The 110,707-nt window shown below is 72.4% G+C and carries 111 protein-coding genes, 1 tRNA gene and 2 riboswitches (2 of these 114 cut by a window edge); of the genes, 58 read left to right on the top strand and 54 right to left on the bottom strand.

Translation table 11 applies throughout. The features are described 5' to 3' along the window. Together map and J2X26_RS04145 are read left to right on the top strand one after the other, a co-directional pair. A protein-coding gene (map, locus tag J2X26_RS04150; protein WP_307490066.1) for a type I methionyl aminopeptidase crosses the window boundary here: on the top strand, positions 1-260 show its 3' portion. 505 nt of this gene lie to the left of the window's left edge; 260 of the gene's 765 nt are visible here — the last part of the coding sequence; its start codon lies off the left edge, out of view; the stop codon is at positions 258-260. 202 nt (positions 261-462) lie between these two features. Next, a complete protein-coding gene (locus J2X26_RS04145) occupies positions 463-1,980 on the top strand; it encodes a CoA-acylating methylmalonate-semialdehyde dehydrogenase (RefSeq protein WP_307490065.1) in 1,518 nt (505 codons plus the stop codon). 65 nt (positions 1,981-2,045) lie between these two features. On the opposite strand, the gene J2X26_RS04140 is transcribed toward J2X26_RS04145, so the two are convergent. Then, a complete protein-coding gene (locus tag J2X26_RS04140) occupies positions 2,046-2,972 on the bottom strand; it encodes an NADP-dependent oxidoreductase (RefSeq protein WP_307490063.1) in 927 nt (308 codons plus the stop codon). A 142-nt stretch (positions 2,973-3,114) separates the two neighbouring features. Between J2X26_RS04140 and J2X26_RS04135 the strand changes: the two genes are divergently transcribed. Genes J2X26_RS04135 through J2X26_RS04125 form a run of 3 tightly spaced genes read left to right on the top strand, consistent with a single transcriptional unit; the run spans position 3,115 to position 6,423 of the window. After that, positions 3,115-5,415, top strand: a complete 2,301-nt coding sequence (locus J2X26_RS04135; protein WP_307490061.1) for an esterase-like activity of phytase family protein — start codon at positions 3,115-3,117, stop codon at positions 5,413-5,415. Positions 5,416-5,459: 44 nt separating this feature from the next. Beyond that, positions 5,460-5,924, top strand: coding sequence for a low molecular weight protein-tyrosine-phosphatase (locus J2X26_RS04130; protein WP_307490705.1), 465 nt, complete (start codon positions 5,460-5,462; stop codon positions 5,922-5,924). 7 nt (positions 5,925-5,931) lie between these two features. Then, positions 5,932-6,423, top strand: coding sequence for a glutathione peroxidase (locus tag J2X26_RS04125; protein WP_307490059.1), 492 nt, complete (start codon positions 5,932-5,934; stop codon positions 6,421-6,423). Here J2X26_RS04125 and J2X26_RS04120 read toward each other — a convergent pair. Next, the gene (locus J2X26_RS04120) at positions 6,420-7,415 is read right to left on the bottom strand and encodes a magnesium and cobalt transport protein CorA (protein WP_307490058.1); all 996 of its coding nucleotides are present in this window, start codon (positions 7,413-7,415) and stop codon (positions 6,420-6,422) included. The genes J2X26_RS04125 and J2X26_RS04120 overlap by 4 nt on opposite strands. Positions 7,416-7,516: 101 nt before the next feature. On the opposite strand from J2X26_RS04120, the gene J2X26_RS04115 reads away from it, so the two are divergent. The 8 genes from J2X26_RS04115 to J2X26_RS04080 all read left to right on the top strand — a co-directional run bounded on the left by J2X26_RS04115 (position 7,517) and on the right by J2X26_RS04080 (position 12,934). Further along, a complete protein-coding gene (locus J2X26_RS04115) occupies positions 7,517-7,690 on the top strand; it encodes a YegP family protein (RefSeq protein WP_307490057.1) in 174 nt (57 codons plus the stop codon). A gap of 51 nt (positions 7,691-7,741) precedes the next feature. Beyond that, entirely contained in the window at positions 7,742-8,914 is a 1,173-nt protein-coding gene (locus tag J2X26_RS04110; RefSeq protein ID WP_307490056.1) for a pyridoxal phosphate-dependent aminotransferase, read from the top strand. 62 nt (positions 8,915-8,976) lie between these two features. Continuing rightward, positions 8,977-10,083: a molybdopterin-synthase adenylyltransferase MoeB gene (gene moeB / locus J2X26_RS04105; RefSeq protein ID WP_307490055.1), complete on the top strand. Its 1,107-nt coding sequence runs from the start codon at positions 8,977-8,979 to the stop codon at positions 10,081-10,083. Continuing rightward, positions 10,065-11,276 (top strand): molybdopterin molybdotransferase MoeA, encoded by a 1,212-nt coding sequence (locus J2X26_RS04100; protein ID WP_307490054.1) that lies wholly within the window; start codon positions 10,065-10,067, stop codon positions 11,274-11,276. The genes moeB and J2X26_RS04100 overlap by 19 nt, the downstream gene beginning before the upstream one ends. Continuing rightward, positions 11,273-11,749, top strand: coding sequence for a cyclic pyranopterin monophosphate synthase MoaC (moaC, locus tag J2X26_RS04095; RefSeq protein WP_307490052.1), 477 nt, complete (start codon positions 11,273-11,275; stop codon positions 11,747-11,749). The genes J2X26_RS04100 and moaC overlap by 4 nt, the downstream gene beginning before the upstream one ends. After that, the gene (mobA, locus tag J2X26_RS04090) at positions 11,746-12,444 is read left to right on the top strand and encodes a molybdenum cofactor guanylyltransferase (protein ID WP_307490050.1); all 699 of its coding nucleotides are present in this window, start codon (positions 11,746-11,748) and stop codon (positions 12,442-12,444) included. Before moaC ends, mobA begins: the two co-directional genes overlap by 4 nt. Next, positions 12,441-12,701 carry a DUF6457 domain-containing protein gene (locus J2X26_RS04085; protein WP_307490049.1) on the top strand — a complete coding sequence of 87 codons (261 nt, stop codon included), beginning with the start codon at positions 12,441-12,443 and terminating at the stop codon, positions 12,699-12,701. Before mobA ends, J2X26_RS04085 begins: the two co-directional genes overlap by 4 nt. After that, positions 12,683-12,934, top strand: a complete 252-nt coding sequence (locus J2X26_RS04080; protein ID WP_307490047.1) for a MoaD/ThiS family protein — start codon at positions 12,683-12,685, stop codon at positions 12,932-12,934. Before J2X26_RS04085 ends, J2X26_RS04080 begins: the two co-directional genes overlap by 19 nt. A 1-nt stretch (position 12,935) precedes the next feature. Here the strand turns inward: J2X26_RS04080 and moaA are convergent, their stop codons facing one another. Genes moaA through J2X26_RS04065 form a run of 3 tightly spaced genes read right to left on the bottom strand, consistent with a single transcriptional unit; the run spans position 12,936 to position 14,934 of the window. Further along, the gene (gene moaA / locus J2X26_RS04075; protein ID WP_307490045.1) at positions 12,936-14,030 is read right to left on the bottom strand and encodes a GTP 3',8-cyclase MoaA; all 1,095 of its coding nucleotides are present in this window, start codon (positions 14,028-14,030) and stop codon (positions 12,936-12,938) included. Continuing rightward, on the bottom strand, positions 14,030-14,443 hold the full coding sequence (locus tag J2X26_RS04070; RefSeq protein WP_307490043.1) for a molybdenum cofactor biosynthesis protein MoaE: 414 nt from the start codon (positions 14,441-14,443) through the stop codon (positions 14,030-14,032). The genes moaA and J2X26_RS04070 overlap by 1 nt, the downstream gene beginning before the upstream one ends. Continuing rightward, positions 14,440-14,934, bottom strand: coding sequence for a MogA/MoaB family molybdenum cofactor biosynthesis protein (locus J2X26_RS04065; RefSeq protein ID WP_307490042.1), 495 nt, complete (start codon positions 14,932-14,934; stop codon positions 14,440-14,442). Before J2X26_RS04065 ends, J2X26_RS04070 begins: the two co-directional genes overlap by 4 nt. Positions 14,935-15,093: 159 nt before the next feature. Further along, positions 15,094-15,188, top strand: a riboswitch (glycine riboswitch). 226 nt (positions 15,189-15,414) lie between these two features. On the opposite strand from J2X26_RS04065, the gene gcvP reads away from it, so the two are divergent. The 5 genes from gcvP (at position 15,415) to J2X26_RS04040 (ending at position 20,930) form a co-directional block, all read left to right on the top strand. Then, complete coding sequence (gcvP, locus tag J2X26_RS04060; RefSeq protein WP_439897820.1) at positions 15,415-18,342, top strand: aminomethyl-transferring glycine dehydrogenase; 2,928 nt, start codon at positions 15,415-15,417, stop codon at positions 18,340-18,342. An 11-nt stretch (positions 18,343-18,353) separates the two neighbouring features. Continuing rightward, complete coding sequence (gene gcvT, locus J2X26_RS04055; RefSeq protein WP_307490040.1) at positions 18,354-19,496, top strand: glycine cleavage system aminomethyltransferase GcvT; 1,143 nt, start codon at positions 18,354-18,356, stop codon at positions 19,494-19,496. Positions 19,497-19,532: 36 nt separating this feature from the next. After that, positions 19,533-19,904 (top strand): glycine cleavage system protein GcvH, encoded by a 372-nt coding sequence (gene gcvH, locus J2X26_RS04050; RefSeq protein WP_307490038.1) that lies wholly within the window; start codon positions 19,533-19,535, stop codon positions 19,902-19,904. A gap of 286 nt (positions 19,905-20,190) precedes the next feature. Next, positions 20,191-20,424, top strand: a complete 234-nt coding sequence (locus J2X26_RS04045) for a helix-turn-helix domain-containing protein (protein ID WP_055916219.1) — start codon at positions 20,191-20,193, stop codon at positions 20,422-20,424. Positions 20,425-20,504: 80 nt separating this feature from the next. Then, entirely contained in the window at positions 20,505-20,930 is a 426-nt protein-coding gene (locus tag J2X26_RS04040; protein WP_307490036.1) for a (deoxy)nucleoside triphosphate pyrophosphohydrolase, read from the top strand. Positions 20,931-20,978: 48 nt separating this feature from the next. Here J2X26_RS04040 and J2X26_RS04035 read toward each other — a convergent pair whose 3' ends face one another. From J2X26_RS04035 to J2X26_RS04005, 7 genes are all read right to left on the bottom strand, one after another. Further along, on the bottom strand, positions 20,979-21,122 hold the full coding sequence (locus J2X26_RS04035; RefSeq protein ID WP_307490034.1) for a hypothetical protein: 144 nt from the start codon (positions 21,120-21,122) through the stop codon (positions 20,979-20,981). A 110-nt stretch (positions 21,123-21,232) separates the two neighbouring features. Continuing rightward, positions 21,233-22,399 carry a MalY/PatB family protein gene (locus J2X26_RS04030; RefSeq protein WP_307490032.1) on the bottom strand — a complete coding sequence of 389 codons (1,167 nt, stop codon included), beginning with the start codon at positions 22,397-22,399 and terminating at the stop codon, positions 21,233-21,235. Between the two features lie 64 nt (positions 22,400-22,463). Next, positions 22,464-24,797 carry a 5-methyltetrahydropteroyltriglutamate--homocysteine S-methyltransferase gene (metE, locus tag J2X26_RS04025; protein WP_307490031.1) on the bottom strand — a complete coding sequence of 778 codons (2,334 nt, stop codon included), beginning with the start codon at positions 24,795-24,797 and terminating at the stop codon, positions 22,464-22,466. 7 nt (positions 24,798-24,804) lie between these two features. Further along, entirely contained in the window at positions 24,805-25,842 is a 1,038-nt protein-coding gene (locus J2X26_RS04020) for a methylenetetrahydrofolate reductase (protein ID WP_307490029.1), read from the bottom strand. Positions 25,843-25,909: 67 nt separating this feature from the next. Further along, a riboswitch (SAM riboswitch) is annotated at positions 25,910-26,005 on the bottom strand. Positions 26,006-26,157: 152 nt separating this feature from the next. Then, positions 26,158-26,373 carry a hypothetical protein gene (locus J2X26_RS04015; RefSeq protein WP_307490027.1) on the bottom strand — a complete coding sequence of 72 codons (216 nt, stop codon included), beginning with the start codon at positions 26,371-26,373 and terminating at the stop codon, positions 26,158-26,160. A 114-nt stretch (positions 26,374-26,487) separates the two neighbouring features. After that, positions 26,488-27,099: a DNA-3-methyladenine glycosylase I gene (locus J2X26_RS04010; RefSeq protein ID WP_307490026.1), complete on the bottom strand. Its 612-nt coding sequence runs from the start codon at positions 27,097-27,099 to the stop codon at positions 26,488-26,490. 67 nt (positions 27,100-27,166) lie between these two features. Further along, complete coding sequence (locus J2X26_RS04005; RefSeq protein ID WP_307490024.1) at positions 27,167-28,318, bottom strand: TetR/AcrR family transcriptional regulator; 1,152 nt, start codon at positions 28,316-28,318, stop codon at positions 27,167-27,169. Between the two features lie 81 nt (positions 28,319-28,399). Here J2X26_RS04005 and J2X26_RS04000 point away from each other — a divergent pair, with 81 nt between their 5' ends. Both J2X26_RS04000 and J2X26_RS03995 read left to right on the top strand, forming a co-directional pair. Next, on the top strand, positions 28,400-29,305 hold the full coding sequence (locus tag J2X26_RS04000; RefSeq protein WP_307490023.1) for an ATP-binding cassette domain-containing protein: 906 nt from the start codon (positions 28,400-28,402) through the stop codon (positions 29,303-29,305). Beyond that, on the top strand, positions 29,305-30,084 hold the full coding sequence (locus J2X26_RS03995; RefSeq protein ID WP_307490021.1) for an ABC transporter permease: 780 nt from the start codon (positions 29,305-29,307) through the stop codon (positions 30,082-30,084). Before J2X26_RS04000 ends, J2X26_RS03995 begins: the two co-directional genes overlap by 1 nt. A 63-nt stretch (positions 30,085-30,147) precedes the next feature. Here the strand turns inward: J2X26_RS03995 and J2X26_RS03990 are convergent, their stop codons facing one another. From J2X26_RS03990 to J2X26_RS03970, 5 genes are all read right to left on the bottom strand, one after another. Further along, a complete protein-coding gene (locus J2X26_RS03990; RefSeq protein ID WP_307490019.1) occupies positions 30,148-30,495 on the bottom strand; it encodes a hypothetical protein in 348 nt (115 codons plus the stop codon). Positions 30,496-30,517: 22 nt separating this feature from the next. Then, complete coding sequence (locus J2X26_RS03985; RefSeq protein WP_307490017.1) at positions 30,518-32,500, bottom strand: eCIS core domain-containing protein; 1,983 nt, start codon at positions 32,498-32,500, stop codon at positions 30,518-30,520. Positions 32,501-32,524: 24 nt separating this feature from the next. Further along, complete coding sequence (locus J2X26_RS03980) at positions 32,525-34,447, bottom strand: ATP-binding protein (RefSeq protein WP_307490015.1); 1,923 nt, start codon at positions 34,445-34,447, stop codon at positions 32,525-32,527. An 87-nt stretch (positions 34,448-34,534) separates the two neighbouring features. Further along, on the bottom strand, positions 34,535-38,842 hold the full coding sequence (hrpA, locus tag J2X26_RS03975) for an ATP-dependent RNA helicase HrpA (protein WP_307490014.1): 4,308 nt from the start codon (positions 38,840-38,842) through the stop codon (positions 34,535-34,537). 40 nt (positions 38,843-38,882) lie between these two features. Next, the gene (locus J2X26_RS03970; protein WP_307490013.1) at positions 38,883-39,950 is read right to left on the bottom strand and encodes a phosphotransferase; all 1,068 of its coding nucleotides are present in this window, start codon (positions 39,948-39,950) and stop codon (positions 38,883-38,885) included. Between the two features lie 96 nt (positions 39,951-40,046). On the opposite strand from J2X26_RS03970, the gene J2X26_RS03965 reads away from it, so the two are divergent. Genes J2X26_RS03965 through J2X26_RS03950 form a run of 4 tightly spaced genes read left to right on the top strand, consistent with a single transcriptional unit; the run spans position 40,047 to position 41,707 of the window. Beyond that, a complete protein-coding gene (locus J2X26_RS03965) occupies positions 40,047-40,358 on the top strand; it encodes an ArsR/SmtB family transcription factor (protein WP_307490011.1) in 312 nt (103 codons plus the stop codon). After that, a complete protein-coding gene (locus tag J2X26_RS03960; RefSeq protein WP_307490009.1) occupies positions 40,351-40,776 on the top strand; it encodes an SRPBCC family protein in 426 nt (141 codons plus the stop codon). Before J2X26_RS03965 ends, J2X26_RS03960 begins: the two co-directional genes overlap by 8 nt. 15 nt (positions 40,777-40,791) lie before the next feature. Continuing rightward, the gene (locus J2X26_RS03955; RefSeq protein WP_307490007.1) at positions 40,792-41,169 is read left to right on the top strand and encodes a nuclear transport factor 2 family protein; all 378 of its coding nucleotides are present in this window, start codon (positions 40,792-40,794) and stop codon (positions 41,167-41,169) included. A gap of 25 nt (positions 41,170-41,194) precedes the next feature. After that, positions 41,195-41,707 carry an aminoacyl-tRNA deacylase gene (locus J2X26_RS03950; protein ID WP_307490005.1) on the top strand — a complete coding sequence of 171 codons (513 nt, stop codon included), beginning with the start codon at positions 41,195-41,197 and terminating at the stop codon, positions 41,705-41,707. 3 nt (positions 41,708-41,710) lie between these two features. On the opposite strand, the gene J2X26_RS03945 is transcribed toward J2X26_RS03950, so the two are convergent. After that, complete coding sequence (locus tag J2X26_RS03945; protein WP_307490003.1) at positions 41,711-42,103, bottom strand: PPOX class F420-dependent oxidoreductase; 393 nt, start codon at positions 42,101-42,103, stop codon at positions 41,711-41,713. A 149-nt stretch (positions 42,104-42,252) separates the two neighbouring features. On the opposite strand from J2X26_RS03945, the gene J2X26_RS03940 reads away from it, so the two are divergent. From J2X26_RS03940 to J2X26_RS03930, 3 genes are read left to right on the top strand one after another with little or no spacing between them, the layout of a single operon-like run. Beyond that, positions 42,253-42,591, top strand: coding sequence for an STAS domain-containing protein (locus J2X26_RS03940; RefSeq protein ID WP_307490002.1), 339 nt, complete (start codon positions 42,253-42,255; stop codon positions 42,589-42,591). A gap of 55 nt (positions 42,592-42,646) precedes the next feature. Continuing rightward, positions 42,647-43,810 carry an exonuclease SbcCD subunit D gene (locus J2X26_RS03935; protein WP_307489999.1) on the top strand — a complete coding sequence of 388 codons (1,164 nt, stop codon included), beginning with the start codon at positions 42,647-42,649 and terminating at the stop codon, positions 43,808-43,810. Next, complete coding sequence (locus tag J2X26_RS03930; RefSeq protein ID WP_307489998.1) at positions 43,810-46,866, top strand: AAA family ATPase; 3,057 nt, start codon at positions 43,810-43,812, stop codon at positions 46,864-46,866. Before J2X26_RS03935 ends, J2X26_RS03930 begins: the two co-directional genes overlap by 1 nt. Before the next feature lie 24 nt (positions 46,867-46,890). Here the strand turns inward: J2X26_RS03930 and J2X26_RS03925 are convergent, their stop codons facing one another. Together J2X26_RS03925 and J2X26_RS03920 are read right to left on the bottom strand one after the other, a co-directional pair. Further along, entirely contained in the window at positions 46,891-47,307 is a 417-nt protein-coding gene (locus J2X26_RS03925) for a hypothetical protein (RefSeq protein ID WP_307489996.1), read from the bottom strand. A gap of 117 nt (positions 47,308-47,424) precedes the next feature. After that, positions 47,425-48,741, bottom strand: coding sequence for a multidrug effflux MFS transporter (locus J2X26_RS03920; protein WP_307489994.1), 1,317 nt, complete (start codon positions 48,739-48,741; stop codon positions 47,425-47,427). 121 nt (positions 48,742-48,862) lie between these two features. Here J2X26_RS03920 and J2X26_RS03915 point away from each other — a divergent pair, with 121 nt between their 5' ends. The 5 genes from J2X26_RS03915 to J2X26_RS03895 are packed head-to-tail and all read left to right on the top strand — an operon-like array spanning position 48,863 to position 53,468. Continuing rightward, a complete protein-coding gene (locus J2X26_RS03915; RefSeq protein WP_307489992.1) occupies positions 48,863-50,008 on the top strand; it encodes a GmrSD restriction endonuclease domain-containing protein in 1,146 nt (381 codons plus the stop codon). A 37-nt stretch (positions 50,009-50,045) separates the two neighbouring features. Continuing rightward, a complete protein-coding gene (locus tag J2X26_RS03910) occupies positions 50,046-50,750 on the top strand; it encodes an LmeA family phospholipid-binding protein (RefSeq protein WP_307489991.1) in 705 nt (234 codons plus the stop codon). 54 nt (positions 50,751-50,804) lie between these two features. Beyond that, complete coding sequence (locus J2X26_RS03905) at positions 50,805-51,530, top strand: M50 family metallopeptidase (protein WP_307489989.1); 726 nt, start codon at positions 50,805-50,807, stop codon at positions 51,528-51,530. A gap of 2 nt (positions 51,531-51,532) precedes the next feature. Continuing rightward, on the top strand, positions 51,533-53,038 hold the full coding sequence (locus tag J2X26_RS03900) for an N-acyl-D-amino-acid deacylase family protein (protein ID WP_307489987.1): 1,506 nt from the start codon (positions 51,533-51,535) through the stop codon (positions 53,036-53,038). A gap of 43 nt (positions 53,039-53,081) precedes the next feature. Then, positions 53,082-53,468 (top strand): RidA family protein, encoded by a 387-nt coding sequence (locus J2X26_RS03895; protein WP_307489985.1) that lies wholly within the window; start codon positions 53,082-53,084, stop codon positions 53,466-53,468. Positions 53,469-53,520: 52 nt separating this feature from the next. Here the strand turns inward: J2X26_RS03895 and J2X26_RS03890 are convergent, their stop codons facing one another. From J2X26_RS03890 to J2X26_RS03880, 3 genes are all read right to left on the bottom strand, one after another. Further along, entirely contained in the window at positions 53,521-54,753 is a 1,233-nt protein-coding gene (locus J2X26_RS03890) for an alanine racemase (RefSeq protein ID WP_307489983.1), read from the bottom strand. Further along, the gene (locus tag J2X26_RS03885; RefSeq protein ID WP_307489981.1) at positions 54,750-55,433 is read right to left on the bottom strand and encodes an HNH endonuclease family protein; all 684 of its coding nucleotides are present in this window, start codon (positions 55,431-55,433) and stop codon (positions 54,750-54,752) included. Before J2X26_RS03885 ends, J2X26_RS03890 begins: the two co-directional genes overlap by 4 nt. Positions 55,434-55,505: 72 nt before the next feature. Continuing rightward, positions 55,506-55,970: an anthrone oxygenase family protein gene (locus J2X26_RS03880; protein WP_307489979.1), complete on the bottom strand. Its 465-nt coding sequence runs from the start codon at positions 55,968-55,970 to the stop codon at positions 55,506-55,508. Positions 55,971-56,157: 187 nt separating this feature from the next. On the opposite strand from J2X26_RS03880, the gene J2X26_RS03875 reads away from it, so the two are divergent. Genes J2X26_RS03875 through J2X26_RS03860 form a run of 4 tightly spaced genes read left to right on the top strand, consistent with a single transcriptional unit; the run spans position 56,158 to position 59,319 of the window. Further along, on the top strand, positions 56,158-56,553 hold the full coding sequence (locus tag J2X26_RS03875) for a MerR family transcriptional regulator (protein WP_307489977.1): 396 nt from the start codon (positions 56,158-56,160) through the stop codon (positions 56,551-56,553). Positions 56,554-56,589: 36 nt separating this feature from the next. Further along, entirely contained in the window at positions 56,590-56,988 is a 399-nt protein-coding gene (locus J2X26_RS03870; protein ID WP_307489975.1) for a DUF2809 domain-containing protein, read from the top strand. Between the two features lie 34 nt (positions 56,989-57,022). Continuing rightward, entirely contained in the window at positions 57,023-57,760 is a 738-nt protein-coding gene (locus tag J2X26_RS03865; RefSeq protein WP_307489973.1) for an MIP/aquaporin family protein, read from the top strand. Positions 57,761-57,816: 56 nt separating this feature from the next. Next, a complete protein-coding gene (locus J2X26_RS03860) occupies positions 57,817-59,319 on the top strand; it encodes an amino acid permease (RefSeq protein ID WP_307489971.1) in 1,503 nt (500 codons plus the stop codon). Here J2X26_RS03860 and J2X26_RS03855 read toward each other — a convergent pair. Continuing rightward, the gene (locus J2X26_RS03855; RefSeq protein WP_307489970.1) at positions 59,316-59,753 is read right to left on the bottom strand and encodes a nitroreductase family deazaflavin-dependent oxidoreductase; all 438 of its coding nucleotides are present in this window, start codon (positions 59,751-59,753) and stop codon (positions 59,316-59,318) included. The two genes, J2X26_RS03860 and J2X26_RS03855, sit on opposite strands and share 4 nt — an antisense overlap. Before the next feature lie 141 nt (positions 59,754-59,894). Here J2X26_RS03855 and J2X26_RS03850 point away from each other — a divergent pair, with 141 nt between their 5' ends. Beyond that, a complete protein-coding gene (locus J2X26_RS03850) occupies positions 59,895-60,524 on the top strand; it encodes a hypothetical protein (RefSeq protein WP_307489968.1) in 630 nt (209 codons plus the stop codon). Between the two features lie 42 nt (positions 60,525-60,566). Here J2X26_RS03850 and J2X26_RS03845 read toward each other — a convergent pair whose 3' ends face one another. Together J2X26_RS03845 and J2X26_RS03840 are read right to left on the bottom strand one after the other, a co-directional pair. Next, entirely contained in the window at positions 60,567-60,749 is a 183-nt protein-coding gene (locus tag J2X26_RS03845; RefSeq protein ID WP_307489966.1) for an antitoxin, read from the bottom strand. A gap of 27 nt (positions 60,750-60,776) precedes the next feature. Then, on the bottom strand, positions 60,777-62,156 hold the full coding sequence (locus J2X26_RS03840; RefSeq protein ID WP_307489965.1) for an MFS transporter: 1,380 nt from the start codon (positions 62,154-62,156) through the stop codon (positions 60,777-60,779). Positions 62,157-62,289: 133 nt separating this feature from the next. Here J2X26_RS03840 and J2X26_RS03835 point away from each other — a divergent pair, with 133 nt between their 5' ends. Beyond that, positions 62,290-63,567, top strand: a complete 1,278-nt coding sequence (locus J2X26_RS03835) for an alpha/beta fold hydrolase (protein WP_307489963.1) — start codon at positions 62,290-62,292, stop codon at positions 63,565-63,567. 111 nt (positions 63,568-63,678) lie between these two features. Here J2X26_RS03835 and J2X26_RS03830 read toward each other — a convergent pair whose 3' ends face one another. The 4 genes from J2X26_RS03830 to J2X26_RS03815 all read right to left on the bottom strand — a co-directional run bounded on the left by J2X26_RS03830 (position 63,679) and on the right by J2X26_RS03815 (position 67,419). Further along, the gene (locus J2X26_RS03830; RefSeq protein ID WP_307489961.1) at positions 63,679-64,113 is read right to left on the bottom strand and encodes a hypothetical protein; all 435 of its coding nucleotides are present in this window, start codon (positions 64,111-64,113) and stop codon (positions 63,679-63,681) included. Positions 64,114-64,334: 221 nt separating this feature from the next. Beyond that, positions 64,335-66,128 carry a carbohydrate-binding domain-containing protein gene (locus J2X26_RS03825; RefSeq protein ID WP_307489959.1) on the bottom strand — a complete coding sequence of 598 codons (1,794 nt, stop codon included), beginning with the start codon at positions 66,126-66,128 and terminating at the stop codon, positions 64,335-64,337. A gap of 11 nt (positions 66,129-66,139) precedes the next feature. Next, a complete protein-coding gene (locus tag J2X26_RS03820; RefSeq protein WP_307489958.1) occupies positions 66,140-66,856 on the bottom strand; it encodes a polyphosphate polymerase domain-containing protein in 717 nt (238 codons plus the stop codon). Then, the gene (locus J2X26_RS03815) at positions 66,853-67,419 is read right to left on the bottom strand and encodes a DUF4956 domain-containing protein (RefSeq protein ID WP_307489956.1); all 567 of its coding nucleotides are present in this window, start codon (positions 67,417-67,419) and stop codon (positions 66,853-66,855) included. Before J2X26_RS03815 ends, J2X26_RS03820 begins: the two co-directional genes overlap by 4 nt. A gap of 126 nt (positions 67,420-67,545) precedes the next feature. On the opposite strand from J2X26_RS03815, the gene J2X26_RS03810 reads away from it, so the two are divergent. Beyond that, positions 67,546-67,776, top strand: a complete 231-nt coding sequence (locus J2X26_RS03810) for a FitA-like ribbon-helix-helix domain-containing protein (RefSeq protein ID WP_307489954.1) — start codon at positions 67,546-67,548, stop codon at positions 67,774-67,776. Then, positions 67,773-68,183: a type II toxin-antitoxin system VapC family toxin gene (locus J2X26_RS03805; RefSeq protein WP_307489952.1), complete on the top strand. Its 411-nt coding sequence runs from the start codon at positions 67,773-67,775 to the stop codon at positions 68,181-68,183. Before J2X26_RS03810 ends, J2X26_RS03805 begins: the two co-directional genes overlap by 4 nt. Positions 68,184-68,186: 3 nt before the next feature. Here the strand turns inward: J2X26_RS03805 and J2X26_RS03800 are convergent, their stop codons facing one another. Next, positions 68,187-69,587 carry a glucose-6-phosphate dehydrogenase gene (locus J2X26_RS03800; protein ID WP_307489950.1) on the bottom strand — a complete coding sequence of 467 codons (1,401 nt, stop codon included), beginning with the start codon at positions 69,585-69,587 and terminating at the stop codon, positions 68,187-68,189. Positions 69,588-69,673: 86 nt separating this feature from the next. On the opposite strand from J2X26_RS03800, the gene J2X26_RS03795 reads away from it, so the two are divergent. Then, positions 69,674-70,531, top strand: a complete 858-nt coding sequence (locus J2X26_RS03795; protein ID WP_307489948.1) for a DUF429 domain-containing protein — start codon at positions 69,674-69,676, stop codon at positions 70,529-70,531. A gap of 3 nt (positions 70,532-70,534) precedes the next feature. Here the strand turns inward: J2X26_RS03795 and J2X26_RS03790 are convergent, their stop codons facing one another. Together J2X26_RS03790 and J2X26_RS03785 are read right to left on the bottom strand one after the other, a co-directional pair. After that, the gene (locus tag J2X26_RS03790) at positions 70,535-71,824 is read right to left on the bottom strand and encodes a glycosyltransferase (protein ID WP_307489946.1); all 1,290 of its coding nucleotides are present in this window, start codon (positions 71,822-71,824) and stop codon (positions 70,535-70,537) included. A 21-nt stretch (positions 71,825-71,845) separates the two neighbouring features. Beyond that, positions 71,846-74,065, bottom strand: coding sequence for a glycoside hydrolase domain-containing protein (locus tag J2X26_RS03785; RefSeq protein WP_307489944.1), 2,220 nt, complete (start codon positions 74,063-74,065; stop codon positions 71,846-71,848). 295 nt (positions 74,066-74,360) lie between these two features. Between J2X26_RS03785 and J2X26_RS03780 the strand changes: the two genes are divergently transcribed. The 3 genes from J2X26_RS03780 to J2X26_RS03770 all read left to right on the top strand — a co-directional run bounded on the left by J2X26_RS03780 (position 74,361) and on the right by J2X26_RS03770 (position 76,673). After that, the gene (locus J2X26_RS03780) at positions 74,361-75,839 is read left to right on the top strand and encodes a DHA2 family efflux MFS transporter permease subunit (RefSeq protein WP_307489942.1); all 1,479 of its coding nucleotides are present in this window, start codon (positions 74,361-74,363) and stop codon (positions 75,837-75,839) included. A gap of 117 nt (positions 75,840-75,956) precedes the next feature. Further along, complete coding sequence (locus J2X26_RS03775; RefSeq protein WP_307489941.1) at positions 75,957-76,244, top strand: hypothetical protein; 288 nt, start codon at positions 75,957-75,959, stop codon at positions 76,242-76,244. A gap of 45 nt (positions 76,245-76,289) precedes the next feature. Continuing rightward, positions 76,290-76,673, top strand: coding sequence for an SseB family protein (locus J2X26_RS03770; protein WP_307489939.1), 384 nt, complete (start codon positions 76,290-76,292; stop codon positions 76,671-76,673). Positions 76,674-76,693: 20 nt separating this feature from the next. Here the strand turns inward: J2X26_RS03770 and J2X26_RS03765 are convergent, their stop codons facing one another. From J2X26_RS03765 to J2X26_RS03755, 3 genes are all read right to left on the bottom strand, one after another. Further along, entirely contained in the window at positions 76,694-77,353 is a 660-nt protein-coding gene (locus J2X26_RS03765; RefSeq protein ID WP_307489937.1) for a hypothetical protein, read from the bottom strand. A 197-nt stretch (positions 77,354-77,550) separates the two neighbouring features. Then, a complete protein-coding gene (locus tag J2X26_RS03760; protein ID WP_307489935.1) occupies positions 77,551-78,375 on the bottom strand; it encodes an LLM class flavin-dependent oxidoreductase in 825 nt (274 codons plus the stop codon). A gap of 10 nt (positions 78,376-78,385) precedes the next feature. Then, on the bottom strand, positions 78,386-79,315 hold the full coding sequence (locus J2X26_RS03755) for an NAD-dependent epimerase/dehydratase family protein (RefSeq protein ID WP_307489933.1): 930 nt from the start codon (positions 79,313-79,315) through the stop codon (positions 78,386-78,388). Positions 79,316-79,437: 122 nt separating this feature from the next. On the opposite strand from J2X26_RS03755, the gene J2X26_RS03750 reads away from it, so the two are divergent. The 5 genes from J2X26_RS03750 (at position 79,438) to J2X26_RS03730 (ending at position 82,760) form a co-directional block, all read left to right on the top strand. Then, complete coding sequence (locus J2X26_RS03750) at positions 79,438-80,169, top strand: TetR/AcrR family transcriptional regulator (protein WP_307489931.1); 732 nt, start codon at positions 79,438-79,440, stop codon at positions 80,167-80,169. Positions 80,170-80,299: 130 nt separating this feature from the next. Next, positions 80,300-80,373 (top strand) — tRNA-Arg (locus J2X26_RS03745). A gap of 18 nt (positions 80,374-80,391) precedes the next feature. Further along, positions 80,392-80,838 carry an HNH endonuclease gene (locus tag J2X26_RS03740; RefSeq protein WP_307489929.1) on the top strand — a complete coding sequence of 149 codons (447 nt, stop codon included), beginning with the start codon at positions 80,392-80,394 and terminating at the stop codon, positions 80,836-80,838. 9 nt (positions 80,839-80,847) lie between these two features. Then, positions 80,848-81,879, top strand: coding sequence for a hypothetical protein (locus J2X26_RS03735; RefSeq protein ID WP_307489927.1), 1,032 nt, complete (start codon positions 80,848-80,850; stop codon positions 81,877-81,879). Between the two features lie 98 nt (positions 81,880-81,977). Beyond that, complete coding sequence (locus J2X26_RS03730; protein WP_307489925.1) at positions 81,978-82,760, top strand: RDD family protein; 783 nt, start codon at positions 81,978-81,980, stop codon at positions 82,758-82,760. Here J2X26_RS03730 and J2X26_RS03725 read toward each other — a convergent pair. The 13 genes from J2X26_RS03725 to J2X26_RS03665 form a co-directional block, all read right to left on the bottom strand. Continuing rightward, positions 82,738-83,709, bottom strand: a complete 972-nt coding sequence (locus tag J2X26_RS03725; protein ID WP_439897814.1) for a glycoside hydrolase family 113 — start codon at positions 83,707-83,709, stop codon at positions 82,738-82,740. The two genes, J2X26_RS03730 and J2X26_RS03725, sit on opposite strands and share 23 nt — an antisense overlap. Before the next feature lie 60 nt (positions 83,710-83,769). Continuing rightward, entirely contained in the window at positions 83,770-84,180 is a 411-nt protein-coding gene (locus J2X26_RS03720) for a VOC family protein (protein ID WP_307489923.1), read from the bottom strand. Between the two features lie 73 nt (positions 84,181-84,253). Further along, positions 84,254-85,000 (bottom strand): uracil-DNA glycosylase, encoded by a 747-nt coding sequence (locus J2X26_RS03715; RefSeq protein ID WP_307489921.1) that lies wholly within the window; start codon positions 84,998-85,000, stop codon positions 84,254-84,256. Between the two features lie 63 nt (positions 85,001-85,063). After that, positions 85,064-85,528 (bottom strand): TIGR00725 family protein, encoded by a 465-nt coding sequence (locus J2X26_RS03710; protein WP_307489918.1) that lies wholly within the window; start codon positions 85,526-85,528, stop codon positions 85,064-85,066. A gap of 136 nt (positions 85,529-85,664) precedes the next feature. Further along, a complete protein-coding gene (locus J2X26_RS03705) occupies positions 85,665-86,285 on the bottom strand; it encodes an L-threonylcarbamoyladenylate synthase (protein ID WP_307489916.1) in 621 nt (206 codons plus the stop codon). 10 nt (positions 86,286-86,295) lie between these two features. Continuing rightward, positions 86,296-86,652, bottom strand: coding sequence for a nucleotide pyrophosphohydrolase (locus J2X26_RS03700; RefSeq protein WP_307489915.1), 357 nt, complete (start codon positions 86,650-86,652; stop codon positions 86,296-86,298). After that, positions 86,649-88,706: an elongation factor G gene (locus J2X26_RS03695; RefSeq protein ID WP_307489913.1), complete on the bottom strand. Its 2,058-nt coding sequence runs from the start codon at positions 88,704-88,706 to the stop codon at positions 86,649-86,651. Before J2X26_RS03695 ends, J2X26_RS03700 begins: the two co-directional genes overlap by 4 nt. A 97-nt stretch (positions 88,707-88,803) precedes the next feature. After that, a complete protein-coding gene (locus J2X26_RS03690) occupies positions 88,804-89,748 on the bottom strand; it encodes an FKBP-type peptidyl-prolyl cis-trans isomerase (protein ID WP_307489911.1) in 945 nt (314 codons plus the stop codon). Positions 89,749-89,886: 138 nt separating this feature from the next. After that, positions 89,887-91,569: an alpha-amylase family protein gene (locus J2X26_RS03685; protein ID WP_307489909.1), complete on the bottom strand. Its 1,683-nt coding sequence runs from the start codon at positions 91,567-91,569 to the stop codon at positions 89,887-89,889. Then, entirely contained in the window at positions 91,566-92,597 is a 1,032-nt protein-coding gene (locus J2X26_RS03680; RefSeq protein ID WP_307489907.1) for a TIGR03885 family FMN-dependent LLM class oxidoreductase, read from the bottom strand. The genes J2X26_RS03685 and J2X26_RS03680 overlap by 4 nt, the downstream gene beginning before the upstream one ends. Positions 92,598-92,608: 11 nt before the next feature. Next, entirely contained in the window at positions 92,609-96,085 is a 3,477-nt protein-coding gene (locus J2X26_RS03675; RefSeq protein WP_307489905.1) for a TM0106 family RecB-like putative nuclease, read from the bottom strand. Between the two features lie 31 nt (positions 96,086-96,116). Further along, positions 96,117-98,375 (bottom strand): helicase-related protein, encoded by a 2,259-nt coding sequence (locus J2X26_RS03670; RefSeq protein ID WP_307489903.1) that lies wholly within the window; start codon positions 98,373-98,375, stop codon positions 96,117-96,119. A 219-nt stretch (positions 98,376-98,594) separates the two neighbouring features. Continuing rightward, the gene (locus J2X26_RS03665) at positions 98,595-98,951 is read right to left on the bottom strand and encodes a winged helix-turn-helix transcriptional regulator (RefSeq protein ID WP_307489900.1); all 357 of its coding nucleotides are present in this window, start codon (positions 98,949-98,951) and stop codon (positions 98,595-98,597) included. A 128-nt stretch (positions 98,952-99,079) separates the two neighbouring features. On the opposite strand from J2X26_RS03665, the gene J2X26_RS03660 reads away from it, so the two are divergent. After that, positions 99,080-99,928 (top strand): SDR family oxidoreductase, encoded by an 849-nt coding sequence (locus tag J2X26_RS03660; RefSeq protein WP_307489898.1) that lies wholly within the window; start codon positions 99,080-99,082, stop codon positions 99,926-99,928. Here the strand turns inward: J2X26_RS03660 and J2X26_RS03655 are convergent. Beyond that, positions 99,922-100,080, bottom strand: a complete 159-nt coding sequence (locus tag J2X26_RS03655; protein WP_307489896.1) for a hypothetical protein — start codon at positions 100,078-100,080, stop codon at positions 99,922-99,924. The two genes, J2X26_RS03660 and J2X26_RS03655, sit on opposite strands and share 7 nt — an antisense overlap. Positions 100,081-100,231: 151 nt before the next feature. Between J2X26_RS03655 and J2X26_RS03650 the strand changes: the two genes are divergently transcribed. From J2X26_RS03650 to J2X26_RS03635, 4 genes are read left to right on the top strand one after another with little or no spacing between them, the layout of a single operon-like run. After that, positions 100,232-101,878, top strand: a complete 1,647-nt coding sequence (locus J2X26_RS03650; protein WP_307489894.1) for an ABC-F family ATP-binding cassette domain-containing protein — start codon at positions 100,232-100,234, stop codon at positions 101,876-101,878. A 52-nt stretch (positions 101,879-101,930) separates the two neighbouring features. Continuing rightward, positions 101,931-103,034, top strand: coding sequence for a Gfo/Idh/MocA family protein (locus J2X26_RS03645; protein ID WP_307489892.1), 1,104 nt, complete (start codon positions 101,931-101,933; stop codon positions 103,032-103,034). A gap of 38 nt (positions 103,035-103,072) precedes the next feature. Next, the gene (locus J2X26_RS03640) at positions 103,073-104,059 is read left to right on the top strand and encodes a TIGR03557 family F420-dependent LLM class oxidoreductase (RefSeq protein ID WP_307489890.1); all 987 of its coding nucleotides are present in this window, start codon (positions 103,073-103,075) and stop codon (positions 104,057-104,059) included. Positions 104,060-104,072: 13 nt separating this feature from the next. Next, on the top strand, positions 104,073-104,438 hold the full coding sequence (locus tag J2X26_RS03635; RefSeq protein WP_307489888.1) for a hypothetical protein: 366 nt from the start codon (positions 104,073-104,075) through the stop codon (positions 104,436-104,438). Positions 104,439-104,486: 48 nt separating this feature from the next. On the opposite strand, the gene J2X26_RS03630 is transcribed toward J2X26_RS03635, so the two are convergent. The 3 genes from J2X26_RS03630 to J2X26_RS03620 form a co-directional block, all read right to left on the bottom strand. Further along, entirely contained in the window at positions 104,487-105,257 is a 771-nt protein-coding gene (locus J2X26_RS03630) for a CPBP family intramembrane glutamic endopeptidase (protein ID WP_307489886.1), read from the bottom strand. A gap of 152 nt (positions 105,258-105,409) precedes the next feature. Further along, positions 105,410-106,066, bottom strand: coding sequence for a response regulator (locus J2X26_RS03625; protein WP_307489884.1), 657 nt, complete (start codon positions 106,064-106,066; stop codon positions 105,410-105,412). Next, a complete protein-coding gene (locus J2X26_RS03620; RefSeq protein ID WP_307489882.1) occupies positions 106,063-107,247 on the bottom strand; it encodes a sensor histidine kinase in 1,185 nt (394 codons plus the stop codon). The genes J2X26_RS03625 and J2X26_RS03620 overlap by 4 nt, the downstream gene beginning before the upstream one ends. Positions 107,248-107,356: 109 nt before the next feature. Between J2X26_RS03620 and J2X26_RS03615 the strand changes: the two genes are divergently transcribed. Then, positions 107,357-107,938: a hypothetical protein gene (locus J2X26_RS03615; protein ID WP_307489881.1), complete on the top strand. Its 582-nt coding sequence runs from the start codon at positions 107,357-107,359 to the stop codon at positions 107,936-107,938. On the opposite strand, the gene J2X26_RS03610 is transcribed toward J2X26_RS03615, so the two are convergent. Continuing rightward, positions 107,922-108,335 (bottom strand): ATP-binding protein, encoded by a 414-nt coding sequence (locus tag J2X26_RS03610; protein WP_307489879.1) that lies wholly within the window; start codon positions 108,333-108,335, stop codon positions 107,922-107,924. The genes J2X26_RS03615 and J2X26_RS03610 overlap by 17 nt on opposite strands. A gap of 139 nt (positions 108,336-108,474) precedes the next feature. On the opposite strand from J2X26_RS03610, the gene J2X26_RS03605 reads away from it, so the two are divergent. The 3 genes in view from J2X26_RS03605 to J2X26_RS03595 are tightly spaced (at most 58 nt apart) and all read left to right on the top strand, a layout consistent with a single transcriptional unit that may run on beyond the window. Then, positions 108,475-109,563: a VIT1/CCC1 transporter family protein gene (locus J2X26_RS03605; protein ID WP_307489877.1), complete on the top strand. Its 1,089-nt coding sequence runs from the start codon at positions 108,475-108,477 to the stop codon at positions 109,561-109,563. 58 nt (positions 109,564-109,621) lie between these two features. Continuing rightward, entirely contained in the window at positions 109,622-110,449 is an 828-nt protein-coding gene (locus J2X26_RS03600; protein ID WP_307489876.1) for an ABC transporter ATP-binding protein, read from the top strand. Positions 110,450-110,481: 32 nt separating this feature from the next. Then, positions 110,482-110,707: the 5' end (the start) of an ABC transporter substrate-binding protein gene (locus tag J2X26_RS03595; RefSeq protein ID WP_307489874.1), read on the top strand. Its footprint extends 758 nt past the window's final position; the window shows 226 of its 984 coding nt (coding positions 1-226); it begins with the start codon at positions 110,482-110,484; its stop codon lies beyond the right edge, outside the window.

The following is a 110,707-nucleotide window of genomic DNA, read 5'->3' as shown; positions in this document are numbered from 1 at the left end:
ACTTCGGCGGCCACGGCGTCGGCCGGACCATGCACGAGGACCCGCACGTCCCCAACCTCGGCCGACCCGGGACCGGGCTGAAGCTCAAGTCCGGCCTGGTCATCGCGATCGAGCCCTGGTTCATGGCGGGCAGCGACGACTACACGATCGACGACGACGGCTGGACCATCCGCACCGCCGACGGCTCGCTGGCGGCGCACGCGGAGCACACTGTCGCGATCACCCCGGACGGCCCCCTGGTCCTGACGGCCCGCGACTGACCCACAACCACATCCTCGGACGTCCGCAGATTCGCGCGTCCCCACGACCGAATCCGCGGACGCTGCGGGAGGAGAGCCGGTCACGTCCGCAGATCCGCGCGTCCGGACGACCGGATCTGCGGACGTTGGTTGTTCTTGACGGCGGACTTAGATTGGCTCGATCCGGCAACGCCGTCGGATCCTGCACGAAAGAGGGCCCCTGATGTCCGCGCTCGTCGACACCGCTCCGCTCATCGGTCACGTCGTCGGGGGGCAGGTGACGACGCCCGAGGGGTCGCGGACGCAGGACGTGTTCGATCCGGCGACCGGGCAGGTGACCGGACGGGTGCTCCTCGCGGAGCAGGCCGACGTCGACGCGGCGGTCGCGGCGGCGGTCGTCGCGGCGGAGAGCTGGTCGCAGGAGCCCGTCGCCAAGCGGACCGCGGTGCTGTTCGCGCTGCGGGAGCAGATCGTGCAGCACACCGACGAGCTGGCCGCGATCATCACGGCGGAGCACGGCAAGGTGCTGGCGGACTCGCACGGGGAGATCGCGCGCGGGCTCGAGGTCATCGAGTACGCGTGCGGAATGCCGCAGCTGCTCAAGGGCGAGTACACCGACCAGGCGGCCACGGGCGTGGACGTGTTCTCGTTCCGGGAGCCGCTGGGCGTGGTCGCCGGGATCACCCCGTTCAACTTCCCCGCGATGGTGCCGCTGTGGATGGCGCCGATGGCGATCGCGACGGGCAACGCGTTCGTCCTCAAGCCGTCGGAGCGGGACCCGTCGGCGTCGCTGTTCCTGGCGAAGATGTGGAAGGCGGCCGGGCTTCCCGACGGGGTCTTCTCCGTGGTGCAGGGCGACCGGGTGGCCGTCGACGCGCTGCTCACGCACCCGGACATCGCGGCCGTGTCGTTCGTCGGGTCGACCCCGATCGCGCAGCACGTGCACGCAACGGCGACCGCCCACGGCAAGCGGGTGCAGGCCCTCGGCGGTGCGAAGAACCACGCGGTCGTGCTCGCCGACGCCGACCTGGACCTCGCGGCGACGCACCTGACCGGCGCGGCGTTCGGGGCGGCCGGTGAGCGGTGCATGGCGATCTCGGTCGCGGTGGTCGTCGACGACATCGCCGACGCACTGCTCGAACGGCTCACCGCCGCCGCGCAGAAGGTCCGCGTGGCGCCGGGCAACGACCCGGACTCCGACATGGGCCCGGTCATCACGCGCGCCTCGCAGCTGCGCATCGAGGAGATCGTCACGGACGCGGTCGACAGCGGCGCGTCCGCACCGGTGGACGGTCGCGGGCACACGGTGACCGGTCACGAGGACGGGTTCTTCGTCGGCCCCACCATCCTCGACGGCGTCACCACGGACATGCGCGCGTACGCCGAGGAGATCTTCGGGCCGGTGCTCGTGGTCATCCGCGCGGCGGACCTGGCGGAGGCGATCGCCCTGGTCAACGCCAACCCGTACGGCAACGGGACGGCGATCTTCACGTCCTCCGGCGACGCGGCGCGCACGTTCCAGCGGGCCGTCAGCGTCGGCATGATCGGCATCAACGTGCCGATCCCTGTGCCGGTCGGCTGGCACTCGTTCGGCGGCTGGAAGAACTCGCTGTTCGGCGAGAGCCACATCTACGGCCCCGAGTCGGTCCGCTTCTACACGCGCGGCAAGGTGGTCACCAGCCGCTGGCCGAGCAGCCCGGCATCGGCCAAGTTCCACTTCGGCCGCACCACGTCCCACTGACGCAACGTCCGAGCATCTGGCTGCTCCAGCAACCAGATGCTCGGACGTTGCGGTTGTTGCCGAGGTCAGGCGACGCGGACGACGACCTTGCCGCGGACGTGGCCGGTCTGGCTCGCCTCGTGGGCGGCGGCCGCGTCGGCGAGCTCGAACACCTCGGCGACGTCGACCTTCACCGTGCCGGCGTCGAGCAGCGCCGTGAGGGCGTCGAGGTCGGCCGTGTCGGGACGGACCCAGACGTAGTGGCCGCCGAGCTCGTCGCGCGCCGCGGCGTCGACGATCGACGCGACCGTCCCCCCGTCGGCGAGGAGCGCCCTCGACGTCGCGACGAGGTCGTCGCCGCCGTAGTCGAGGATGACGTCGACCCCGCCGGGGGCGATCGCGCGGACGCGGTCGACCAGCCCGTCGCCGTACTCGACGGGCTCGGCACCGAGCCCGCGCAGGTACTCGTGGTTGCGGGTCGACGCGGTGCCGATGACGCGAGCGCCCAGTGACCGGGCGATCTGCACGGCGAACGCCCCGACCCCGCCGGCCGCGGCGTGCACGAGGACGGTCTGCCCGTCCCGCACCCCCGCGCGCAGGATCGTCTGGTACGCGGTCAGCCCGGCGAGCGGGACCGCCGCAGCCTCCTCGAACGACAGGGACGCGGGCTTGCGCGCGAGCGTCCGGACGGGCGCCGCGACCAGCTCGGCGAACGTGCCGCCCTGTACCCAGTCACGACGCACGTACCCGTAGACCTCGTCGCCCACCTGGAGCTCGGGGGTGTCCAGGCCGACGCGCTCGACGACACCGGCGACGTCCCAGCCCGGCACCACCGGGAAGGTCACGTCCATGACCGCGTCGAGGTACCCGGCGCGGACCTTCCAGTCGACCGGGTTGACCGACGCGGCGCGCACGCGGACGAGCACGCTGTCGGGGCCGACCTTCGGGGTGGGCTGCTCGGTGAGCTCGAGGACGTCGGCGCCGCCGTAGCGGGAGTAGGTGATTGCTCGCATGGCTGTGACAACCCGGCGGCGGCGCGAACTGATTCCGGTCGTGGCAAACGTCACGTGCCCGCCCATCCCCGTTCACCTGCCTGCCGGAATTCGGACATCCGTCCTGGTCACGCTCGGTGCACACCGATCGAAGGGGACCTCGATGCCGCACGCCCGCCGCACCCTTGCTGCGCTGACCTGCACCGCCGTGCTCTGCGCCGGCGTGGTGGCAACCGCGGCCGCGGCACACCCGAAGCCGCACCAGGACACCTTCCACCGCCTCGCCACGTACCCCGTGTACCTGAACCGCCCGGCGGACGCGGCGGCAGCGGACCCGACCGTCGCCGAGATCTCGGCGGTGAGCGAGGACGGCCGGACGTTCATCCACACCGACGCGCTCGCGGGCCGGATCGGCTTCGTCGACATCACGGACCCGGCGAAGCCGCAGGGCCTCGGCACGCTCGACCTGGCGGCGGACCTCGGCGTCGGCGCGCACGCGGAGCCGACGTCGGTCGCCGTGGTCGGCGGCTACGTGCTGGTGGTCGTCGACACCTCGGAGAGCTTCACGGCTCCGTCCGGCCTGCTCGCGGTGGTCGACCTGGCCACGCACGCGCTGGTCCGCACGCTCGACCTCGGGGGCCAGCCGGACTCCATCGCGCTCACGCCGGACAGGTCGCACGCCGCGATCGCCATCGAGAACCAGCGCGACGAGGACGCGACGCCGGCCGGTGCGAAGAAGGGCGACCTGCCCCAGCTGCCCGGCGGCTTCCTCCAGCTGGTCGACCTGCCCGCGGCCGACCCCGCGACGTGGACCACGCGGGCCGTGCCGTTCACCGCAGAGGCGCTCGCCGGGCTCGACACCCCGCAGGACCCGGAGCCGGAGTACGTGGCGGTCGACCCGACCGGCAGCACCGTCGCCGTGACGCTGCAGGAGAACAACGGTGTTGCGCTGGTCGACATCGCCTCCGGGACCGTGACGAGCGTCTTCAGCGCAGGCAGCGTCGCCGTGACCGGTATCGACACCGCGCAGGACGGCAGCATCACCCAGACCGGCTCCATCCCGGCGACCCCGAGGGAGCCCGACGCGATCGCTTGGCTCGACGCCTCGCACCTGGCCACGGCCAACGAGGGGGACTGGAAGGGCGGCACCCGCGGGTGGACCGTCTTCGACACCACCGGCGCGGTCGTCTGGGACGCGGGCAATGAGCTGGAGCGGCTGGCCGTGCGCACCGGGCTGCACTCGGAGTCCCGGGCGGGCAAGAAGGGAGTCGAGATCGAGGGCCTCGCGGTCGCGACCCTCGGCGGGCAGCGGTACGCGTTCGTCGGCTCCGAGCGGTCGAACTTCGTCGCCGTGTACGACGTCGACGACGCCGCCCACCCGCGGTTCGTCCAGGTGCTCGCCACGACCAACGGCCCGGAGGGCATCCTGCCGGTGCCGTCCCGCGACCTGCTGCTGGTCTCCAGCGAGACCGACGACGCGTCGGTCCTGGTCCGCTCGTCGGTCAGCGTCTTCGGGCGTGGCAAGGCGTACGCGAAGGCGGCGGGCACGCCGCAGTTCCCGAGCGTGGTGTCGGCCGACGACGCCGCGGGCAACCCGATCGGCTGGGGTGCGCTGGGCGCGCTGAGCGCGGACCCGTCCGACCGGAAGCACCTGTGGACCGCGACCGACGCGGCCTACAGCACGTCACACCTGCTGCGGCTCGACGTGTCCCGCACGCCGGCCGTCATCGACCGCGACGTCGTCGTGACGCAGGGGGGCACGCCGGCGTCGCTGGACATCGAGGGCATCTCCGCCCGTCGGCAGGGCGGGTTCTGGCTCGGTTCCGAGGGGGCGACGGGCGCCGCCAACGCGCTGGTCCGCACGGACGCGAGCGGGGTGGTGCAGCAGACCGTGCCGCTGCCCGCGGACGTCGCCGCCGGTCTGGGCAGGTGGGGCATCGAGGGTGTCGCCGTGAGCGACGACCGGAAGGGCGAGCAGGTCTGGGTCGCGCTGCAGCGCGGTCTGACCGGTGAGGAGACCCGCGCTCGGATCGGTCGGTACGACGTCCGGACCGGCTCGTGGGCGTGGTTCGGCTACCCGCTGGGCACGACGACGACGCCGGGCGACTGGATCGGGCTGTCGGAGATCACCGTCGTCGACCGGGACACGCTCGCGGTGATCGAGCGGGACAAGCTCAACGGCCCGGACGCCAGGGTCAAGGCGATCTACACGGTCCAGATCCCGACCAGGGACCCGGCGCCCGGCACGGTCGGCACGCTGACCAAGACCCTTGCCCGCGACCTCGTCCCCGACCTGCGCGCCACGAACGGGTGGACGCAGGAGAAGCTCGAGGGCCTGACGATCGGCACGGACGGCCAGGTCTACGCGGTGACCGACAACGACGGGTTGAAGGACGCCACCGGGGAGACCGTGCTGCTGAGGCTGGGTGCTGCGTCGAAGGTCTTCCACGGTCCCCGCGGGTGACCAAGGCAGGCGATCATGGCGGGGTGTCGAACCCCTACTCCGTCATGGTCGTCTGCACCGGCAACATCTGCCGCTCCCCGATGGCCGAGATCGTGCTCCGCGAGAGGTTCGCCGACGCGGGCCTGGCCGACCAGGTCGTGGTCGACTCCACGGGCATCAGCGACGAGGAGCACGGCAACCCGGTGGACCGTCGAGCCCGTGCCGTCCTGATCGCCCACGGCTACCCCGGCGGCGACGGCCACCGGGCACGCCAGGTCGCGGCCGACGACCGGCGTGACCTGGTGCTGGCGATGACGAGCGCCCACGCCCGCGCCCTGCGGGGCCTGGGACCGGTGCTGTACCGATCCTTCGACCCGGATGCGGTCGGCGACCTCGACGTCGCCGACCCCTGGTACGGCGGCCCGCGGGACTTCGAGGCCTGCCTCGCGCAGATCGAGGCCGCCGCGGACGGGATCGTCGACCATGTCCGCAACGTTCTGGGGAATGCGCGGCTCACTCAGAACAGTTGACCGAGGCATGAGCCTCGACGAGATCCCCCTGACCACCCTGCGCGGCGACACCACGACGTTCGGCGCGTACGCGGACCAGGTCAAGCTCGTGGTCAACGTTGCCTCCCGCTGCGGGCTGGCACCGCAGTACGAGAAGCTCGAGCAGCTCCAGAAGACCTACGGCGACCGCGGGTTCACCGTCCTCGGCTTCCCCAGCAACCAGTTCCTGCAGGAGCTCGGCTCCGAGGAGGCCATCGCGGAGTACTGCTCCGCGACGTGGGGCGTGACGTTCCCGATGTTCGCCAAGACCAAGGTCAACGGCCGTTCCCAGCACCCGCTCTACGCGGAGCTCACCAAGACGCCGGACGCGTCGGGCAAGGCCGGTCGGGTCACGTGGAACTTCGAGAAGTTCGTCGTCGCGCCCGACGGGTCGGTGCGCCGGTTCCGCCCGACCACCGAGCCGGACGCCCCCGAGATCGTCGAGGCCATCGAGAAGGCCCTGCAGGACAAGAACAGCTAGAGCCAGCGGTTGCGCCGGAAGGCGCGGTAGAGGACGAAGCAGATCGCGCCGATCCCCGCCAGCACGGCCCAGAAGCCGAACGGCGAGTGCATGGCCGGCAGATAGTCGAAGTTCATGCCGTAGAGGCCGGCGATCGCGGTGGGCACCAGCGCGATGGCCGCCCACGACGAGATCTTGCGCATGTCGGAGTTCTGCTGGACGGACACGCGGTTCTGCTCGACGGTGACCTGGGCCAGGTCGGCCTGCAGGACGTTGGTGAGCAGAGCGTCGGCCGCCTCGATCAGCTCCGCGGCCCGCAGGGCGTGGTCCTGGACGTCGCGGAAGTACGGGCGCGCGTAGGCGGGGACGCAGGGCACCTCCTCCTCGGCGAGCCGGGTCAGCGGACCCACCAGGGGCACCACCGCGCGCCGGAACTGCTGCACCTCGCGCTTGAGCTTGTAGATGCGCTCGGCGTGGTCGTGGCCGGGGTCGTCGCCGAACACCTGGTCCTCGATCTGGTCCAGGTCCTCGTCGATCGCGGCCGTCACGTCGAGGTACTGGTCGACAGCCCGGTCCAGGATCCCGTGCAGCACCGCGGGCGGCCCGTGGATGAGCATCTCGGGGTCGGCCTCGAGCGCGGCCCGCACCTGCGCGGGGATCGTGGTCTCCCCGTGCCGGACCACGATGACGAACCGCTCGCCCAGGAAGATGGCCAGCTCGCTGACCTCCACCACCTCGACGTGGTCCACGTAGTGCACGGGCTTCACGACGGCGAACGTCACGCCGCTGTACCGCTCGAGCTTGGGTCGCTGATGCGCGCGGATCGCGTCCTCGATGGCGAGCTCCGGCAGCTCGAAGCCCTCCGCGATCGCGTCGAACTCGTCGGCCGTCGGCTCGACGAGGCCGATCCAGACGAACCCGTCGTCCTTCTCGGCCTCGCGCAGCGCCACGCGCAGGTCGTCGAGGCGGTGACGGCGCCGGCCGTCGGAGTAGAGCGCGCAGTCCACGATCACAGGTCGAAGGCTAGACCGGGCGGCCCGCCGCACGACGCGCCAGACTGGCCGGACCGTCGACGCACGCCGACGGCAACCGCGGACCACCCTCGGAGGCTGGCGTGAAGTTCGAGATCTACAAGGACAAGGCGGGCGAGTTCCGGTTCCGGATCGTCGCCACCAACGGCAACGTCCTCGCGTCCAGCGAGGGCTACTCGGCGAAGCCGTCCGCGCAGGGCGCCATCGACCGCATCAAGGCCGACGCGGCCGGAGCCGCCGTCGTCGACAACAGCTGACCACCGCACGGGCCCGGCACCGACGCCGGGCCCGTGCGTCACGATGTCCCCATGAAGGTTGCCGCCCGCGCGCACGTCCCGCCGTTCGCCGTGATGGAGATCCTGGCCGCCGCGAACGCGAGGCGCGCGGCCGGCGAGGACGTCCTCAACCTGTGCGCGGGCGAGCCGTCGACGGGCGCGTCCGAGGTGGTGCGGCAGCGGGCGATCGACCTGCTCACGGCTGGGGACCTGGGATACACCGAGGCCCTCGGCGTCCCGGCGCTGCGCTCGGCGATCGCGCAGCACTACCGCGACCGGTACGACGTCTCCCTCGACCCCCGTCGGGTCGCCGTCACCACGGGCTCGTCCGGCGGGTTCGTCCTCGCGTTCCTCGCGGCCTTCGACGTGGGCGACCGGGTGGCCCTCGCCGTGCCCGGCTACCCCGCGTACGCGAACATCCTCGCCGCGCTCGGGTGCGAGGTCGTGATCGTCCCGTGCGGCCCCGAGACCCGCTACCAGCCGACCGTCGCGCAGCTCGCGGCGCTCGACCCCCCGGTGGAGGGGCTGGTGATCGCCAGCCCGGCCAACCCGACCGGCACGATGATCGACCCCGACGAGCTCGCCGCGCTCGCGGCCTGGTGCGGGACGCACGGCGTCCGGCTGGTCAGCGACGAGATCTACCACGGCATCACGTACGGCTCCGAGGAGACCGCGACCGCCGCCCACTACCTCGACAGCGGTGCCGTCGTCGTGAACTCGTTCTCCAAGTACTGGGCGATGACGGGCTGGCGCCTCGGCTGGCTGATCCTCCCGGACGACCTGCTGTCCGTCGTCGACGCGCTCGCCGGCAACGTCGCCCTGTGCCCGCCGGCCCTCGCCCAGCAGGCGGCGATCGCGGCGTTCAGTCCCGAGGGGTACGCGGCCGCCCGGCAGAACGTCGAGCGGTACGCCGCGGCCCGCGAGCACCTGCTCGCGCGGCTGCCCGAGCTCGGCTGGTCGCGGATCGCCCCGGCGGACGGCGCGTTCTACCTGTACGGCGACATCTCCGCCAGCGGCCTGGACTCGATCACGTGGTGCGCGCGGCTTCTCGACGAGGCCGGCGTGGCACTGACACCCGGCACCGACTTCGACCCGGTCGACGGGCGCAGCTGGGTACGACTGTCGTTCGCGTCCTCGGTCGACGTGGTCCGCGCGGCCGTGGACCGGATCGTCGCGTGGCAGCGGACGCTGGACCCGGCCCCGTGACGTCACTCATGCAGGGTTCAGGGGTGGCCGACGCGCCGCTCGTCGGGACGTAGGTTGGTCGCGTGCCGTTGCCTGCCCTGGTCCCGCCCGGACCGCCTCTGACCCCTGCGCAGGTCGAGCGCGGGTCGCGGCACCTGCTGCTCGCGGAGATCGGGGTCGACGGGCAGCGCCGGCTGCGCAACGCGCGGGTGCTCGTCGTCGGAGCGGGCGGCCTCGGCGCGCCGGTGCTGCAGTACCTCGCGGCGGCCGGCGTCGGGACCATCGGGATCGTCGACGACGACGTGGTCGACGTCAGCAACCTCCAGCGCCAGGTGATCCACGGGACGGCCGACGTGGGCCGCGCCAAGGTCGACAGCGCGCGCGACGCGGTCGCCGCCCTCGACCCGGACATCCGCGTGGTGGCTCATCGCACGCGGCTGACCAGCGAGAACGTCGACGAGATCCTGACCGGCTACGACGTCGTCGTCGACGGGACCGACAACTTCCCCACGCGCTACCTGGTCAACGACGCGTGCGTCCGACTGGGCCTGCCGGAGGTGTGGGGGTCGGTGCTGCGGTTCGACGCGCAGACGACCGTGTTCTGGGGCCGCGCCGGCGTAGAGCTGCGCGACCTGTTCCCCACCCCGCCGCGCGACGACGAGGTGCCGTCCTGCGCCGAGGCGGGCGTGCTCGGCGCGCTCTGCGGGCAGATCGGCTCGGTCATGGCCACCGAGGTGGTCAAGCTCCTGACCGGCACGGGCGAGCCGCTGCTCGGCCGCGTGCTCGTCGTCGACGCCCTGCGCGGCCGGTGGACCGAGGTCCCCCTCGTCGGCCGCCCTACAAGAAGCCCACGCCTGGAGGTCCTCCCCATGTCCGACGTCCCCGTCGTCACCGCCCCCGAGCTGGTCCGCAGGCTCGCCGCCCGCGAGGCAGGCACGGACGACTTCCTGCTCATCGACGTGCGGGAGCCCGCCGAGTACGCCCAGGCGTCCATCCCCGGCGCGGTGCTCGTGCCGCTGGGGTCGGTGTTCGACGGCACCGCGCTGGCCGACCTGCCGCGCGACCAGGAGATCGTCGTGCACTGCCAGGTGGGCGCCCGCTCGCTGACCGCGGCGAAGATCCTGCGTGGGGCCGGCTTCGACGCGTCGAACGTCGACGGCGGGATCCTGGCGTGGATGGACGCGCGCTGACCGTGCGCTCCCTCACGGACCACCGCGCGGCGGCCCTCGCCCTGGCCGACCCGCTCCCCGCGATCGAGGTGTCGCTCGACGACGCCGACGGGCTGGTCCTCGCCGACGACCTGCGGACCGACGAGCTCCTGCCGCGCTGGGACAACTCGGCGATGGACGGCTACGCGGTCCGGCACGCCGACGTCTCCGCGCTGCCGGTGACGCTGCGGGTGGTCGCCGACCTGCCTGCGGGGTCCGCGGACGAGCCCGTCGTGGTCGCCGGATCGGCCGCGCGGATCATGACGGGGGCGCCGGTCCCCCCGGGTGCGGACACGATCGTCCCCGTCGAGCTGACGGACGCCGGGACGGTGACCGTGCTGGTCCGGGACGCGCCGGCGGCGGGCACGCACGTCCGGCGCGCGGGCGAGGACGCCGTCCCCGGCGACGTCGTCGTCGCTGCGGGCACGCTGCTCGGACCCGCTGCCATCGCCGCGGTGGCCTCGCTCGGCCGCGCCACGGTCCGGGTCCACCGCCGGCCGCGCGTCGCGGTCGTCTCCACCGGCGACGAGCTGGTGCCGCCCGGGTCGCCGTTGCGCCGGGGCCAGATCCCCGACTCCAACTCCTGGCTGCTCGCCGCCGCCGTCCGCGAGGCCGGTGGCGTGGCCGTGCGGATCGGCCCGGTCCCCGATGACGTGGACGCGCTGCGCGACCTGCTCCTCGGCCTCGACGTCGACGCGATCGTCACGTCCGGCGGCGTCAGCGTCGGCGCCTACGACGTGGTCAAGGCCGCGCTCATCGACCAGCCGGACGTCGAGTTCATCCCCGTCGCGGTGCAGCCCGGCAAGCCGCAGGGCCTGGGCCGGCTCCCCGGCGGCACCCCGATCTACACGCTGCCCGGCAACCCGGTGAGCTCGTTCGCGTCGTTCGAGATGTTCGTCCGGCCCGCCCTGCTGCGGATGCGGGGACTGGCCGACGTCGAGCGCCCGACGGTCCTCGCCGTCGCCGACGAGGGCTGGACCACCCCGCCCGGCCGCGCCCAGCTCATGCCGGTGCGCTGGGTCGGCCCCGACCGCGTGGCCCGTGCCACCGCGCGCGGCTCCGGTTCCCACCTCGTCGCCCGACTGGCCCTGGCCGAGGGGCTCGCCGTCATCCCCGCCGAGATCGACCACGTCGCCGCCGGCGACCGCGTCACCGTCCTGAGAGTGAGCCCATGACCGAGCAGTTCACGCACCTCGACGCCGCCGGGCACGCCCGGATGGTCGACGTGACGGCCAAGCAGCCCACCGTCCGCGCCGCCACCGCGAGCGGGCGCGTGGAGTGCGGTCCGGCGGTCGTCGCAGCGCTGCGGTCCGGAGACGTCCCGAAGGGCGACGTCCTGGCGGTCGCGCGCATCGCCGGGATCGCCGCCGCCAAGCGCACGCCCGAGCTCCTGCCGCTCGCGCACGTCATCGGCGTGCACGGGGTCGTCGTCGACCTCGACATCACCGACGACGGCGTGACCATCACGGCCACCGTCCGGACCGCCGACCGCACGGGCGTCGAGATGGAGGCTCTCACCGCAGTCTCGGTCGCCGCGCTCGCGGTCGTCGACATGGTCAAGGGCCTCGACAAGTCCGTCCGCATCGCCGACGTCCAGCTCGAGGCGAAGTCCGGTGGCCGCTCGGGCGACTGGCGGCGGAGCGGGTGACGCAGCCTGGCGACGACGCGGTGGGGCGAGCGCCCGCCGGCGATGCCGGAACCGGCGACGTCGTGGCTCGTCCGGCCTTCGACGCGATCGTGCTCGCCGGCGGGCGTGCTCGTCGGCTCGGCGGAGCGAGCAAGCCCGACGTCGAGGTCGGCGGCGTCGCCCTGCTCGACCGCGCGCTCGCCGCTGTCGCCGGCGCATCGCACGTGGTCGTCGTCGGCCCGCCGCAGGTCGCGCGCCCCGGGATCGCGACGGTGCTCGAAGACCCGCCGGACGGCGGACCCCTCGCCGGTCTGGCGGCCGGACTCGACGCGCTCCCCGCGGACGGCCCGGACCTCGTCGTCGTCCTCGCGTGCGACGTGCCCGGCGCTGGCCGGGTCCTCCCCGACCTGCTCGACGCCGCGACCGGTGGCGCGCCCGCTGGTGGACCGGCCTCCGCCGAGCCGACCGTCGTGGACGGCGCCCGGATGGTCGGCGCCGACGGACGGCCGCAGCACCTGGTTGCCGTCTATCGACGCACGTCCTTGCGCACGGCGCTCGACGGGCTCCCGACTGTCCATGGCGCCGCGGTGCACCGGCTCGTCGAGGGCCTGCGTCTGGCGGACGTCGTCGACGACGACGAAGCGACGGCCGATGCCGACACCTGGGCCGACGTCGAGCGCCTCGACGCGAGGCTCAGTGACAGGATCGACCCATGACCGACGACCCCCGCCGCGCCCCGGGCGCAGACCTGCCGGAATGGATCGACCAGATCACGGCCGCGCTGGGCGTCGAGAGGGAGCTCGTCGACATCGACCGGCTGCTCCAGGTGTCCTCCGACGTCGCCCACCAGGTGGCCCGCCCCGCCGTCCCGGTGACCATGTTCGTCGCCGGTCTGGCCGCTGCGAGCTCCAACTCCTCGGACGTCCTCGCCTGGATCGAGGCGCGCGCGGCCGCGTGGAACGCCGACCAGTGATCACGGTCCGCTACTTCGCCGCCGCGGCGGAGGCTGCCGGGGTCGACTCGGAGCAGCTGCCCGCCGGCTCGGCCGCGCAGGTCCGGGCCGCGATGGTCGGCGCGCACGGCGCCGCGCTGGACCGGGTGCTCGGCCGGTGCTCGCTGCTCGCGGACGGCACGCGCGTCGACGGCGACGACCCGGTGCGCGCGGGGACCACCCTGGACGTGCTGCCCCCGTTCGCCGGCGGCTGAGTCAGCCGCCGATCGCGCTCATCGGGCGGTCGGGCTGCAGGAAGCTCGGGTCGTCGATGTCGTGACCGGCTTTCTTGCCCGCCAGGCACCGGCGGTACGCGTCCGCGAGGGCGGTGTCGACGTCGACCGCGGCGGATGCCGGCCGGGCGGGGGCCGTCGTGCCGATCCGGACCGCCTGGCCCGGCCCGATCCCGATCGCTGCGGCGTCGGGCGCATCCGACGACCCGCGCAGCAGGTCGCGCACGTTCGTCTCCGTCTGGGAGAACAGGCACGCGCGCAGCTGGCCGTCGGCGGTGAGGCGCAGTCGGTCGCAGGCGCCGCAGAACGGCTGTGTGACCGACGCGATCACGCCGACGGTTCCGGGGCCGCCGTCCACGGTCCACAGCTCAGCGGGTGCGGCACCGCGACCGGGCACCTCCGTGAGCGTGAACTCCGCCGTCAGCCGCTCCAGGATCTCGGCCTGGGTCACCATCTGCGCGCGGTCCCACGTGTGCCCGGCGTCGAGGGGCATCTGCTCGATGAACCGCATCTGGTAGCCCCGGTCGACGGCGAACCGCGTCAGCGCGACCACCTCGTCGTCGTTGACCCCACGCATGGCCACCGCGTTGATCTTCACGGGGTGCAGGCCGGCGGCGTCGGCGGCGGCGATCCCGGCGAGCGTCTCGACCAGCTTGTCGCGGCGGGTGAGCTCCAGGAACTTCGCGCGGTCCAGGGTGTCCAGGCTGATGTTCACGCGGGAGAGTCCGGCGTCCTTCAGGTCCGAGGCGAGACCCGGGAGGCGCAGCGCGTTCGTCGTCAGGGACACCTCGGGACTGCCCGCGGGACCGGTGAGGGCGGTGAGCCGTCGGACGACGTCCACGATGTCGACGCGCAGCAGCGGCTCGCCGCCGGTGAGGCGGATCTCGGTGATGCCCAGCGAGACGCCCACCCGCGCGACGTGCACGATCTCCTCGGTGCTGAGCATGGTCGAGCGGGCGAGCCACGGCACGCCCTCCGCCGGCATGCAGTACGTGCAGCGCAGCGAGCACCGGTCGGTCAGCGAGATCCGCAGGTCGCGGTGCACGCGCCCGAACCGGTCGACCAGCTGCTCGTTCATCACAGACCCACCCATACGTGCGAACCGTCCTCGAGGACCTCACGCTTCCATACCGGGAGCTCGGCCTTGACCGTCTCGACGAGCGCGCGGCACACGTCGAACGCCTCGGCACGGTGCGCGGTGGACACTGCGGCGACGATCGCGGCCTCCCCGACGGCCAGGTGCCCGATGCGGTGGCTCACGGCGACGCCGATGACGTCCTGGGACTCGGCGGCGGCGGCCGCGAGGCGTTCGAGGACGTCCTGCGCGGTCGGGTGCGCCGTGTAGTCCAGCCCGATGACCCGGCCCTCGACCGACGGGTCGTGGTCACGGACCAGCCCGATGAACGTGGCGACCGCCCCGGCCCGCGGATCACTGACATGTTCCACGTGAAACTGCAGGTCGAGGGGCTCTTCGACGACGCGGGCGATCATCGGTGATCACCGCCCGCCACCTGGTCGAGCACGTGGCCGACGAGCGGCAGCAGCACGTCGAGCCCGTCGCGCACACCTCCCGGCGAGCCCGGCAGGTTGACGACGAGCGCGCCGTCCTCGGTCACGCCCGCGAGCCCGCGCGAGAGGACCGCCGTCGGGACGGTGGTCGCGCCCTCGCGCCGGAGCAGCTCGGCGATGCCGGGCAGGTGCCGGTCGATCACCGGGAGCGTGCCCTCGGGCGTCTGGTCGCGCGGGCCGACGCCGGTCCCGCCGGAGGTGACGACCAGCCGTGCGCCCGCAGTGAGGGCGACGCGGAGCGCCGACTCCACCGAACGAGTCCCGTCGGGCACCACCGCCACGCCGGCCACCGTGAAGCCTGCTGCTTCCAGCCTCTCGACGGCCGTGGGACCGGAGCGGTCCTCGCGCTCGCCGGCGGCGGACCGGTCGGACACGACGACGACCGCAGCCAGGACTGGCGGGGACGTCTGCACCCGTCAAATGTACGGCCGCGCGGCCCGGCCCCCGGACGGCGATGGTCCGAACGGATGGACGCGCACCGACGCCGAGCAGTTGCACGTCCGCAAGCGTGGGACGCGGCCCGCGCCCTGGACAGTGCCGGGTACGCTGGCACCACAACTTCACACGCTGCTCGAACCGCGGCGGGAGAGCTCCCGCGCAACGTGCGGGGCGCCGAAGGAGCAACCCTCCCCGGGAATCTCTCAGGCCCCTGTACCGCCACGGCGAGGCAACTCTGGAAAGCGGACCCTGACAGGTCCCACCGACGGTGCAAGCCGGCGCGCCCCGACAGGCGGACCGGCAAAACTCTCAGGTCGCGCGTACCCAACCGCGTAGATGACAGAGCGGGGAGCCCACCCACCGTCCCGGCATGTCCGGACGACCCTGCGGAGCAGCCCGTGACCGATCTGAGCCAGTTGCACGACGCCGTCGTGAGCGGCGTCCCTGCCATCCACCTGGACACCCTGTCCGACGCCGTGCCGTTCACCAGCGTCGAGCACACGCCGGCCGCCGAGGTCTTCGCGGACCGCCACATCGGCCCGCGCGGCGGTGAGACCGCGCACATGCTGTCGGTCGTCGGCTATCACTCCGTGGACGATCTCGTCGACGCGGCCGTCCCCGCGAGCATCCGCACGGACCGCCCCCTGGACCTGCCCGCCGCGCGCTCCGAGGAGGAGGTGCTGGCGGCGCTGCGCACCATCGCGGGGCGCAACCAGGTCATGACGCAGATGATCGGCCAGGGCTACTCGGACACGATCACGCCCGCCGTCATCCGTCGCAACGTGCTCGAGTCGCCGGCCTGGTACACCGCCTACACGCCGTACCAGCCGGAGATCGCGCAGGGCCGGCTCGAGGCACTCCTGAACTTCCAGACGATGGTCACGGACCTTACGGGTCTGGACGTGGCCAACGCCTCGCTCCTCGACGAGGCCACCGCGGTCGCCGAGGCGGTCGCGCTCATGTGGCGCGCGGCCCGTGGCAAGGCCGGCACGGTGGTGCTCGACCGCGACCTGTTCGGTCAGTCGCTCGCCGTCACGCTCGGCCGCGCCGAGGCGATCGGCCTGCCGGTCGTCGTCGCGGACCTCACCGACGGGCTGCCCGAGATCGAGGGCGACCTCATCGGTGTCGTCGTCCAGCAGGTCGGTGCGTCGGGCCGCGTCCGCGACCTGCGGGCCGTCATCGCGCAGACCAAGGAGCGCGGCGGGCTGGTCACGGTCGCCGCAGACCTGCTCGCGCTCACGCTGCTCACCTCCCCCGGCGAGCTCGGAGCCGACGTCTCGGTCGGCTCCGCCCAGCGCTTCGGCGTGCCGCTGTTCGGCGGCGGCCCGCACGCCGCGTTCATGGCCGTGCGCACCGGTCTGGAGCGCATGCTGCCCGGCCGCCTGGTGGGCGTGTCGATCGACGCCGACGGCGCACGCGCCTACCGCCTCGCGCTGCAGACCCGTGAGCAGCACATCCGTCGCGAGAAGGCGACGAGCAACATCTGCACCGCGCAGGCGCTGCTGGCCATCGTCGCGTCGATGTACGCCGTCTACCACGGGCCCGACGGCCTCCGGGCGATCGGCGAGCGCGTGCACGCCCACGCCGCCGGCCTGGCCGAGCTGCTCACCGGCATCGGCGTCACGGTCGAGCACGACACCTTCTTCGACACCGTCCGCACGGTCGTCCCCGGCAAGGCCCGTGAGGTCGTCGCGCAGGCGGCAGCGGCGGGGGTGAACCTGTGGGCGCCGGACGACGACCACGTGCAGATCGCGGCCGACGAGCGCACGAGCTCCGACCACCTGCTGCGCATCGTGCTGGCCTTCGCGGTCGCGGGTGTCACGACCCTCGACGCCGACGACGACGGGACCTATGCCTTCGGGTTCTCCGGTGTCGGCTCCAGCAACGCACTGCCCGCCGGGCTGCGTCGGACCAGTGCCTACCTGATGCACCCGGTGTTCCACCTGCACCGCTCCGAGACCGCGATGCTGCGCTACCTGCGCCGGCTGTCGGACAAGGACCTGGCCCTCGACCGCACGATGATCCCGCTGGGCTCGTGCACCATGAAGCTCAACGCCACCGCGGAGATGGAGCCCATCTCCTGGCCGGAGTTCGCCACCATCCACCCGTACGCCCCCACGGACCAGACCCTCGGCTACGCGGAGCTGGTCACGGAGCTGCAGGACTGGCTGGCGGAGATCACCGGGTACGCCGCGGTGTCGGTGCAGCCGAACGCGGGCAGCCAGGGCGAGCTCGCCGGTCTCCTCGCCATCCACGGGTACCACGCGTCGCGGGGCGAGAAGCGCGACGTCTGCCTCATCCCCGCGTCCGCTCACGGCACCAACGCGGCGTCGGCGGCGCTCGCCGGCATGCGGGTCGTGGTCGTCGCGACGGCCGCCGACGGCTCGATCGACCTCGACGACCTGCGCGCCAAGCTGGAGAAGCACGGCGCCGAGGTCGCGGCGATCATGATCACCTACCCGTCGACGCACGGCGTCTACGAGGAGGGCGTGCGCACCGTCTGCGAGCTCGTACACGAGGCCGGTGGACAGGTGTACATCGACGGCGCGAACCTCAACGCGCTGGTCGGTCTGGCTCGTCCGGGCGAGCTCGGTGGCGACGTCAGCCACCTCAACCTGCACAAGACGTTCTGCATCCCGCACGGCGGCGGCGGCCCCGGCGTCGGACCTGTCGCGGTCGCGGCGCACCTGGCACCGTTCCTACCGGGCGACCCGACGCCGTCCTCGACGACGGCCAACACGGTGGCTCCGGTCAGCGCGGCGCCCTGGGGCTCGGCCGGCATCCTCCCGATCTCCTGGGCGTACGTCGCGCTCATGGGCCCGGACGGGCTGAAGACCGCCACGGAGACCGCCGTCCTCGCGGCGAACTACCTCGCCACGCGCCTGTCCGGGCACTACCCGGTGCTCTACACGGGCCCGAACGGCCTGGTCGCGCACGAGTGCATCCTCGACCTGCGGGACATCACGAAGGAGACGGGGGTGACCGCGGAAGACGTCGCCAAGCGCCTCATGGACTACGGCTTCCACGCGCCGACCCTGTCCTTCCCGGTGGCGGGCACGCTCATGATCGAGCCCACCGAGAGCGAGGACCTGGCCGAGCTGGACAGGTTCGTCGACGCCCTCGTCGCCATCCGCGGCGAGATCGACGCCGTCGAAGCCGGTCGCTGGACTGTCGCCGAATCCCCGCTGCGGAACGCCCCGCACACCGCCGCGTCTGTCAGCACCGACACCTGGGAGCAGGCGTACCCGCGCGAGCTCGCCGCGTTCCCCGTGGCCGCCCTCCGCGAGGGCAAGTACTGGCCGCCGGTCCGTCGGATCGACGGGGCGCACGGCGACCGCAACCTGGTCTGCTCCTGCCCGCCCATCGAGTCCTACGCAGAGTGAGAGAGACCGACGTGAGCGACGTCCACAGCCCGCTGCACGACGAGCACGTCGCCCTCGGCGCCGCGCTCACATCCTTCGCCGGCTGGCAGATGCCCCTGCGCTACACCTCCGACATCGCCGAGCACACCGCGGTCCGCACGGCCGCCGGCCTGTTCGACCTGTCGCACATGGGCGAGATCGGGGTGACCGGTCCGGACGCCGGGCGGTTCCTCGACTACGCGCTCGTCGGCAACCTGTCCGGCCTGCGTCTGCTGGGTGCGCGCTACACGATGATCTGTGCCGAGGACGGCGGCGTCATCGACGACCTGATCGTGTACCGCGACACCGACGACACGTTCCTCGTCGTCGCCAACGCCTCCAACCACGACACGGTGCTCGCCGCGTTCGCCGAGCGGACCGCCGGGTTCGACGTCGCCGTCGAGGACCGCTCCCCGCAGACCGCCCTCATCGCCGTGCAGGGACCGCGTGCGCTGGAGATCCTGCGCGCCACCGAGGGGCTGGCCGAGGCCGGACACGATGCCGAGACGCTGAAGTACTACGCGGCCATCCCGATGACGTTCCAGGGCAACCCCGTCTTCGTCGCGCGGACCGGCTACACCGGGGAGGACGGCTTCGAGTTCTTCCTCGACGCGGCCCTCGCCCCCGCCCTGTGGAGGGCGTTCCTCGCGGCCGGCGAGCCGTTCGGGCTGGTGCCCGCCGGGCTGTCCGCGCGCGACAGCCTCCGCCTCGAGGCCGGCATGCCGCTGTACGGCAACGAGCTGGACCGCACGACCACCCCGCACGACGCCGGGCTCGGCCGCGTGGTGAAGCTGGACAAGGTCGACGACGAGGGCAAGCCGCTCCCGTTCGTCGGTCGCGCAGCCCTCGAAGGGCGTGCGCAGTCGGAGCCCGCCCGCGTCCTCGTCGGGCTCGAAGGCCTCGGCCGGCGGGCTGCTCGGCACGGCTACCCGGTCAAGCACTCCACCGCCACGGACGCCCCGACGGTCGGCACGGTGACCTCCGGTGCACCGTCACCGACCCTCGGCCACCCCGTCGCGATGGCCTACGTGACCCCCGAGGTCAGTGCTCCGGGCACCGAGCTGGCGGTTGACGTGCGTGGACGCTACGAACCCGTCCGGGTGGTAGCCCTTCCCTTCTACCGCCGACACCGGTAGACCAAGCCCTAGAAGAAGTCGACAGGAGCCTCACTCATGACGGAGCTGCCCACCCACCTGCACTACACGGTCGAGCACGAATGGCTGGATGACGGCGCCCCCGCGACCGTCGGCATCACCGGGATCGCGGCTGACGCACTCGGCGACATCGTCTATCTCGAGCTCCCCGCCGTGGGCGAGGAGATCATCGCCGGCGCAGTCGTCGGCGAGATCGAGTCGACCAAGTCGGTCTCGGAGCTCTACTCCCCGGTGTCCGGCACGGTCGTCGAGATCAACCAGGCTGCCGTCGAGGACCCCTCGGTGGTCAACTCCGACCCGTACGGACAGGGCTGGCTGCTGAAGGTCGACGTGGCATCGACCGGACCGCTGCTGACCGCTGCTGAGTACACAGCGCAGAACCCCGGCTGAACCTCAGCGGAGTCACCGCCGTTGTCCCGATGTGAACCACGCCACACGTCCTGGTCAGTCGTCCGGGTGAAAACTCGGAACTGATCACACGTTCGGCGTATCAGCCGGGGCAACCGGCGTTCATTGTGGGTGGCAAGCGCGATCGGGCGCATGGCGGGGGGGAACCCGCGCATGAGGAGATTGCTGGAAGTGGCGTCATGGCTCACCACCAGCCCTCTCTCATCCGGTACGCAGCCCAGAAGCGTGACCCGGACCCCCCGGATCTCGCAGCACACCGGAGGAAATCATGAGCATGTTGGAGACGAGCAGGACCGTCGGGCTCTCGAACGACGCACTGACGCGCCGCGAGCGGGTCGTGCTGGCGGAGCTCGCCGAGGACGTCACGCTTGAGGAGATCGCGACGCGACTCTTCGTGACGAGGAACACCGTGAAGTCGCAGGTCCGCAGCGTGTACCGCAAGATCGGTGCCTCGACGCGTGCCGAGGCAGTCGCCTGGGCAGTCGAGCACGGCATTCGCTGAGAATGGTTCGACGGCTCCAGAAACGTGGGCCGTCCCTTCAGCCCCACGTCCGCGGCACGCGGGCCTGGCAGACTCACCGCATGAGCGCACCCGTACTCGTCGTCGCAGCAGCGATCGTCGACGACCTGGACGACCCACGAGAGCTGCTCGCCGCACGGCGGGCGGTGCCGGCACGTCTCGCCGGTCGGTGGGAGTTCCCCGGCGGCAAGGTCGACGGGGACGAGACACCCGAGGACGCGCTGCACCGCGAGATCCGCGAGGAGCTCGGGGTCCGCATCGGTCTCGGCGACGAGGTCGTCGGTCCCGACGACGGGCTGTGGCGACTGTCCGACGACTACGTGATGCGCATCTGGCTGGCGGAGGTCGTGGAAGGCACGCCGGAGCCGCTCGTCGAGCACGACGAGCTCCGGTGGCTCGCGCCGCACCAGTGGCACGACGTCCCCTGGTTGGATGCGGACGTCCGCATCGTCGACCGGCTCGCCAGCCTGGCTGTCCGCCTCAGCTGACCTGCACCATCGCGCGCCCCGCCCTCTCCGGTGCGGGGCGCAGTCGTGTCACCAGCGGTGGTTGCCGTTCTTCATGCACGTCTGCCCGGTCCCGCGGCAGTAGCTGCACTCCCCGGACCAGCGCTTGCGGCCGACGCCGTCGCAGCGCTCGCAGACCTGCACCGCCGAGCTGCACTCATCGCACTTCACCACGTCGATCTCCCATGACTTCGTTGTACAGGCGTGGGCCTTTTCGTGGGCTCCGTAAGGACAGATCGGCACACTCCGGGGGTCGACATGAGTCCTCGGGCGGCGGGTCTTGGTCACGAAACGGTTGCGACGTCCTCCAGGGCCTGCGCGAGCCGAGCGACGGCGTCCGTCAGCGTGGCCGTCGAGGCGGCCAGGTTGAGCCGGACGAAGCCGGTCCCCTCGACGCCGAACGTCGGACCGGGGTTGAGCGCGAGACGGCCGCGGTTCAGGGCGAGCCGGGCGGGATCCGCTCCGGCCCGGACTGCCTCGTGGGCGCGCAGGTCGATCCACGCGAAGTACGTGGCCTCCGGGGGTGACCAGTCGGCGGTCGGCACCTGTGTGGCGAGCAGGTCCGCGACGAGGCGCTGGTTGTGCCGGAGCCCGTCGAGCACCTCGTCCAGCCAGGCCCCGCTCTCGCGGTAGGCCGTCTGCTGAGCCAGGGCACCGAGGTGGGTGACGCCGTCGGCCACCACCGCGGGCAGGCGGGCGAGGTCGTCCACCGCATCCGGTCCGGGTACCGCGACCGCGGCGCGCAGGCCCGCCAGGTTGAACGCCTTCGACGCCGAGTGCAGGGCGATCGCGTCGGGGATCTGTGTCGTGGTGGGCACGAACCGGCTGCCGGGTGCCAGCACGAGCGGGGCGTGGATCTCGTCGGCGACCACCCGGACGCCGTGCCGGGCGGCCAGCTCCCCGACCGCTCGCAGCTCGGCCGGGGTGTGCAGCGTGCCCGTGGGGTTGTGCGGGTGGCACAGCAGGTACGCGGCGCGGCGGCCCGTCGCGGTGGCCCTGCCGAACGCCCGGTCGAGGGACTCCAGGTCGAGCCGGCCGTCGGGGCCGAGCGGGGCGTTCACCAGCCGACGGTCCGCGTAGCTGACGAACGCGGCGAACGGGGGGTACACCGGTGGGCTGATCACGACGGCGCCGCCCGGGTCGGTGACCAGCCGCAGCACCTCGACGGCGCCCAGCATCACGTCGGGGACCAGCCGCGTCGCCGCGACGTCGACCGCCCAGTCCCACCGGTCGGCCGCGAACGCCGCCATCGCCTCGGCGTACCCGGTGCCCGACGGGTACCCGGTGTCGCCCAGGCGCATCGCGTCGGTGACGGCCTGGACCACCGGCACTGGCTGCAGCACGTCCATCTCCGCGACGAACAGCGGCAGCACGTCCGGCGGGTAGTGCCGCCACTTCTCGCTGGTGCGTCGTCGCAGCTGGTCGAGGGGGACGGTGTCGAAGATCGTCACGGGACCGACCCTAGGACGCGCGACAGCCCCGGACACTCGCTGGCGTCCGGGGCTGTCGGGTGGATCAGAGGGTGGCGCGCACCTTCCGCGTCGCCTCGAGGATGTGCTCCAGCGACGGGGCGACCTCCTCGTAGCGGCGGGTCTTCAGGCCGCAGTCAGGGTTGACCCAGAGCTGGTCGACCGCGATGGCCTTGACCGCCTCGGTGAGCAGCTCCTCCACCTCGGCCTCGCTGGGGACGCGCGGCGAGTGGATGTCGTAGACGCCCGGGCCGATACCGCGCGGGTAGCCGGCCGCCGAGATGTCGCCGAGGATCTCCATCTTCGAGCGGGCCGCCTCGATGGACGTCACGTCGGCGTCCAGGCCGTCGATCGCGCCGATGATCTCGCCGAACTCCGAGTAGCAGAGGTGCGTGTGGATCTGCGTGTCGGGGCGGACGCCGGCGGTCGACAGGCGGAACGAGCGGACCGACCAGTCGAGGTACGCGGCGTGGTCCTCGACCCGCAGCGGGAGGAGCTCGCGCAGGGCGGGCTCGTCCACCTGGATGACGGCGATGCCGGCGGCCTCGAGGTCGGCGATCTCGTCGCGCAGGGCGAGGCCGACCTGGTTGGCGGTGTCACCGAGCGGCTGGTCGTCGCGGACGAACGACCACGCGAGGATGGTCACCGGGCCGGTGAGCATGCCCTTGACGGGCTTCTCGGTCAGCGACTGCGTGTACGCCGACCACTCGACCGTGATCGCCTTCGGCCGCGAGACGTCGCCCCACAGGATCGAGGGACGCGTGCAGCGCGACCCGTAGGACTGGACCCACCCGTTCTGCGTCACGGCGAACCCGTCGAGGTTCTCCGCGAAGTACTGGACCATGTCGTTGCGCTCGGGCTCGCCGTGCACCAGCACGTCGAAGCCGATGGACTCCTGCAGCTCGACGACGCGGCGGATCTCCGCCTTCATCTCCTCGTCGTACTGCGCCTCCGTCAGCTCGCCCTTGCCGAACGCCGCGCGGGCGGTGCGGATCTCGGTGGTCTGCGGGAAGGAGCCGATGGACGTCGTCGGCAGCGGCGGGAGATTGAGGCGAGCCGCCTGGGCGATCTTGCGCTCGTCGAACGGGCCGCGGTTGAACGCGCTCTCGTCGAGGGCGGCGACGCGGTCGCGGACCTCGGGGTTGACGACGCCGGGCGCCGTGCGGCGGGAGTTCACGGCGTCGGTGGCGGCGAGCAGCTGCTCGTGGATCGCCTCGCGGCCCTCGGTCAGACCCTCCGCCAGCGTGACGACCTCGACGACCTTCTCGTCGGCGAACGCGAGCCAGGACGTCAGCGTGGTGTCGAGGTTCGGCTCGTCGGTGGTGGTGTGCGGGACGTGGAACAGCGACGTCGACGTGCCGACGGTGACCGCGGCGGCGCCGAGGCCCTCGAGCTGCTCGAGGATCGCGAGCTTGGCGTCGAGGTCCGCACGCCAGATGTTGTGGCCGTCGATGACGCCGGCGACCAGCGTCTTGGTCTCCAGGCCCGGGACGGACTCCGCGGGCGCGTGGCCGCGGACCAGGTCGATGCTGATGGCCTCGACGTCCGTGGCGGCCAGCACCGGGAACGCCGCGCCGAGGTCGCCGTACGGCGCCGCGACGAGGATGGCCGGACGCGTCGGGCGGGTCAGCTCGGTGGCCAGGGCGCGGTACGCCTCGATGACGGAGGCGAGGAGCTGCTCGGCCGGCACGGCGACCGAGTCGGAGACCAGCGCCGGCTCCTCCAGCTGGACCCAGGTGGCACCCGCGGCGGCGAGGTCCGTGAGCAGCTCGGCGTACACCGGCAGCAGGTCCGCCAGGCGGTCGATCGGGGCGAAGCCCTCCGGCGCGTCCTCCGTGGCCTTGGCCAGGGCGAGGTACGTGACCGGACCGACGATGACCGGACGGGTGAGGACGCCGTCCGCGAGGGCTTCCTTGAACTCCCGCACGGGTCGGTCGCTGGCGTAGCGGAACGTGGTCTCCGGGCCGATCTCCGGGACCAGGTAGTGGTAGTTGGTGTCGAACCACTTGGTCATCTCGAGCGGCAGGTCGTCGCCGCGGCCGCGGGCCACGGTGGAGTACCCGGCGAGGTCGAGCGCACCGTCGGCGCCGACGACGTCCGCGAAGCGGGCCGGCACGGCACCGACCACGGCGGTCGCGTCGAGCACGTGGTCGTAGAACGAGAACGCGCTCGGGATGGCGGGCACGTCGGTGGCCAGGCCGAGCTCGGCCAGGCGCGTGCGGGTGCGCTTGCGCAGGTCGGCGGCGGTCGCCTCGACCTCGTCGGCGCTGGTGCGGCCGGCCCAGAACGCCTCGAGGGCCTTCTTCAGCTCGCGCCGCGGGCCGATGCGGGGGTAGCCGAGCACGGAGCTCGCCGGGAACGTGGGGGTGGTCTCGCTCATGTGTTTCTCAGTCCCTCGTGGATCGGGCGGGAGCCGTGTCCTGCGGCCAGCTGGCCAGGTCGGGAGCTGTCCGAGCTCCGCCGTCGAGGTGTGCACCCTCGAGCAGGTCAAGTGCGGCGTGATGCTGGTTGAACGTGTACAGGTGGACGCCGGGTGCTCCGCCGTCCAGGACGCCGTTGACCAGGTCGACGCTCGCCCGGATGCCCCGGCGATGGCGGTCGAGCTCGTCGTCGGCGGAACCGAGCAGGTCGAGCAGGTCGTGCGGTACGGGGACGCCGGTCAGCTCCTGCACGCGCAGCAGCCGGGCCGGGTCGGTGGTCGGGATGATGCCCGGGATGATCGGGATGGTGACGCCGGCCTCCCGGGCCTCCGCCACGATACCGAGGTAGTCGTCCGCGTCGAAGAACACCTGCGTGATCGCGAAGTCGGCGCCGGCCTCCTGCTTGGCCAGCAGGGAGGCGACGTCCTGTGCGCGGGTGCCGCCCGTCGCGTGGTTGCCGCGCGGGAACGCCGCGACAGCGACCGACAGCGGACGCACGCGCGCCCGGACCGCCTGCGAGGGGCTGTCCGCGCACCGCTGCGCCTCGATCTCCCGCAGCAGCTCGACCAGCTCGCCCGCGGTCTGGAGGCCGTCGGGGTGGGCCTCCCAGTTGCTCTGGTCGGTGGGCGGGTCCCCGCGCAGGGCGAGGAACGACCTCAGGCCTTCGTCGAGGAACTCGCCGACGATCGTGGTGATCTCCTCGCGCGACGTCCCGACGCAGGTCAGGTGGGCGATCGGGTTGAGCGACGTCTCGCGCAGGAGCCGGCGCACGAGCGCGCGTGTGGTCACCCGCGTCTTGCCCGAGGCGCCGTACGTGACCGAGACGAAGTCCGGCTTCACGGACTCGAGCGCCTGGATGGTGGCCCACAGGCGGGGGGCCGCGTCGGGGTTGCGCGGCGGGAAGAGCTCGAACGAGATGGTCGGGCGGTCGTTGGCGGCCTGCGCGCGCGGGCGGGGCTCGGCGTGCAGGCCGGGCGTGCGGGGCGCCACGGCGGCGGCGCTCATGGCGCGACCGAAGGGGTCGCCTGGCACCGGTGCGGTGCGGGGACACATGACCTGCGGGACATCGCTCACTCCATCGTCCCTGGCGGAAGCACCCACACCCTCGCGAGGAGGGGGGTTGCTGCGGCGTCGTGGAGCCAGGTCTCTCGGCCGCTCTGGATGGTAGGCGTGATGGTAGACCGCAGATCACATGCTGGGCAACGATGCTCGATGGATGAGACGCGAGAGTCCGTTGCTTGTCACCGCACTGATCGGTGAGCTCATCGGAACGCAGCGCAGAGCGACGTGGCCCGCGACGGCGGGCTCGTCCTGCCGTCGTCAGTGCGGACGGCGAGGAGCGAGGGTGCTCGTGTGCATGCGGCTGCGCTGCGACGGGACGTCGAACCAGGAGTTCGGGGAGCCGGCCGGGACGGACAGGAGCCCGTGCTGCACCGCCTCGAGGATCTCGGCATCGGGGACGACGTTGTCCGCCAGAGCCTCGGCCGCCGCGCGCGCGGCATCACGCCGAACGTCGGAGTCGGGCTTGTCCGTCATGCGGGCACTTTAGTCCGTGTCTCGGTCCGTGCCGAGGGCCCTGCGCGAGCGTCACCCGGCGGGAGTAACGGGTGCCCGGGGCGCGCGGGGGCAGCAGCCGGCTCGACGCAGTGGTCAGGCGGAAGAGGTGTGCAGGTCAGCCACGCGCCAGGCGCCGGTGACCGTGGGGCAGGTCGCCAGGTGGTCGTCGACGACGCCGCAGGCCTGCATGGCGGCGTACGCGGTGACGGGGCCGACGAACCGGAAGCCGAGCAGCTTGAGCTCCTTGGCCAGCGCCCGGCTCTCCGGCGTCTGCGCCGGCACGTCCGCCCAGGTGAGGGGACGCTCGTGCGTGGAGCGGTCGGGGGCGTGCGACCAGAGCACCTGGTCGAGCGTGCGACCCGACGCGTGCAGGTCCCGCAGGGCGCGGCCGTTGGCGATCGTCGACTCGATCTTGGCGCGGTTCCGCACGATGCCGGCGTCCGCCATGAGTCGCGCCACGTCGTCGTCACCGAACGCGGCCACGACCTCGGGATCGAAGTCCGCGAAGGCCTCCCGGAACGCGGGCCGCTTGCGCAGGATGGTGATCCAGGCGAGCCCGGACTGGAACGCCTCGAGCGCGAACCTCTCGTACAAGGCGTGCTCCCCGTGGACGGGTCGCCCCCACTCCTCGTCGTGGTACTGCTCGTAGACGGGGTTGCCGTCGCCGAAGCAGCGGCCGGTGCGGGGGACGTCGAGCGAGGTCATGCGCCGAGTCTGCCGCGCGCCACCGACACGCGAACCGGTGCTGTGGACGGCGTGGGCTGTGGGCGGGTCAGGAGGCGAGCGCGATCAGGCGCTCGATCCCGTCGAGGATGAGCACGGTCCCGAAGTCCAGCTCGTCCTCGTCCTCGAGGGCGTCGTCCGGGAAGGAGAACGCGCCCTGGTCGGCGGCCCGCCGGAGCGCGGGGTGCTCCTCCGGCGACGCGAGCATGGTGATCAGCGCGCCCAGGTCGGGCGCCGGTGCGCCGTCCGCGGTCGCGCCGACGGCCGCGGTCCGCCCGGAGCTGCTCAGCTCCTCGCCGATCCGCAGCCGGTCCAGCGTGTGCGAGGCGAGCAGGCCGATCGCGCCCACCTTCTGGTGCTCGGACAGCGGGGTGCCGTCCAGGGCGGAGAGCATCGCCTCCATCCAGGCGAGCCGTCCCGGTCCGACGGCGTGCAGGACCTCGGACGCGCGGGCGAGCCACGGGTGGGCGTGCAGGATCGGCTGCTGGACCGCGAGGACGAGCTCGAGGCGGTCGCGCCAGCCCCCGACCTCGGGGCCGACGACGGGGGGCCGCCCGGCCGCGCGGTCCGACATGAGGCTCAGCACCTCGTCCTTGGACGAGACGTAGCGGTACAGGGACATCGTGGTGAACCCGAGCGACTCCGCCAGCCGGGCCATCGACACGCTCTCGATCCCCTCGGCGTCGGCCAGCGCGATGCCGGCGTCGGCGATCTGCTCCAGCGTGAGACCGGGTCGGGGGCCGGGACGGCCGGGGGCAGGGGTGCGCCAGAGCACGGCGATGCCCGGCGGCAGGTCCACCGGGACGCTGTCCGCACCGGCGACGCGCACCGCGTGCCGGCGGGCCTTCTCGGCCTCTCGGGCAGCCTGCTGCTGGGCCAGTGCGGCGGAGCGCTGGGCCTTCTCCGCCTCGCGCAGCTGACGGGCAGCCTCGCGGACCGCCTGCTGCGCGGCGCGCTCCTGCTCCTTGCGTCGCTGCTCGGCCTGCTTGAGGGCGTCCTGCTCGGCCCGGAGCCGGTCGCGCTCGCGGCGGTCGGCGTCCTTCTGGGCGTCCCGCTCGGCCTTCTCCAGGTCGCGGCGTCGGCGGTCGGCCTCCTTGGCCTCGGCGCGCTCTGCCTTCTCCCGGTCCCGCCGTAGCAGCTCTGCCTCGCGGCGGGCCTCCTCGGCCTCGCGGGCAACCTCTCGTGCCTCGTCGTCGTCCACAGCACCTCCTTGACCCGTGATCCTATAAGTGTGTATGAAGTACACACACAGTTTACGCCATACACAAAAAAGGAGATCGCGATGACTGCACCCGTCGTCGTCGCCCGGGGACTGCGCAAGTCCTACGGCGACCTCACCGTGCTCGACGGCGTCGACCTCGAGGTCGGCTCGGGCGAGGTGCTCGCCCTGCTCGGGCCCAACGGCGCCGGCAAGACCACGACCGTGCGCATCCTGTCGACGCTGCTGCGGCCCGACGGCGGCACCGCCCACGTGGCCGGGAAGGACGTCGTGCGGCAGCCCGCCGAGGTGCGGGCCGCCATCAGCCTCACCGGGCAGTTCGCGGCCGTCGACGACCTGCTCACGGGCGTCGAGAACATGCACCTCATGGCCCGGCTGGCGCACCTGGGGCGGGCCGAGGTCCGTTCCCGGAGCGCCGAGCTGCTCGAGCTCTTCGACCTGACCGACGCCGGCCGACGCGTGGTCAAGACCTACTCCGGAGGCATGCGGCGGCGGCTCGACCTCGCGGTGGGGCTGCTGGCCCGGCCGCAGGTGGTGTTCCTCGACGAGCCGACGACCGGGCTCGACCCCCGCAGCCGCAACGACCTGTGGGACGTGATCCGGTCGGTCGTCGCCGCCGGCACCACGGTGCTGCTCACCACGCAGTACCTCGAGGAGGCCGACCAGCTGGCCGACCGCATCGCGGTCATCGACCACGGACGCGTCATCGCGAACGGGACGGCCCGCGAGCTCAAGGGCGCGGTCGGCTCCGCGCACGTCGAGCTGCGGCTCACGAATGGTGCCGAGGAGCGCATCACCACCGACGGCTCCGTGCCGGACGTCCGGCGGATCCTCGCCGACATCGAGCGCCGCGGCGTCGACGTCGACACCTGGGAGGTCCGCTCCCCCACGCTCGACGACGTCTTCCTCACCCTCACGGGCCGGCCCACCGAGCCTGCCCCCGAACTCGTCGCCTCCCGGGAGTCCTGATGACCACGCTCGCCCCCGCCCCCGCCGTCGGCTGGACCGCCCACGACACCGGCGCCCTCATCGACCGCTGCCTGCGGCGGTCGCTACGGCAGCTCGACACGGTGCTGCTGTCGGTGATCCTGCCGGTGATGCTGCTGCTGATGTTCGTCTACGTGTTCGGTGGCGCCATCCAGACCGGCGTCGACTACGTGAACTGGGTGGTCCCCGGCATCATCCTGCTGACCGCGGGCTACGGCGCCGCGAACACAGCGGTCGACGTCGCCAGCGACATGACGGGCGGCATCATCGACCGCTTCCGGTCGCTGCCGATCCGGCCGACGGGCGTGCTCACGGGCCACGTCGTGGCGAGCATGGCGCGGAACGCCGTGTCCACCGCGCTCGTCTTCGGGATCGCGTTCCTCATCGGGTTCGACGCGGCCGCGGCACCGCTCGAGTGGGTCGCCGCGGTCGGTCTGATCGCCCTCTACGTGATCGCCCTGACCTGGGTGGCCGTCGCCATCGGGATCGTCGCGTCCGGCCCGGAGGCCGCCAGCGGGTTCACGTTCGCGGTGCTCTTCCTGCCCTACGTGTCGAGCGCGTTCGTGCCGCCCGAGACGATGCCCGTAGCCCTGGAGACCATCGCCAGGTTCAACCCGGTCACCCCGATCACGGACACCCTGCGCGGGCTGCTGCTCGGCACGCCCGTGGACGGTTCGGCGCTCCCGGCGCTGCTGTGGTGCCTCGGCATCTTCCTGGTCGGGCGGGTCGCGGCCGGTCTGCTGTTCCGTCGGAACCGCTGAGCCTTCGTCTCGACGCAGGCCGCGTGGTCGCCCTGACCGCGCGGCCTGCCTCAGCAGCGGGCATCACTCCCGGCCGGAGAACGACCCTGCCAGTCCGTCGATCCGCGCCAGGGCCTGGTCGTCGTCGCCGGGTGCCACGGCCCACAGCAGCAGGTCGCCGTTGACCGCCGTCTCGACGGACAGACCGGTCTGCGCGGCGTAGCCCCTGAGCCGCTCCTGGGCCGCGGCCGCGTCGGCGTAGTCCGCGAACAGGTAGACCGAGACGTGCGCCTGCTCGTCGGGCCAGTCGAGCCCCAGCGCGTCGGCGGCGCCGACGTCCTCGGCCGTCGGGACGGCGTCGGTGTCCTGGACGCCGTCGGTCAGGCGCAGGAGGGCCAGGATGCGGTCGCGCTCCTCGGCGATGCCGGTCATGCGGTCTCCTCGGTCGTCGGGGTCACTTCGCGGGCAGCTTCGCCTTGGCCTTGGTCCAGTCGCCCTTCTTGACGTAGCCCTTGAACGACGACCAGGCCGTCCCCAGCTCCGCCTCGGTCATCGTGCTGACCTTCGCCAGGTGCGCGGCCTTGAACTTGGTCTCCAGCAGGTTGAGCTTGCCCTCGAAGTAGATCTGCGCGAGCACCTTCTCCTGGTCGGCCGTGGACCCGCCGAGGATGTAGATCATGTCGCGCACGAACGCCACCTGCTTGGGGTAGTTGGTCCGCTCCGGCCCACCGTTCTTGGCCGGCGCCGCGTTCTGGTCGGTGAGGACCCGCGTGAAGTACTCGGTGATGCCCTCGTTGAGGTCGAAGCCGTAGTTGTCCAGGACGTCGTCCGGCGCGTAGCGGTGCATGCTCTCGTGGATCGCCGTGCTCGGGGTGCCGCGGTCGGCGTGCAGGATCGCCGGGCCGTCCGCGTTCTTGGTCGACGCGTACGCGTTCGTCGACTTCTGCTCCGCCTTGGAGTCCGTCGGGAACTCCACGCCGTAGACGATCGCCCAGTCCTCCGGCGAGATGCTCGCGACGTAGCCCTCACCCTTCTTGCCCGCGCCGACCGCGGCCTCGACGAACGGCTTGAGGTGCGGGTAGTCCTCGATGTTCGTCCTGATGAACTCGTCGGCCTCGGCGCCGGTCAGGTGGTGCTTCTTCTTCGAGCTGTCGACCTTGTCGGTCTTCTTCACGTTGGTGTCGACCGCGGCCAGGAGCGACATGTAGTACAGGTCGCCGAGGTGCGTCCGGCCCTTCGCCATCGCGCCCGGGTCGGTCGAGATCTCCTGCTTCTCCGCGCCGCTGAACCCGTTGATGATGACGCGCAGGGCGTCCATCCGGTTCTTGGCGACGCCCTTGTTCGCGGGGGCCGTCTGCGGGTCGCAGGCGGCCTCGAAGCGCTCCTTGGCGGGCTTCTTGACCGTCGGCGGCGTGACCACCTCGGGGGTGGCGACCACCGGCGTGGTGGTCGTGGGAGCGACCACGTCCGTCGTGGGCGTCGCGTCGGTGGGTGCGACCACGTCCATCGTCGGCACGTCCTTCGGTGCTCCCGTCTCGGGCGCGGTGTCCTGGACCGTCGGTGGGTCGACGACCGGGGTGGTCACCTCCGGGGCGGTGTCCACCGTCGCCTCGACCGTCGTGGTGACCGGCTTCGGGATCGTCGTGATGGACGGGACGGGGACCTTCGGCTCGACGGGTGTGGGGACCTTCGCGGTGACCGGCGACGGGACGGGGGTCTTCGTCGCCAGCTTCTTGGTCTTCTTCTTGTTGCCACCGAGCAGCGCCTTGAACGGGTTCCACCGGCGCACTGTCCCGGCCCGCTCGGCCTGCCGGCGCAGCGGGGCGAGCGCCTCGCGCGGTCCCGACGACTCGGTCTGCGCCACGGACGTGACCCGGGCGGTCTGCCGCTGCAGGCGGCGCACGGCGCTGTCGGCCACGGAGTCGGCGGCGGCCTCGGCAGGGTCGTCCGCTGTGCCGATGACGGGCCCCTGCGCCGAGCTGACGCCGCTGCGGGCCTGGACGACGTGCGCGAGCTCGTGAGCCAGCAGGTGGTCGCCGCCGGACGTCCCCGGCGCGTACGTGCCGCGCGTGAAGTACACGTCCGAGCCGGCGGTGAACGCGGTCGCCTGCACCGAGCGCGCGATCGTGTCGGCCTCTCCGTCGTCGTGGATCCGCACCCCGCCGAGGTCGGTCCCCATCGCGGCGCCCAGGCGCTCGGCGTGCTCCGGCTCCAACGGCCGTCCGCCGCCCTGCCGACGGCGCAGGGCCGTGCCGATCTCGGGCGCGACGGTGGTCCCGCCCAGCGGGTCGTCGCCGACGGACCGGCGCTGGATGCCCGTCGCGAGGCCCGGGACGGCCACCGGGGTGACGTGGTCGCGGTGCACCGGCGGGGCCACCTGCGCAGCCGCCCGTTCCGGTGCCTTCTCGAGCGTGGTCCGGTCACGTCCAGCAGACATGGCGGGCCTCCTTCCGTGTGCCTGTCACTGTGCGAACCCGTGCTCCGGGACGCGACGACCGAGCTTGTGGTGCTCCGCGACCGTCGCGGCGAGGACATGACGCATGCCGACCAGCTCACCCGCGGCCACGGCGTCGTACGCGGCGGCGAGCACGATGTTGCGGATGTCGCCGCCGGCGAGCTCGACCTCCTGCGCGAGGTGCGCCACCTGCACCGGGTCCGCCGGGTCGGTGGTGACGCGCGCGAGGTGCCGCTCCCAGAGACGCTGCCGGGTGGGCACGTCCGGGTCGGGGAAGTGGACGATGAAGCTCATCCGCCGGCTGAACGCCGGGTCCAGGTTGCCGCGCAGGTTGGTGGCCAGGACGGTGACCCCGTCGAAGCTCTCCATCCGCTGCAGCAGGTACGCGACCTCCTGGTTGGCGTACCGGTCGTGCGCGTCCTTGACGTCCGAGCGCTTGCCGAACAGGGCGTCCGCCTCATCGAAGAAGAGCAGGACGTTGAGGCTCTCCGCCTCGTGGAAGACGCGTTCGAGGTTCTTCTCGGTCTCGCCGATGTACTTGTCGACGATCGACGCCAGGTCCACCCGGAACAGGTCGAGGCCCAGCTCGGCGGCGACGACGTGCGCGGCGAGCGTCTTGCCGGTGCCGGGGCTGCCGCTGAACAGCGCGGCGATGCCCGTCCCCTTCCCGCCCACGTCGACCAGGCGACCGTCCGCGAGGACCTCGTCGCGGTGGGCCGCCCAGGAGACGAACCGGTGCAGCGGGCGCGACACGTGGTCGGGCAGCACCAGGTCGGCGAAGGTCGGGGGCCGCGTGGGCATCAGCGCAGGGCCCGACGTGATCGAGCCGCCCACGCGCCGGGCGGCCGCGCGGGCGGAGTCCGCCGAGATCTCCGTCCCCGTGACGTCCGCGAGCGTGGTGGCGTACCGGGCGGCGTCGGCGATGACCTCGGGAGCGAGCCGGAAGGTGGCCAGCCGGTGGTCGGCGATCCCGGCGCCGAGCTCGTTGTCCCAGACCAGGGCACGGTCCTCGGTGGTCACCGCGGGGGCCTCGAGCACGAGGGGGTGGTACGCCAGCCAGAGCGGCTGCCACGGCCGGTCGCCGACGGCGAGGACGGGCACGACGGACTCGGCGAGCGCGGCGAACAGGGTGGCGGGGTCGTGCTCCGCGAGCCGCTCCGCGTGCACGAGCACCAGACCGGCGCCCTGCAGTGCGGCCTCCCGCGTCGTCACGGCGAGGACGCGCCGGAGGTCGGCGTCCGGTGCGACGCGGGCCAGGTCGAGGGCGAGGCAGCCGATGCCCGCCTCGGACAGGGCCGCCGCGGCCAGCGACAGCCCGCCGGAGCCGAGGGGCGAGCGGATCCAGACCAGGGGCTCGCCCGCGGTGACGGCCGCCGCCAGGAGACCGTCGACGTCCAACCGGTCCACCGGCACGGGCAGGACGAGTGCGGGCGTGAGCAGCGGGTCGGCCTCGTCGACGCCGACCAGGTGGGCCAGGACCCGGTCCGGGACCCACAGCTCCCGGCTCAGCCACAGCGCCGGGGCGGGCGACACCTCGAGCAGACCGTGGCGACGCGTGGGTGCCGTGGGACCCAGGTAGGTGGGTCCGGCGCCGGAGAGCGTCGGCAGGGATGCGAGCTCGAGGGCGAGGCCGACCGTGGCACGGGCCGGCGACGGCCCACCGCGCAGCAGGCCGAACGCCAGCGCGAGGTTCGCGTCGAGGTCGGGGGCGGCGGCGATCGTCAGCAGCTCGGCGTCCTGCTCGTCCAGACCGAACACGTCCGCGAGCCCGGCCAGCGGGTCGTCGTGCGAGGTGTCGGGCTCCGCGTGCTCGTCGCGCAGGACCGCGAGGACGTCGTCCAGCCGTCTCCTGAGGTCGTCGTCGAGACCCTGCCGACGGTCCCCCGCGACGCACACCTGCTTCACCAGCGCGGCCAGACGCTCGCGCATGCCCTGCCCCCCGTCGATGCGCCGACGCGACGCCGTGCCCCGTCGGCGGTCGTCCTGTCGACTGTCACATATCGGGCACGGGTTGTGCTAGATCCGAGCGGGTGAGGTCAGGGCCTTCTTGATGCGGGTCGTCGACACCGGGACCGGTGTGCCCAGCTGCTGGGCGAACAGGCTCACGCGCAGCTCCTCGAGCATCCAGCGGACCGCGGTGACCTCGGGGTCGTGCGGGCGCTTGGCGACGGCGTCGTCGTAGAGCGCCTCGACGTCCTGCACCTGCCATGCCAGGTCGGCGTCTCGCTGCGGGTTGTCCGCGGCCTTGATGAGCCGGTGCCGCGCGGCCTTCAGGTAGCGGGCCAGGTGCGGGAGGCGCTCGGCGCCCGTCTCGCTGACGAAGCCGTCGTGCACCAGGCGGGCGGCCTGCGCGCGGATGTCCTGCGCGGTGGCCAGCAGGGCGAGGCTGGACCGGGAGCGGATCTCCGCGTCGAGCTCGCGCCACGCGGTCAGCACCGCGACGAGGTCGGTGACGACGGTGAACACGGTGTCCTCGAGGCGGTCCCGGACGGCCGTGCGCACCGAGGTGTAGGCGTCGAGCGTCCGGACGCTGGTGGCCGGCGCCGTCAGGAGGGACTCGATCGCCGCTAGCTGCACGTCCCTGACCAGGGCCTCCGTGCTCGGATACGGGCTCGCTGCGAGCGTGAGCGCCTGCGTGCCCGTCCAGCGGGTCGTGATACGGCCGGTCGCCAGGCCGACGTCGAGCAGGAGGAGCCGGCGCAGCCCGCGGCGTGACGCCTCGGGGACGGCCGACTCGTCGGCCAGCGCGCGGACCGCCACCGTCTGCTTCTCCTCGACCAGCGACGGGTACGCGCGGACCCTGCCGATCTCGACGACCTCGGGGAGCTCCGGCAGGTCCGCCGGCCAGGTGGTCAGGCCCGTGCGCTCGACGTCGACGGCGGGCGCTCTGCTCGCCGAGGTCGAGCCGGCCGTGTGCGTGGACGGGGGCGCGGGCGTCGGGGCCGTCGCGGATGCCGCAGGCGTGTCCGGCGACGCCTTCCGCGCCTCCTCCATCGCCGCGCGCACGGCGGTGCGGACGGCGTCGTCGACGGCCTGTTGGGTCTGGGCCGCGAGCCGACGCTGCAGGACGGCCAGGTCCTTGCCCTCGTCCACCACTCCCCCGCGATCGCCGACCACCCGGAACGTCATGCGCAGGTGCGGCGGCAGGCGGTCGTCGTCGAACGCGTCATCGGGGACATCCACGTCGCGCAGCTCGCGCACCGCCCGGCGGAAGACCTCGCGGAACGACGGGGCGGCATCGCCGGCGCGGACCGTGTCCTCCCAGTCGGCCGTGTGCTCGGTCATCCAGGCGTCGACACCGCGAGCGACGTCGGGTGCGGGGACCAGCTGCACGCGCACGGGCTTGGGCAGGGCGCGGATGGTGGCGGTGACCAGCTCCTCGCGCAGGCCGGGCACCATCCAGCCGAAGCCGTCGGGGGTGAGGCGCGCGAGGGTGGACAACGGGATATGTACAGTCACACCATCGGCTTCTGTACCAGGCTCGAACTGGTAGGTGAGCGGGAGCCGAAGGTCGCCCTGCGGCCAGCGCGACGGGAACGCCGACTCGTCGATCGCGCCCGCCTCACCCACCAACAGCTCACGAGTGAACGTCAGCAGGTCGGGGTTGTCGCGCCGTGCGGACTTCCACCACTGGTCGAAGTGCCGGCTGGACACGACGTCGTCGGGGACCCGCTCGTCGTAGAACGCGAACAGGGTGTCGTCGTCGACCACGAGGTCCCGTCGGCGGGCCCGTGCCTCCAGGCCCTCCGCCTCGGCCAGCAGGCGCCGGTTCTCGTGGAAGAACGCGTGGTGGGTGGTCCACTCGCCCTGGACCAGTGCGTGCCGGACGAACAGCTCGCGGGCGTGCTCGGGGTCGACCTTGGCGAACAGCACCCGGCGCTGGTTGACGATCGGGACGCCGTAGAGCAGGACCTTCTCGAAGGCCGTCGCGGCACCCTGCTTGGTGGACCACGCGGGCTCCGAGTAGGTGCGTCTCACCAGGTGAGCGCCCACTTCCTCGGCCCACTCGGGCTGGATGCGTGCCACGTCACGACCCCACAGGCGGGACGTCTCGACGAGCTCCGCGGCCATGACCCAGGCGGGGGGCTTCCGCGCCAGACCCGACCCCGGGAAGATCGCGAACCGCGCCCCCCGAGCGCCCAGGTACTCGTTGCGGGCGCGTCGATCCGTCCTGCCGGGCGTCTTTCCGCGCGACGGCGCAGCGACCTCCGTGGCCTCCTGCATGCCGATCTGCGAGAGCAGGCCGGCCAGGATCGCGACGTGGATACGGTCGCCGTCCCACTCGAGCTGGAGCCCGTCGGTCTCCTGAGCGGAGCGGGGCGCGTTCACGACGATGCCGAGCGGCTTGGCCAGCTCGCGCAGCTGCGTGACGACGTCCTGCCACTCGCGGATGCGCAGGTAGTTGAGGTGCTCCGACCGGCACATCCGCCGGAACGCGGACCCCGACAGGTCCCGCTGCTGGTCGCGCAGGTAGTGCCACAGGTTCAGGTAGGTGAGCAGGTCAGAGGTGGGATCCGCGAACCGCGAGTGCGACAGGTCGGCCTTCTCGCGCTCCTCGACCGGGCGCTCGCGCGGGTCCTGGATGGACAGCGCGGCGGCGATGATCATGACCTCGCGGGCCACCGACCGGCGACCGCCCTCGACGATCATCCGGGCCAGCCGCGGGTCCATCGGCAGCTGCGCCAGAGCGCGGCCGGTCTCGGTCAGCCGGCCGTCGCCCAGCGCACCGAGCTCGGTGAGCAGCTGGACGCCGTCGCGGACCGCTCGGGTGTCCGGGGGGTCGACGAACGGGAAGTCGCCGATATCCTCCGGCGTCGTCGCGACGCCCACCGCGATCATCTGCAGGATCACCGACGCGAGCGATGTACGAAGGATCTCTGGCTCGGTGTACAGCGGTCGGGCGTCGAAGTCGTCCTGCGAGTACAGCCGGATCGCGATGCCGTCCGCGACACGACCGCAGCGGCCCGAGCGCTGGTTCGCCGACGCCTGCGAGATGGGCTCGATCGGCAGCCGCTGCACCTTGGTCGCCTTGGAGTAGCGCGAGATGCGGGCCGTGCCGGGGTCGATCACGTACCGGATGCCCGGCACGGTCAGCGACGTCTCCGCGACGTTGGTGGACAGGACCACGCGCCGGTTCTGGTGCCGCTCGAACACGCGGTGCTGCTCGGCGGCGGACAGCCGGCTGTACAGGGGGAGCAGCTCGACCGCGCCCGGCGAGCGTGGGTCGCTGACCCGGACGCCGAGCGACGAGCGAAGCGCGTCCTCCGCGTCGCGGATCTCCCGCTCGCCCGACAGGAACACGAGGATGTCGCCGGGGCCCTCGAGACAGAGCTCGTCGACCGCCTCGCAGATCGCCGTCATCGGGTCGCGGTCCTCGGCGCCCCTCTTCTTGACCGGCGCACCCTCCTCGACGTCCGGGGACAGCGGCCGGTAGCGGATCTCCACCGGATACGTGCGGCCGGTGACCTCCACGACCGGCGCGGCGACGCCGTCGGCGTTCGCGAAGTGCCTTGCGAACCGGTCGGAGTCGATGGTCGCCGACGTGATGACGACCTTGAGGTCCGGGCGCTGGGGGAGCAGCCGCGTGAGGTACCCGAGGATGAAGTCGATGTTGAGCGACCGCTCGTGCGCCTCGTCGATGATCAGCGTGTCGTACGCCCGGAGCATCGGGTCCCGCTGGATCTGCGCCAGCAGGATGCCGTCGGTCATGACCTTCACCAGCGTCGACTCGCTGGACTCGTCGGTGAACCGGACCTGGTAGCCGACGATCCCGCCCAGCGGGGCGTCCCCGACGAGCTCCTCGTTGATGCGCTCCGCGACGCTGCGGGCGGCGATCCGGCGCGGCTGCGTGTGGCCGATCTGCCCCGCGCGGCCGCGACCGAGCTCGAGCGCGATCTTCGGGATCTGTGTCGTCTTGCCGGACCCCGTCTCGCCTGCGACGACGACGACCTGGTGGTCGCGCAGGGCGTCGCTGATCTCCGACCGGCGCGCGCTGACGGGCAGCTGCTCCGGGTAGACGATCGGCGGGAGGTCGACGGCTCGGCGGATCTCGGCGGCACGCGCGCGGCGGGCGGCGGCGCGGGCGGGGTCGTCGCGACCCGACGTGCCGCGACCGGACGAGCGCTGGCCCGACGCACGCTGGCCCGAGGGGGGCCGGCCCGACGGCGGCTGCCGATCGGACGAGGGCTGCCCGGTGGCGGCATCCGCGGGCTGCGCCGGCTGCTCCGCCGTCGTCGGCCTGCGACGGCCTCGACCCCGCCGTCTCGGGGGTCGCCCAGCACCGGACCCGGGCGGGTCGACGGGGGAGGGGGACGGCGTGCTCACGACGTCCCAGTCTCCCAGGTGCGGGCCGTGAACCGCTCCTTCATTCGTCGTCGGCGAACGCGCGGTACGGCCCGACGGGTGCGGCGGACGCTCCCCACTCGTCGTCGGCCCAGGCCGCGGCGGTGCCCAGGAGCCCCGCGACGGCGGGCAGGGTGGACCGAAGACGGACCGCACCCCAGCGCCATCGGGTGGTGAGCAGCTGCCGGTAGGACGGCGACAGCACCCCGGGAGGGCCGACTCGCGGGCGGTCCTCGTCGGCGCCGAACAGGAGCCAGCCCGTCATCGCGAGGATCCAGGCCGCCGACGCCAGGTCGACCGACCGGGTCCACCCCGGCTCGCGGACGAGGTCCGGCCGGTGGGTGCCCAGCGTTTCCGTGAACGTGTCGAGCAGCTGGTCCGTGAAGCCCGGCGGCGGGTCGAAGACGCACCAGCACGTGGAGAACGGCATCGCCGCGTAGGCCGCGTCGTAGGCGGCGTGGTGCACGGTCGCGCCCTCCAGGTCGACGAAGCGCCAGCCGTCCGCCGTGCGGATGGCGTTGTCCGGGCACGTGTCGGTGGGGGAGACGACGTCCGAGGCTGGGTCGCGATGGTCGAGGGTCGCGATCAGGTCGAGCTCGGCGTCGAGCGCGCGGTCGGCCGGGAGGCCCAGGACGTCGTCGAGAAGCATGCGGGCACCCACCCGAGCGGCCGCCGACGGCTCGTCGGCCGACAGGTCGCCGAGCGCCTCGTCGAACGTCGTGGACCGCGACCGGCCGAGCGTGTCCGTGAGCGCCTCGACCCACTCGAGCGCGCCCGCCCACGCGGCCTCACGGTCGTCGCCGAGCAGCAGGTCCGCGAGCGTCGGACCCGTCCCCAGATCACTCATCACGACCAGCCCGTGCTCGCGGTCGACCGCGAGCAGGTCGGGGGTGTGGTCGAGCGCGGTCAGCCCGGCGACCTCCCGGGCGAACGACGCCGACGAGCCGTCGGGGTACTTCTTGACGACGACCGAGCCGGCCGGGACGCGGCAGCGCAGCACCTCGGACCTGGTGGAGCCGCCGAGCGGCTGCGGGTCGGACACGGGCACGCCGAGCGCGGCGGACGCGATCCGGAGCGTGTCGTCGGTCATCGGGCCCCTCTCGTCGACGCCCAGCATGAGGCTCTTGTCCTGGTGTGCAACCTCCACTACGTTCCACTTGTACAAGCATCCATTTGTGGAGGTCCCATGGACGGCGCGTCGTCGGCGCTCAAGGCCCTGGCCGACCCCAGCCGTCGGCGGATCCTCGCCGTCGTCCGGGACGAGCCGGTCGCGGTCGGCGACATCGCCGAGCAGGTCGGGATGTCGCAGCAGGCGGTCTCCCACCACCTCCGCGTCCTGCGGGCCTCCGGCCTGGTCACCGAGCAGCGCGATCGCACGCGGCACCTCTACGTCGTGCGGACCGACGGCCTCGCGGCCGTGCGCGACTACCTCGACGACTTCTGGCCCACCCACCTGCGCGCGCTCAAGGACGCAGCGGAAGCGGCGTCCCGTGGCTGACTACACGACGTCGATCCACATCGACGCGCCGCCGGAGATCGTGTTCTCGCACCTGGTGGTCGCCGAGCGCATGGTGACGTGGATGGGCCACCGGGCCTCGCTGGACCCCGTGGTCGGCGGCGAGTTCGCCGTCGACATCGGAGGGTCGCTGGTGCGGGGGAAGTACGTCGAGGTCGAACCACCGCGCCGAGTCGTCGTGTCCTGGGGGATGGCCGGGAGCGCCGACCTGCCGCCGTCGGCGAGCCGGGTCGAGTTCGTGCTCACGGCTGTCGACGGCGGTACCCGGGTGGACCTGTTCCACACCGGCCTGCCGACCAGCCGCGCCACCGGGCACGCAGATGGATGGGCGCACTTCCTGCCCCGCTTGGCGACGAGCGCGGCAGGCGATGATCCCGGCCCCGACACCTGGGCCGGCTGACCCGCAGGAGGAACCATGACGCAGCACGTGCTCGACATCGTGACCGGCTACCAGGACGCCTGGACGTCCGGGGACCTGGACGCCGCAGCGACCTACCTCGCGCCCGACTTCACGTTCGAGGGTGCCGGCGCGTCGTTCACCTCGACCGACGAGTTCCTGCCCTTCCTCGCGCGGTTCGCCGGTCGGATCGGGCGCGGCTGGCGGAAGGTCGCGGCATTCGGCGACGGCGACGAGCTGCTCGTCATGTACGAGCTGCACGGTCCTGCCGGTCAGGCGCTGCCGCTCACGGTCGACCACTTCGTCGTGCGCGACGGGAAGATCGTCTCCGAGACGCTCGTGTTCGACTCCGCAGCCTTCGGGCAGGCGATGGCGGGCGCGGCTGCATCCCGTTGACGGGCAGGGCTCCTACAGTGGCCGGATGAGCGATGGCGCCCCTGCACCGACCGAGGGGGAGCGCCGTGCGCTCTCCGGGCTCGAGACGTCGGGCATCCCGTTCCAGGTGACCCGGCACGGGCGGGTCGGCTCGTTGGCGGAGGCCGCCGAAGCGCGTGGCATCGACCCCGCCGGCATCGTCAAGACGATCGTGGTGCGCCGCGGCGACGACGACTTCCTCTTCGTGCTGGTTCCGGGCGACCGGACCATCTCGTGGCCCAAGCTGCGTGCGCTGCTCGGGGTGTCCCGGCTGTCGATGCCGGACGCGGCCACCGCGAAGGACGTCACGGGCTACGAGCGCGGCACCATCACGCCGTTCGGCTCGCTGGTGGCGTGGCCGGTCGTCGCGGACACACGCATCCGGTCACGCAGCGTGTCCATCGGCGGCGGGGCGCACGGCTTCGCGGCGACCATCGACGGTGCCGACCTGGTGCATGCGCTCGACGCGACGGTGTCGGACGTGACCGAGCCCGAGGTTTCGGGTTCCGTGTCGGACTGAGCGCTACTTCGTCACGAAGGTCGTCGGGCGGACCGTCAGGATCACCCGCTTCGCAGCGTCGGTGATCTCGTAGTCCTCGCCGTACCGCTTCTGCAGCGACTTGTAGAAGCTGGCGACCTCGTCGTCGGGGACCGTGTCCACGACCGCCCCGCGGACCTCGAGCGACCGGTACGGGTTCTCGGGATCGTGGATCGAGATCGCGACCCGGGGCTCGTTCTGCAGGTTCTTGAACTTCTGGCGGGTCGACGTGTGCGTGAACCGCAGGACCTCGCCGTCCCACACGAACCACATGACGCTGCTGTGCGGTGCGCCGTCCGGCGCGACGGTGGCGAGGTGGGCGAAGAGGGGCCGGTCCAGCAGGTCGGCGTGGCTGGCGGGGAGCTCGTGGTGGGCCATCGCACGAGGCTAGCTCCGCTGCCGGACGGGAACCTCCCGACGACCACATCCGTTCGCGATGTCGTAGGTGCCCCGGTGCCCGGAGGGGTAGCGTCGAGCCGCCGGAGAGCAGATCCGGTCACGGGGGCGAGAGCTGAGGAGAGTTCGACGTGATCGATCGCGCGCCCGCGGCCGGAACCATCCGTGTCGACGCCCAGGACACGAAGACCGTCATCAGCCTCGTCGGGGAGATCGACGCCGCCCTGCGCGACGAGGCCGGTGCGTGCATGGGCCTCGCGCTGGTCCGCGGCGTCCCCGTGGTCATCGACTCCACGCTGGCGACGTTCATCGACTCGTCGGGTATCGCCTTCGTCCTGCAGCTGCACCTCGCGGCCTCCGAGGAGCGCATCCCCGTGACGCTGCTGGACCCGCACCGGGTTCTGCGGGACGTGCTGGAGATGGTCGGCCTGTCCGGTGAGCTGCCCGCGGCGCCTGTGACGTCCGTCTGACGCCACCCCGCGCCCGGTCACCGGGTGTGTCGGTGGGCTGGTCTACGTTCGCCGCATGCGGTTGCTGCACACGTCGGACTGGCACCTGGGCCGGTCGCTGCACGGGGTCGATCTCCTCGACCACCAGGCGGCGTACCTGGAGCACCTGGTCGACGTCGTGCGCGCCGAGCAGGTCGACGCGGTGGTCGTCGCGGGGGACGTGTACGACCGCGCGATCCCGCCCGTGGAGGCCGTGACGCTGCTCTCGGACACGCTCGCGCGGCTCGCGGAGCACACCACGGTCGTGGTCACGTCCGGCAACCATGACTCCGCGACGCGGCTGGGTTTCGGGTCGGCTCTGATGCGGGACCGGGTCCGGCTCCGGACGCGGGTCGCCGGGCTCGCGGAGCCGGTGGTGCTTCCCGACGACGACGGCGACGTGCTGGTCTACGGCATCCCGTACCTCGACCCCGACTTCGCGCGCGTCGAGCTGGCCGACGGACCTGAGCTGCTGGCCCGGTCGCACCAGGCGGTGGCCGTTGCGGCGATGCGACGGATCCGCGACGACCTCGCATCACGCGAGGGTCCTGCCCGGCCGCGTTCGGTGGTGGCCGCGCACGCGTTCGTCATCGGAGGGGCCCCGACGGACTCCGAGCGGGACATCCGCGTCGGGGGCGTGGACCAGGTCCCGGCCGGCGTGTTCGCGGGGGCCGACTATGTGGCGCTCGGGCACCTGCACGGTCCGCAGAAGGTGACCGGTGTCGACGGCACGGTCCTGCGCTACAGCGGGTCGCCGCTGGCCTACTCGTTCTCCGAGCAGCACCACGCGAAGTCGACCGTCCTGGTGGACCTGTCCGGCGGTGAGGTGCGCACGTCGCTGGTCGCCGCCCCGGTGCCGCGCCGGCTCGCCGACGTCACGGGCACGCTCGAGGAGCTGCTCGGTGAGGCGGGCGCGCCGCACACCGACGCGTGGACGCGCGTGACCGTGACGGACGCGCACCGCCCGGAGGACCTGTACCGCCGCGTGAAGCAGCGGTTCCCGCACGCGCTCGTGGTGCACCACCGCGCGGCGCAGTCGGCGGAGTCCTCGCGCGCGGCGGTCGTCACGGCGGCGCACGACCCGCTCGACGTCACGGCCGACTTCCTCGCGCACATCACCGGGCACGGCCCGACGCCCGCCGAGGCGGACGTGCTGCGGCGCGCGTACGAGGACGTCGCCGCGATGGAGCGGAGCGCCTGATGCACCTGCGCACCCTCACGCTCCAGGCGATCGGGCCCTTCGCGGGCGAGTACACCGTCGACTTCGACGCGCTCGGCCAGGCCGGGCTGTTCCTGCTCGAGGGGCCGACGGGCTCCGGCAAGTCGACGCTCATCGACGCGATCGTGTTCGCGCTGTACGGGAAGGTCGCGTCCGCCGAGGCGTCGGAGGACCGGCTCCGGTCGGCGTATGCGGCCGACGACGTCGAGAGCGTGGTCGATCTTGTCTTCGAGGTGCCCTCCGGCATCTACCGCGTGCGGCGCACCCCCGTGTACCAGCGGGCCAAGCGACGCGGCAGCGGCACGACCACGGCGAACGCGTCGGTGAAGGCGTGGCGCCTGCCCGCGGGGGCGGACCTCGACCCGGCGACCCTCGACTCCGTCGGTGTGCCGCTGGGCAACCGGCTGGACGAGGTCGGCGCCGAGATCCAGAAGGCCGTGGGCCTGGACCGCACCCAGTTCGTCCAGACGATCGTGCTGCCCCAGGGCGAGTTCGCGCACTTCCTGCGCGCCAAGCCCGAGGAGCGACGCGGGCTGCTGCAGAAGATCTTCGGCACCGAGGTGTACGAGCAGCTCGCGCTGCGCCTGGCGGAGATGCGTCGAGAGAGCGACCGGGCGAGTGCGGCGGCGCGGTCGGCGCTGTCGTCGGGCACGTCGCAGCTGGTCGGCGCCGCACGGCTCACCGACGACGAGGCCGCCGACGTGCGGACGGCGATCGACGCCGCCGTGGTGCGTGGCGACGGGCTGGTGGCCGCGGTGCGGTCGGTGGTGACCGGGCGGACCGACGAGCTCGCCGGGTGGGCCGCCGGCGCGCGCGCCGCGGCGGTCGCGGCCGACGCGGTCCGGCGGGCAGCGCGCACCCACCTCGACGAGTCGACCGCCACGGACGCCCTGCTCCGCCGCCGCGACGCCCTGCGGTCGGAACGGGCAGCGCTGGATGCTGCGGCAGACATGAACGCGGAGGCGATCCTGCAGCTCACCGCCGCACGGTCGGCCCAGGCAGTCCGACCGCTGGTGCTCGGGGCCGACCGCGCCGCGACGATGCTCGACGCGGCCCGCAAGACGGTGACCGCCGCGCTGGACGGAACCCCGGACGACATCGCGACCCCGCCGGAGGGCACCGACCTCCGGACGCACGTGCAGGCAGCCGGCCGCGTGTCCGCGGAGGCGGCGGGTGCGCTCGCGCGGCTGGTCGACGTCGAGGCCGGGCTCGAGTCCCGTCGCCGCGCAGTGCGCCAGACGCGCCACACGGTCGACGACCTGGTCGCCGCGATCGCGTCCGACGATCAGTGGCTTGCCACGCGGCCGGCCGCGCGGGCCGCTCTGCTGACCGAGCTGGAGGCTGCCCGGACACTGGCCGCCGCGGCGGGGGAGCGGGAGTCGGCGCTGACGACGGCGATCGAGACGGTCTCCGCGCACACTGCACTGGCCGCCGCGGAGCAGACCCTCGCGGAGGCCGGTGCAGCCCGGACCGCCGCGGGTGCCGCCGCGGTGGTCGCGCTCGACACCGAGCGGGACCTGCGCGCCGCACGGGTCGCTGACCTGGCCGGCGAGCTCGCGGCCCGGCTCGACGACGGGGACGCGTGCCCGGTGTGCGGCTCCGCGGAGCACCCCGCCAAGGCCGTGCTCGGCGCCGACCACGTGTCCGCCGAGCAGGTCGAGCGTGCCGAGGCCGATCGGGCCGCCGCCGAACGCAGCCTGCACGCCGCCGCCGAGCGGTGCAGCGTGCTGGAGGAGCGTGCGGGCGCGCTGCGCGCTCGCGTGGGGAGCGTCTCCGCTGAGGACGCGACCGAGCGGTGCGACCAGGCGCGCTCGGCGCTCGCCCAGGCGCGGGCTGCCGAAGCCGACGTCGTCCGGCTGGTGCCGGCGCTCGACGGGTTCGACGTGCAGACCCGGAGCCGGGAGGCCGAGCGGGCGACCGCCGTCGCGCGGCTCGCGGGGGAGCGGGCGACGCTGGAGGTCACGCTGCTGGACCTGGACGCCGCCGAGGCCGAGGTCGTGACCGCTCGGGGGGACCACCCGACGGTCGCCGCGCGGCACGCGGAGCTGCTCGGACGGGTCGCGTCGTCCGCCACGGTGCTCGACGCGCTCGCAGAGCGTGACGCCGCGCAGGACGAGCTCCGCCGTCGGCAGGAGGAGCTGGCCGCAGGGCTCGACGAGCACGGCTTCGGATCGGCCGACGAGGCGCGTACGGCCGCGGTCGACGCTGCCGTCCTCGCGGAGCTGGACCGCGTCGTGACCGCCTACGCCACGCGACTCGACCGGGCGACCGCCGGACTGGCCGAACCGGCCATCGCAGCGCTCGCCGACGACCTGTTGGTCGACCTCGACGCGGCGACGACCGCCGAGGCCGCCGCGCGGGTGGAGGCGGAGCGCACCGCTGGCGAGGCGCGGGTCGCCGAGGAGCGTGCGACAGCAGCCGCCGTCGCGGGCGACGGGGTGGTCGCGTCCGGGACCGCGCTCGCAGACGCGCTCGGCACCGCAGGCCCGGTCTGCCGGCTCGCGGACCTGACCGGCGGTGGCGGGGGCGACAACGCGCGGAACCTGTCGCTGGCCACCTTCGTGCTGATGCGTCGCTTCGAGGACGTCGTCGCCGCCGCCAACGAGCGCCTGCTCGTCATGTCGGACGGCCGGTTCGAGCTGGTCCGCAGCGACGAGAAGGAGGACGTGCGCGCGCGGAACACCGGCCTGGCCATGCGCGTCATCGACCACCGGACCGAGCAGGCCCGGGACCCCCGGACCCTGTCCGGCGGGGAGACGTTCTACGTGTCCCTCTGCCTGGCGCTCGGCATGGCCGACGTCGTGACGGCCGAGGCCGGCGGGATCGACCTCGGCACGTTGTTCGTCGACGAGGGCTTCGGGTCCCTCGACCCGCACACGCTCGACGCCGTGCTGGCCGAGCTCGGTCGACTGCGTGCGGGTGGCCGAGTGGTCGGGGTGGTGTCGCACGTCGAGGCGCTGAAGCAGTCGATCGCGGACCGCATCGAGGTCCGCCCGACCGCCGACGGCCCGAGCACGCTCACCGTTCGGGCGGGCTGACCGACCGCTGCCACGAGGGCGCTGTCACCACGCCCAGCCGCGGGAGGCGAGCTCGACCTCCTCGCGGAACCGCTCGGCGGGGTCGCCCTTCGCGGCGGGCTGGACCTCGACGCCCGCCAGCTTGCATGCCTCGACCAGCAGCTGGTCGTAGGCGAGCTGCGACGCGATGATCCGCTCGGCGCGGGCGAAGGTGCGCGGGTCCAGCTCGAGGGAGCGGACGTGGTCGGCGACGACACCGAGCCGCTCCTGCACGCGCAGGGTGGTGAACGGGTCGTACTCGGGAGGCCTCGGTGGCCGGATCCGCTCGGCCAGGTGCTCCAACCGGGTGGCCACGAACGTGCGCCATCGCGGCGGCTCGTCGGCCGACGGGAACAGCTGCCAGATCGCACCGAAGACGAGCGCCGGGACGAACATCACAGCGGCCAGCAAGACCCAGCTCATCGTGCGTCCTTCATCGAGCGCGTAGGGCTCAGATTAAGTCGCAAGTGTGACGTGCGCCACAATATTCCCGCCGGATCGTGCAAGCACCAGCGCCGGACCTGGCGCGGTCGCGTGGCCCTACCTCGCCGCGACCTCTCGCGTCATCTCGGCGTCGCGAGCTGTCGGAGTCTCGGGTGCTGCGACCAGGTCCAGCGAGGTGTGCGCGCCGGCGACGACGCTCTCGGCCTCCTCGAGCGCGGTGCGCGCCCACGAGCGGCGGACCGCGACGAGCAGGACGGCGGCGATCACGATGACGCCGGCCATCACAGCCGCCATGGACACGGCGGTCGGCGTCCCGTTGATGCTGGTGAGGGGCGCGATCACGGCGCCGAGCCCGAACTGGAGGGCGCCGAGCAGGGCGGCGGCGGACCCGGCACGGTGCGGGTTGGACGCCAGGGCGATGGCCGGTGCGGACGGCAGGACGAAGCCGGCGGTGCCGAGAGTGAGCACCAGCAGGACGGTCACGGGCCAGAACGGAGCACCGAGGAGCGTCGTCGCGAAGAGGGAGAGGCCGAGCACCACGCCGACCGCGACGGCGCCGGAGAGGATCTGCTCGGGGCGGAAGCGGCCGACGAGCGCGCCGTTGATCTGGGAGCCCGCGGTGATCGCGACGGCGCCGGCGGCGAACACCCAGCCGAACTGCTGCGGCGTCAGGCCGTACCCCTCCTGGAACACGAAGGTCGACGACGCGACGTACGTGAACATGGCCGACAGGTAGAAGGCGGACATGAGCGCCAGGCCGAGGAACGGCAGGTCGAGCAGCAGGTCACGGTAGGTGCGCAGAGCGGCGCCGGTGCCGCCCGTGCGCCGCAGCTCGAGCGCGAGCGACTCGCGCAGCGCGAACGACGCGACGACGAACAGCACGGCGCCGGTGGCGGCGAGGAACACGAAGATCAGCCGCCAGGAGCCGACGAGCAGCAGCTGGGCGCCGATGGTCGGCGCCAGGATCGGTGCGACGCCGACGACGAGCATCAGGCGGGCCATCACCTTGGAGACGGCGAGCCCCTCGAACTTGTCGCGGACCACCGCGAGCGACAGGACCATCCCCGCGGCGGCGGTGAAGCCCTGCACGAACCGCAGGGCAGTGAACGCCGTGATGTTCTGCACGAGCACGAGCCCGACGGACGCCAGCACGTACACGACGAGGGAGCTCAGCAGCGGTCGTCGGCGGCCGTAGGCGTCGGAGACGGACCCGATGAGGAGCTGACCGAGCGCGAGACCGGCGAGCGACGCGGCGATGGTCAGCTGGACGGCGGCGGCGGTGGTGTTGAGGTCGTCGGCGATCTCGGGGAAGGCGGCGAGGTAGGTGTCGAACGTGAACGGGCCCAACGCGGTGAGCGCCGAGAGCAGGAGGACGAAGCCGACGCTCACGCGCGTCGCGGGGGTGCGGGCCATGACAAGCCCAAGGTTGTGGAGCGCAAGCATCTTCCGCGCTGTCCACGGTGTGGGACGGATCACCCGCTGACCAGGACCTACGTCACCCGTCGGACCGCTGCGGCGTACCGATACTCAGGGGGTGACGAGACCGAGGACTGACGACGCGCGGCCGGCCGACCCGTCCGCCCCCGAGTCGGGTCGTTCGCGCTGGGCCCCGCTACGCATCGCCGCAGCCGCCGGGCTGCTCGCCGTGTCGCTCGTCGCCTGCACCGCCGTCGCGTCCGTCGACACGGAAGCCGAACCGACCGCCGCGAGCCCGGCCACCCCGAGCGCGAGCGCCACCCCGAGCCTCGAGGACCAGGCGGCAGCTCTGCCCGACCCGGAGCCGGCGCCGCCGGTCGACGCCGCCGCTGCTGCCGCCGCGCAGCCGCAGACGGCCCTGGCCACCGCCGTCCTGCTGCCGGTCAAGGGCCGTGCGCCGAAGACCGGGTACGACCGCGACCTCTACGGCCAGGCGTGGAAGGACGTGGACCGCAACGGCTGCGACACCCGCAACGACATCCTGCGCCGCGACCTCACGGACCAGGTGCTGAAGCCGGGCACGAACGGCTGCGTGGTGGCGTCGGGCACGCTGCTCGACCCGTACTCGGGGAAGCCGATCGCGTTCGTCCGCGGTCAGGACACGTCGTCGGCCGTGCAGATCGACCACGTCGTCGCCCTGTCGGACTCCTGGCAGAAGGGCGCCCAGCAGTGGGACACCGCGAAGCGGGAGGCGTTCGGCAACGACCCGCTGAACCTGCTCGCCGCGGACGGCCCGCTGAACCAGCAGAAGGGCGACGGGGACACGGCGACGTGGCTCCCGCCGAACAAGGCGTTCCGCTGCGCGTACGTCGCGCGGCAGGTCGGCGTGAAGTACACGTACGGGCTGTGGGTCACGCAGGCCGAGCAGGACGCGATGGTCGGGGTGCTGTCCACGTGCCCGGCCGAACCGCTGCCGGCGGGTTCCGCGGTGCCGCCTCCGCCGGTGGTCGAGGCTCCGGCGGTGGTCGTCGTTCCGCCCGTCGTCGAGCAACCCGCCGCCCCCGCGGTCGCGGCCCCGGCAGCCCCGGTCCCGGCAGTCCCGGCCCCCGCTCCCGCGCCCGCTCCTGCTCCCGTCACCGGCCCGTTCGCCAACTGCACCGAGGCATGGGCCGCGGGCGCCGCACCTGTCTACATCGGCAGCCCCGGGTACGCCCCGAAGCTCGACCGCGACAACGACGGGATCGGCTGCGAGAAGCGCCCCTGACCAGCGCAGGGCGGCACGGACCCCCTAGGTTGAACCCGTGAGCGCACGCGGAGTAGCCATCGGGGTGCTGACCACGTGCGTCGTGCTCGTGGCCGGCGCGTTCGTCGCGGACCGGGTGGCGGCGTCGACGGCCGAGAAGCAGGTGGTCGCCGCGATCGAGGAGAACCTCGACGTCGTCGGGACCCCGACCGTCGAGCTCGGGGGTTTCCCGTTCCTCACCCAGCTGCTGGCGGGCTCGATCGACGACGTCACCGGCACGGTCGACGGGGTCACGCTCGAGGGCATCGACGCCACCGACGTGACCTTCGACGGGCACGACGTCAGCACGTCGGAGCCGTACACGGTGGGCACCGCGACGATCTCCGCGACGCTGCCTACCGCGTCGATCGAGCAGATCGTCGCCGACCGCTCGGACCTGGAGATCGCGGTCGCGGTCGACGGGGGCGCGCTCACGGCGTCGGGAGAGGTGCTGGGGCTGCGGCTGGCCGCCGACCTCGTGCCGCGCGTCGAGGACGGCACGCTGCTCGTGTCGGTCGAGAACGTGCAGATCGCCGGGCTGACGGTCTCCATCGACGACCTGCCGAACGCGATCGGTGACCGGCTGACTGACATCGAGATCCCCGTCGAGGGCCTCCCGGACGGGCTGGTCCTGTCCGATGCGACGGTCGTCGCGGACGGTGTGCGCATCACCGCGGACGGGACCGACGTCGTCCTGCCCACCACGGCGCCTCCGGCTGGGTAGGGTCCGTCCTGCCCACCCGCCTGGGTGGACGACGACGGACGAAGGACCCCGCGCGTGGACTGGATCGGCGACGCCTGGCAGGACATCACCACGCCCCAACCGGTGCCGTCGAGCACCACGGTGCTGCTCACCGCGGCGGGGGTGCTGCTGATCCTGCTCGTCCCGGTCGCGTGGCACGTGGCGCGGCACGGGCTGACGATCGTGCACGAGGCTGCGCACGCGACCGTCGCGGTCCTCGTCGGACGCCGGCTGTCCGGCATCCGGGTGCACTCGGACACCTCCGGCCTGACCGTGTCGGTGGGCAAACCGCGCGGTCCGGGCATGGTCGCCACCGTCGCCGCGGGGTACACCGGCCCGGCGCTGCTCGGGGTCGGTGCGGCGTGGCTGCTGTCCCGCGGGTACGCGGTCGCGCTGCTGTGGATCCTGCTCGTGGTCCTGGCACTCGTGCTGGTGCAGATCCGCAACTGGTACGGCCTGTGGGCGGTGCTGGTGACGGGTGCGCTGCTGGTCGCGGTGACGGTCTGGGGATCGGCGACCGTGCAGAGCATCGCCGCCTACGCGGTGACGTGGTTCCTGCTGCTGGGTGCGCCGCGCGCGGTACTGGAGATGCAGTCGGAGCGCCGCCGCGGTCGTCGCCGAGGGGTGCCGGACACGTCCGACGCGGGCCTGCTCGGTCGGCTGACGCACACGCCCGGCGCCCTCTGGGTCGCCATCCTGCTGCTCGTCTGCCTGGCCGCCCTCGCGCTGGGCGCTGTGTGGCTGATCGGCCTGCAGGTCTAGCGGTGCTGATCCGAGGTGGTCTGCTGGCCGACGGCGTCCGGGCGGACGTCCGGGTGGACGGCGACCGCATCGGGCAGATCGCCCCCGACCTGCCCGTCGACGGATCCGACGTCATCGACGCCGGCGGCCTCCTCGTGCTCCCGGGGTTCGTCGACGCGCACGCGCACGCCGACGCCCTCGTGCTCGATCCCGACGTCCAGGCGGCGCTGACCCACCAGGGCGTCACCACGGTGGTGCTCGGCCAGGACGGCGTCTCCTTCGCGCCGTCGCCGCCGGGGTCGGGTGCCGCCGAGTACGCGGACCGGTACTTCGCCGCGATCAACGGTTCCCACCCGACGTTCCGCGGCGGGTCCGTCGCCGAGCTGCTGGCCACCTACGACCGCGCGACCACGGTGCACACCGCGTACCTCGTCCCGCACGGCACCCTGCGGTACGCGGTCATGGGGGCCGACGACCGGCCCGCGCGACCCGACGAGGTCGCGGCGATGGTGCGGCTGCTGGAGCAGGGGCTCGACGACGGTGCGCGCGGGATGTCGACCGGGCTCGAGTACGCACCGGCGTCGTCGGCCGACCGTGCGGAGCTGGTCGCGCTGTGCGAGGTGCTGGCGCGCCGCCATCGGCCGCACGTCTCCCACATGCGCGGCTACGAGGACCGTGCTCCGGCCGCGCTCGCGGAGCTGCTCGACCTGGCGCGCACGACCGGCGTCGGCACCCACGTCTCGCACTACCACGGTCCGGCCGAGCGGCTCGGGCCGCTGGTCGACGACGCGCTCGCCGAGGGCCTGGACCTCACGTTCGACTCGTACCCGTACCTGCGTGGTGCGACGATCCTGGCGCTCGCCGCCCTCCCGGACTGGCTGCCGCTGGCCGACCCGGACCGCACGATCAACCTCCTGGCCGACCCCGCGGTCCGGTCCCGGCTTCCTCCGCGCGACGAGGTCTGGCCGCGCGTCACGATGTCGTGGGTCCCGGGTGCGTCGTGGGCCGAGGGGTTGTCGCTCCTGGACGTCGCCGCACGGCTCGGGATGACGCCTGCCGACGCGGCCCTCCACCTGCTCGTCACCACGAACCTGCAGGTCGGCTGCGTGTTCGAGCAGCCGCCGACCAACTCGGACGACTCGATGCGAGCCCTGCTGCGCCACCCCGCGCACTGCGCCGGCTCCGACGGCATCTACCGCGGCGGGCACCCGCACCCGCGCGGCTGGGGGACGTTCGCGCGGCTCCTCGGCAGGCACGTGCGCGAGCTCGGCGACTGGGACTGGCCGACCGCCGCGCAGCACCTGTCGACCACCGCGACGCGACGGTTCGGGCTGCACGACCGCGGGACGGTCGCGACCGGCCAGCGTGCGGACCTGGTGCTGGTGGACCCCGCGACCGTCACCGACCACGCCACCTACGACGAGCCGCGACGCCTGGCGACGGGTGTGCACGCGGTGCTCGTCGATGGGGTCCCCGCACTGCTCGACGGGCGGCTCACCGGCGCCCTCCCCGGCCGCGCGGTGCGCTGAGGAACACTGGTCCCGGTACCGCTCACCACCGAGAGGCAGTCCGATGACCCGCGAGAAGATCAGCACCCCCGACGCACCGCAGCCCGCGGGCAACTACTCCCAGGGGATCCGGCTGGGCAACCTGGTGTGGACGGCGGGCTTCGGACCTCAGGACCCGGTCACCGGCGAGATCCCCGAGTCGGTGGCGGACCAGACGCGTCGGGTGCTGCGCAACGTCGAGGCGACGTTGGCGGAGGCGGGCCTCGACCTGGGCGACGTGGTCAAGACGACGGTCCACCTGGCCGACCTGGCGGACTTCGCCGAGTTCGACGAGGCGTACGGGGAGTTCTTCCCGTACCCGAAGCCGGCTCGGACGACGGTCGGCTCGCAGCTGGCCGGGATCAAGGTGGAGATCGACGTGGTCGCGGGACGGCTCACGAACGACGACTAGACAGATGGCGCATGGACCTCACCCCGACCTGGTGGGCGGGTCCGTCAGCTCGTCAGAACCAGGTGGTGACGACGTCGACCACGCGCTGACCGGCGTCGATCACCGGGATCGCCCGCCACTTGTCGAACGCCGTGCACGGGTGGGAGATCCCGAGCTCCAGCAGGTCACCGACGGCCAGCGCCGTGCCGAGGGGGTCGGTCCCCTCGAGGTACGCGTGCTGGTCGTTGGTGCGGGTGACGTCCCAGCCCACGACAGCGACGGGCGCTTGGCCGTCCCGGTGCCGACGCAGGACCACCGGAAGGCCGGAGTCGTACGGCACGTCCCGCTTGCCGGCGCCGACGATCGCGAGCCCGTCCTCCGGGGTGGAGATCACCTGCGCCCAGATCCGCAGCGCCGGGTAGAGGTGGCCGCTGATCCGGGTGAACGGCGTCGAGCCCGCGTAGGTGCCGTGGTCGTGCGTGAGGTAGGCGCCCGACCGCAGGATCGTCGTGCTGGGCACCCCGCTCACGTCGGGTCCGCCCAGGACGTCGGCGACCACGTCGAAGTAGGCGGACCCGCCGGCGGAGAGCAGCACGTGGTCCCGCAGCAGGCCCGCGTCGACCAGCATCTCCGCGACGGCGCGCACCTCGGCCAGGTACTTCCGTGCGGCGTCGACGTCGGCGAGCGCACCCTCGTAGGCGCTGACCCCGACGAGGTCGACGCCCGGGATCTGCGCCGCGTGCTGCGCCACCGCGAGGGCCTGGTCGCCGGTGCGGACCCCGGACCGGCCGGCCGCGAACCCGACCTCCAGCAGGACCCGGACCCGCCCACCGTCGACGGCCGCGGCTGCCGCGTCGACGGCCTCGACGGAGTCGACGTGGAACAGGATCTCCGTCGACGGCTCGGCCGCCAGGGTCGCGGCGATCCAGCGCAGCACCGTCGGGTCGAGGATCTCGTTGGCGACGAGCAGCCGGCGCACCCCGAACGAGTGCGCCGCGAGCAGCTGGTTGCCCGTCGCGACCGTGATGCCCCACGCTCCGGCATCCAGCTGGGCTGCGAACAGCTCGGGCGACATGGTCGTCTTGCCGTGCGGCGCGAACGCGAGACCACGCTCGCCGGTGAACGCCGCCAACTGCGCGAGGTTGTGCACGACCGCGTCGGCGTCCAGGGTGAGCACCGGCCAGGTCAGCGACCCGTCGGTGAGCGTGTGACCAGCGGCGACGAAGTCCGACCGCGTCACCGGGGTGGGACACCAGAAGCCCTTGGAGGTCGGGCCGAGCAGGAGGGGAGGGAAGCGCAGCGTCATGGTGGGCTCACCGTAGCGACGACGCACCCGTTCAGCTCGCGGTTCAGGGCATCGCGTTCCGCCGCGGTCACCCACAGGCCGTACGCCGCCTTCACGCGGACCTGGTGCAGTGCGTAGACGCACCGGTACCCGCGCTGCGGCGGCAGCCACGTGGCCGCGTCGCCGGCTCCCTTCTCCTGGTTGGCGGGGCCGTCGACGGCGAGCAGGTTGGCCGGGTCGTTGGCGAACGCCTCGCGCTGCGGCGCGGTCCACGCCTGGGCACCCTTCTGCCAGGCGTCCGACAGCGCGACGACGTGGTCGATCTGCACCTGCGCCGAACCCGGTCCGCGCGCGAACGGGATCGGGACGCCCGTGTAGGGGTCGTCGAGCCTGCCGCTCAGCACCACGCAGTCCTCGACGACCGTCGCGGTGAGGTCCCGGCGCAGGATGTCGTTGCGGGTGTCGCAGCCGTTCCGGTCGACGTCGGCCCACGCCTGCCCGAACCGCTCGCGGGCGTACCCGGTGGTCGGTGCCCGACCTCGGACAGCCAACGACCCGAGCGCCGCCCGCCCTGCCGCGAGGTCGTCGGCGGTCACCGCGTACCGAGCAGCGACGCGCGCCTGCGACCACGCGGGCACCCCGGCACCGACGGCGAGGCAGACGACGAGGGCGGCGAGCCACGGAACCGCGTTCTTGCCCATGCCGGCAGCGTCGCGCGACGCGTCCCCGGTCCGGGGGCCGGGTGTGCACAGCCCGGGCTGTGGGCGGCTCCGCTACAGCACCGCTCGCAGCAGCAGTGCCGCGGCCGCGATGCCGGCGACGGTCCGCACGTGGTTGCCTGCGGTCCACTCGCTCACCCACGCCGGCCAGCGTGCCGCTGCGACCTCGCTCGCGGGGTCGAGCGCCGCGAGCTCGTTGTTCCGCGGGACGTTGTAGGTGATGGTCACGACGAGCGCGCCGACCAGGTAGACGGCCGCGCCGGCCGCCAGCCAGGGCGACCGGTCGACCACGCCCGCGACGACGAGTGCGACGCAGCCGAGCGTGGTGCCCAGCATCGCGAGCATGAGGGGCGGACGCACCGCGGTGATGTTGATCGACTGCATCGCGGCGATGCCCTGCGCGGCCGGGAGACGACGCAGGCCGGACATCACGAACGTCGAGAAGGCGAAGAACACGCCCCCGACCGCAGCGGACCCGATCGCCGTCGCGACGGTGAGCACGATGAGCTGCGTGCTCATCGGGATGCGGCTCGCAGCCGCGCGGGGACGGCTCGGCGCAGGACGCGGGCGTGATCGTGAGGTGTCATGCGACCAGGATCCCGGCGAGGTCTCGGACTTCCTATGTCCAGAAGTCGCTGATGAATGGCCGATCGTCCAGACGGCGGCGCTTGACTTCGAGTGCACTCGAAGGCGCATCATCGACGCCATGAGCGTCGCGGAGTCCGTCGGGACCAGCCTCAGCATCGCCGAGGCGGCCGACGCCACCGGCCTGACCACCCACACCCTGCGCTACTACGAGCGGGACGGGCTGCTGCTCGACGCGGTCGACCGGGCTCCGTCGGGCCACCGTCGCTACTCCGAGGACGACGTGGGCTGGATCCGGATGATCACGCGGCTGCGCTCCACCGGCATGCCGATCCGGGAGGTCCGCGAGTACGCCGACCTGGTCCGGGCGGGCGACGGCAACGAGGCCGAGCGGCTCCAGCTCCTCGTGGCCCACCGCGACCGCGTGCGGCTCCAGCTCGCCGAGGTGGCCACCCACCTGGAGGCCATCGAGTTCAAGATCGGTCTGTACGAGCGCACGACCTGCACGATCGCCTGACACGACCTCCGCAGGCCTCCCCGTACGGTCGTCCCCGTGCACCCCGACGACACCGCCACGACCTCGGCTCCGACGGTGCGACGCCCGGCGACCTCGCGAGTGACAGCCGGTCTCGTGGCGGTCGGGCTCGTCGTGGTGGGCGTCGCGGTGTCGCGGCTCGACCACGCGCTCGCCGACCCGGTCGGCGACGCGCTCTACGCCGCGTTCGTCTTCGCGCTCCTCGTCGTGATCGCCCCCCGCGCGAGGTCGGCCACCCTCGCGATCGTCACGTTCGCGTTCTGCGCCGCGGTCGAGCTCGCGCAGCTCACCGGTGTCCCCGCGGCGATCGTCGACGCGGTCCCCGTGTTCCGGTACGCGCTCGGCACCACGTTCGTCGCGGTGGACCTGGTCGCCTACGCGGTGGGTGCGGCGCTGGGCTGGGTCGTGCGACGCTGACGGTCCGAGCAGCGACCGACGAAGCGGGGGCCTCATGGATCCGTCGTACAGCCTGGCCGTACGGCTGACCTGCGAGTTCATCGGCACCGCGATCCTCATCATCCTGGGCAACGGCACGGTCGCGAACGTGCACCTCAAGGGGTCCAAGGGGTACCGCGGCGGGTGGTCGCTCATCGCGATGGGGTACGGCTTCGGCGTCATGATCCCGGCGATCATGTTCGGCGGGATCAGCGGCAACCTGATCAACCCCGCGTTCACGATCGGGCTGGCCACGTGGGGGCTGTTCCCGTGGTCGGAGGTGGCGCCGTACATCGTGGCGCAGATGCTCGGGGCGATCGCCGGCCAGGTCGCCATTGTCGTGACGCACAAGCCGTACTACGACCAGACGACGAACCCCGAGGACATCCTCGCCACGTTCTCGACCATCAACGCCGCCCACTCGCGCCTCAACGGGTTCCTGTCCGAGCTGCTGGGCTCCGTGGTGCTCTTCTCGTGCGCGCTGGCGATCATCACCTCGCCGCTGACCGAGAACGAGCCGGCCGTCGCGCACCTGGCGCTCGGGTTCCTGGTGTGGGGACTCGTCGCCGGCCTCGGCGGTCCGACCGGTCCGGCGCTCAACCCGGCGCGTGACCTGGGTCCGCGGATGGTGCACGCGGTGCTGCCGCTGCGGCACAAGGGGTCGTCGCAGTGGGACTACGCGTGGGTGCCCGTCGCGGCTCCGATCCTGGGCGGGATCATCGGCGTCGGCGGCTGGTACCTGCTGCTCGGCTGACCGCTCCGCAGGACACACCGGGCCATGACCGGCATGCTCGTTGCCGGGGGTGGGTCATGTCCGTGAGCACGAGCATCTTCCGGCGCAAGTCCGTCGAGGACTCTCTCGAGGAGTCCCTGGATCCGGAACGCGCCCTGCGGCGGACCCTGACCACGTGGGACCTCATCGTCCTCGGCGTGGCGGTGGCCGTCGGTGCGGGCATCTTCTCCGTCGGGGCGACGGCGGCGGCGAACTACGCGGGGCCGGCCGTCATCGTCTCGTTCGTCATCGCGTCCGTCGTGTGCGGGCTGGCCATCATGTGCTACGCCGAGTTCGCCTCGACGCTGCCGGTCGCCGGCTCCGCGTACACGTTCTCCTACGCGTCGATGGGGGAGTTCGTCGCGTGGATCATCGGGTGGGACCTGATCCTGGAGATGCTGCTGGGCTCCGCGGTCATCGCGAAGTTCTGGGGCGTGTACCTGTCCGACGCGTTCGGGCTGTTCGGCATCGACATCCCGACGACCCTGAGCCTCGGTGGCGTCGACGTCGAGTGGGGTCCGGTCGTCATCGTCGGCATCTTCACCGCGCTGCTGGCCCTGGGCACCAAGCTGAGCACGCGCGTGAACAGCGTGTTCACCATCATCAAGGTCGCCATCACGATCTTCGTCATCGTGGTCGGCTTCTTCTACGTGAACACCGCGAACTTCTCGCCCTTCGTGCCGCCGTCGCAGCCGGCCCCGGAGCGGACGTCCCTCGAGCAGCCGGTGTTCGCGTTCCTGTTCGGACTGGAACCCACCGCGTACGGCGTGATCGGCGTGCTGTCCGGCGCCGCGCTCGTGTTCTTCGCGTTCATCGGGTTCGACGTCGTCGCGACGACCGCCGAGGAGACCAAGGAGCCGCAGCGCACGGTGCCGCGCGGCATCCTCGGCGGCCTGGCGATCGTGACCGTGCTCTACATCCTGGTGACGATCGTGGTCACCGGGATGGTGTCCTACACCGAGCTCGCGGAGGCCGACACACCCTCGCTGACGACGGCGTTCGTGCTGGTCGGCGCGGACTGGGCGGGCCGCGTGATCTCCGTGGGGATCCTGGTGGGCCTGACGTCGGTGCTCATGGTGCTTCTGCTGGGCCTGACGCGGATCGTGTTCGCCATGAGCCGCGACGGGCTGCTGCCCCGGGGTGCGTCGCGGACCTCCCCGAAGTACGGCACGCCGGTCCGGCTGCAGATCGGCGTCGGCATCGTCGTCGCCCTGATCGCCGGGCTGTCCGAGGTGGAGCTGCTCGAGGAGATGATCAACATCGGGACGCTGTCGGCGTTCGTGCTGGTCAGCTTCGGCATCCCGATCCTGCGCCGGACGCGTCCCGACCTGCCGCGCGGGTTCCGTGTGCCGTGGTCGCCCGCGCTGCCGATCATCGCGGGCGTGGCGTGCCTGTGGCTCATGGTGAACCTGACCACCCTGACGTGGCTGCGGTTCCTGGCGTGGCTGGTCGCCGGCGTGGTCATCTACTTCGCGTACTCGTACCGGCACTCGATCGCAGCGAACCCGCACCACGACGCGAAGACGGGCGCGAAGCTCTAGTCGACGGGCTCCAGCACGAACACCGGGATGAGCCGGTCGGTCTTCTTCTGGTAGCCCGCGTACGCCGGCCACACCTCGTTGGCCCGCGCCCACCACTCGTCGCGCTCGGCGCCGCTGGTCTCGCGCGCGACGTAGTCCTTCTTCACGGCGCCGTCCTGCAGCTCCACGCGCGGGTGCTCGACGAGGTTGCGGTACCAGGCGGGGTTCTCGGGCGTCCCACCCTTCGAGGCGACCACCGCGTACCGGCCGTCGTGCTCGACGCGCATCAGGGCCGTCTTGCGGAGCTTGCCGCTGGTGGCGCCCACCGACGTCAGGACGATCACCGGCTTGCCCTGGAGCGTGTTGGCCTTCTGGCCGTCGCTGGCCTCGAACGTCTCGGCCTGCTTTCGGGCCCACGCGGACGTGCTGGGCGAATACTCTCCGGTCAGTGGCATGACCGGTGCAACGACGTCGACGCGGAAGCGCATTCCCCCGGCGCTCAAGCGGACCGGACCACGAGCCGATGAGACAGGGTCACTGGGTGCTACCACCCAGCGCCCCTTCCGCCCGCAGCGGCGGCCTCAGATCGGAGCTCGATGAAGTTCAACCCGCCCCCCAACTGGCCGACCCCGCCTGAGGGTTTCGTGCCCGAGCCGGGCTGGGCCCCGGACCCGTCGCTCCCGGCGCCGCCCCCCGGCTGGCAGCTCTGGGTGGAGGACGACGTCGTCCTGCCCGGGGAGACCACCGAGGCCACGCGCCACTACAAGCAGGCCACCACGTCGTTCCTGGTGGGTGTCGGCTTCTTCCTCGCCGGCGCGATCTCGACGATCGTCACGGCGAACTCGACCAGCGGCATCTACTGGTGGGGCGGCATGATCGTCGGCGCCATCGCCCTGGTGCGCGCGTTCACCGAGTACCGGGCCGCGCGCAAGGACGGCGCACCCGACCTGAGCGGGCTCGCGAAGGGCATCGTCGCCGTCGGCATCGTCGCGGTGCTCGGCACCGGCGTCGGCGCGGCGTCGAGCTTCGTCGCGTCCGAGTCGCTGGAGACCGGCGTCGGCTCGTGCTGGACCGTCGGCGACGACGAGATGGCCGAGGCCGTCAGCTGCGACTCCGAGCACCAGTTCAAGGCCGTGTCCGAGGTCGCCACCCCGGAGCAGTGCCCTGACGAGCTGTACCTCGAGGCAGACGCCGAGAGCGGCGTCCTCTGCCTGCAGGAGGACTGAGACCGCGGTGCGGGGCGGTCGGCCTGACCGCCCCGCACCCGGCTACTTCTTCTGCTCGTCCAGGTACGTCTTGGCCTTCTCGACGACGGAGTCGATCTGGGCGTCCTGGCTGTCGCTGGTCTTGGCCTTGACCGCCTCGGCCGCTTTCTCGATCGCGTCCTTGGCCTGCTCCTCGTGACCGCTGACGGCTGCCTTCGCCTGGTTGACCAGGTCCTCGATGCCCATGGTGGCGCCCTCCCTCGTGATGAGGTCTCAGTCTGCGACGTCGTCGACGGGTGTGCTCGGCGAGACGTGCTCGAGGGTGGTCCGGGGCATCGCGGCCGCGGCGACCACCGTGGCCAGCGCGACGACGGCGACCGCGACGAACGCCACGGTGACCGCGTCGCCGAACTGCTCCGGGTCCTGCGCCGGGGTGTCCCCGTGCATCAGCCCGTTGACCAGCGCCCCGAGCGCCGCGACGCCGACCGCGCTGCCCATCGACCGCGAGAACAGGTTGGCGCCCGTGACCACCCCGCGCTCGTTCCAGCCGACGCTCGACTGCGCGGCGATGAGGCTCGGTGACGCGACGAGCCCGAGCCCCGCACCGATGACGAAGCACGCGAGCCCCACCGCGAGCACCGACGGGCGGGTCGACGCCACGACGAGGCCGACGGCGCCGACGACCACGACCGAGGAGCCGATGAGCGCGGTCGTGCGGAACCCGAACCGCAGGTAGAGCCGGCCCGACTGCGACGCGGAGATGGGCCAGCCGATGGTCAGCGCGGCCAGCGTGAGGCCCGAGGTCAGCGGCGAGACGCCGAGCAGCGCCTCGAGGAACGTCGGCACGTAGGACGTCAGGCCGATGAGGATGACGCCGACCCCGACCGACACCAGCGACGCGGCGAGCAGCAGACGTCGGGAGAACACCCACAGGGGCAGCACCGGCTCGTCGGCCCGCTGCTCGACGAGGACGAACATCACCAGCAGCAGGGCGCCGACGACGAACGCGCCGACGCTCGGCACCGACAGCCACTCCCACGCGTTCCCGCCCTCCAGCAGCGCGAGGATCAGCAGGCTCATGCCCGTGGTGAGCAGCAGGCCGCCTGCCCTGTCGATCCGGTGGCGCGTGTGCTCGACGGTCTCGTGCAGGTGCCGGACCAGCAGCCACGCCGCCGCCAGGCACAGCGGGATGTTGACGAAGAAGATCCAGTTCCACGACAGGAACTCGGAGAACACCCCGCCGAGCGTGGGCCCGACCACCGACGAGATGCCCCACACGCTCGCGATGTACCCCTGCGCCTTGGCCCGCTCCGCGACCGTGTAGATGTCGCCCGCGATGGTGATCGCCATCGGCTGCACCGCCCCGGCACCCAACCCCTGCACCGCGCGGAACGCGATCAGCGCCGGCATGCTCCACGCGAAACCGCAGAGGATCGAGCCGAGCAGGAACAGGCCGATGCCGAGCAGGATCACGGGCTTGCGGCCGACGGTGTCCGCGAGCTTGGAGTAGATCGGGACGCTCACCGCCTGCGTCAGCAGGTACACCGAGAACAGCCACGGGAAGCTGGTGAAGCCGCCGAGGTCCGCGACGATCGTCGGCACCGCGGTGGCCAGGATCGTCGCGTCGATGGCGACCAGCCCGGTGGTCACCATGATCGCGATCAGGATCGGTCCGCGCTCGGACCGGAAACCGACTCCGCTCGTGTCGGTGCGGCTGGAGCTCAGGGTGGGCCTCCTCGGGATCAGCCCTCAGCATGCGGCACCCCCGGAGCCTAGGCTCGTCGACGTGACGCGCGAGTATGCGATGACCGGGTTCACCGTCCGCGAGCACCGGGTCGAGGTGCCGGTCGACTGGTCGGCACCGGACCGGTTCGGCTCGATCGAGGTGTTCGCCCGCGAGCTCGTCGACCCCGAGAAGGCGTCGGACGACCTGCCTCTGCTGCTGTTCCTGCAGGGTGGGCCGGGCGGTCAGGGGCCGAGGCCGCTGGGCGGCGGCTGGGTCGCCATGGCGCTCGAGAAGTACCGCGTGATCCTGCTCGACCAGCGCGGGACCGGCCGGTCGTCACCCGTGGACGGGCGCGTGATCAACGGTGTCGACGACCCCGCTGGCTACCTCGCGTGCTTCCGCGGCGACGCGATCGTCGCCGACGCCGAGCACCTCCGGTCCACCGTCTACGGGGGCCGGCGGTGGGCGACCCTGGGGCAGTCGTACGGCGGCTTCCTCACGTTGATCTACCTGTCGCGGCACCCATCGGCGCTGACCCGGTGCTTCGTCACCGGTGGGCTGCCGCCGGCCACCGTCGACGCCGAGGCCGTCTACGCCGCGACGTTCCAGCGGCAGGCGGCGCGCAACCGGGAGCTCGCGCGCCTGCACCCGTCGGACGTACCGATGCTGGGCGCCGTCGCGGACCTCCTGTCGGACCGTCCGGTCGTCCTCCCGACCGGGGAGCCGTTCACCGTGGAGAGGCTCCAGCAGCTGGGGCAGGGGCTGGGCATGAGCACCGGGGTCGACGAGGTCCACTGGCTGCTCGACACGGCGCTCACCTCCGCCGGGACGCTGTCCGACGCGTTCCTCGGTGCCGTCGTCCGCGAGACCGGGTTCGACAACAACCCCCTGTACGCCGTGCTCCAGGAGGTCATCTACCACCAGGGCGTTCGTTCACCAGGCTGGGCGGCGCAGGCCGAGCGCGACCAGTGGCCGTCGTTCGACCCCGACGCACGCCCGCTGCAGCTCACCGGCGAGACGATCTTCCCGTGGATGTACGAGCAGCACGCTGCTCTACGGCCGTTCCGTGAGGCGGCCGAGGCGCTCGCGGCCCGTCCCGAGTGGCCGCGGCTCTACGACCTGGATCGGCTGGCCGCCAACGAGGTCCCCGTGGCAGCCGTGCAGTACTACGACGACCCGTACGTCGACCTGGACCTCGCGCTGGCGACGTCCGTCGGCAACCTCGACGTCTGGATCACCAACGAGCACCTGCACGACGGCCTGCGCGTGGCGGGCGACACGATCCTGCCGAGGCTGTTCGACCTGGCGGCCGGCAAGGCCCGCGTCACGGGCCGCTGACCGGCGTCGCTGACGTGCTTGCTCGCTGAGCGCGGCACTTTCCGACGAGCGCGGCAGTCGGAACTGCCGCTCTCGTCGCGAAGTGCCGCTCTCACGTGTGGGGTCGGCTGCTCACGCCTCCGGGGTCGGCTCGTGGCCCGGGCGGCCGTGGGTGCGGTTCTCCTCCTTGAGCCGGGCCTCGTAGACGTGCCGGTGGCCGGCCATGAGCTCGTCCCGGACGCGCTTCTCGGCAGCCTCGAACACCCGGTAGTACTGCTCGTCGTACTCCTCGACCACCTGGAACGTCCAGCGGCCCGGCAGCACGTTGCGGCCGACGAGCTCGGCGCGGAGCTCGTCGGCCAGCTCCTGGTGCCCTGCGTCAGCCAGCTGGTCTAGGGCTTCGGCCAGCTCGTTGTCGGCGCGGCCCGTGAGTCGGTGGAACGCGTAGAGCATCCCGCGCGCGTGCTCGACCACCTCGAACGCGGCCGTCAGCGCTCCGACCGCGTCGACCACCTGCTCGGAGGTGCCCGGCGGCGGTCGGTGGGCATCGTCGCGCTCGTCGGCCATGTGTCGATGGTCGCCGCGCCGGCCGCCGCCCGCACGTCGACACCACCGCCGTCCGCGCACATCGACGCCACGGTCCCAGCGGCGAACAAGCCATGGGTGCCGTCGCCGGCGTCCGGGACAGCACTCATGGCTGGTTCGCGCCGATCCCACCGCGCCGAACCCGACATGGGTGTCGTCATCGGGGTCGAGACGGCACCCATGTCGGCTTCGGCTGCGCTGGGTCAGGGGCGACGGCCCGGGCCGCCGCCTCCGGCCGGGGCGCCACCGATCCCACTGCCCATCCCGGCGATCGCCTCGCCGGCCGTGGCCGTGGTCGCGACCGTCGTGCCGGTGCTGTCGCCGGCCGGCGCGAGGCCGCCGACCGTGTCGCCGGTGACCGTGCCGCCCGTCGCGGCCGAGTACGTGTCGCCGGAGACGACGTCCGCCGACGCGTAGACCAGCGACGAGAAGTCCTTGCTGGACTCGAACGCGGCGAGCTCCGTGCCGTCGGCGGCCAGGACGTGGACGACGGTGCCGACGGCCTGCGTCGAGTCGAACGTGAACGCGACGAACGACTGTGCGGAGTCGGCGCCGGGGGTCATCGCCATGCCCGATGCGCCGGCCGCCAGGAGCGTGCCGCCCGAGACGTCGAACGTGCCGTCCACGTCGAGCGCGCCGTTGCCGTCGTTCGTCGGGCCGCTGACGACGGCGGTGCCGCCGGTCATGGTGAGGAACCCGTTGGCGTCGAGGCCGTCGCCGCCGGAGTCGACGACGATCGTGCCGCCGCTGATGGTGAGCCCGACGTCGGTCGACGCCGCAGCGCCGGGTGCCTGCTCTCCGGTCGCGTCCGGATCGGCCGCGTTCACGCCGTCGTCCGACGCGACGACGCTGATGTCGCCGCCGGCGATCGTGATGAGCCCGGCCTCGAGGCCTTCGACGGACGACGTGATGTCGAGCGTCCCGTCGCTGATCTGCAACGCCTGGTCTCCGTGCACGCCGTCGTCGCCCGCGGCGAGGGTCAGGGCACCGCCCGCGATGCTGACGACGCCGTCGGAGCCGATCGCGTCGTCGGCCGCATCGACGAGCAGCTCGCCGCCGCCGACCACCACCGAGACCGTGCCGGAGACGCCCTTGGGAGAGGCATCGGCGGCGACCGTGGCGTCGTGCCCGCCCCCCGCGACGATGTTCACCGTGCCGTCGGCGAGGATCGCGTCGGTCTGCGCGGCGATGCCGTCGTCCCCGGCGGTGACGTCGACGGAACCTCCCGTGATCTCGACGTATCCCAGGGTCTCGTCCTCGTCGTTGTCGGACTTCAGGCCGTCGCCGCCGGCCGTGATGTCGAGCGTGCCGCTGGTGACCACGAGGTAGTCCTTGCCGCGGATCCCGTCGTCGACGGCGTCGACGGTGATGGTGCCGCCGGCGATGACGAGGCCGTCCTTGGCGGCGATCCCGTCGTTGGCGTTGCCGTGGACCGTCAGGGAGCCGTCGCCGGTGATGGTGAGGTCGGCGCTGCTGAACAGGGCCGCGCCCGCCTCGTCGGAGTCGGCGTAGGCGGTGGTGTCCGACAGCGCGTTCTCGCCCTCCAGGTGGACCACCACCTGGTCGGCGTCGAGGACCTGGAGCGGGGAGGTGGTGCTGCTGCCGATGGAGGCGTCGTCGAGGATCAGGTGGACGACCCCGTCGTCGGTGGTGTCGACGACCACCGACCCGTCGGCGAGGGTGCCGCTCAACCGGTAGGTGCCGGCCGCCGTGATCATGACCGTGCCGCCGTCGACGGTCATGCCGTCGGTGGCGGCTGGCGCGTCGAGGTCGATGGCGACCTCGTCGTCCGACGCGGTCAGGTCGACGTCATCGGGCGCCGTGTTGGCGGCCATCGCCTGCTCGACGGTGACGTTGGCGTCGGACGTCGTCGTGACACTGCTGCTGCCGTCCGTGCTGTCGGTGCTGTCCGCGGCGTCCGCGGTCGCCGTGCAGCCGGCCAGCAGGGCCGCGACGAGGGCGGCGGGGACGAGGATCTTGGCGTCGAGGCGTCGCATGGGGTGCTCCTTCAGAGGGTGACGTGGCGGTCGAGGACGCGGCGCCACGGGTGGTGGGGGAGGTCGGCGTGCAGGGCGGCCATGCCGGTGCCGTACTTGGAGATGCGGACCGGGCGGTGACCGTGCCGCCACAGGAGGCGGTCGGTGGAGGACGGCGTCGAGCCCGTCTTCGTCTCGATGACGACGCGGTCCGGCAGCGCCCGGGACGCTCCCGTGAGGGCTGACGTCCAGACCAGGCCGGTGTCGATGGTCGTGCGGCTCGCGGTGGCCGGGAGGAAGAGGGTCGTGCGGCGATAGGTGCTGACCAGCGTCTTTCCGACGGCCGCGTCGCTGCCCAGGACGTCGTCGGCGAACCGGCGGCCCTCGTCGGTCAGGGTGTCGCGGTCGTCGGGGTCGTACGGCAGGCGCGTCTTGACGGTGCTGCCGCGCGGGCCGCGGGTCTTGACCTCGACCCAGCACAGCGCGGAGTCCACGTAGGTGCGGGTGCGGAGCTTGAACCGCCGACGCCGGCGGTGGGCCGCGCCGAGGTAGCTGGTCAGGTCGGGGGTGTCGAAGTAGACGGACTCGTACGCGAAGTCGCGCTGGCCGTCGATCTCGAGGACGCGGGCGCCGAGCTCGATGCCCCGCAGGATTCCCTCGACGGCCTGCGCGGGAACGACGTACTTGCGGTCGATCCGGGACTGCAGGCTGGCGCGTTCCGTGAGCTCGACCAGGTCGATGGGCATCATGCCGCGACCCGCTCTCGGACGGAGGCGAGCTCGTACCGGACGTCGACGCAGGTGGTGTCGTTCACCAGGTCGACCCGCTGCACGATCGCGGTGTGCACGGTGGCGCCGAGGAGGCGTTCCAGGTGCGCGACGAGCGCGGTCTCGGCGGTGATCGCCGAGTCCAGCACCATCGTCTGCTGCCGGTACCGCCGCAGCATCCGGGGGTGGTCGACGACGGCCATGACCGCCACGATGAGCACCATCAGCGCGGCGTTCACGGCGGACGGCGTGGTGGAGAGCCCGCCCAGCAGCCCGAGAGCCAGCGCCGAGAAGTAGTACGCCACCTCGTGCTGTGTCAGCTCCGTGGACCGCAGCCGGATGATCGACAGCACCCCGAACAGCCCGAGCCCGAGGCCCGCACCGACCGTGCTGCCTGCCAGGGCCGTCGCGACGGCGAGCACCCCGACGTTCACGCCGAGGTACGCGACGACGAGGTCACGCCGACGGTGCCGGGGGAAGTAGACGCCGAACGCGAGGACGCTGATGGCGACGAGGTCGAGCGCGAGGAGCGCGTACCGAGTCATGGGAACCCTCCTTGTGGGACGGGTTCCATTCAGCGGTGCGTGCCTGTGCCGGTGCTGTGCAGGGGCTGAGGCCGGGGCGTGGAACGTCTGCTGTCGCTCCGCATGCTATGCAGCTATAATGCAGTCATGACGGTGATCACGGTGCGTGATGTCCCCGACGACGTCCGCGACGAGCTCGCGGCCCGCGCGGCGCGGGGTGGCATGTCCATGCAGGAGTTCCTGCGCGCCCACCTGATCGACCTCACGGCGCGGCCGAGCGCCACCGACGCGCTCGCGCAGGTCCGGTCCCGGGCGCGCGCCTATCCGAGGCTCTCGTACGCCGACCTGGTCGACGCGCTCGGTCCCGACCGTCGGTGACGGGGACCGTCGTCCTCGACGCCTCGGCCGCGGTGGCACTCCTGATCGACCCCGGCCCGGCCGGTGAGCAGGTCGCCGCGCGGCTCGACGGCGCGTCCGTCGTCGCGCCCGACCTGCTCCCGTACGAGGTCACCAACGTCCTGCGGAGGCAACGCAACGCCGGCCGTCTGTCGGACACCGAGGCCAGGCTGGCCCTCGAAGGACTGCATACCCTGTCGATCGACCTGTGGCCACACGCCGTTCTCACGGACCGGATCTGGTGCCTCGGTGCGAACCTCTCCGCCTACGACGCGGCGTACGTTGCGCTCGCGGAGCGGTTGGGCGCCGTCCTCCTCACGGCCGACGCACGGATTGCCGGCGCGCCGGGCATCACGTGCCCGGTCGAGGTCGTGACGCTTCCTCGTTGATGCTCAGTCGCCCAGCACCCAGCCGTGCGGCTCCGCCAGACGGTCCGCGGACTCCGGTCCCCACGAGCCGACGGCGTACGGCTCGGGCGTCGGGCGGTCGGCTCCGAGCAGCGGGGCGAACGCGATCCACGCAGACTCGAGGCCGGCGGGCGTGGTGAACAGCGTGCGGTCGCCGACGAGCACGTCCTCCAGCAGGCCCGCGTAGGGCGGCAGGGACTCGCCGGGTTCGACGTCGGCCAGGGCCAGGTCGGCGGTACCCGTCCCGAGCTCGAGGAACGCGCCGGGCTTCTTGACCGTCGTCGTGACCTTCAGCTCGCCCGATCCGGCCAGGGAGACGATCACCCGGTTGGGGCCGACGGGGGAGCCGAACAGCTCGTCGGGTGTCCGCAGCACGAGCGTCACCTGCTGTGCCGACGCACCCATGCGCTTGCCGGTGCGGAGCAGGAAGGGGACGCCCTTCCACCGCTCGGTGTCCACCCAGAGTCGCGCGGCGACGAACGTGTCCGTCGTCGAGTCGTCGGGTACCCCGTCGATGTCGCGGTATCCGTCGTACTGCCCGAGGACGACGTCCTTCGCCGGGTCGAGCGGGCGGAAGTGCGCGATGACCTCCTCCCGCGCGGTGCCCAGGTTCGCCGCGTCGAGCTTGCGGGGCGGTTCCATCGCGACCTCGGCGGCCACCTGGAACAGGTGCGTGACCAGCATGTCGAGCGCGGCGCCCGTCGCGTCGTAGAACTCCGCGCGCTGGGCGACGTCGAGCGTCTCCGGCACGTCGATCTGCACCTGCGCCACGTGCTGCCGGTTCCAGATGCCACCGAACAGCTCGTTGGCGAACCGCAGGACGTGCAGGTTCTGCGTCGCCTCCTTGCCCAGGAAGTGGTCGATGCGGAAGACCTGCTCCTCGTCGAACGCGTCGTGGGCGGTCGCGTCGAGCTCACGGAACGTCTCCAGCGACGTCCCGTAGGGCTTCTCGTAGACGACGCGGACGCCGTCGGTCAGTCCGGCCTTCTTCAGTGCGCGGGTGATCGGCGCGAACGACGACGGCGGCACCGCCAGGTAGTGGATGACGGTGACGTCGCCACCGAGCGCCTCGCGGAGCCGGTCGAGCTCGCCGGGCAGCTCGTCGGCGCTGTCGTCCTCGGTGACGTCCCCGCAGTAGGCGGTGTGCTGGGTGAGCTCCGGCACCCCCTCCGCGGCCTCGTCGTCGCCGAACTCCTCGACGGCGGCGCGCAGCAGCACGTCGAAGTCGTGCGAGCTGATCGGCGTACGACCCGTGCCGAGCAGTGCCCACCGCGGCGGCAGCAGGCCACGACGCTGCAGGGTGGCCAGCGCGGGCAGCACCATGCGTTTCGCGAGGTCGCCGCGGGCGCCGTGCAGGACGAAGATCAGGGGCTCGGTAGGCGCCATCGGGCGGGTCCTCACGACGGTGACAGGCGGAGCCTCGACCGTACGTTCGTGTGCCGACGAGCGCGCGCCGGGGGAGAGGGGACGACGTGACCACCTATCTCGGGATCGACCTCGCGTGGGCGGCGCGCGCGAAGACCGGCCTGGCAGCTCTGGACGTGGACGGCCGGCTCGTCGCGTCGACCTCCGCGGTCACCGACGACGAGATCGCTGCGTTCGTCGACGAGCACGGCCACGGGACGGTCGTCGCGGCGATCGACGCTCCGCTGATCGTCCCGAACGCCACAGGCTCACGCGTGCCCGAGCGACTCATCACCCAGGAGTTCGGCCGGTACAACGCGGGCGCCTACCCGTCCAACCGCTCGCGCCCTCTCTTCGACCCCCCGCGCGGCGAGACCCTGTGCCGGCGGTTCGGATGGGACCGCGATCCCGGGACCCCGCCCGGCCGGGACCGGTCCGTCGCGATCGAGGTCTATCCACACCCCGCGATGGTGGTGCTCTTCGCGCTGGCAACCGTGCTGCCGTACAAGGCGAAGCGAGGGCGCGGCCTCGAGGGTCTGCAGACGGCGTTCCTCTCGTTGCTCGACCACATGGAGGCCGCGTGCGACGAGCCCCTGCGGCTGACCTCATCCCCGCGGTGGGCGCAGATCCGGGTCGCGGTGGCCTCGGCCGGACGGGTTGCAGATCTCGACCGCGTCGAGGACGAGGTCGATGCGGTGCTCTGCGCGTACCTGGCGTGGCTCTGGGGCACAGGCTCACCGACGATGCGCGTGCTCGGCGACGTCGACAGTGGCTACATCGTCGTCCCGGGCAGCCCGACGGTTCCCCCGGTACGTCCGACGAGATCCGTGGTGCGCGACGACCTCGTCGACGAGTTCCAGGCAGCCGTCCCGAGCCTGACTCGTCGCGATGCCGAGCGTCTGGTGGAGATCGCCCGGCGACGATGAGGCTCAGCCGACAGGCGTCGGTAACCGCATCACGCGCGCGACCCGGTCGAGGATCGCGTCCAGGACCGCCCCCCGGTCGAACTGCAGGGCATGCAGGCGGGCGCGGGTCTCCCAGCCGGCGCGCTCGTCAGGGGACATCGCGAGGATGCGGTCCAGCGACGCGGCGATCGCCGACGGCGACTCGACCGGCACGATCAGCGCACAGTCACCCACGGCCTCGCCGATGCCCCCGGTGTCCGTCGTGATGATCGGTCCGCCGCCGGCGAGCATCTTCTCGGCCAGCGCGATGCCGAACGTCTCGACGAACTCCGGCCGCGGCTTGCTCGGCAGCACGTACGCGGCGGAGGCGGCCATGAGGTGGGCCTTCTCGTCGTCGTCGACGTCGTCGAAGAACACGATCCGGTCGGCGGCCGACGACGCCGCGGCGAGCTCCTGCAGACGCGAGGCGTCGGGGCCGTTGCCGGCGATGACGAGCCGTAGGTCGTCGGAAGCACGGCTCTGCGCGAAGCCCGCGATGAGGTCGTCGACCCCCTTGGCGTGCGCGAGACGGGAGAGGAACAGGACGTAGCCGTCGGCGGTCAGACCGCGGGCCTGCAGGACGCGCTCGCTCTCGGCAGGGTCGAGGTCCAGGTACGAGCCGACGTCGATCGCCGGGTACGAGACTGTGACGCGCTCGCGGCACTGGGCGGCGAACGTGGTGCCGTGCTTGGCGTCGATGGCGGCAGCCTCGGCGATGATCAGCTCGCGCGTGTAGTCGCTGACCGCGAGGCACACGTCGTGCTCGAGGTAGCTGGACAGCACGTGCGCCGCGGCGCCGAACTCGTCCTTCTCGACGCAGGCGCGGACCACGTTGGTGACGTCGGAACCGACGGCCTCCGCGACGGTCGTGACGTTGACGGGCAGACCGGTCCGACGGGCGACGTGCACCGCGTCGGCGACGGCGAGCGAGTGCGGGCTCAGGTAGAGCGACATCGCGACCGTCGGGACGCCGTCCGTGAACAGCTCGACGAGGCGGCCGACGATGCCCGCGAGCCAGCGCCCGTCGGGGACCTTGTAGTCGCCGACCGGCTCGGGGCGCTCGACGGTGATCCCCGGCGAGTAGGGCAGCACGCCGTCGAGAGGCTTGAGGGGGAGGCCCGTCGCCTGCAGCCGGTCGATGGGCCACGTGACGATGCGGACGTCGTCGAAACCCCGCTGCAGGGCGGCTTCGGCGAGGTTGCGGGCCTCTCCCGAGTGACCGCAGATGACCGGGTCGGCGCGGACGACGATGACGAGACGGCGGTTCGGGACCACGACGGCTCCTTGTTGGCTCGCTCAGCGCCGCAGCGCGGCGGTAGGGGGATGGGTGCTCACGGACGGGGGCCGGACGGTGGTGCCCCAGTCGCTCGGCGTCGGACCGAGCTCCAGGTGCAGGCGACCGCCTCGATGGAGCTCCGTTCCGGTGAGCCACGTGCGCTCGAGCCGCACACCGTCGAGGTGCACGGAATGTACATACTGCGTGGGTCCGTCCGGGGTCGGTTCGACGAATCCGGTGGTCTCGATCGTGAGGTTCCGGTCGCCGACGTCGATGCTCGACTCCCGCCAGGCGGGCGCGCTGATCAGGAACAGGTTCTGGCCCGCGACCGGGAAGAGCCCGAGCGACGCCCACACGAACCACGACGAGAGCCCACCCGAGTCGTCGTTCCCCGGCAGCCCACCGCGGCCGGTGCCGAACTGGTTCTGCACGATGGCCTGCACCACCTCGGCGGTCCGGTCCGGGCGGCCGGCGTAGTGGTACGACCACGGCGCCTCCATGTCCGGCTCGTTGTTCAGACCCTCGAACCGGTTGAGCGCGTACCCCGCGGCCATCTCCTCGATGGCGGGCCGGAGCCCCGGCTGCTCCACAGGGGGAGCGCCGAACCCGAAGAACTGGTCGAGCTGTGCCACGAAGGCGTCGTCGCCACCCGAGAGCTTGATGCGCGCCGCCATGTCGTGCAGCAGCCGGAACGAGTAGTTCCAGCGCCCACCCTCGTAGTAGGTGGAGTCCTGCAGGAGGCCGGTCTCCTCGTCGAACGCGTTGATCCACCGCGCAGCCAGCGGCGTGAACTGCTCGACGAGCGCCGGGTCACCCACGTGCGCCGCGATCTGCGACGTGCACCAGTAGCCGAACGCCAGGTCCAGGGTGTGGCTGATCGGGTGCACCTTGCCGCGCAGCAAGAAGTCCTCGCCGTACGTCCTCCGCAGGTCGTTGTGCATGTGCACCAACGCCCAGTCCCAGTCCATGCCCGGCAGCCCGAGCTGGCAGAGGTCGGCGAGGAACGTGTGCGCCAAGGCGCTGGCCTGCCGGCCGAACTGGTCGGCGCCGCGGGCCATCCGGTACCCGATCGGGAGGTTCCCCTCCTCCTCGGAGATGTACAGCAGCGCGTTCGCCAGCTCGACGGCCTTGTCGGGCATGAGCGTCGTCAGCAGCGGCAGCTGCGTCCGGTAGATGTCCCACATGGTCGCGAGGTCGAACGCGAACGGCCCGTCGGCCGGCCAGAACGGCGACTCGTCCGGTGCCAGGCACGGCTTGATCAGCGAGTGGTAGAGCGCCGTCGAGAAGACGGTCTGCTTGTCCTTCGACGAGGTGTCGACCCGGATCTTGCCCAGGGCCTCCTGCCAGGTTGTTGCGGTCGCCGCCCGGCGTTCAGCGAAGCTGGACGGGCCCGGCCCGCACTCCTTCTCGAGGTTCTCGCGTGCCTGGTCGACGCCCCGCAACGAGAACCCGAACCGCAGCTCCACCACCTGCCCGGGTTCCGACGGCCCCGCCCACATCAGCCCGAAGGGCCGCAGCGTCGTCGGCCGGATCCGGTCGAAGTCCAGCCGCGTGCCCCCCGGCATGAGCCGACGGTCGTACCAGAGCAGCTGCCGCCACCGCGGGTCGTCGCACTCCACATGGATCGCCAGCGGAGCGCCCTCGACGACGATCTCGCCCTGCGCGATCCCCGGGCTGATCGAGTGCAGGTGCGCTCGGAGGGGCACCGTCCGCCCGTGGGGGATGGACAGGCCACCCAGTGAGAAGTCGATGACCAGCCGCGCGTCCCGGTGCGCCGGGAACGTGTACCGGTGCACAGCGCTCTTCGGCCCGACGGTGATCTCCGCGCGGATGCCCGATTCGAGCGTCGCCGTGTAATACCCCGGCTCGGCGCTCTCGTCGACGACGTCCCACAGCTGCCCCAGGTCGTCCAGCGGCTGCAGCATCGGCGTGACGCGGAAGTAGTTGTAGTACTTGCGGATCGCGCCCGTGCCCGACTGCTGGAAGTGCGTGAAGCCGCTCGCCACCTGCCGGTCGTACAGCTCCGTCGGGAGGCCTTCCGTGCCCAGGTCGTAGCGGCCGTAGCCCGTGGGGTACGCGCCGCTGTACGCGCACGCGCTGACCATGCCCAGCGGGTACGTCGCACCCGGGTGCGTGTTGCCGACCTGCGGCTTCGGCCACCACCACGTCTTCGCGAGGTCGCTCTGCGGCGCCAGGCTCGTGGCCTCCGTGCCGATGAAAGGGTCGACGCGCTCGAACATCCGCCGCTCCTCGCGCTCCTGGTCGGGGACGACAGGGTCGCGTGCGGGCGACGCCTGCGTCTATGCCTCGTCGAGGGGACGGTACGTCGGCAGTGTTGCGGGGGGGTTTCGTCGTCGACAGGGCGTGCCGGATCGTCGCCTCTGCGCCGGGGCGGCGGCATCTTCGGCCACCCGCGTTCGCGCGCCCGTGGTTGAGGCTCGCGACGCTTTGCCGTCTTGCGACCGTTCATGACCGGGTGGAGTGTGGATTTCGGCGCGGCGCGGCCGTCGCGTCCATCCGGACGAAGGAACCCCGATGACGGACGCGACGACGGCCCAGCCCTACCAACCCCCCGCCGTCCCCCGCAGCGCCTGGAACGCGCTCATCGTCCTCATGGCCGGCATGTTCATGGCCCTGCTGGACACGACGATCGTCAACGTCGCGCTCCCGACGATCCAGGTCAGCCTGGACGCGAGCGAGGCGACGCTGAGCTGGATCATCAGCGGCTATGCGCTGGCGTTCGGCATCGCGCTGATCCCGGCGGGCCGGGTCGGTGACCGCATCGGGCACAAGTGGGTGTTCTTCACGGGCCTGCTGCTGTTCACGGTGGCGAGCCTGTTCTGCGGGCTGGCTCAGAACAGCCTGCAGCTGATCGTCGCGCGGGTGGTTCAGGGTCTCGCTGGCGGCATCTTCGTGCCGGCGGTGACGGCGATGATCCAGCTGCTGTTCCCGGGGCCGGTGCGCGGGAAGGCGTTCGCGATCATGGGGTCGGTGATCGGGGTGTCGACGGCGCTGGGGCCGATTCTCGGTGGGTTGATCATCGAGGCGTTCGGCGACGAGAACGGGTGGCGGCTCGTGTTCTGGGTCAACATCCCGATCGGTGTCATCGCGTTGATCGCGGCGGCGAAGATCCTGCCGGCGGGTGCAGAGGGGAAGGCGAAGGAGGGGTACGACTTCGTCGGGCTGGTGCTGCTCACGGTGGGGCTGATCGCATTGTTGGTGCCGCTGATCGAGGGGCAGGACGAGGGCTGGCCGGCGTGGACGTTCATCACGCTCGCAGCGGGGGTGCTGCTGATCGCGGCGTTCGCGTTCTGGGAGAAGCGCATCGAGCAGAAGAACCCGATGGTGCCGCCGCACCTGTTCTCGCATCCGGCGTTCACGGGCGGCACGATCCTCGCGCTCGTCTACTTCGCGGCGTTCACCAGCATCTTCTTCACCATCTCGCTGCTGTGGCAGGCGGGGCTCGGTCACACGGCGCTCGAGTCCGGCGTGGTCGGGGTGCCGTTCGCGATCGGGAGCATCATCGGGGCGTCGCAGAGCAACCGGCTGTCGCAGCGGCTGGGTCGCACGGTGCTCGTCGTCGGCACCGCGATGGTCGCCGTGGGTCTCGTCTCGGTGTGGCTGATCCTGCGGTTCATCCCCGCGCCCGACCTCGTGAACTGGGACCTGCTTCTCCCGCTGCTGGTCGCAGGCATCGGCAGCGGGCTGTTCATCGCGCCGAACGCGCAGTTCATCGTCGCGACGGTCAACCGGTCCGAGGCGGGCGCCGCCAGCGGGGTGATCAGCGTGATGCAGCGCGTCGGGTCGGCGATCGGCATCGCGGTCATCGGCAGTGTCCTGTTCGGCACCCTGCACATCACCAGCAAGGACCCGGCGCAGATCCAGCAGGCGTTCGTCGACAGCGCCGCGCACGCGATGGCGGTCAGCGCGGTGCTGGCCGTCGTCAGCTTCGTGCTCGTGTTCGTGCTGCCGAAGCAGGTCGACGCGCACAGCGGGCCGCCGCGCCCGGAGTGACCGCGTCAGCTGTTCCCGGGTGGGGTCAGGACCTCGTCCATCGCCAGGATCTGGAGCAGGAACCGCACGGTCGGCGACGCCGCCACCGTCAGCGGACCGTGGCCGTAGCACCGTCCGATGAACCGCCACCACGAGCCGATCCCGGGTTCGACCGTCTGGGCCGTCGCCCACCCGCTCGGCGAGGCTCCGACGACCGATCAAGATCGGCGCTGGGTCGCGGTGATGGGCGAGGTCATGGGCGTGCTGCTGGACACGCCGGGGTGGCCGCACGGGCAGGTGTGGTCGTCGGAGGAGCTGTGCCGGGAGCACGCGTGGGCGCGGCACGTGGTCGGTCGACGCACCGGGTTCGAGGTGCACCGGATCGAGGTGGTGACACCGGCCCTGTTCCGGCTGGCGACGAGGTGAACCGCCGGTAGCGTGAACCTCGCCCGCAACGACGAGGGAGCACCCATGAAGGACTTCGACCAGGCGCTGCGCACCGCGGCCCCCGGCACGATCGACGGCGCCAAGCTGCTGAACCGGTTCGCGTACGAGCAGCTCGCGGTCCCGAGCGGTGGTCCCGTGGGGGAGCACTTCGAGGGGTTCATCCCCGCCCTCGTGCAGCGAGACGGCGCGCACCATCTGATCGCGTTCTCGTCGGTGCAGCGGTTCCAGGACGAGGGACGTCTCGGGGGCGAGGCGGTCGCCATGCCGGTGCGCGAGGTGCTGCTGCGGATGCCGGCGGACGTGGGCATCGTGATCAACCCCGGCAGCTCGCAGGGGTTCGAGCTGGGTCCGGATGCCGTCGCGAGGCTGCGCGACGAGATGACGCGGCCGCACGACGAGTCGCCGTGAGCCGCGTCAGCGCGACGTGACTACGCGGGCACCTTGACGGTGGTGAGGAACGCGGCCGCCTGGGTGAGGTCGTCGAACTCGTCCTCGACCAGGTCGACGAGCAGGTCGTTGCTCCACAGGATGAGCCGGCCGATGGTGAACTGCTCCTTGGCGACCTCCGGCAGCGTCAGTCCGTAGACGCGCTGCGCGATCTCCTTCTTGCCGCCACGCGCTCCGCCGTAGGTGGAGATGGGCAGGTACTCGTCGGGCGACGTCGCGACGAGGACCCGGGTCAGCGTCGGTTCCTTGAAGCCGGTCATGCCCAGCCCGCCCTGGCCGAGGATCAGCCGCGTGAGCCGGTCGGGCAGCGGCACCGTGGCGGGGCCGTAGAGCAGGTAGCGGATGGTGTTGCGGGTGCGGGCCGAGGCCTCGCGCTCGCCCATCGTCTTCCATGCCCGGTTGAACGAGGCGGTGGTCGCGTTGGTGGCGCCAGGGGTCTCGTTCACGAACGACAGCAGGTCCTGCGGGTCGCAGTCGGCCACCTCGTCGCGGGCGAACACCTGCTGGTAGTGCGTCCAGTCGTATCCGGGTTCGGTGGGCGGCGACGCCTTGGCCAGCGCGGCGACCTTCTCCCAGCGGGCCGGGTCGACGGCGGAGCGGTCAGGGAACCGGGCTTGCAGATCGGCCGACGAGGACGGCAACGGGGCCGACGTCTTCGACTCCCCACGGGTCCACTGGTGGCTACAGGCGGTGCATCGGATGGTGCGGCGATCGTCCGCCAACCGTTCGACGAGTTCGAGCTCTCCGGACGTACAGACCGGGCATGTCAGCATGGTGCTCCTTCGTCTCTAGGGAGAGTGTGACGCACCGAGCGCCGCTCCGGGGACGATGGGGACTGCTAGACGAGCAGCGGACCTCGCCGGATCCGGTCCAGGAGGCCGTCCGGGGTCACGGTGTCGAAGTTCCAGTTGGAGTCGATCCACCACGTGACGCCGGCGTCCTCGAGCGCCGCGATCTTGTCCGCCGCCTCGGTGGGGTCGGCCGGGAGCACGCCCTCGGCGACCAGCTCGACCGTCCTGCCGTCGCTCTGCTCGTCCACCCAGGACCGAACGGACCGCCACTCGTCGGGCTTCAGCGGGTCGAACCCGTCTTCCCGCCGGACCGCGATGACCCCGTCGCGCTGGACCGCTCGACGCAGGGACCGGGGCGCGAACCAGGCGCCGATGACCCAGACGGGGATGGTCCCGCGCACCGGCCGGGGCTGGAACTCCAGGTCGGTGACCTGGTACTTCGTCCCGGCGTAGCTGAACTTCTCCCCGGTCCAGGCGAGGTCGAGGATCGCGAGCGAGTCGTCGAGCAGCGCCGCCCGTTCCTTGACGTCGGTGGTCTCGCCGGAGACGCGGCTGTACGCACCGTCGTCGACGGCACCGAGCCCCACGGGCAGGACCAGTCGACCGCCGGACAGGTGGTCGACGGTCAGCGCCTGGCGGGCGACCTCCCACGGCTTACGCCGGGGCAGCGAGAACACCATGGCGCCGAGGGTGATCCGGCTGGTCCGCACCGCGGCGGCGCCGAGCACCGTCCACGGATCGAAGGTGTCCATGGGGCCGACGCTGATGCCGTCCCAGGCCATGAAGGCGTCCCAGCCTGCTTCCTCGGCCGCCACCGCCATCTCGATGTTCTGGGCTGCGGAACCGCACGACGCTGTGACACCGAACTTCATGGGATCGACGCTACGCCCGACCTCCGACAGCCGTCCTTCCCACCGTCTCCGCGACCGCGGTGTCCCACGGCGTCGCGACGAGACCGAGCATCCGCGACGACGCCGCCGTGTTCATGACATAGGGCTCCGAGAAGTGGTCGGAGACGGACGCGACCTCCCGCAACAGCGGCGAGACGACTCCGAGCGCGCGCACGAGCGCCGCCGGCATGGGGCGGATCCGCGGCGTCGGCAGGCCGACGGCGAACCGCTCGCCGAGCTCGAGCACCGTCAGCGGCTCTGCCGTCGGGACGTGCCACGCGCGCCCCCAGGCGTCGGGCGTCCGGCCGGCGGCGACGAGCGCGCGGGCGAAGTCGGGCAGGTAGGTCCAGCTGTGCGGCTGGTCGACGGCCGTGACCGTCCGCACGACCTTGCCGGTGAGCAGCGGCGTGAGGAACCGCGGTCCGACCATCGCCTGGGAGTCGGCGAACGGCCCGAAGTAGTCGGCGCCCCGCACCTCGGTGACACGCAGGTCACCCGCGCGGTGCCGGGCCTCGGCGTCACGCCACATCTGGGCGCGGACCATGCCCTTGCGCTCGGTGCTGTCGAGCGGGGTGTCCTCGGTCATCACGGCGCCGTGTGTCGCGTACCCGTAGAGGTTGCCGACGGAGACGAGGACGGCACCGGTCTGCGCGGCCGAGTCGAGCAGCGCCGTCCACAGGGGCGGCCAGTCGGTGGGCCAGCGGTGGTAGGCCGGGGCGGCGCAGTTGTAGACGACGTCCGCGCCACGGGTGGCCGCGGTGAGGGCGGCGACGTCGGTCGCGTCGACGGCGGCGTGCGTGATGCGGCCGACGGAGGTGCCGCCGGACCGGCTGAGCACCAGGACGTCGGCACCGTCGTCGGCGAGCAGGTGGGCCAGCGTGGTGCCGACGGCACCCTTGCCGACGATGACGTGGCGGGTCATGGCGGTCTCCTCGGTCGAAGTGAGAGCAGTGCTCTCGTGTGTGAGCAATGCTCGCACAACTCGCCGACGTAAAACAAGAGCAGTGCTCGCAGTTTTGCGATGGAGCAGGCACACTGGCGTTCGTGACCGAGCCGACGCCCCCCCTGCGCGCCCGCGACCGAGCGCGGGCCGAGGTCATGTCCGAGCTCCTCGCCGCCGCGCGCGCCCGCCTCGAGAGCGACGGGTCCGCGGCGCTGAGCCTGCGCGCCGTCGCGCGTGACCTCGGCATGGCGTCGTCGGCGGTCTACCGCTACGTCCCCTCGCGCGACGCGCTGCTCACCCTGCTGATCATCGAGGCGTACGACGCCGTCGGTGAGGTCGCGGAGAAGGTCGTGGCCCGGTCCGACGGGGCCGACGCCGCGCAGACCTGGCTGGACGTCGCGCGCGCCGTGCGGGGATGGGCCCTCGACCAGCCGTACTCCTTCGAGCTCATCTACGGCACCCCCGTCCGCGGCTACCGCGCCCCGGACGACACCGTGCGGTCGGCCGTGCGGGTGTGGGGGGTCATCATCGGCCTGCTCATGGCGGCGCACGCCCACGGCACCCTCGACCCGGCCGGACCCGACTTCGACCCCGCCGGCCGCATGGCCCCCGAGGCCCTCGCCACCGCCGGCTACACCGACCCGACGACCGTGCCCCCCGAGGTGGCGCGCATCGCGATCCGGTCGGCAACCCTGTTCACGTCCCTCATCGGCGCGATCTCCGTCGAGCTGTTCGGCCACCTGCACCACGTCGCCGCCGACTACGAGCGGTTCTTCGACGTCACCATCGCCACGTCCGCCGCGGGCGTCGGCCTGCGCATCACGCTGGACTGACCAGGAAATCACTGGCCCGATCGCCCGCCCGGACCGCACCCTGGTCCCCGCGGGCGCAGGTCGCCGGCGGGTCCGTGACGGGCCTGCCCCGGGAGGTTCGACTCCTCCGCTCGCGACCACACACCGATCCGCCCCGCTAGCTCAACAGGACAGAGTGCCGGCCTACGACGCCGGAGGCTGCTGGTTCGACTCCAGCGTGGGGCACGACCGAGAGGTTCGACGATGGCGGGAGTACTCGTCCTCAACGCGGGCTACGAGCCCCTCCAGCGCGTCTCGCTCGCGCACGCCGTCCGCATGCTCCACCGCCGGGTCGCCGTCGTCGAGGAGGCCGTCGACGGCCGCACGTTCGGCCCGTACCCGCTGCCCGCCGTGCTGCGGCTGGTCCGCTACGTGCAGATGCGCTGGCGTCACCGCACGGGCGTCCCGACGTGGTCGCGCGCCGGGATGCTAGCGCGCGACGGCCACCGCTGCGCGTACTGCGGCACGGGCGGTGCGCTGACCGTCGACCACCTGGTGCCCCGCAGCCGCGGCGGCGCCAGCTCGTGGCTCAACACGGTCGCCGCCTGTGGCGCCTGCAACCACCGCAAGCGCGACCGGACCCCCGCCGAGGCGGGGATGCGGCTGCGCGTCGAGCCGAGGGTGCCGACGCACCTGGAGCTGCTCAAGTAGCAGGTCCGGGTGGTCGACACCTTCACCATGGACGAGTGGATCGACCGGCGCCGCGCGGCCGTCGCGAAGTGGCGCGACGACCAGCGGCAGCGTGCGGTGCGGCGGCACCCGCAGGTCCAGGTCCGCGTCCGTGAGCAGGTCGCGGTGCCGCAGTCGGCAGCCGAGCTCTGGCGGTTCATCAGCGACCCCGCCCACGACGGACCGATCGTCGGCGCCACGCACGTCCGCACGTTCGTGGTGCCCGGAACGCCCGCGGGTGCCGTCGGCGAGGTGCAGTGCATGGTGCTGCGTCGGCCGGACGGCTCGTGGGCCGGGCAGCTCCTGCAGGTGGTCGAGCGAGTCGAAGGGGTCCGATTCGCCGGACGGGCGCTGAGCCTCGGGTACAGGCACCTGGAGACCGCGACCGTCGCCGACGGACTCCTGACCTGGGAGGCCGTCGTCGAGACGGAGGAGCCGCTCGCCGGTCAGGTCCGCACGGCCGTGCAGAAGAGCGTCGCCGGGCACCTCGCCCGGATCGCCGCGCTCCTCGACGGTGACGTGCCGCACGAGCAGGTGGTGCCGTTCGTGTCGTCGTGCGACGACCGCAGCGCGCTCGTCGACCTCGAGATCGCGGTCAGTGCCGACCTGCGCGTGACGCCGGAGGTCGCGTGGGCGCTCGTGCGTGACTCCAGGACCGTCGCGCTCGGGTCGGCGGACCCGACCGCGACCAGCTTCACGGTGCCCGGCACGCGGCAGGGCGACGTCGGCGAGCTGGTCTGCGTGATCGTCGGGACCCCCGACGGCGGGCGGATCGCGACGTTCCAGCAGGTCGTCGGCGGGGAGCCGGGGCGCTCGACCGTCACCCGGGCGCTCTCGGTCGTGGCCGAGCACGCCTGGGAGCGAGAGGTTCTCGTCGACCCTCTGCCGGACGGCGCGCGCGCGACCCACCGCGTGCGGGTCCCCGTGCACCGTCGGCAGGTCGCCGCGACGCGGGCCACCTGGACCGCGGATGCGCAGCGGTATCTCGGTGCGATCGAGGCGGCGCTCGTCGCATCTGCGTGACAGTGACGCCGTCGCTCAACCGGTCGGGCAGACGTGTCGATGGGGAGGCAGCACTCGGCGGCGGCCGAGGCGCCGTCGCGCCCCAGCACAGGAGATCCGTGAGCAACCAGGACCCGTACCAGCAGTATCCGGCGGGCGGCTGGCAGCCGACCCCGAACCCCTCCGGCCCAGCGGTCCCGGACCCGTACGCCCAGCCCGCGTACGGCCAGCCTCCGTACGGTCAGCCTGCACATGGCCAGCCGACATATGGCCAGCCTCCGTACGCCCAGCCCGCCTACGGTCAGCCCGTCCCCGCCTACGGCACCCCCGCGACGAGCGCCCCGGCTTTCGGGCCCCCCGCGTACGGTGCTCCCGCGTACGGTGCCGCCCCGTACGGCGACGTCCCGTACGGCGCACCGGTCTACGCGAACCCCGGGTACGGGTTCCCGCGGTTCGGCGGCGGGTTCACCTACGCCTCCTGGATCGCGCGGGTCGGCGCGTACTTTCTCGACTCGCTCGCGTCGCTGCCCTATCTCGTGGGCCTGATCTACATGGCGTCCACGTCGGTGCCGGGCGTCGACCGGTTCGGCAACCCGACCGACCAGCCCACGTCCATGGGTGCGCTCACGTTCGGTGTCGGCGCTCTGGTGACCCTCGTCGTGTGGGGGTGGAACCGCTGGGTGCTCGCGGGTCGGACGGGGCAGTCGTGGGGCAAGAAGGTGGTCGGTCTGACGCTGCAGCGCGACGTGACGGGGGAGCCGATCGGCGTGGGGATGGCGTTCTTGCGCGACCTCGCCCACTACGTCGACGGGATCCTGTACATCGGCTACCTGCTGCCGCTGTGGGACGGCAAGCGTCAGACGTTGTCGGACAAGATCGTCAAGTCGGTCGTCGTCCGGTGAGGTCGGTGCGGAGCGCCTCGGCGTAGGCGTTCCGCACGACGCCCTCGGCGGCCTTGCCGAACATGCAGTAGTCGTCGTCGGTGGTTGCGGCGGCCTCGTCGTACAGCCGGGCCGGCCAGTCCCAGAGCATGAACCCACCGACCCAGTCCCGGCGGGCGCTCGCGGTGAACGCCGCCTCGTACCAGTCGACCTGCGCCTGCTGCGACGGGGCGCCGCGCAGGCTCCAGTCGTTGGGCAGGGCGGGGGAGCCGACGCGGCTGGGGCAGCCGGCCTCCATGAAGAAGAACGGCTTGCCGAACGCGGCCACCACGGGCTCGATGCGGTCCAGCTGGTTCTCCCAGTCGTCGACGGGGTAGTAGCCCGACGACGAGATGACGTCGACCGCGTCCCACCAGCCGACGTGGTCCTCCTGGTACTTGTCGCAGTTGTACGTGACGAGGCCGTCGTAGACCGCGCGGACCGCGGCGATCAGCGCGCGCCACTCCGCCTCGCGGCGGTCCGTCTGCACCATCTCGCAGCCGATGCAGAGCATCTCCGCGCCCTCCTCGGCCGCGATGCGCGCGTGGTGGACGATGAACTCGGTGTAGCTGGCGAACCATTCGGACCACTTCGGCTCCGGGGGCACGTCGATGTCGAAGAAGTTGATGTGCGCCCGCCACGTCCCGTTCCCGACGTTGACGACGGGCTTCAGGCAGACCTTCAGACCGCGCGCCTTGGCGTGCCGGACCGCCCACCGGACCTCGTCGTCGGTGACCGTCGGCGGCTCGCGGAACCGGATCTGCGTCGACTGCGGGGTGTCCTGCAGGGCGCTGAGCGTGATCGCGGTCCAGTTCACGCCGAGGCGTTCGACCATGAGGTCCATCGACCGTTCTGCTTCCTGCCCACCCCACGTGCCCCGCACGCCGGTCCAGCCCCACGTCATGCCTGCCACGTAGCCGAGGTCGCCCACGCCATCTCCTTCGATCGCCGAGGGACCTACCCTACGACTTTCTTAGAGTGGCGAACAAAGTCAGTGCATCCAGGGTGTGAACGTCACACCGACCAGCAGGCCCTCCGGGCTGAGCAACCGGGACGTCGTCTGACCCCACGGCTCCTCGGTGGCCTCTTTGAGCACCCGGTGACCCGCGGCGGTCAGCTCGGCGACGGCGTCGGCGACCGCCCCGACCGTGGCGACGTCGAACTCGACCCACGCCTGCGGGACCGGCACGTCCGCCGGCCACTGTGCGGACCCGAACGTCGAATCCGCGGCCTGGGAGAGCGGCCACAGCGCGAACGCCTTGACGCCGTCGAGGTCGTCGTTGGTGAGGTACCCGGGTGCCGGCTCCTCGAGGGTGATGCCGAGGCCGGCACCCCAGAAGGCCCGGGCGGCGTCACCGTCCCTGGTGATGGGCCCGAAGCCTGCGACGAAGGAGATCTCCATCGTCCGACCGTAGCCGCGGGCTCCGACACGGGCTGCCGTGATCAGGCCTGGTAGACGACCGTCGTGTCGACCGTCATCGGGCTGACCGCACCTCCCGCGCGCGCAGCAGGATCGCGTCGAGCATGTCGGGGGTCAGCCGACCGGTGAAGGTGTTCTGCTGGCTCACGTGGAAGCAGCCGAGGAGCACGAGCTCGGCACCGCCGGGTCCGGACAGGACCAGCTCCGCGCCGTGGCCGAACTTCGGCCTCGGTCGCGGCACCGCCCAGCCCTGCTCGGCCAGCGTGGTGAGCAGCGCCTGCCACCCGAAACCCCCGAGGACCACGACGACCCGGGGGCGGATCAGCGACAGCTCCCGGCCGAGGTAGGGGCCGCACGTCCGGCGCTCCTCGGGCGTGGGATCGTTCGCCGGCGGGGCGCAGCGCACCGGAGCCGTCACGCGGATGTCGGTGAGCGTCAGGCCGTCGTCGCGGGAGGTCGACGTGGCCTGCGACGCGAACCCCGTCCGGTGCATCGCCGCGAACAGGAAGTCGCCCGAGCGGTCGCCCGTGAACATCCGGCCCGTGCGGTTGGCGCCGTGCGCGGCCGGCGCCAGGCCCACGACGAGCACCGCCGCATCCGCGTCGCCGAAGCCCGGGACCGGCCGCGCCCAGTACGTCTCGTCACGGAACGCGGCCCGCTTCTCGACGCCGACCAGCTCCCGCCACGCGACGAGCCGGGGGCACGCGCGGCAGGTGGGGACGACGGCGTCCAGCGCGGCGAGGTCGGCCGCGGCGGCAGCGGCGTCGACGACGTCCGCCGCGCTCGTCGGCCCGGCGGTCACCGGTGTCCTCCGCCGAGATCGTGGGTTGGGTGCGAGACACGATCTCGTTGCAGAGGCACGATCTCAGTCATCCGTGCGCACCAGTGCGTCGACCGTGCGCAGGGCCTCCCCGACGGAGTCGACGGCGTGCATCGCCGGGTCTCCGGGCAGCGGCCATCCCCGCAGAGCCACCACCGGCACTCCCGTGCGGACCGCCAGCGCGACCTCGCTGAGCGTTCCCCAGGACCCGCCGACGCTCACGACGACGTCGCAGGACCGCACCAGCAGGGCGTTGCGCAGCTCGCCGAGGCCGGTCGGGATCGTCACCGTGACGTGGGGGTTCGCCGCCGAGCGGTCGGTGCCGGGAAGGAGGCCGACGACGACCCCGCCCGACTGCGCCGCCCCGCGCGAGACGGCTGCCATGACCCCGCCGAGCCCGCCGCAGACGACGACGTGCCCGCGCTGTGCGAGCCCCTGCCCGAGCGACTCGGCGTCGTCCAGCTCACGCTGGTCGGCCGACGACGGCCCGACCACCCCGACGTGCGCCATCTCCGCCTCCTCCGTCGCCCCGAACGCGTCGCTCCGGGCCTAGATCGTTCGTTGCGACGGACGAGTTCGGCCCCGACCGACGAGTTCGGCGTCAGCCGCCGAGTTCGGGGCCGGGCGGCGCGTGTGGCGTCGCTCGTCAGCTGAAGCGGTCCGGGTCGCCTGCGCCCACCCGGACGACCTCGGGTCCGCCTTCCGTCCAGTCGACCACCGTCGTCGGTTCGGTGCCGCAGTCGCCGGCGTCGACCACCGCGTCGAGCACCCCGTCGAGCTCCTCCTTGATCTGCCAGCCCTCGACCATCGGCCACTCGTGACCGGGCATCAGAAGGGTGCTCGACAGGAGCGGCTCGCCCAGCTCGCGCAGGATCGCCTGGGCGACGGGGTGGTTCGGGATGCGGACGCCGACCGAGCGCTTCTTCGCATGGGCCAGCCGCTTGGGCACCTCGGGGGTGGCCAACAGGATGAACGTGTACGGGCCGGGCGTCGCCGACTTGATCGCGCGGAACGCGCTGTTGTCCAGGTGCACCAGCTGCCCCAGCTGCGCGAAGTCGGCGCAGACCAGCGTGAAGTGGTGCCGGTCGTCGAGGTGCCGGATGGCCCGGATCCGGTCCGCGCCCGCGTGGTTGTCGATCCGAGAGCCCAGCGCGTAGCAGGAGTCCGTGGGGTACGCGATGACCGCGTCCTTGCGGAGCAGCTCGACCACCTGCGCGATCGACCGCGGCTGGGGGTTCTCGGGGTGAACGTCGAAGTACCGGGCCATGGTGACGAGGCTAGGGCTTGTGCGGCGCGACGCCACGCACGGCGTCGGCGGCGAACCGTCGGTGCGAGTCGGCCAGCTTCGCCCGGGCGGCCTCGCCCAGGTCGACGCCGAGCACGTCCGCCAGGCACACCAGGTAGACGAGGACGTCGGCCATCTCCTCCGCGACGCGCGCGTGCCGGTCCGGCGACGAGAACCGCGATACCGCCTGGTCCGCGGGCACCCACTGGAACAGCTCCGCCAGCTCACCGACCTCCCCGACGAGCGCGAGGATCACCGACTTCGGGTCGTGGAACTGCTGCCAGTCGCGCTCGGTGCTGAACTCCCGCACCAGGCGCGTCAGCTCCGCCAGCTCACGTTCCTGCGTCACGCGGGGACCAGGTGGTCGGGGCAGACCTCGAACCGGTCGGGTTCCATGGTCAGCTCCGCGCGGCCACCGGTGAGCGAGCGCAGGTCCAGCACGTACCGGGCGAGCTCGGCCTCCGGCACCGACGCCTCGATGAGCACCAGGCCGTCGTCGAGGGACGTGGTCGCGTTGATGTGCCCACGGCGGGCGGACAGGTCGCTCATCACGTCGCCCTGTGCGGCCATCGGCACGGTCACGGACACGTGGCTGATGGGTTCGAGCACCGTGGTGCCGGCGGCGTGCAGCGCTTCGCGGACGCCCGTCGCGGCGGCTGTCCGGAACGCCATGTCGGAGGAGTCCACCGAGTGCGACTTGCCGTCGTACACCTCGACCCGCAGGTCCACCACGGGGTACCCGTGCGGCCCGCCGGACGCCATCGCCTCGACGACACCCTTGTGCACGGCCTGGACGTAGGTGCGGGGGATGGCCCCGCCGACGATCGCGTCGACGAACTCGAACCCCGAGCCGCTGGGCAGCGGCGACACCCGCAGCTGCACCACGGCGAACTGCCCGTGCCCGCCCGACTGCTTCTTCACCTTGCCCTCGGCCTCGACCGGCTTCCGGATGGTCTCGCGGTACCCGACGGGCACGGGCGACGTGCTCACGTGCACCCCGAACACGCGGGCCAGCCTCTCCAGCGCGACGGTCAGGTGGGTGTCGCCGAGGCCGCGCAGGACCGTGCTGTCGCCGGAGCGGTCGACGCGCAGGGTCGGGTCCTCGGCGGTGAGGCGGGTCAGCGCGGCGGAGAGGCGGTCGTCGTCGGACTGCGTGACCGGCTCCAGGGCGAGCGCGTACACCGTGGCCCGCTCGCGCGGGGGCCGGGCGGTCATCGACGCGCCCGGCCCGGTCCGTTCCGCCAGCAGGGTTCCCGACGGGGTTCCCGTGAGCTTGGCGACGGCGCCGATCTGCCCCGCCGGCACGGCGTCGACCGGCAGGTGCTCCTTGCCGCGCAGCCGGAACAGCCCGGGGATGCGCTCCTCCGTCCGGGTCGCGGTGTTGAGCAGCCGGTCGCCGTTCCGCACCGTGCCGGACAGCACGCGGAACATGGTGACCTGGCCGACGAACGGGTCCGCGAGCGTCCGGAACGCGTACAGCAGGGTCGGACCGGTGGGGTCGGCGGCGACCTCGACCCCTGTCTTTCCGGCCTGCACGCGTGCGGTCCGGTCCGCCGGCGACGGCCCCAGCTCGCACAGCAGGTCCGCCAGCCGGTCGACGCCCACGCCCGTGACCCCCGACGCCATGACGACCGGGAACGCCTCCCCGGCCAGGACCTCGTGCGCGAGCGTGCTCTCCAGCTCGCGGGCGGTCGGCACATCGCCCGACAGGTAGCGCTCCAGCTGGTCGTCGTCGTGGGCGACGATCTCCTCAGTGATCTCGTCGTGCAGCCGGTGCTCCTCGTCGGCGAGCCCGGCCGGGAGCGCCTCGGAGTGGTGGTGGCCCTCGCGGTCGTACGCGAGACCCTCCTCGCTGAGCACGTCGGCGACGCCCGTGAACGCAGTCTCCTCACCGAGCGGCAGCTCGAGCGGGACCAGCCCGTCGCCGAACGCCTCCCGCAGGTCAGCCAGCACGTGCCGGAAGTCGGCCCGCGCCTTGTCCTCCTTGGTCACGACGACCATGCGCGGCACCCCGGCGTCGGCCGCGAGCCGCCACACAGCGTGGGTGCCCGCCTGGACTCCGTCGACCGCGCTGACGACGATCAGGGCCAGGTCCGCCGCTGCGAGAGCCGCGTCGACCGCCCCGGCGAAGTCCGCCGACCCGGGGGTGTCCAGCAGTGTCACGTCGTAGGTGTTGCCGTCCGTCGCGGTCCACGGAAAGGGCGCGACGCCGAGGCCCAGTGAGATGCCGCGCGCGATCTCCTCCGGCTCGTGGTCGCTGACCGTCGAGCCGTCCTCGACACGGCCGGTGCGGGTGAGCACCCCGGCACGGTGCAGCAACGCCTCCGTGAGGGTCGTCTTGCCCGAGCCGACGGCGCCCAGCAGCGCCACGGTGCGGAGCCTCGGCGAGGCTGCCTGGTCCATGGTCTTCTCCCGGTCCGGGGTCCAGAAAACCCACCCTAGGACGCCACGAGCCCGGGACGCGAGGCGTCCCGGGCTCGAGGAGGTGGAGCGGTGCCTGTCAGGAGGCCGCGAGGATGTCCACGACGAAGATCAGCGTCGAGTTCGCCGGGATCGAGTCGCTCGCCTGGTCGCCGTAGCCCTTGTCCGGGGGGACGACCAGCAGCACCTGGCTGCCGACGGTCTGACCGGTCAGGCCCTCGGTCCAGCCGGGGATGACCGCGTTCAGTGCGAACGTCGCGGGCTCGCCGCTGTCGAAGGACGACTCGACGGGCGTGCCGTCCCACAGGAACAGGCTGTAGTTCACGGTGAGCGTCTGGTCCGCCGTGACCTCGGCGCCGGTGCCCTTGATCAGCGGCTGGATGACCAGGGTGGTCGGCGGGTCGCCGGCGACCGGGGTCACCGTCGGCTTGCCGTCGGCGTCCAGCGTGACCGTCGGCAGGCCGGCGGCGGGCGTCACGGCCTCGCCCTCGGGTCCGTCGAGCGGCTTCGGGGTGTCCTTGGCCTCGACGACCTCACCGACGACGACGTTGGTGCCGGCCTCGGCGGGGAGGGCGAACAGGATCCGGACACCGACCTGCTGGCCGACGAGCGCGTCGTGCAGCTCGGGGAGCAGGTTCTCGTCGGCGACGATCTTCTCGGGCGAGGTCGAGTACGTGTCGCCCAGCTCGCTGCCGTCGGCTCCGTTGACCGCGGTCGTCTGGATGGAGAGCGTCTGACCCTCCTCGATCACGTCGCCGTCACCCTCGTCGACCACGCGCACCGTGAGGGCGGTGACCTCGAACGGCGTCTCCGGGAGCGTGATGGTGGGCTTGCTGCCGGGCTCGCCCTCGACCTCGACCTTGGCCAGCGCGGCGACGTCGGCGGGATTCGCGGTCGACGTCGACGACGCGGACGGCGACGGGTCGTCGGCGGAGCCGCCGGAGCAGGCGGTCAGCGCGAGGCCGAGGGACAGGGCGAGAGCTGCTGCGGCGAGGCCGCGGCGGGCGGTGGTCGTGCGACGCACGAGGGTCCTCCGTCGGGTTCGGGTCCCGCCCGGGGAGGCGGCGGACCTCGGCACGGTACGCGAGATTGCTGGGAGTCCGCTGAGTGGGCCGCTTGGTGGGAGGTGCGAAACGGTTCACCCCGGCCGCTCCCGGGTCGGTCAGAGGAGGCGGCGGTCGTTCTCGCGGACCACCCGGAGCCACCGGTAGCCGTAGCCGTCGAGCTCGACCTCCGTGCGGCCGCGGGCGTCGATGGTGCACGAGCCGTCCTGGAGCAGGTCGACCAGGTGGACGGTGTCGTCGCAGTCGGCCAGCTGCAGCGGGACCATCGCCGGCTCGGTGCCCAGGTTGTGGAGCGCGATCAGGGACCCGTCGTCCCAGGTGCTGCGGTGCGCGAGGACGGCGGGGTGCGGCTGGTCGAGGATCTCGGCGCGGGGGGTCCAGCCGAGCTCGGGGCACTCGCGGTAACGCCGGACCAGCAGCTGCACGAAGGTCAGGAGCGAGTCGGGGTCGCGACGCTGGTCGGCGACGTTGACGTGCTCGGGGGCGAACCCGCCCTCGGTGACCGGCCCGGACAGCGCGCGCTTGGCCGCTCGGGAGAACCCGCCGTTGATGCCCGACGTCCACTGCATCGGGGTGCGGACCGCGAGCCGTCCTTCGGCCGCCAGGTTCTCGCCCATGCCGATCTCCTCGCCGTAGAACAGCACGGGGGTGCCGGGCAGCGAGAAGAGCAGCGAGTAGACCATCCGGATGCGGCGTGGGTCGCCGCCGAGCATCGTCGGGAGGCGTCGGCGCAGGCCGCGGTCGTACAGCTGCATGTCGGGGTCAGGGCCGAAGGCGGCGAACACCTCCTGCTTCTCGTCCTCCGACAGCTTGTCCAGGGTGAGCTCGTCGTGGTTGCGGACGAACGTGGCCCACTGGGCGTCGTGCGGGATCTCCGGCCTCGCGTCCAGGGCCTTCGCGATGGGCCGCGCGTCCTGCCGGGCGAGCGCCAGGTACAGGTTCTGCATCCCGATGAAGTCGAACTGGAGGGTCAGCTGGTCGCTGTCGGCTCCGCCGCCACCGAAGTACTTCTGCTGCTCGGCGTACGGCAGGTTGACCTCGCCCATGAGGATCGCGTCGCCCACCCGGCGCGTGAGGAACGCGCGCAGCTCCTTGAGGAAGTCGTGCTTGTCCTCGACCTTGTCCCCGGGGGTCTTGGCGGCATCGGCCAGGAAGAACGGCACCGCATCGACGCGGAACCCGCTCAGGCCGAGCTCCGCCCAGTACCCGATGACCTTCGCGATCGCGTCCCTGACCTGCGGGTTCGCCGTGTTCAGGTCAGGCTGCTGGTGGTAGAAGGTGTGCCGGTACCACTCGCCGGTGGCGTCGTTCTTGGTCCAGATGCCCGTCTCCTTGTCGGGGAAGACGACCTTGTCCTTGGTGGACGGGGGCTTGTCCGTGCGCCACACGTAGAAGTCGTGGAACGGGCTGTCCTTGCTCTTGCGAGCGCTCTGGAACCACGGGTGCTTCTCGGAGGTGTGGTTCACGACGAGGTCGACGATCACCCGGATCCCGCGGTCCTTCGCGGTCCGGATCACCTCGACCAGGTCGCCCGCGTCGCCGAGGCGGGGGTCGACCCCGTAGAAGTCGGAGATGTCGTAGCCGTCGTCGTAGTCGGCCGTCGGGTAGAAGGGCATGAGCCACAGGCACGTGACGCCGAGGTCGGCCAGGTGGTCGATGCGCTGGACCAGGCCGGGCAGGTCCCCGACGCCGTCGTCGTTCCAGTCCATGAACGTCTCGACGTCCAGGCAGTAGATGACCGCGTTCTTCCACCACAGGTCGCCGGTGTCGTGGATCCTCATGCGGTCACCTGCTTCAGCTGGGGGAGGAGATGCTCGGCGGCCATGTCGACGAACGCGTCGAGGGTCGCGCTGCGCGGCGTGCTGGTCGGTGCGGCGTCGTCGTGCTTCTCGTCGCTGGGCGCGGGGTCCGTCGCCACCTGGTGCAGGTAGACCGCGTCGAAGCCGATGGCGACGAGCTCGCTCACGCGATCGGCCAGGCGCGCCGGGTCGTGGTCGACCAGCACGCTGCGGCGCAGGGCCTCGTCGCCGACGTGGGTCCCGAGGGAGTCGAACGCCTCGGGGGTGTCCAGGTCCCACGCCACCGGCGGGCCGAACACCTGGCCGGCCATCTGGTCCCGGGCCACGGCCAGGGCGGTCTCCGCGGACGGTGCCCACGACACGTGCACCTGCAGGGTCAGGGCGCCGCGCCCACCGGCGTCGCGGTACTCCTGCACCACCTGCTTAAGGATCTCCGGCGACTGGTTCACCGTGACCAGGCCGTCGGCCCAGTCGGCGTGCGCGCGGGCCGTCGCGGGCGTCACCGCGGGGCCGATGAGCAGCGGCTTCTCGTCGGGAAGTGTCCACAGCTTGGCCCGGTCCACCGTCACCAGCCCGTCGTGCGTGACCTCCTCGCCGTCCAGCAGCGCGCGGATGATCGCGACGCACTCCCGCAGCCGCGCGTCCCGCTCGGCCTTGGCCGGCCAGCGCCCGCCGGTGATGTGCTCGTTGACGTTCTCCCCGGAGCCCAGCGCGACCCAGAACCGTCCCGGGAACATCGCCGCGAGCGTCGCCGCGGCCTGCGCGATGATCGCCGGGTGGTACCGCTGGCCGGGCGCGTTCACGACGCCGAGCGGCAACCCGGTCGTCGCGAGGGCGGCGCCGAGCCACGTCCAGGCGAACCCCGAGTGCCCCTGCCGGACCGACCAGGGTGCCCAGTGGTCCGAGCACATGGCGGCGTCGAACCCCGCCTGCTCCGCGCGCTGGGTGGCCGCGAGGAGGGCTGCGGGGTGGACCTGCTCGTGCGAGTTGTGGAATCCGACGATGGTCATGGGGATCGGTTCTACCCGCTGTCAGGCTCCTCCGCGCGGCGAGCGGGCGTGCACAGCCCGATGAACGCGCCCAGCTCCGCCAAGGTCTCCGGGCGGGTGGGCAGGTAGTCGGTGAGGCGGCTCGACCGGACGATGACCGCACACCACTGTGCTCGCGAGACGGCGACGTTGAGCCGGTTGCGGTTGAGCAGGAACTCCATCCCGCGCGGCACCTCGTCGGCCGACGACGCGCACATGGTCACCAGGACGACCGCCGCCTCCTGGCCCTGGAACTTGTCGACGGTCCCCACCCGGACGTCGGGGATGCCCGCGGTGTCCAGAGCCCGGCGGACGGTCCAGACCTGCGCGTTGTACGGGGCGACGACGAGGATGTCCTGCCCTGTCAACGGCCGGGTGGTGCCGTCCGTCCAGCTGCGGCCGAGAAGGTCACGGACCTCGTCGACGATCACCGCGGCCTCCTCGGGCGACGAGACGGCGTTGCCGACGTGGTCGACGACGACGGTCCGCAGCCCGGGCGCGACGCCGTCGAGAGACCGCTCGGCGGTCTGCGGAACGGCATCCAACCGGTCCTCGTACGAGAGGTGCGAGACCACCGAGCAGAGCGCCGGGTGCATCCGCCAGGTGCGAGCCAGGAAGTAGCCGAGCTCGTCGGGCAGGGTGTCGTGGCCGTCGACCAGCCACCCGAGGGCCGACCTGTCGACGGGTTCCGGGTGCCGGCCCTGCGTCACCTGCGGCAGCTGCTGCGGGTCGCCGAGGAGCAGCAGGTTCCGGGCCGCCGTCGAGACCGCGATCGTGTCCGCGAGGGAGAACTGCCCGGCCTCGTCGACGACGAGCAGGTCGAACCCGTCGTCGGGAATCCGGTCCCGGCTGGTGAAGTCCCACTTGGTGCCGCCGATGACAAAGCCGCCCGGCTGGCGGGCATGGAATGCGACCGCGTGCTTGCCCTGCGGCAGCGACTCCCAGACGGCGTCGTCGGGGTGCTCGTCCTGCGCCTTCTTGCCGATGCGCTCCGCTGCCAGCCCGGCGTCGTTGACGGCGCGCAGCATGTTCTCGACCACTGCGTGCGACTGCGCGACGACGCCCACCTTCCAGCCCTGCGCCGCGAGCGCCGCGATCACGTGACCGCCGGTGTACGTCTTGCCGGTGCCGGGCGGTCCTTGCACGGCCACGTAGGAGCCGTCGAGGTCGAGGAGGGCGTCGATGATCGCCTCGGTGGTGCCGGTGACGTCGTCGGGCCGGGGGAGCGGGAGTGCGCGGGTGCGCGGGGGGATGCGGCGCAGGAGGTCGATCGCGGGATGCGCGGGCAGGCTGTCGCCGATGCCTTCGACCAGGGCGCGGATGGCGGCGACGATGGTCGTCGTCTGCGGGGGCGCCGACGGCGCGAGGGCCATGGGCAGGCCGGGCTCGGGGACCGCGCCCTTGGGGAGCCGCTCGACCACCCGCAGGACGTCCCGGGTGCCGGACGGCGAGTCCGTCGCCCGCTGCGAGGTGACGCCGAGGATCTCGACGCTCTGCGTCCATCCGCGGTGCCCGGTGCTGGAGGTCTTCGCGTAGGCGGGCGGTGCGTCGTAGACGGCGTACGCCTTGCCTCCCGTGCGCAGGTCGCTGCCCGGTTCGAGGTGGCCCGTGACGCGCAGGACGCGGCTGAAGGTCGATCTCCCCGGGCCGATGCCCCAGTCCTCGACCACCTCGGGCGTGCCGTCGACGAGCAGCGTGCCGCGGGGGTCCATCCACTCTGCCGGGTCGGACTGCAGCCGGTCGTAGTGGGCCCACCAGAACGGCTTCTCCTCCCGTTTGTGATAGCCGACTGCCGCCGCGAGCATCCGGACGGCCTGCCGGTCCCGAGGATCGTCGAGACCTTCCCCAGTCGCCAGGAGCTCGACGACCAGCGGATCCTCCTCCGCCGGCTCGCGGAGCTCGGCCACCGCGGACCCCGTCGGTTCCGGACCGTGCGCCAGCAGCCAGTCGCGCAGCCGCAGCGTGGACTCACAGTCGTACTGGTTGTACTCGCCGATCTCGTCGAGCTTCGCCTGCCAGGCGGTCTCGTCCCCGGCGTCGCGCAGGTCGGACGCCTCCGCGTACTCGGTGATGGAGTCGGTGGCGGTGGTGACCGCTCCGCCGCGCGTCTGCGCACCCATGTAGAGCGGTTCGAGCTTCTTCAGCGAGTACGAGCTGCTGCCCACGCGCAGGCCGCGGCGGACGGTCGCGTACAGGTCGACGAGGATCCCGTCGCGCAGCAGCTGGTCGACGGCGTCCTCGCCCACACCGTGGCGGCCCGCGAGCCGGAGCAGCGCCGACCGCTCGTAGGGGGCGTAGTGGTAGACGTGCATGCCCGGGTGCGCGGCGCGACGCTGCTCGACGTACGCCAGGAAGTCGACGAACGCCTGCTTCTCCTGTGCGCGGTCGTGCGCCCAGAACGGCCGGAACGTGCCGTCCGGCTCGACGACCCCGAACAGGTACTCCAGCCCCCAGTCCGCGGGCTCGTCGGCGGGGACCGTGTCGTCGGTCCAGAGCGGGTCGCCCTCGAAGTCGAAGAAGACGTCGCCGGCGTCCGGCACCGGCAGGTCGCTGATCGCCGCGGGCTCGACGACCTCGAACACGAGCGGCTCCGACGCGGTCTCCTGGCGGACCTGGAGCGCAGCCTGCCGGCGCAGGTTGGCCAGCGTCGCGACGCCGATCCCGGGCACCGCCCCGGTGCTCGTCGCCAGCTGGTCGATGGTGTGGACGCCGGCTGCCGCCAGCCGCGCACGCTGCGTCGAGCGCATCCCGGCCACCAGGAGGACGTCCCGGTGCGCGACCACCTGGGCCACGCAGGCGTCGCACCGCCCGCACGCCCGGTAGCGGGCATCACCCCAGGTCACCGGCTCGCCCGCCGAGCGGTGCTCGTCGAGCAGGTCCTCCAGACGGGCGCGGCGCTCGCGGTACAGCGGGAGCAGGTCGGCGAGGCGGTGGCTCGACCGGGAACGGTCGCCGAGGATCAGGTGCACGTCGTCCGTCACCGGGATCCCCGCGGCGACCAGCTGGTCCGCGTACGCCGTCAGCTGGAGAAGGGCCGTGACCTTCACGCTGCGGGCCAGCTTGGTGTCGAGCACCGCCCACCGGTCGCCCTCGCGCACCACGAAGTCGGCCCAGCCGGTGAAGCGGCCGTCGAAGAACCCGGCCTGGTAGACGACGTCCGCACCCGACGCCAGCGCGGCGAGGGTGGCTGCCTGCACGCGTTCGAGCGCGGCCCGCTCGCCGGCCTCGTCGTACCGCGGGCGCTCGATCGTGACGACGTCGCTGGTTGCCCGGTAGGCGTCCAGGACCGCCCGCTCGTGGGTGGTGCCCAGCGCCGACACGCGCTCGAGCATCGCGTCCGCGGCGATCGGGGAAGGCTCCGACCAGCCGAGCCGACCGTCGAGGTTGCTCAGCACGGCGAGCTCGCAGGCGGCGGCGTTGGCGAGGTCGCTCGGGCTGAGGACGAGGCCGCCGTCGGCGAGGAGGAACATGCGCCGAGGGTAGACGGCGCCCCGGACAGCGCTAGGCGCCGAGGAACCACGCTGCGATCGCTGCGCCCGAGGTGCCGACGTCGAACGAACGCACCTCCGTCGCGACGGCGGCGAGGTCTGCCACGAGACCGTCGTCCGTGTCCACGGTCCCGCGCGCGTGGACGACGAGCACCACCGGGAGCCGGTCGGCCTCCGTCAGGTGCAGGACCGCGCCCACCCGCTGGACCAGCTGCCGGTAGGACCTGCTGGCGGCGAGCATCACGACCGCGTCGACGGTCGGCAGGTCGAGGCCCTCGTCGAGCACCTTCGGCGCGGTGACCACCGTGAGCCGGCCGCTGCGCAGGTCGCGCAGGGTGTTGCGACGGATCTCCGGTTCCAGACCGTTGTGCAGCCACGCCGCTGAGACACCTGCCGCGCGCAGACCTGCCGCCGCTGCGTCGGCGCCGTCCTTCGTGTGCGTGAAGACCAGTGCGTGGGTGGACCGTGCGAGCGTCGGAGCGAGCGTCGCGAGGGCGCCGGTCTTAGCCGACGACGTCGCCAGCAGGTCCCGGCGGGTGCTGACCGCGCGCAGGTAGGCGCTGGCGTCGGCGGCCGCGCGGGCGTTCTCCCGCAAGCCGCCCTGCAGGCGGATGACGTCCTCGACGAACCGGTCCGGGGTGCAACCGTGCCCGCTGAGACGGTCCGTGAGCTCCGAGATCTGCGCGGACAGGGCGTCGTACTCCGCCCGCTCCTGCGCATCGAGGTCCACCGCGACGAACGCGAGCCGGAACGGCGCGAGCGCACCGTCCTTCCGACCGCGGCGCAGGTCGCACCCGTCGAGCACGGCCCCGAAGTACGGCCGCAGGACCTCGTCGGCCCCAGGGTCCTGCCGCTCCATCGACGACGTCAGACCGAGCCGGGCGCCGAACTCAGCACGCAACGTCGCCGCAGGCCGCGCCGACCCGTACTTGTGCACCTCGTCCGCGATGACCAGGCCCGCCCGGCCGTCCTCCAGCAGCTGGTGGCCGAACGCTGCGCTGACCAGGGACACCAGCACGTCGCATTCGTCGAAGGTGTACGCGGTCGTGATGTCCCGACGACCGATCGACAGCCCCGGCAAGTGCAGCTCCAGCGTCGAGAACCACTGCTCCAGCAGGTCCGACGTCGGCACCAGGACCAGCACCTTCTCGCCGCGCGTGAGAGCGTCCCAGGCCGCGAGCACCCCCACGATGCCGCGGCCCTGCGCGCTGACCGCCTCGACGATCCCGCGCCGGTCCTCCGCCAGCCACGCGTCGAGCACGTCCTTCTGCCATCGGCGCAGCTGCGGCCCGACGTACCGGACCTCGCCGCCGGGAGGGAGCGGGCCACGGTCGACCGCCGGCGGCGCAGCGAGCGCGCGGAACGGTCCACCGGCGGGTGTGGCCGGTGCGGTGGCGAAGGGCGCGGCGGCTGCCCGGTCCTCAGGCTCAACCCGCACGGGGAGGGGCTCTGCGACGCGAGTGGTCGGGTTGGTCACCGGCGCCGGGGCGGTCGTCGGCACGCGCTCCGGCGTGACGGTCGGCTCGACGATCGGCGCGAAGGTCGCCTCGACGGTCGGCTCAGCAGTCGGCGCGAAGGTCGCCTCGACGGTCGGCTCGGCAGTCGGCAGGAAGGTCGCCTCGACGGTGGGCGCGGACGTCGTCTCGACGGTCGGTACGGAGTTTGCGTTGACCGCTGGTGCGACGGCTGGTCCGACAGTCGCGTCGACGGTCGGCTCGGCAGTCGGAATGAAGGCCGGCTCTGCAGCCGGTGCGAACGTCGGTACGAAGGCCGGCTCGGCGGTCGGCATGAACGTCGGCACGAAGGTCCGCTGGACGGGCGCCTCGACCGGCTTCGGCACGGCCGTGAGGCGGGCGCTCACGGGCACCCGCACCGGCATGGGCGGGGTGGGGGCGTCCTCCCGCATCCGTGCGGAGGGCCGGCCCGCGAACGCCGCGGCCGGCAGGATCCCGCCACGGCCGTCCGGTAACGCGCCGACCGCCGGTCCGGCACGGTCACCGAACGACGCCGCCGGAGCGATCACCTGCGGGACCTGACGCCGCGGGGTCGGAAGGTTCAGGAGCGTCGCGGCGTGACCGGCACCCAGCGCACGCCAGCGCGGCGGCGTGCTGCTGTCAGGCCGGAGCCGCGGGTCGCCGAGCAGGAGCTGCTCGATCTCGGCCGTCGTCAGCGCGTCCTGACCGGCATCCGCGACGCTCAGGGTCAGCTCCGACGCCGTCTGCAACGGGCGCGCGCACAAGGCTGCGTGCAGCACGTCGCTCGGTGTCGACACAGCGCATCCTCCTCGTTCCCGCCGCGGGGTTGGCCCCGCATCCGATGTCCTCCATGTCTTGTCGGCATCAGCACGGCTCGAGTTCAGTCGCGCACCGCAACTGGTCGGGCGGAACCGCACAGGAGCCGGTCGATCTCGACCATGACGAGATCCGGACGTCGTACCCATGTCCGAGCGGCAGCCGTCGATCTGGGCAGGCCCGCGCGAGAAGCGGCCCGGCTAGCGCGAGTCCGGTCGGGCGACGATGTCGTCGGCGTTGTCCACGATCCACTCCATGAGGGGCAGCAGCCGCGCGACCAGCTCCGACCCGCGGTCGGTGAGCGAGTAGTCGACGCGTGGCGGGACGCTGCCGGTGACCTCACGGTGCACGACCCCGTCGGCCTCGAGGGTGCGCAGCGTCTGGGCGAGCATCTTCTCGCTGATGCCCTCGACGATCCGGCGAAGCTCGCCCCAGCGCATGGTGCGTTCGGACAGCGCGACCAGCAGGAGGACGCCCCACTTGCTGGTGACGTGGTCGAGCACCGTGCGCGACGGGCACGCGGCCGCGAGAACTCCGTCGGTGAGGAGTCGGTCCAAGACGCTGACCTCATTGCTTACCGTCACGTGCGTACCTTAAGTGAAAGTGGGTACCGACGACTGGGAAGGTGCGGCGGACAACCGGGGTTGGGCCGGACGACAAGCGAACGTCTTCGAGAGGAACCACCATGTCCGTCGTCGTCACCGGTGCCACCGGTCAGCTCGGTCGTCTCGTCGTCCAGCACCTCCTCGCGGGTGGACTCCCCGCCGACCAGGTGGTCGCAGCGGCCCGACGTCCCGAGGGGTTCGCCGACGGGGTCCGCACCGCCCCGATCGACTACGACGACCCGGCGTCGCTCGAGGCGGCGTTCGCGGGCGCGGAGACGGTCCTGCTCATCTCGGGCACCGCCGTGGGCCAGCGGGTCGCGCAGCACGGCAGGGTCATCGACGCCGCCAAGGCCGCCGGGGTCCGCCGCGTCGTCTACACCAGCGCCCCGCACGCCGACACGACCGCGCTCGTCCTCGCGCCGGAGCACAAGGCCACCGAGGAGCTGCTCCGGGCGTCGGGGCTGGCGTGGACCATCCTGCGGAACAACTGGTACACGGAGAACTACGTCGGCGCCGTCGAGCAGGCGCGCTCCACCGGCGTCCTCCTGACGAGCACCGGCGACGGTCGCGTCGCCAGCGCCTCCCGTGACGACTTCGCCGCCGGGGCTGCCGCGGTGCTGCTGGGCGGCGACCACGACGGGCGCGTCTACGAGCTCACGGGCGATGTCGCCTGGTCCGCCGACGAGCTCGCCGAGGCGGCGTCGACCGTCCTGGGCGTGCTCGTCGTCGCCAAGCAGGTCTCTTCCGACGAGCACCGCGCGATCCTCGTCGACGCCGGTCTCGACGAGGGCACCGCGGGCTTCGTCGCGACGCTCGACGCCGACATCCGCCGCGGCGACCTGGCCGACGCGACCCCGGACCTGCGCACGCTCATCGGCCGGCCGACCACCCCGCTCGTCGACGGGCTCCGCGCGGCGCTCCGTCAGTAGCCGTAGCGCGACTTCAGGTGCCGCCACCAGTCGCGCAGCATCCAGCTGTCGAACTCGGTGATCCTGGTGGCGGAGCCGGCCTTCATGATGAAGGAGCTCTGGCCGGTGGGCGTCCAGTCGTCGAAGTCGTCGAGGCCGAAGGTGTGGCGCATCTCGTGCAGCTCGGGACGCTAGCCGGGCCACGTGTGCCCGCACAGGTCATCGAAGCGTCTAGTCGAAGCGCTTCCCGACGGAGAAAGAGCGCGCTTTCCGACGGCAGGCCCGCGTACCTTCACATCTCCGCCGAGCAAGGAGAATGCCCGCATGACCGCAACCGTCCAGGCCAAGAACGTGGGGGCCGGGTTCGGCGATCGCGAGCTGTTCTCCGGTGTCGACCTCGTCGTCGCGCCCGGCGACGTCATCGGCCTCGTCGGCCCCAACGGCGCCGGAAAGTCCACGCTGCTGCAGATCCTCGGCGGTCGACGTCAGGCCGACAGCGGCAGCATCGCGGTGTCGCCGGCGCACGCGCAGCTGGGGTACCTGGCGCAGGAGATCGAGCGGCTCGACGGGGAGTCCGTGCGCGACCACCTCGGGCGGCGGACCGGCGTGACACCCGCGCAGAACGCCCTCGACCAGGCGGCCGACGCGTTCGGCGCGGGCGAGGAGGGGGCCGACGACGTCTACGCCGAGGCGCTCGAACGCTGGCTCGCGCTCGGAGGCGCCGACCTCGAGGCGCGCCTCGGCTCGGTGGCCGACGACCTCGGGCTGACCGTCGACCTCGACCACCCGATGACCGCGCTGTCCGGCGGCCAGGCTGCCCGGGTCGGCCTGGCGGCGCTGCTCCTCTCGCGCTACGACCTCTACCTGCTCGACGAGCCGACCAACGACCTCGACGCAGCCGGCCTGGACCTGCTGGAGGAGTTCGTCGACCGCTCGGAGGCCGCGATCGTCGTCGTCAGCCACGACCGCGAGTTCCTCAGCCGCACCGTGACGGCCGTCGTCGAGATCGACCGCAGCCTGCAGCGCGTCACCACCTACGGCGGCAGCTACGACTCCTACCTCGACGAGCGCTCGATCGCGCGTCGCCAGGCCCGCGAGGCCTACGAGGGGTACGCCGCCCGGCGCGACGCGCTCAACGCGCGTGCGCGCATGCAGCGGGCGTGGATGGAGAAGGGCGTCCGGAACGCGCGTCGCAAGGCGCCCGACAACGACAAGCACATCAAGAACTTCCGCGGGCAGACGTCGGAGAAGCAGGCGGCCAAGGCGCGGCAGACCGAGAAGATGATCGAGCGGCTCGACGTGGTCGACGAGCCGCGCAAGGAGTGGCAGCTGCAGATGACCATCGCGACCGCGGGCCGGTCCGGTGCTGTCGTCGCGGTCGCGCGGCACGCGGTGCTGACCCGTGGCGAGTTCACGCTCGGCCCGGTGGACCTCCAGCTCGACTGGCGCGATCGCGTGGCCGTGACCGGCCCGAACGGCGCCGGCAAGTCGACGCTCCTCGGTCTGCTCCTGGGTCGGCTCGAGCCGACGTCCGGCGCCGTCGACCTCGGTTCGGGCGTGCTCGTCGGCGAGGTCGACCAGGCACGCCGGGCGTTCGAGGGCGACGAGCCGCTGGTCGACGCGTTCTCCCGCGAGGTCCCCGACTGGCCGACGGCCGACGTCCGCACGCTGCTGGCCAAGTTCGGTCTCGGCGGCCACCACATCCACCGGCCGGCGTCGTCGCAGTCGCCCGGCGAGCGCACCCGCGCGGCCCTCGCGCTCCTGCAGGCCCGCGGCGTGAACCTGCTCGTCCTCGACGAGCCGACGAACCACCTCGACCTGCCCGCGATCGAGCAGCTGGAGTCGGCGCTCGACAGCTTCGACGGCACGATCCTGCTGGTCACGCACGACCGCCGGATGCTGGAGACCGTCCGCCTGACCCGCCGCTGGCACGTGGAGGACGGCCAGGTCACGGAGGTCACGGCGGACTGACAGGGATACGCTCGCTCGGTTCGTGGCACTCGACGGCGAGGACGGTTTCCCGATGGCGCAGGCACCCATCCGGTTCGGTGTGGTCGGCAGCGGGTGGCGGGCGGAGTTCTTCGTCCGCATGGCGCGGCTGATGCCGGAGCGGTTCCAGTGCGTCGGCGTGGTCACGCGGTCGGCGGAGCGTGGCGTCGAGGTCGAGCAGGCGTGGGGCGTTCCGACGGTGCGCACCATCGAGGAGCTCGTCACCGCCGTCGGCCCGACGACGGACCGTCCTGAGTTCGTCGTCGTCTCCGTGCCGTGGCCGGTGACCCCGGACGCCACCCGAGAGCTGGTCGAGCTCGGCATCCCGGTACTCGCGGAGACGCCACCCGCGCCCGACGCGGACGGGCTGCGCGAGCTGTGGGCGGACGTCGGCTCGTCGGGCCTGGTCCAGGTGGCCGAGCACAGCCCGTCGATGCCGTCGCACGCCGCGCGGATCGCCGTCGTCGACGCCGGCCTGATCGGGACGCCGACGAGCGTACAGATCAGTTCCACGCATCTGTACCACGCGGTCGGGCTGATCCGACGGCTGCTGGGTGCCGGCCGCGGAGAGGTCGTCGTGCGGGCGACGACCGTCACCGCACCACTGCTCAGCCCGCTCGGTCGCGACGGTTGGACCGGCGCCAGCGAGCCCGTCGACGCGTGGAACATCCTCGCGACGCTCGACTTCGGCGACGGCCGCAGTGCGCTGTACGACTTCACCGACAACCAGTGGCACAACCCGCTGCGCACCAACCGGATCGTCGTCCGCGGATCGCACGGGGAGATCGTCGACGACACCGTGACGCGCTGGGTCGACGAGCGCACGGTGGTCAGCTCACCGATCGTCCGGCGGGTGACCGGCCTCGAGCAGAACCTCGACGGTTTCGACCTGGAGCACCTCAGCCTCGACGGCCGCGTCCTCTACCGGAACGCGTTCCAGGGTGCCCGGCTGGCCGACGACGACATCGCGGTCGCCGCCCTGCTCGACGCGACGGGATCCTGGGTACGCGGCGACGGACCGCCCCCGTACCCGCTGGCCGACGGCTGCCAGGACCACCTCCTGGGGCTGGCCATCGAAGAGGCGGGCCGCACGGGCGAGCCGGTCCGCACGGCACGGGAGGCGTGGGCGGACGCGTAGCGGATGCGGCGTGGCGAGCGCGGTGCGACCGTCGGTCGGTGACACGTTTCGGCTACACGCTCATGACCGAGCAGTCCGGACCGAAGGACCTGGTCCGCTACTCCATCGCCGCTGAACGCCTCGGCTTCGACTTCGAGGTGTGCAGCGACCACTACTTCCCCTGGCTCGACGCGCAGGGTCATGCTCCACACGCATGGACGCTGCTGGGCGCTGTCGCCCAGGCGACCGAGCGCGTGGAGCTCATGACCTACGTGACCTGCCCGACCCTCCGGTACCACCCAGCCGTCGTCGCGCAGAAGGCCGCGACGCTCGGGGTGCTCTCCGACGGTCGGTTCCAGCTCAACGTCGGTGCCGGGGAGAACCTCAACGAGCACGTGGTCGGTGAGCGCTGGCCCGCGGTGGGCGAACGCCACGACATGCTCGAGGAGGCCGTCGAGATCATCCGCGAGCTCCTCACCGGTGACCGCGTGAACTTCGCCGGTGACTTCTTCCAGGTGGACTCCGCGAAGATCTGGGACCTCCCCGACGAGCCCATCGAGCTCGGTGCGGCCGTCTCGGGGCCGGACTCGATCGAGCGGTTCGCGCAGCTCGTCGACCATCTGGTCGCCGTCGAGCCGGACGCCGACGCGATCCACGCCTGGGACGACGCCCGCGGCCACGCCCTGCCGGAGTCGCGGAAGATCGGGCAGGTCCCGATCAGCTGGGACCCGGACCGGGAGAAGGCCGTCGAGCGCGCGCACGAGCAGTTCCGCTGGTTCGCCGGCGGCTGGAAGGTGAACGCCGACCTGCCCACCACGGAGGCGTTCGACGCCGCGAGCCAGTTCGTCCGACCGTCCGACGTCGCCGAGCAGATCCCGTGCGGCCCGGACCTGGACGCCGTCGTCGAAGCGGTCTCCGCGTACTGGGAGGCCGGGTTCACCGACATCGCGATCGTGCAGATCGGCGACGAGCGGCAGGACGAGTTCCTGTCGACGGCCGCCGGACCGCTCCTCGACAAGCTCCGCACCGCAGCACCCACCCACTGAGAGGAATCCGCACATGGCAGTCACCGCATTCGGCGACCTCCCCCTGGCCGACCGCGACCGGGCCTGGGACGGCGACGCCGCCGAGAAGCGCGTCCGCGCCTGGGCCAAGGCCGAGGACGAGCCCAACGAGAAGTACCGCGACGCGCACGTCTGGTACGACGCCGACGCCAAGGAGAACTTCACCGCGTACAAGCTGCTGATCGCTGACGTCATCGACGGACGTCTCAAGGCCGTGCCGCGAGGGGTCTTCGCGGCAGCGGCCGTCATGCAGGGCTCCCGCGGCGGTGTCGACGTTCCCGACAAGGACCGCGACCGCATCAAGAGCCACCTGGCGAAGTACTACGCGAAGCTCGACGAGACGGCTCCGTGGGACGACTGACGACGCGGTGGCCACCCGGTCCGGGCGGCCACCGCGGTCGTGCGACGGTCAGGCCACCGCGCCCGCGGTCACCAGCCCGATCCCGAACAGCGTCCAGTCGTTGAGGACGTGCGCACCGGTCGACGCCCAGATGTTCTTCGTCAGGAGGAACGGGACGAGCAGGACGACCCGCGCCACCCCGATCACCGCGAGGCACTGCAGGATGTTGCCGCCGTAGGTGGGCAGGTGGATCGCGGCGAACACGAGGGTCGCGACGAGCCACGCGCCGACCACCGCGGCCCGGCGCGGCAGCCGGACGACCCGGAAGAGCAGGGTCAGGGTCGCCAGGAGGATGAGGATGGTGAAGAGCTCCTCGCCGAACAGCTGCGGGACCATCGCCAGGAACGTCGCGACCTGGTCGCCGCCGCTGAGGTCCGCGAGCGCGCCGGCCATCGGGTTGGCCTGCATGTCGAGCACCTGGGAGAGCGCGACGCCGACGACCGAGGTGATCACGACGTTGAGTGCCGCGAAGCCGAACCACAGCTTGACCTCCCGACGGCCGACGCCGCGGAAGAGCACCCGCCAGTCGGGCCGGGCGACCAGCACGAACGCCACGAGCGGGATCGCCACGAAGATCAGTCCGTGCACCAGCGTCGAGAACCACGCGGGACCGCCGACGGGCAGGAACATGTCCGCCGCACCGCCGACCGCCACGGCGGCGAGGATCGTCGCCCAGCCTGCGCCGCTGATGCGTGACGGCAGGCCGTTGTAGAAGGGGTAGTCCGGGGTCGCGCTCGTCGTGCTCGGTGAGGTCGGCGCGGTGGCCAGGGCGGCGCTCATGGTGATGCTCCTGCGGTGGGGTGCGGGCGCGTGGGGGCCCGTCGCTCGTCGTCACCCGGCTGGTTCCGACACACCCACAGTGCTCGTCGGGACCCGTGTTCCACATCGTGCAGATGCAGTCATCTGCACGTACTGCGTCCGCGGTATCTCGCTCAGCGCCACACCACGCCCGCCTCCACGGCGACCAGCGCCGCCTGCAGGCGCGACGTGCAGTCGAGCTTGGCGAGCACGCGCGTGACGTGCGTCTTCGTGGTGGCCTCGGTGATGTCGAGCGCTCGACTGATCGCGGCGTTCGACATCCCCGCGCCGAGGCACGCGAGGACGTCGCGCTCGCGGACGGTGAGGTCGTCGACTCCGTGCGTGGGCCGCGGCGTCGGGGCCTGCGCGGCGACGAGGTCGGCCAGCAGCCGACGGGTCACCTCGGGGGCGAGGACGCCGTCCCCGGCGGCGACGCGACGAACGGCGTCGACCAGCTCGGCCGCCCCGACGGTCTTCAGCAGGAAGCCGACGGCGCCGGCGGCGAGCACCCCGCGGACATACTCGTCGAGGTCGAACGTCGTCAGCGCGAGGACGTCGGCGAGCCCTTCCGCGACGATCGCGCGGGTGGCCTCGATGCCGTCCATGCCGGGCATCCGGATGTCCATGAGCACCACGTCGGGCCGTAGGGCGCGGGCGTTCGCGACGGCGGCGGCTCCGTCGGCAGCCTCACCGACGACGGTGATCCCGTCGGCGCCGTCGAGCATCAGGCGAAGCCCTGCGCGGATCGCGCCATGGTCGTCGGCCACGAGCACGCGGACGTCGTCGGTCATGGCGCGACCCGTGGCAGAGAGGCGCGCACGACCCACCGACCGTCGGACGGACCCGCGACGAGGGTGCCCCCGAGCGCCTCGGCCCGCTCGCGCATGGTCAGCAGCCCTGTCGCGGTGCTCAGGGGCGGCTCTGCGGGGCGGCCGAGAGCGTTCGTCACGACGACCTCCACGCCGTCCCGCCCGCTCACGGAGACCTCGACGGGTGTCCCGGGTGCGTGCCGTGCGGCGTTGGTGAGGGACTCCTGCACGATCCGGAACGCCGCCTGGTCCGTCGCGGCCGGGAGGGGTGACGGCGGCGCGCCGACGACGACGACCTCCTGTCCGGCCGACCGCGCGGCGGCGACGAGCGCGTCGAGCCGGGCGAGGCCGGCGGGAGCGGTGACCGGGTCGGGTCGTCCGCGCAGCACCAGGATCATCGACCGCATCTCCGCCAGGGCCTCGAGGGCGCCGGCGCGGACGGTCCGCAGGGTGTCCCGGTCCCGGGAGGTGTCCGTCGACGCCAGCGTGGCCTCGGTGTGGATCGCGACGGCCGACAGGTGCCCGGCGACGACGTCGTGCAGGTCCCGGGCCATGCGCGCGCGCTCCTCCCGCACGGCCGACTCGCGGTCCAGCTCGGCGATCCGGATCGCGTCGGCCGCGACCGCCTGGGCCAGGTCGGCGCGCTCACGCTCCAGCTCGGCCAGCTCTGTGCGCTGCCGTACGTCGGACGCCCACCACAGCGGTGTCCCGTAGATCGCGACCGCCTGCAGGAAGGTCACGACGGCGGCGCGCGGCTCGCTCCCGGTGGCGAGCATCAGCACCGGGCCGCCGACGCTCACCACGGCGACCACCCAGACGATCCGCCGCCGCACGACCGGGGAGGTCAGCAGCGCCGCGGTGTAGAGGGCGTCGAACAGGACGACGAAGATGACGATCCCGCCACCGAGGTACCCGTCGAGGGCTGCGAGCGCCGCGATCACGACGAGCGTCGCGACGGGGTGCCGCCGCTTGGCCAGGAGCGTGGTGGCTGCGCACACGAGGATCAGCAGGTGCCACCAGACGGCGTACTGGCTGACCAGGGTGCCGGCCAGCGCGCGCGGAGGGCGGCCGGCCAGGCCGATCGCCGCGAGCACGACGCCGAGCAGGACGAGCGCGCCCGCGACCACGCGGTCGTCCTGCATCCACGCGCGCAGGCGTCCCATCCGGCCATCCCAGCACACGGGTGCGGCCGGGCCGTCGTCCGAAGGATGTACGCGGGCATGATCCCGATGCCGGACGCGGTGGGGCGACGGGCGCGGACATCGTGGTCGCATGATCGACGCCATCGCGCAGAACCCGGTCGCCGCCCTCGTCGTCGCGTGCGAGATCGCGTTCTGGGTGTTCCTCGCCGCCGCCGTCGTCGCCCGCTACGCCTTGCACTGGCGCCGGACGTCCACGGTGCTGCTGCTCTGCGAGCCGTTGCTGGAGGTCGTCCTGCTCGTCGCGACGGTCGGTGACCTGCTGCGCGGCGCCGAGCCGACGTGGACGCACGGCCTGGCGGCCCTCTACCTGGGCTTCACGGTCGGGTTCGGCAAGCTGACGGTGCACAAGGTCGACGCGTGGGTGGCCTTCCGGTTCGCCGGTGGGCCCGCACCGGAGCCGCGGCCGCGTGAGGGCGCCCCGGCGCGCAGCTACGAGTGGCGGTTGTGGTGGCGGGTGGTGGTCGCGTGGCTGGTGTCGTGCGGGGTGCTCGGGGTGCTGATGCTCATCGCGACCGAGCCCGATCAGCGGGAGGTGCTCGCCTTCTGGGCGGGCCGGGCGACGCTGGTGCTCGTCGGCTGGCTGGTGTTCGGGCCGCTCTGGTCGGAGGTGTCGACGCGGGCCAGGCAGCCGAGCGTCAGCGCTCGGTCGTGAAGTGCCCGAGCTCGGTGACGTCGTCGTGACGGAGCTCGAACCAGACGGCCTTGGCTGCCGCGCCGTCCTCCTCGGAGGTGCCCCAGCTGCTGGCCAGCCGGTCCACGAACATCACGCCGCGTCCGCCGAGGGCGGTCGGGGGAGGGTTGCGCACGACCGGTACGTCGCGGACGCCGTCGGTGACCTCGACGCGCGTCCGCTCCTCGTCGACGTGCACCCGCAGGACGACGGGCGGGTCGGCGTGCGCGACCGCGTTGGTGACCAGCTCGCTGACGAGCAGGACCAGCAGGTCGAGGCGGCCGTCGTCGATCCCGACCTCGGAGAGTCTGTCCCGGGCCCAGTGCCGGGCGGGCGCGATCGCGGAGAGCGAGGGCGACACGGCCGTCTCGGCATACATCGGCAGCCTTCCGGAGAGTGGGACGGGAACGAAGACGGAACTCCGTCGACCCCAGCCACGGTCATGCACATCTGATGATTCGGCAACCTGAACACCGCTCTGAAGTCAGTTTCCCCCCTGCCGGCTGGGATCATGAGGCGTGCAGACCACACCGACCGCACGTCCGACCCCGTCGAGCAACCAGGTCCGGCGGTGGCGGCAGTACCTGGCCGACGAGCGCGCGGAGGCGGCCGTCTACCGCGACATCGCGTCCCGGCGCACCGGCGAGGAGCGCGAGATCCTGCTGGCGCTGGCGGAGGCGGAGCGCCGGCACGAGCAGCACTGGCTGGACCTGCTGGGCGACGACGTCGGCAAGCCGCGCCGCGGTGACCTGCGCACGCGCATCCTCGGGGTGCTGGCCCGCCGGTTCGGTTCGGTGTTCGTCCTGGCGCTCGCGCAGCGCGCGGAGGCACGGTCGGGGTACGACGACGACGCCGACGCGACGCCGACGATGGCCGCCGACGAGGCCATCCACGAAGAGGTCGTCCGTGGCCTCGCCACGCGGGGTCGCAACCGGATCTCGGGCACGTTCCGCGCGGCGGTGTTCGGCGCCAACGACGGCCTGGTCAGCAACCTGGCGCTCGTGCTCGGCATCGGGGCCAGCGGTGCGTCGACGTCGACCGTGCTGCTCACAGGCCTGGCCGGTCTGCTGGCCGGGGCGCTGTCGATGGGTGCGGGGGAGTACGTGTCGGTGCGGTCCCAGCGCGAGCTGCTCGAGGCGTCCCGGCCGGGTCAGGCCGCGCGGGCGGCCCTGCCGCACCTGGACGTCGACGCCAACGAGCTGGCGCTGGTCTACCGGGCGCGCGGGATGGAGCCGGACGAGGCGCAGGCGCGGGCCGACGAGGTCCTGGGGTCGCTGGACACCATCGACGCGCTGCCGCCGGAGTCCGAGGCCGTGGACGAGCACGAGTCCGTCGGCACCGCCGTCGGCGCCGCGGCGGCGAGCTTCTGCTTCTTCGCGTCGGGGGCGGCGATCCCCGTGCTTCCGTACCTGCTCGGCGCGGACGGGCTCACCGCGGTGGTGTGGGCATCCGTGCTGGTGGGACTCGCGCTGCTGGCCACGGGCGCGACCGTCGGGGTGCTGTCGGGGGCGTCGCCCGCGAAGCGCGCGCTGCGGCAGCTGGCCATCGGCTACGGCGCCGCCGGTGCGACGTACCTGCTCGGGCTGGCGTTCGGCGCCACGGTGTGATGTTCGTCATCTGAACAAGGGTTGGCAACCCTTACTTAGTTGAGGCTAACCTCAGCCCGTGACCTCCTCCGAGCGCGACGCCCTCCGCGGTGACGACCTCACGTTGGCGTACCACGGCACGGTCGTCGTGACGTCGGCCGACCTGCGCCTCCAGCCCGGCCAGGTCACCGCGCTGATCGGCCCCAACGGCTCCGGCAAGTCCACCCTCCTGCGTGCGCTCGCCCGGCTGCACAGCCCCGAGTCGGGCACGGTCAGCCTGCCCGACGTCCCCGACGCCCACGCGCTGTCCGCGAAGGACTTCGCCCGGCGCGTGACGCTGCTGTCCCAGTCGCGCCCGACCCCGTCGGGGGTCAGCGTCCGGGACGTCGTCGGCTACGGCCGCCACCCGTACCGCGGTCGCTGGCGCCAGAACGATGCCGACGGCCCGCGCGCGATCGCCTGGGCCATGGAGGTCACGGGCGTCGGGTCGATGGCCGAGCGTGGCGTCGACGAGCTCTCCGGTGGCGAGCTGCAGCGCGTCTGGCTGGCCACCTGCCTCGCGCAGGACACCCGCGTCCTGCTGCTCGACGAGCCCACCACGTACCTCGACCTGCGCTACCAGGTGGAGATCCTCGACCTGGTGCGCGACCTGGCCGACGACCACGGCGTGGCCGTCGGCGTCGTCCTGCACGACCTCGACCAGGCCGCCGCCGTCGCCGACCACGTGGTGCTGCTGCGCCGCGGCGAGGTCGTCGGCTCCGGCCGCCCGCACGAGGTGCTCACCGCCGACGCGCTCACCGAGACGTACGGCATCCGCATCGACGTCCAGCGCGACGAGACCACGGGCCGGGTCCACACCCGGCCCGTCGGCAAGCACACGCACCGCTCCCACCTCACCGCCGTCTAGAGCCCCCGCTCACCAACTCAGAGGACACCCCTGTGCGCAAGACAGCCCTTCCCGCCCTGCTCGCCGGAGCAGCGCTCCTGCTGACGGCCTGCGGCACCACCGAAGACGCAGCGGATGCGCCGTCCGCATCGAGCGCCGCCGCCGGCGAGACGATCACGATCGAGGACGACCGCGGCACCGTCGAGCTCGACGGCCCGGCCGTCAACGTCGTCTCGCTCGAGTGGGGCCTGACGGAGAACCTGCTCACGCTCGGTGTCA

It is taken from the genome of Cellulomonas humilata (assembly GCF_030814415.1).
Taxonomy (GTDB): Bacteria; Actinomycetota; Actinomycetes; order Actinomycetales; family Cellulomonadaceae; genus Cellulomonas; species Cellulomonas humilata_A.
This window is presented reverse-complemented; position numbering and strand designations above follow the sequence as displayed.

What these genes read in the sequence shown, in the direction of transcription:
- J2X26_RS04145 (WP_307490065.1), top strand. Translation starts at nt 463, where the DNA reads ATGTCCGCGCTCGTCGACACCGCTCCGCTCATCGGTCACGTCGTCGGG.
- J2X26_RS04140 (WP_307490063.1), bottom strand. Translation starts at nt 2,972, where the DNA reads ATGCGAGCAATCACCTACTCCCGCTACGGCGGCGCCGACGTCCTCGAG.
- J2X26_RS04135 (WP_307490061.1), top strand. Translation starts at nt 3,115, where the DNA reads ATGCCGCACGCCCGCCGCACCCTTGCTGCGCTGACCTGCACCGCCGTG.
- J2X26_RS04130 (WP_307490705.1), top strand. Translation starts at nt 5,460, where the DNA reads ATGGTCGTCTGCACCGGCAACATCTGCCGCTCCCCGATGGCCGAGATC.
- J2X26_RS04125 (WP_307490059.1), top strand. Translation starts at nt 5,932, where the DNA reads ATGAGCCTCGACGAGATCCCCCTGACCACCCTGCGCGGCGACACCACG.
- J2X26_RS04110 (WP_307490056.1), top strand. Translation starts at nt 7,742, where the DNA reads ATGAAGGTTGCCGCCCGCGCGCACGTCCCGCCGTTCGCCGTGATGGAG.
- moaC (WP_307490052.1), top strand. Translation starts at nt 11,273, where the DNA reads ATGACCGAGCAGTTCACGCACCTCGACGCCGCCGGGCACGCCCGGATG.
- J2X26_RS04085 (WP_307490049.1), top strand. Translation starts at nt 12,441, where the DNA reads ATGACCGACGACCCCCGCCGCGCCCCGGGCGCAGACCTGCCGGAATGG.
- moaA (WP_307490045.1), bottom strand. Translation starts at nt 14,030, where the DNA reads ATGAACGAGCAGCTGGTCGACCGGTTCGGGCGCGTGCACCGCGACCTG.
- J2X26_RS04070 (WP_307490043.1), bottom strand. Translation starts at nt 14,443, where the DNA reads ATGATCGCCCGCGTCGTCGAAGAGCCCCTCGACCTGCAGTTTCACGTG.
- gcvH (WP_307490038.1), top strand. Translation starts at nt 19,533, where the DNA reads ATGACGGAGCTGCCCACCCACCTGCACTACACGGTCGAGCACGAATGG.
- J2X26_RS04045 (WP_055916219.1), top strand. Translation starts at nt 20,191, where the DNA reads ATGAGCATGTTGGAGACGAGCAGGACCGTCGGGCTCTCGAACGACGCA.
- J2X26_RS04040 (WP_307490036.1), top strand. Translation starts at nt 20,505, where the DNA reads ATGAGCGCACCCGTACTCGTCGTCGCAGCAGCGATCGTCGACGACCTG.
- metE (WP_307490031.1), bottom strand. Translation starts at nt 24,797, where the DNA reads ATGAGCGAGACCACCCCCACGTTCCCGGCGAGCTCCGTGCTCGGCTAC.
- J2X26_RS04020 (WP_307490029.1), bottom strand. Translation starts at nt 25,842, where the DNA reads ATGAGCGCCGCCGCCGTGGCGCCCCGCACGCCCGGCCTGCACGCCGAG.
- J2X26_RS04015 (WP_307490027.1), bottom strand. Translation starts at nt 26,373, where the DNA reads ATGACGGACAAGCCCGACTCCGACGTTCGGCGTGATGCCGCGCGCGCG.
- J2X26_RS04010 (WP_307490026.1), bottom strand. Translation starts at nt 27,099, where the DNA reads ATGACCTCGCTCGACGTCCCCCGCACCGGCCGCTGCTTCGGCGACGGC.
- J2X26_RS04000 (WP_307490023.1), top strand. Translation starts at nt 28,400, where the DNA reads ATGACTGCACCCGTCGTCGTCGCCCGGGGACTGCGCAAGTCCTACGGC.
- J2X26_RS03995 (WP_307490021.1), top strand. Translation starts at nt 29,305, where the DNA reads ATGACCACGCTCGCCCCCGCCCCCGCCGTCGGCTGGACCGCCCACGAC.
- J2X26_RS03990 (WP_307490019.1), bottom strand. Translation starts at nt 30,495, where the DNA reads ATGACCGGCATCGCCGAGGAGCGCGACCGCATCCTGGCCCTCCTGCGC.
- J2X26_RS03985 (WP_307490017.1), bottom strand. Translation starts at nt 32,500, where the DNA reads ATGTCTGCTGGACGTGACCGGACCACGCTCGAGAAGGCACCGGAACGG.
- J2X26_RS03980 (WP_307490015.1), bottom strand. Translation starts at nt 34,447, where the DNA reads ATGCGCGAGCGTCTGGCCGCGCTGGTGAAGCAGGTGTGCGTCGCGGGG.
- J2X26_RS03970 (WP_307490013.1), bottom strand. Translation starts at nt 39,950, where the DNA reads ATGACCGACGACACGCTCCGGATCGCGTCCGCCGCGCTCGGCGTGCCC.
- J2X26_RS03965 (WP_307490011.1), top strand. Translation starts at nt 40,047, where the DNA reads ATGGACGGCGCGTCGTCGGCGCTCAAGGCCCTGGCCGACCCCAGCCGT.
- J2X26_RS03955 (WP_307490007.1), top strand. Translation starts at nt 40,792, where the DNA reads ATGACGCAGCACGTGCTCGACATCGTGACCGGCTACCAGGACGCCTGG.
- J2X26_RS03950 (WP_307490005.1), top strand. Translation starts at nt 41,195, where the DNA reads ATGAGCGATGGCGCCCCTGCACCGACCGAGGGGGAGCGCCGTGCGCTC.
- J2X26_RS03945 (WP_307490003.1), bottom strand. Translation starts at nt 42,103, where the DNA reads ATGGCCCACCACGAGCTCCCCGCCAGCCACGCCGACCTGCTGGACCGG.
- J2X26_RS03935 (WP_307489999.1), top strand. Translation starts at nt 42,647, where the DNA reads ATGCGGTTGCTGCACACGTCGGACTGGCACCTGGGCCGGTCGCTGCAC.
- J2X26_RS03930 (WP_307489998.1), top strand. Translation starts at nt 43,810, where the DNA reads ATGCACCTGCGCACCCTCACGCTCCAGGCGATCGGGCCCTTCGCGGGC.
- J2X26_RS03925 (WP_307489996.1), bottom strand. Translation starts at nt 47,307, where the DNA reads ATGAGCTGGGTCTTGCTGGCCGCTGTGATGTTCGTCCCGGCGCTCGTC.
- J2X26_RS03920 (WP_307489994.1), bottom strand. Translation starts at nt 48,741, where the DNA reads ATGGCCCGCACCCCCGCGACGCGCGTGAGCGTCGGCTTCGTCCTCCTG.
- J2X26_RS03895 (WP_307489985.1), top strand. Translation starts at nt 53,082, where the DNA reads ATGACCCGCGAGAAGATCAGCACCCCCGACGCACCGCAGCCCGCGGGC.
- J2X26_RS03890 (WP_307489983.1), bottom strand. Translation starts at nt 54,753, where the DNA reads ATGACGCTGCGCTTCCCTCCCCTCCTGCTCGGCCCGACCTCCAAGGGC.
- J2X26_RS03885 (WP_307489981.1), bottom strand. Translation starts at nt 55,433, where the DNA reads ATGGGCAAGAACGCGGTTCCGTGGCTCGCCGCCCTCGTCGTCTGCCTC.
- J2X26_RS03880 (WP_307489979.1), bottom strand. Translation starts at nt 55,970, where the DNA reads ATGAGCACGCAGCTCATCGTGCTCACCGTCGCGACGGCGATCGGGTCC.
- J2X26_RS03875 (WP_307489977.1), top strand. Translation starts at nt 56,158, where the DNA reads ATGAGCGTCGCGGAGTCCGTCGGGACCAGCCTCAGCATCGCCGAGGCG.
- J2X26_RS03865 (WP_307489973.1), top strand. Translation starts at nt 57,023, where the DNA reads ATGGATCCGTCGTACAGCCTGGCCGTACGGCTGACCTGCGAGTTCATC.
- J2X26_RS03860 (WP_307489971.1), top strand. Translation starts at nt 57,817, where the DNA reads ATGTCCGTGAGCACGAGCATCTTCCGGCGCAAGTCCGTCGAGGACTCT.
- J2X26_RS03855 (WP_307489970.1), bottom strand. Translation starts at nt 59,753, where the DNA reads ATGCCACTGACCGGAGAGTATTCGCCCAGCACGTCCGCGTGGGCCCGA.
- J2X26_RS03850 (WP_307489968.1), top strand. Translation starts at nt 59,895, where the DNA reads ATGAAGTTCAACCCGCCCCCCAACTGGCCGACCCCGCCTGAGGGTTTC.
- J2X26_RS03845 (WP_307489966.1), bottom strand. Translation starts at nt 60,749, where the DNA reads ATGGGCATCGAGGACCTGGTCAACCAGGCGAAGGCAGCCGTCAGCGGT.
- J2X26_RS03840 (WP_307489965.1), bottom strand. Translation starts at nt 62,156, where the DNA reads ATGGTGACCACCGGGCTGGTCGCCATCGACGCGACGATCCTGGCCACC.
- J2X26_RS03830 (WP_307489961.1), bottom strand. Translation starts at nt 64,113, where the DNA reads ATGGCCGACGAGCGCGACGATGCCCACCGACCGCCGCCGGGCACCTCC.
- J2X26_RS03825 (WP_307489959.1), bottom strand. Translation starts at nt 66,128, where the DNA reads ATGCGACGCCTCGACGCCAAGATCCTCGTCCCCGCCGCCCTCGTCGCG.
- J2X26_RS03820 (WP_307489958.1), bottom strand. Translation starts at nt 66,856, where the DNA reads ATGATGCCCATCGACCTGGTCGAGCTCACGGAACGCGCCAGCCTGCAG.
- J2X26_RS03815 (WP_307489956.1), bottom strand. Translation starts at nt 67,419, where the DNA reads ATGACTCGGTACGCGCTCCTCGCGCTCGACCTCGTCGCCATCAGCGTC.
- J2X26_RS03810 (WP_307489954.1), top strand. Translation starts at nt 67,546, where the DNA reads ATGACGGTGATCACGGTGCGTGATGTCCCCGACGACGTCCGCGACGAG.
- J2X26_RS03800 (WP_307489950.1), bottom strand. Translation starts at nt 69,587, where the DNA reads ATGGCGCCTACCGAGCCCCTGATCTTCGTCCTGCACGGCGCCCGCGGC.
- J2X26_RS03785 (WP_307489944.1), bottom strand. Translation starts at nt 74,065, where the DNA reads ATGTTCGAGCGCGTCGACCCTTTCATCGGCACGGAGGCCACGAGCCTG.
- J2X26_RS03780 (WP_307489942.1), top strand. Translation starts at nt 74,361, where the DNA reads ATGACGGACGCGACGACGGCCCAGCCCTACCAACCCCCCGCCGTCCCC.
- J2X26_RS03775 (WP_307489941.1), top strand. Translation starts at nt 75,957, where the DNA reads ATGAACCGCCACCACGAGCCGATCCCGGGTTCGACCGTCTGGGCCGTC.
- J2X26_RS03770 (WP_307489939.1), top strand. Translation starts at nt 76,290, where the DNA reads ATGAAGGACTTCGACCAGGCGCTGCGCACCGCGGCCCCCGGCACGATC.
- J2X26_RS03760 (WP_307489935.1), bottom strand. Translation starts at nt 78,375, where the DNA reads ATGAAGTTCGGTGTCACAGCGTCGTGCGGTTCCGCAGCCCAGAACATC.
- J2X26_RS03755 (WP_307489933.1), bottom strand. Translation starts at nt 79,315, where the DNA reads ATGACCCGCCACGTCATCGTCGGCAAGGGTGCCGTCGGCACCACGCTG.
- J2X26_RS03740 (WP_307489929.1), top strand. Translation starts at nt 80,392, where the DNA reads ATGGCGGGAGTACTCGTCCTCAACGCGGGCTACGAGCCCCTCCAGCGC.
- J2X26_RS03720 (WP_307489923.1), bottom strand. Translation starts at nt 84,180, where the DNA reads ATGGAGATCTCCTTCGTCGCAGGCTTCGGGCCCATCACCAGGGACGGT.
- J2X26_RS03710 (WP_307489918.1), bottom strand. Translation starts at nt 85,528, where the DNA reads ATGGCGCACGTCGGGGTGGTCGGGCCGTCGTCGGCCGACCAGCGTGAG.
- J2X26_RS03705 (WP_307489916.1), bottom strand. Translation starts at nt 86,285, where the DNA reads ATGGCCCGGTACTTCGACGTTCACCCCGAGAACCCCCAGCCGCGGTCG.
- J2X26_RS03695 (WP_307489913.1), bottom strand. Translation starts at nt 88,706, where the DNA reads ATGGACCAGGCAGCCTCGCCGAGGCTCCGCACCGTGGCGCTGCTGGGC.
- J2X26_RS03685 (WP_307489909.1), bottom strand. Translation starts at nt 91,569, where the DNA reads ATGAGGATCCACGACACCGGCGACCTGTGGTGGAAGAACGCGGTCATC.
- J2X26_RS03680 (WP_307489907.1), bottom strand. Translation starts at nt 92,597, where the DNA reads ATGACCATCGTCGGATTCCACAACTCGCACGAGCAGGTCCACCCCGCA.
- J2X26_RS03675 (WP_307489905.1), bottom strand. Translation starts at nt 96,085, where the DNA reads ATGTTCCTCCTCGCCGACGGCGGCCTCGTCCTCAGCCCGAGCGACCTC.
- J2X26_RS03660 (WP_307489898.1), top strand. Translation starts at nt 99,080, where the DNA reads ATGTCCGTCGTCGTCACCGGTGCCACCGGTCAGCTCGGTCGTCTCGTC.
- J2X26_RS03655 (WP_307489896.1), bottom strand. Translation starts at nt 100,080, where the DNA reads ATGCGCCACACCTTCGGCCTCGACGACTTCGACGACTGGACGCCCACC.
- J2X26_RS03650 (WP_307489894.1), top strand. Translation starts at nt 100,232, where the DNA reads ATGACCGCAACCGTCCAGGCCAAGAACGTGGGGGCCGGGTTCGGCGAT.
- J2X26_RS03645 (WP_307489892.1), top strand. Translation starts at nt 101,931, where the DNA reads ATGGCGCAGGCACCCATCCGGTTCGGTGTGGTCGGCAGCGGGTGGCGG.
- J2X26_RS03635 (WP_307489888.1), top strand. Translation starts at nt 104,073, where the DNA reads ATGGCAGTCACCGCATTCGGCGACCTCCCCCTGGCCGACCGCGACCGG.
- J2X26_RS03630 (WP_307489886.1), bottom strand. Translation starts at nt 105,257, where the DNA reads ATGAGCGCCGCCCTGGCCACCGCGCCGACCTCACCGAGCACGACGAGC.
- J2X26_RS03625 (WP_307489884.1), bottom strand. Translation starts at nt 106,066, where the DNA reads ATGACCGACGACGTCCGCGTGCTCGTGGCCGACGACCATGGCGCGATC.
- J2X26_RS03620 (WP_307489882.1), bottom strand. Translation starts at nt 107,247, where the DNA reads ATGGGACGCCTGCGCGCGTGGATGCAGGACGACCGCGTGGTCGCGGGC.
- J2X26_RS03615 (WP_307489881.1), top strand. Translation starts at nt 107,357, where the DNA reads ATGATCGACGCCATCGCGCAGAACCCGGTCGCCGCCCTCGTCGTCGCG.
- J2X26_RS03610 (WP_307489879.1), bottom strand. Translation starts at nt 108,335, where the DNA reads ATGTATGCCGAGACGGCCGTGTCGCCCTCGCTCTCCGCGATCGCGCCC.